This is a genomic window from Demequina sp. NBRC 110055 (assembly GCF_002090135.1).
Lineage (GTDB): Bacteria > Actinomycetota > Actinomycetes > Actinomycetales > Demequinaceae > Demequina.
In genome coordinates this window covers 511,029-626,371 of record NZ_BBRL01000004.1, presented here as the reverse complement: position 1 = coordinate 626,371, position 115,343 = coordinate 511,029, and the positions used below count along the sequence as shown (strand labels likewise).

The window sequence follows — 115,343 nt, the reverse complement described above, 5'->3', positions numbered from 1 at the left end:
TGTAGCGCCGCGAGTTCAGCACCCCTCCTTGGGTGGCCCAGTCGGGCCCTTTGAGCGGGGCGCCAGGCTCGGCCGTGCCGTACCCGAGGTCGCGGTATTCGCGAATGACGTGGGCGGGCACCCGTCGCGCGATCGCGGTCACGATGCCCAGCCGCTTGGCCAGATCCTCCGTGCCGCGCCGCCCGGAACCCCAGACGTAAACGGCGGCTCCCTCGATGCGGATGGACGCGCCCTCCATGTCGAGCCACGTGAGGCGCTCCACCATGCGGGGGTCCAGCACGGCGTGGGCGTAGCGCGCGTCGCTGGCGCGCACGCGCCAGCGTTCGTTGAACTCATGCGACTCGACCTCGACGTCGCGTCCGCCGAGCGCCTTGAGTGCCTGCTGGTAGATCCCCTGCGGCACGATGTCGATGCGCGGCAGCGCCACCGGAAGCTCCGCGAGCGTCACCTGGAACGCGTGCGTGACGGGAGCGGAATCGCGGTCGTGGCGCGTCTCGAACACGTGCGAGAACGTCGCGCACCGCTGGCCGTCGTAGGTCCCTCGCAGGACGGACTCCTGACGACGCGCCTCACCCTCGCCGAAGGGATAGGCCCAGAAACGTGAGTTGTACTCGTACGTGCGCGGCAGGTACTCCCAGCCGTGCGTGGCGGCGAACTCGCGCGCCTCGTCGCCGTGGCGCATGGCCCGCCACGCGTCCCATCCGCCCCACGCGAGGGCGGCGAGCGTGAGGATGATGCCGAGCGCCCACATCCACGCCATCGAGCCGGTCGTGACCAGCACGACGCCGCTGATGGCGGCCAGGCCCGGGCCGGCCCACCGGCGCGACGCCAATCGAGCGAACATGGCCGCACCCTACCGAGGGTCAGGCGTGTACGGAAGGGGCCCGACGCATCGGCCGCCCGCCATTCTTAGGCCAGGTCGAGGTCCTCGAGACCGAACAGCGACAGGTAGGGCAGGCCCTCGGCCTCGATCTTTTCGCGCGCGCCGGTGTCGCGGTCGACGATCACGGCGACGGCCGCGACCGTGGCGCCGGCCTCGCGGATCGCCTCGACGGCCGTCAGCACGGACCCACCGGTCGTCGAGGTGTCCTCGACGGCGACGACGGTGCGCCCGGCGATGTCCGGTCCCTCAATGCGGCGCTGCAGGCCGTGCGCCTTGTTCTCCTTGCGCACCACGAAGGCGTCGAGGCCGAGCCCGCGGCTCGCGGCCGCGTGCATCAGCGCCGTCGCGACGGGGTCGGCGCCGAGCGTGAGGCCTCCCACGGCGTCCACGTCGGCGGGGCCGTAGCCGCTGACCTCAAGGTGGTCGAGGAGGACGTGGCCGACGAGCGGCGCGGCGCGGTGGTGCAGGGTGATGCGGCGCAGGTCGACGTAGTAGTCGGCTTCCTTGCCCGAGGCGAGCGTGATGCGGCCGTGCACGACGGCGAGTTCCTTGATGAGGTCGCGCAACTGTTCGCGCGGGGTACCGGTCGTCATGCGGGTCAGCCTACCGGGGGCCGATGCCGCGGCTGGGTTCAGTCGCCCCGCATGGATCGCATGCGGCGGGTCAGCGACGAGGGGATCGCCTTCGCGAGTGTCCCGGCAAGCGCGTAGCGGGCCGAGGGCGTGACGACGACCGCCTTACGGCGCACGGCCGCGAGTGCGGACTCCACGACCTGCTCCGCGGTCAGCCACGCGAGGTCCGGGTACTCCTCACGCATATGCGCGAGCGACTCGGCGTCGTGGAAATGCGTCCGCACGAGCCCGGGCACCACGGCTGTCGCGGTGACGCCGGTGCCGTCGAGTTGGGACGCGAGCGCCTGGGTGAAGTCGAGCACCCACCGCTTGTGCGCGGCGTAGGTGGTGTTGGCAAGGTGAGCGGCGATCGAAGAGATGTTGACGATCGCGCCGTGGCCGCGCTCAGACATGGCCTTGGCCGCCACCTGTGACAGGCGCAGCGGGGCGGTGACGAGCACGTCGAGCATGGCCTTCTCCTGCTCCCACGAGGTGTCCAGCGCCGGCTCGCCCAGGCCGTAGCCGGCGTTGTTGACCAGCATGCTGATGGGGTGCCCTGGGTCTGCCAGGCGGGTCGCGACGGCCTCGAGGCCCTCGGAGGTCGCGAGATCAGCCTCCAGGATCTCGACGTCGACGCCCGCGGCGCCGCGGATGGTGTCGGCGATCTCGCTCATCGCGTCGCGGTCGCGCGCGACCAGCACCACGTCGTGGCGTGCGGTGGCGAGCTGCCAGGCGAACTCCTCACCCAGGCCGCGCGACGCTCCGGTGATCAATGCGGTAGCCATGCGGCCAGCCTACGGCGAGTGCGGCATCGGCCGTTTCGCACGACAGCGGGACGGTAGCGTGGGCGCATGCGCCTTGCGACCTGGAATGTGAACTCCGTCCGCGCCCGCGTCGACCGCGTGGTCGAGTGGCTCGAGCGGTCCCAGACCGACGTCCTCGCGATGCAGGAGATCAAGTGCAAGCCCGAGCAGTTCCCGCGCGAGGCCTTCGAGGCCGCCGGCTACGAGCTTGCAATCCACGGCCTCAACCAGTGGAACGGTGTGGCGATCGCCTCCCGCGTGGGGCTCACCGACGTCGAGACGTCGTTCGCCTCACAGCCCGGCTTCGCGAAGACCGGAGACCCGGTGGTCGAGGCCCGCGCGCTGGGCGCCGTCGCCGGCGGTGTACGGGTGTGGAGCCTGTACGTGCCCAACGGCCGGGGCCTCGCCGACCCGCACTACGCGTACAAGCTCGCGTTCCTCGAGAACCTGCGAGAGGCCGCACGCGCGTGGGCCGACGATCCCACGGCCCTGGTCGGCGACTTCAACGTCGCGCCGTTGGCAACGGACATCTGGTCCGAGACCGACTCCGAGGCCGAGACCCACGTCACGCCCGAATCGCGCGCGGCCCTCGCCTCCCTCGCCGACGCGGGATACGAGGAGCTCAGCCGCCGCTTCGTCCCGGAGGAGAACACTTACACGTTCTGGGACTACAAGCAGCTGCGCTTCCCCAAGAACGAGGGAATGCGCATCGACTTCATGTGGGGCTCCGCGCCGCTCGCCGAGCGCGCCACCGCGCTCGAGATTCAGCGCAACGAGCGCAAGGGCAAGGGCGCCTCCGACCACGTGCCTGTGGTCCTCGACATTGCCGACGCATGAGCGACCCGTTTGCTCCGCCGCCGGGACCGAGCGTCGGCGCGTCCGGGCTTACGTCAAGCGCGCCGCCGTCCTCGTCTCGGGGGGCCGATGCCGCGGCGTCGCCTCGCGCCACTGCACACCGCCGGGACGGTCAGGCCAGCGCACACCCTGGTGTGCCGGGCTGGGTGAGATGGGCGCTCGTGGGCTCCGCCGCGGCCATCGTGGGCGGGCTTGCCTGGTCGCTGGGGCTCACGGTGGCGGATGCCCAGGCGGCGCCTGCCGATCCCGACACCACCGGCGAGCTGCATGCGCTCGAAGTGGTGGACGGCATGTGTCTCGAGTCTCTGGGCGCGGACGGCGCGGTTGCCGGGGCGACCGTGGTCGAGTGCCGTGATCCCCACCGCGCTGAGGTGGTCGCGACCATGACGTATCCGCTCGAGGTGTATCCCGGTGCGCAGGCCGTGACGAGCCAAGCGCTCGACTTCTGCTCCGGTCGAGTGCGGGGCCTGATCCCCGCAAGCGGCTCGTGGGTGGCGTGGACGCCCTCCGAGGACTCGTGGGTGCGCGGCGACCGGACCGCGCTGTGCCTGGTCATCAGCCCCGAGGACACGCAGCGATCGGTCGTGCCGGCGCCGCCCGTGGACGGCGAGAAGGCGTAGGCCCTTATGCGACGGCGGGACGTCGCGTGGAGATCGCGGCGTGGACGCTCGAGTCCCCCACCGACGCGAGCCATTCGAGCAGACTCACCGGCGTCGCGGGGTTACCAGCGACGAGCGCCCTGAGGTCGGCATGCGCGTAGGCGATCCTCGCGAGCTCCTGCGGCGACGCGGTGGGGTCGCTGGCACGCATGCGCAACATCCGCTCGGCGGGAGACCCGGCGGTCGCGGTCGCCACCGGAATGACGGAAGCGCGCCGGACATCGGCCGCGCGCTGAAGGTGGTCCTGGAACGCGCCGGTCGCCGCGCCGCCCGCGCGCCTGGCGAATACCGCATCGCGGGTGATCACCGCGAGGATCGCCGCCGGCAGGAGCGGGACGAGCCAGAGTAGCGGCGGGTACACCACCGTCTCGCTCTGCGCGAGCACGATGGCCGCGACGATGAACGCGGTGGCGCCGGCGGCAAAGGTCAACTGCGAGCGTCGCGTCAGGGTCACGATCGGAATCGCTCCCGCTGCCGCGGCCGCTGCGAACAGCACCCCCGTGATAAGGAGCATCCACTCCTCACCTGACCAATACATGCGCCCTCCCCCCGGGTCCCCAAGCGCGTACCGTCGCCGCCACCACGTCATGTCGGTTTGCGGTGTGGGGGGCGGCCCGCGATGGCATCGGGCCGCCCCACCGAGACCAGGCTGGCATTCCCGCAAGGGCCCGTAAAGCCCACACTTGTGTGGGCACGGGACGAGAAGTCGGTTCGTCGCGATATCGTGGCGGCGGACGGAAGGATAGGCGATGCACCAGGGACGACGGATCGCTCTTGTCGAGGATCACGCGCTCATGGCGCTCGGCTTTCGCGACCTTGTCGCACGCATCGAGCACATCGACCTCGTCGCATCGGCCCCCGCGGTCGACGAACTGCCGACAACCGCGCTCGACCTGGTCGTCCTCGACCTGCGTCTCGCCGACGGTTCCACGCCCGCGGCGAATGTGGCCGCACTCCATGACAGGGGCGCCTACGTCCTGATCTACACCGGCGCGGAGGACCGCCTGCTCATCCAGTCGGCGGCCCGGGCGGGCGCGCTCGGCCTCGTGCGCAAGTCCGCGCCGCCCGAGCAGCTCATCGACGCGATTCGCACCGCCGCCGAGGGTGGCGAGGTGTTCTCCACCGAGTGGGCGGCAGCCATCGACGCCGCGGCGGATCTCGGTGACGCTGGCTTGAGCGACCGGGAGGCGGAGGTCCTCGCGATGTACGCCGCTGGGGAGACCGCGCAATCGGTCGCACTACACCTCGGAATCTCGCGCGCGACCGTGGCGGACTACGTGATCCGCATTCGCCGCAAGTACTCCGAGGTGGGCCGCCCCGCGGCCTCGCGCGTCGACCTGTATCGCCGCGCACGCGAGGATGGCATCCTCGAATGACGGGCGCCGCCGACGACGCCGCCCGCGATCGCGTCCAGCGCATGCTCTACGCGGCCACCGGCATCGCCGCCGTCGTCTTCGGGACGCTGATGCTCTCCGGAGCGAGCGGCATCCTCGCGTCGCTGCCCCAGATGGCCCCGTGGTACACCGTCGTCTCGCTGACAATCGTCATTGGGCTGCCGGTCGCTCTGGGTGCCAGCGCCTTCGCGCTTCCGCTGACCGCGCTTCACCGCGTGGCCGCCGTCGCCGTCGTCGGCTTTCTCGTGGTGCAAGCCCTCTGGCTGCTGGCGATGCGGGTCGACGTCCTCGCGGACGACGGCGAGCCGTGGCTCCAGGGCGTCAATGCGATCTCCTGCACCATCGCGGGCATCCGGTGGCGCTCCCGGTGGGTGTGGGCCTTCCCGGTCGCTCAGGGAATCCTCGTGCCCGTCATTCAGGTGCAAGCGTCCGTGCGAACGCCGCTCGACGCCGCCCTCGACGGCGTGGGTTCGGTGTTGTTCTGCGCCATCGTGATGGGCATGGCCGTCTCCGCGGTCCAGGCGGCGCAGCGCCAGGACGCCGCGGCACGCCACACTCGCATCCTGGCCGGTGTCGAGGCCGCGAGGCGTACGCGCGAGCGCGAAGAGTCGCGCATCAACGGCATCGTCCACGACGACGTGATGTCCGTTCTGCTGACGGCCTCACGCGAGAACGCCCCCTCCGAAGTGGCGAACTCGGCGCACGAGGCGATCGAGGCCATGCGACAGATCTCGCGTCCCGCGCAGGGTCGCGACAGCACCTACAGCGCGGCGCAGGCGGTAGCGGCGCTGCGTAGCGTGCCGGACGACTCCGGTGTCGCGGTCCACGTTGAGCATTCCGTGGCGCCCTGCCCTGACGTGCCCGCCGAGGCGGTTCAAGCCCTCGCGGAGGCCATCGCCGAAGCTCTGCGCAATGCCGGTCGGCATGCCGGCCCTGGCGCCGACGTCACCCTCACCGTGCGCGCTGACCACACGGGCGTCCACGCGCTCGTGACCGACGAAGGCAGGGGCTTCGACACCACCGCCATCGACCCCCTGCGCCTCGGCCTCAGAATCTCGATCGAGGAGCGCATGGCATCCGTCGAGGGCGGCAGCGCCATCATCCGTTCCGCGCCGGGTGCGGGCACCGCCATCACGCTGATGTGGAGTCCCGCATGACCCTGTCGCCGTCCGCCTCGCAGCGCATTGACCCCGGCCGACTCATCGCCTTCACCAGTACCGAGGGCCGCGCGATCGTGGCGCTGTTCATCGTCGCCAACGCCGCCTTCGCGTGGGGCACGGTGGGTTTTGTGGCGCGCCCCTGGCAGACCGCCTTCGCGATCGCGATCGTCGGGGCCGGCGGCGTGCTCATCGTCGCGAAGCGCTCGTACCCGTATCCGTGGACCGACACGGCCCTCATCCTCGGGATCGTGGTCGTGGCGAACGCGATGGTGTTCGATTCGCTGCACGTGAGCGGCGACCTGGGACGCGCGACCTGGAACCTCGGCGCCAACACGTGGCTGCTGTTCTTCCTCACCATCCGAGGCCGCCCGTGGGCGGCCTGGCTGGGCATGGTGTTCATGATCGCCCAGAGCGCGACGTGGGCGGCCATCACGGACCGCGGGGCGCTGGCGGGCGTCATCATGTGCTCCAACCACGTCGGCATCCTGCTGGTCGGCACCCTGTTCGCGATCCTGCTGCGACGCACCGCGCAGCGCATCGAGGCGCTACGCGAGCGCGCCCTCACGGCGGCTGCCGAAACGGCGGCGGCCGATGCCGGCATCGAGATTCGCCGCGCCCGCGTCGATGAATTGTCGGCGCTGGCTCTGCCGCTGCTCGAGCGCATCGGCGAAGGCGGCCCCTTCACGGACGCCGAACGCGCCTCGTTCGCCCGCGCGGAGGCGCGCCTGCGCGACGGTGTACGGGGGCGCGCCTTGGCGCTGCCCGAGGTCGTCGAGGCAACCGAGGCCGCTCGCGCGCGCGGCGTGTCGGTGACGATCTTGGACGACCGGGGTGAGGTGATCGAGGACGGAGATGCCTTGGCGCGAATGGTCGAGGTCATCGTCAGGACACTCGGCGCGGCCTTCGCCGGTGCCGTCACCGTCCGCCTGCAGCCGCCGGGACGCGATTCCGCGCTCACACTGCTGCACGTCCACGGCGACGAAGTCACCCGCATCGCACTCGACGAGCACGGCGAGGTCCTTGCCCCTCGCCCCTGAGGACGCTCGCGCCCGCAGCGACGGGCCACCGACGACTCGGGGCGGCACCCGTGACCGCAGTCACCGGTGCCGCCCCGAACGGACGGTGAACGTCAGTTACTTCGCGAGCGCCTTCGCCTTGATGGCGTCGAACTCGGCCTGCGTGATGGCGCCCGAGTCGAGCAGCTCCTTCGCGGCCTTGATCTCGCCGGCGGCACCGGCCTCGCCCATGAGGCCCTTGGTGTATTCGACCTGCGCGTCGTGCGCGGCCTGCATGGCGGCCACGTCGCGCTTGGCCATGCCCTTGCCGCGCGCGATCAGGTAGATCAGGACGCCGAGGAAGGGGAAGAGGATGACGACGATGAACCAGATGGTCTTCGCGAAGCCGCCCAGCTCGCGGTCGCGGAAGAGGTCACCGATCACGCGGAACAGGACGACGAAGAATGCAACGACGACCATGATCCAGAGGGTGAACAGCAAGATGGCGAGGAAGTTCTCGAAGAATTCCATGGTGTGCTCCTTGGGAGGTACGGATACCCGCACTCCGCGGGACGGGAACCACAGTAGCGGACACCCACTCCATCGCCCTCACTTATGAGAATCGGTCGCGAGGACGGCGGGGCCGCAGGGGAGGGCTTGCGGTGCCCGCACCGTGGGCGATTCCCGCGACCACACTCCTCACGGCATCGGCCGCCGTATGGCGCGGCTCCCAACCCCACTGATCGCGAGCCTTCGCCGTCGACATGAGCGGCACCGCAATTCCCATGTCGATCCATCCCGGACTGACGGGCAACGCATGCGCGTTCCATCCGGCAGACACCGTCGCGCGCACCAACGGGACGGGCACCTCGCGGTACCGCCCGCCCGCCAGGATGTCTGCCGCCTCGCGCGCATCCACCACGCCCGGCCCCGCAACGTTGAAGGCGCCCGCCGCTCGGTGACGTACCGCCTGCAAATACGCCCGGCCAACGTCATCCGCATGGACCGCTTGCAGGCGCAGCCCCTCGGGCCACGGCAACACGGGCAGGGCCCCGGTGAACGCCACGCCTGGCATCCACCGACCCAGGAAGTAGCGCAGCATCTGCGCGCCCGCGTGCCGCTGAAAGATGAGAGCCGGACGCAGACGAGTGACGGTGACCTCGGGGTGGTCTCGCTCGTGCGCGTCCAGTAGCGCCTCGACGTCCGCCTTGTCCACGCTGTACTCCGACGCGGGGATGCCGTGCGTGGGCCACGTCTCGTTGTGCCGCTCGTCATCGTGGGCGGGTGAGTAGGCGCCCACGGACGATGCGACCACCACGTGGCCCACCCCGGCCCCGCGCGCGGCCTCGAGGACCCGGGCGGTGCCGTCCACGTTGGTGCGGCGCAGCAGGGCGCGGTCGTGATTGGGCTGGATGGCCCACGCGAGGTGGATCACCGCATCGGCCCCCTGCATGGCCTGAGTCAACGTCGCGAGCGCCCGCCCAGGGGCGGGGTCGGCGACGTCCGCCCGCACCCAGGACGCGACGTCGTACGGCTCCGGAGGCGTGCGCCGCGGGACGCGACGCGCCACGGCGACGACCTCGGTGACGTCGTCGGCGTCGCGGAGCGCGCGCAGCACTCCCGTGCCGGCGTTGCCACTCGCGCCGATGACCACCACCTTCATCGGTGGCCGCCGCGGGAGGGATCGAGCACCACCTTGATGCAGCCGTCGTCCTTGGCCTGGAACATCGCGTAGGCATCGGGCGCGGACTCGAGCGGGAGGCGGTGGGTGCGCAGGTCGAGGACGCCCAAGGGGTCGGCGGGGTCGGAGGCCAGCGGCACGAGGTCCGGCATCCATCGGTGCACATTCGCCTGGCCGAAACGCAGGCTGAGTTGCCGGTCGAAGATCTCCATCATCGGCAGCGGGTCGAGCGCGCCTCCGTAGACGCCGACGACGGACACGGTCCCGCCGCGGCGCGCGAGCGAGATCGCGGTCCGCAACGCATCCCGGCGGTCGACGGCCGCGTGCTCGACGAGTGGCTCAGCGAGCGCGTCGGGCAGGCGGCTGACCACCTGGTGGCCCAGGTGGGCGACGGGAGACCTGTGTGCCTCCATGCCGACGGCGTCGATGGTCGAATCGGCTCCGCGTCCGGCGGTGCGATCGAGCACGGCCGCGCTCAGGTCGTCGACATCGCGGGTGTCGAGCACGTCGATGCCGTGGCGAGCGGCCATCGCGAGCCGCTCGGGCACGGAGTCGATGCCGATCACGGTGCCCGCTCCGCGATAGCGCGCGATGCGGGCCACCATCTGGCCGATCGGTCCGAGCCCCACGACCACCACCGAGCCGCCCGGGGGCACCGCCGCGTATTCGACGGCCTGCCATGCCGTCGGGAGGACGTCGGAGAGGTAGAGGTAGCGCTCATCGGGCGAGCCGTCGTCGGGCACGACGACCGGTCCGACGTGCGCCTGCGGCACCCGCAGGTATTCGGCCTGCCCGCCGGGCACGGACCCGTACAGGCGCGTGTACCCAAAGAGCGCCGCGCCCTTGTCCTCGGAGCGCACCTGCGTGGTCTCGCATTGAGAGTGGAGACCGCGCTCGCACATGAAGCAGTGCCCGCAGGCGATGCCGAAGGGCACCACCACGCGGTCACCCACCGACAGCCTGCTCGCTGACGAGCCCACCTCTTCAACCACGCCCATGGACTCGTGCCCGAGGATGTCGCCGGGGTCGAGGTAGGCGCCAAGGACCGAGTACAGGTGGAGGTCGGAGCCACAGATAGCGGTCGAGGTGACTCGGATGATCGCGTCGGTCGGATCGACGAGCTGGGGGTCGGGAACCGTCTCGACCCGCACGTCCTCGCGTCCCTGCCAGGTCAGCGCGCGCATCGGCTCGCCCCGTCGTTGGCCGAACCCTGCGTATGCGGTGCCATGGTTCCTCCCCTGTGAGGTCGATGGATCCCGCAGCCACTCGCCACGGGGCGTACGCCGGGGCAACACGTGAGGCGCGGCAGGCATTTCTCAGACAAGCTCAGGAGAACGACGAAGGCCCCCGCCGTGTGGCGGGGGCCTTCGCATGAAGCGCGCCCGGAGGGATTCGAACCCCCAACCTTCTGATCCGTAGTCAGATGCTCTATCCGTTGAGCTACGGGCGCACGGTCCGTGAGGACCGAGACACAACTATACAGGTTCGGGCGGCGGTTCATGACCACGGGCGCCCGATCCCTGCGTCGTCGCGGGGCGGAGACGGTGGGATTCGAACCCACGGATGGGTTTACCCCATCACATCCTTAGCAGGGATGCACTTTCGGCCGCTCAGTCACGTCTCCCGATGCAGCGGGTACAGGGTACCGGTCGCGGTCCCTTCGGAGCAAAGCGGCTTCCCTGACGGGCGGCCGATGCCGTGGCGGGGCCTCGTACGGCCCTCGCCACGGCATCGGGCCATCCTTGAATTAGCAGCAGCCGCCGCAGCACCCGCCGCCGTTCATCGTCGTGCCGGTCATCTCGCCCACCTCCTTTCGACATATGTCTCATGGCGAAGGTGGCAGTAAGTTAGACATATGTCAAATACTTTGCGAGGATGACGGCATGCCTACCGCACTGCCGATCGTCGACGCGTCTGCTCCCCTGTGCTGCGCGCCCCTGGGGTCGCAGGACTTCTCCCCCCACGATGACGCCGTCGCGATCGCCGCGCGCCTACGCGCGCTGGCCGACGCCAACCGGGTCCGCGTCATCCAGGCGCTGTCATGCTGCGACGGCCACGAGATGACCACGACCGAGGTGGCCGCGCTCCTCGAGGTCGCGGCGCCGACGGCAAGTCACCATTTGCGTCAGCTGGAGACGGCGGGACTCGTCCAGGGACGCCGCGACGGTGCCAAGGTGCACTACGGGCTGCGCCTCGACGCGATGCACGCGGTGTCGCGGGCGCTGCATGTGACGTGCGGGGCCGCCTGCCGTTGCTGTTGAGCGGGGCTGCCTCACCAGACGCGGAGAGTGTGGGATTCGAACCCACGGAGACGGGTTACGCCTCAACGGTTTTCAAGACCGTCACCTTCGGCCGCTCGGTCAACTCTCCTCGGCGCCGTGGCGGCGCCGGTGACCATTGTGCCAGCATGCGAAGCGAGCGCTGACGACTCACGCACGTCTAGAAAGACCCGTGGTGCCAGCCGTCGGGCATGCCGGGCGTCACGACGGTGAGTTCGTACAGTTCCGCGGCCTGGGCGAGCTCCGCGTCGTAGGTCGCGATCGTGTCGATCGCCGGGTGCGCCACGGCTGCCCCCAGGTGCAAGGCCGCGAAGGGCTTCAAGACGGCGGCCGCGTGGGTGGAAATGCCGACGTTCTTGTCGGAAAACCGGATGGCAGGGATGCGTGCCCGGGCCTGCTCGACGACCTCGAACGCTCGCGCCTTCTCGGCGCGGGGATAGAGTTCGGCGGCCTGGCGCAGCTCCGTGAATCCCAGTTGGGTCGTCGCCACCTCGCCCAGACGGGGCAGGATCCACGCGGTGAACTCGTCGAAGTACTTCACGCCGGGCAGGAAGCGCACCAGCGCGGAGCCGTCGACGTAGATCACTCGCACAAGGATATCCCCGCGGGTAGGGAGCCGATGCGCGTGCGCCATTGCACACGCATCGGCCGTCTCAGCGAACGCGAGGGTGTGATTATCCCCGCTTGAGCTGACGCATCGCGAGCTGCACGACGGCGATCAAGGCCTGCTTGGTCGCCGCCTTCTCGCGTGCATCCGTGTACATGACCGGGACCTCGGGCGGGATGCCCAGGGCCTCACGCACGTCCTCGAGGGTGTGGCGAGCCACGCCGTCGAAGCAGTTGACGCAGACCACGAACGGGACGCCGCGGCCCTCGAAGTAGTCGACCGCGGGGAAGCACTGATCGAGGCGCTCGGTGTCGACCAGGACCACGGCGCCGATCGCACCGCGCACCAGGTCGTCCCACATGAACAGGAAGCGGTCCTGGCCGGGCGTGCCGAACAGGTACAACCACAACGAGCCGGGCAACGCGATGCGCCCGAAGTCCATTGCCACGGTGGTGGTGGTCTTGCGGTCGGTGACGCCGCCCGCATCGTCGACACCGATCGACTTCTCCGTCATGGCCGCCTCGGTGTTGAGGGGGTCGATGTCGGAGATCGATCCGATGAACGTCGTCTTGCCCACGGCAAATCCGCCGGCGATGACGATCTTGACGACCGTGGGGGCGACATGCGCGACGGGGGTCGCGACCGCCGCGTCAGAGGGCTGCGATGCCATCAAGGACACTCTCCAGAAGGCTCAGGGAAATGCCGCCGTCCGCGTCATGCGTGGACTGGTCGTCGGCCGTTCCGCCGGTGTGAATGATGAGGTGGTTCTCTGTTGCCAAATCGGTGACAAGCACACGCACCACGCCCAGGGGCAGGCGGGTGTGCGCCGACAACTCAGCGACGGACTGGTACTGCCCCGTCGACAATTGCAGGATGGTGCGCTTCTCTGGCGTGAGGCCGCGCACGGCCTCGACGTCGGAGCTCGATTCCACGAGCGCCTCCATGGGAAGCGTCGTGTTCGCCGCGCTCACGCGTCCACCCGTGACGGCGTAGGGACGGACCGTGTAGGCCTCGTCCTCGTCAGGTAGTTCGCTGTAGCTCATCGGCTGTCACATCCTTCAGACGCGGACTTGTCCGTCGGTGGGAAGGTTCTGACGCATCTCGGTGATGAGCTGCGGGGTGAGGGCGTTCTCGGTGCGCGAGACCAGCAGGGTCATCTCGTAGCCGACGAGGCCCACGTCGCACGTCGAGTCGGCGGCCACGGCGAGCACCGAACCATTCGAGACGCTCATGAGGAACAGGAACAGCTCGTCCATCTCGATGATCGACTGTCGCACCTCACCCGCCTGCAGTTGGCGCGCGGCGCCGCGCGTGAGGCTTGCCATGCCGGACACGACCGCGGCGAGGGTGTCGCCGCCCGTGCGGTCGAGGTTCTTCGACATGGCCATGAGCAGGCCGTCCGCGCTCACGACGAGCGTGTGCCTGGTGCCGGGAACGGTCTGAACGAAGTTGTCCAGCAGCCATCCAAAGTTGGTGGCTTCAGCGCTGAGCTCGGGCAACGGTCCTCCTAGTGTTGGTGCTCCGGGGTGCGGAGACGGGCGTGATGATCGGCGGCGTCATGGTCAGTCCTGGCCCCCCGCGTTCTCTTCGATCTGCGTGGCACGATCGAACTCTTCCGCGTCCTGGCGGGCACGCTGAGTGCCGGAGTAGAACGCGCTAAAGCGGCTACGCACGGCGTCGGCGTCACGCTGTGCGGGTGCGACCTCGACCTCCTCGTCGAGCTTCTTGACCTCGACCGGCGGGGCGTCGCTGGCTCGGCGCTTCTGCAGGCCGGCCCTGGTCTTCTCGATCTTGGGTCGCTCGGACGCAAGCGAGCTGAGCTCGGAGAATGCAGCCGAGGCATAGTCCATGTCGTCACCGTCACGCGGCTCCGGCTGGATGATCGGCTGGTAACTGGTGGTCTGCTCCGGCTCAGCGGCCTGCAAAGCGCTCGCGCCCGCGGCCTCCCAGCCGTGAGCCGTCGCGAGTTCCTCCGGCGTGTAGTGCTGCTCCCCGGGGGTGGCGGCGGCGGGCTCCTCGGGCTCCGGCGCGAACGCCGTCGCCTGAGGCACATAGCCGCCGGCGGGAGCCCAGGACTCGGCCGGCTCGGGTGCCTGCTCGGGCTCCGGCGCGAACGACTGAGGCGTGAACGCCGCGGGAGCGGCCTGAGGCGCGGCGGGCGCCTCCTCCTGCGTCACGGGGGCGCCGAGGGCTCCGGGGTCGCCGAACAGCGAGCCTCGTTCAGGGGTGGCCGATGCCGCGGCAGCCGCCGTATCGCCCATCGCCGCTTCCCATGCGGCGGCCTCGGCCGACGGGGCGTGCGTCGCCTCCTCAGCGGGCGGCTCGGGTGCCGGTGCGACGGCCTCCCACGCGACCGGCTGCGGCGCGAAGGCCTCGGGCGCGTCGAACCTCGGCGTCTCTTGCTCGGGAACGAAGGCCCCGAATCGGGCACCGTCGGTCGGCGTCGGAGCCACGGGCGCGGACGGCGCGGATGGAACGGAGGACACCGGCGCAAACGTCGGCGGCGCCACGGGGTTCGATACCGGCGCCTCGGGAGTGCCGAGCGCAGGCGCAGACCGGTCCGCAGCCGTCGCAGCCGCGCCGTCCTTGCGTCCGCGCCCGAAGAGGCGGGCGAAGAAGCCGGGGCGGTGGTCGTCCTCGACGGCACTCTGGATGAGGTCGTCCAGTTGGGGCGCGGGCGCGGAGGCGGCCGCCTCAACGGGCATGGCGTGAGGCGGTGCCCCATGCCCAGGCGCGGCGTCGTCGTCAAGCGAGACCTTGTCGACTCCCGCGGGTTCGACGGGGGCGAAGCGCTCCTGTTCGGCGTCCGCTGGTTCGTTGCCGTGTCCTGCAGCCGCGACGGCGGCAGTGCCGAACGTGGCGCCACCGGCCACACTGGCCCAGGCGGGTGTCGGATAGTCCTCCTCGGCCGGCTCCGGGGCGAGGTCCCTCACGTCCTCGGCTCGCGCGACGTCGGCGTCCTGAGCGTCAGCGGGGTCGACGGTGTCGATGGAGGGAACGTCCTCGTCCTGCTCGAGGGAAGGAAGCGTCCACGCCTCCTGGGGCTCCTCGAGGGCAGGCACGGGTGAAGGCTCGGCCGGCGCGGTGAAAGCGGGCTGCGCGATCTCGTCCTCGATCACGGGGATCTGGCCCGTGGTCGCGGGGTCGAACTTCGGCAGGCGGAAGCCAGCGGTGCCGGTGTCCTCGTCAGGCTCGAGCGCATACGTCGGGACGGCGGGCTCGGTGGTCGGCGCGGGTTCGGCGTACGGGTCGGCACCGTCGGGCCCGTGCTCCAGCACAGGCTCGGCAGCGGCGTCGCGGGCGGGCTCTGGAGCGGACTGCGAGCGCGCCGCGAAGAAGGCTGCGGCACCGAACGCGCTGGCACCGGCGAGGCCGGCCGCGGACGCGCCATGAGAGGTACCGGGATCCTGCTCGTGTGCGAACTCGCCCGGGTCGACCGCGTCGTCGTCGGCGAAGCCGGGGATCGCCGGCGGCGTCTCGACGGCGTCCGCTGAGACGACCTCGGCCTGGGGCTCGTCGTCCACCAGGCCCGGGATCTCGAAGGCCGGCGCCGCAGCACCAGCGGCACCGAAGCCCTCGTCGTCGGGCGGCAGCGCGACGCCCTCGCGGCGCGCGGACTGGCCCAGCGACTCGGAGGCGGCCTGCTCGGTCTCGCGACGCGAACGGAAGCCACGGAAGACGGAGGCGCGCTCCTCGGCCGATTGGGGTGCAACCTCGGCGGGCGCCACGGAGGGCGTGAAGCCCGCGTCGGTCTCGGCGTCGAGCGCCGACAGCTGTGCGTCCGTGGCGCGGGCGGGCAAGCCCACCACGGGCGTGATACCGGGAGTGGCCTCGGGAGCCGGGACGTCGGCCGAGCGCCGGCGACGGGTCGGAAGTCCGGCCTGGCTCGTCCCGTCCGTCAGGGCACCGGGGTCGGTGGCCTCGGCGCTGGGGGCCGCCTCGGCATCGGCCGCGATGAGCGACTCGATGGACTCGGTCTCGCCACGGGTGGGCAAGGCCCCACCGCGACTCGGCAACGCGGGAGCCTCGTCGGCCGGAGCTCCGGCACGTGCGGGCAGGTCGCCCGTCCGTCCGGCGAGGCTCTCGCCCGCCTGAAGCGCGGCCGGCGCGTACGCGGGCCCGGCGGCAATCTCGCGCTCAGCGGCGGTCGCCGAGACCTCGGCGACAGTGACGGGCGATCCCGCCGCGGCATCGTCCGCGCCCTCGTCCACGGCCATCGAGACGCCGCCCGCAGCCGGCAGCGGCGAGGGCGACTCGGCGCCGCCGGCGAACAGCGAGGACGGCAGAGAGACGACCGCGAGCGTCCCGCGGCCCTCCTGGGAACGAATCTCCACCTGGGCGCCCACACGGCGCGCAATGCGGCCGACCACGAACAGGCCCAGTCGCTGCTCACCGAGGATCTCGGAGGCCGCGGTGGAGCCCACGCGGGCGTTGGCCTCGGCGACCTCGGACTCGGTCATGCCAATGCCGCCGTCTTCGATCTCGACGACGTACCCCAGCTCGGTCTCACCGGTACGCACCGCGACGCGGGTGCCCGGGTCGGAGAACACGGTGGCATTCTCGAGCAGCTCGGCAAACAGGTGGGCGGCGGTGAGCGCCATGTGGCCCAGCATCTCGGGGTCCACGTCGAGCTCGAGGTCGATGCGCTCATAGAGCTCGATCTCGGACGACGCGGTGCGGATGACGTCGGACAGCGGCATGGGGCGGCGCAGGCGACGACCCGTGTCGATGCCCGCGAGCACGAGCAGCGACTCGGAGTTGCGTCGCATTCGCGTCGCGAGGTGGTCGAGGGCGAACAGCTTGGTCAACGTGTTCGGGTCGTCCTCGGTGCGCTCCATCTCGTCGATGGACGACAGCTGGCGGTTCAGCAGCACCTGGTCGCGGCGCGCGACGTTGACGAACATCTCGGAGATCGATCCACGCAGGGCGGCCTGCTCGGCGGCGATCGACAGGGTGGCCGCGTTCACGCCGTTGAACGCCTCCGCGAGACGTCCCACCTCGTCTCGCGACTCCACGGGAATCTGCACCTCGGTGAAGTCCACGTCCTCACCAGGAATGGCGACGCGCTCCACCAGGCGGGGCAGCTCCTGCTCGACCGCTGTCGCCGTCGTGGTGAGGCGGCGCAGCGGGCCGATGATGCGGCGCGCGATCACGAGAGCGATGATGACCGAGACGATAACGATGGCAAGCGCGGCGAGCGCGGTCAGGATCGCCTGGGTCGCCGCAGACTGCGTGATCGCGGCGGCGTCGGCCGTCACCGCGGTCCACATGTCCTCACGCAGGGGCTCGTAGACACCGAGCTCTTCAGACACCTGGGTGTCCCATTCCGAGTCACGCTCACGCACCAGAGACGCGTCGAGGCCGGTCAGGACCTGCGTGCGCACCGATTCGAAGGAGGACTCGCCGAGGCCGTCGCCCGCCGACGCTCCGAATGGCGGGACCTCCTCGGAGCCATCGACGGCGAGCGAGGATTCCTGTGCGTCTTCGAGAGAGATGTCGGTGCGCGCGGTCATCGTTCGCGCGTCGGCAGCCTCACCGGGCAGGAACTCGCCCACACGCAGCAAACGGTCGATCTGGACCTGCTCGTAGCGGATGTTCTCGACGAGTTGGTCAAGGTCGCCGTACGCGGACACTCCGGCGGCAAGGTCGCGGTCGCCCATCGCAAGGGCAACCGAGGACGCCGACCGCACGGTGCCGTCGATCACGGTCGTGTAGAAATTCGTCAGCGTGCCGATGTTCGCGCTCGCGTCACGGACCGTGGCACGCCGGTCGGGCAGCGCCGCCATGAGCTCCTGGCCCTCGCCCAGGGCGGCGATCGCCTCGACGTTCTCTGCATTGCCTGCCAGCAAGTCGCGGTTCTGCATGAGCAGTGCGACCTTGCCGTCGACGGCGCCGGTAGCGACGTCATATGCGCGGCGGAAGTCGAGCGGCTCGGTGAACAGCGTGGTGGCAGCGTCGGACTCGGCGCCCAGACGGAAGGCGAGTGCCGCGAGCGGAATATCGAGGCCCGTGTCCTCAGGCAGTCCGTCCGCAATAGCGTCGATCGCTGCGGCGGCCTGCTCATAGGCCGCCTGCATGTCCGCGACATCGGCGTCGGCGGGGAAGGTCAGCCATCCGCCGTCGGTCTCGGGCGCCCCGAGGCTCACGGCGCGGGCGCTCTCCATGATGCCGTTGCCGGTGCGCTGCACGGCGGCAGCGATGTCGGCACGGATTTGCTCGGCGTCGACGGAGGCACCCTCCGCGTCTTCGGACGTGGCCGAACCGATGCCGTTCAATGTTTCGTCAAGCGTCGTCACGGCCTCATCGGTGAGAGACTCGGCCTCTTCACGCTGGTCCTGGCCGTTTTGCACGGCCGAGGTGAAGTTCGTACCTGCCAGACGCTCGTCCTGGAAGTCGTTCTCCAGCAGTCGGGCGGAGCCCAGCACGCTCAGCACGGACTCGGCGTCGCGCGCCTCGCGCCACGTCTGCAGCGAGCCGGACACGATGAATCCCGCGCCAAGCACCAGCACCAGAATAGGCACCGCTACTACCGCGAGGATCTTCCCGCGAATTCCAAGCCTCTGGAGCATTAACCTTCTCCCTCACGAGCCGACGCTCGGGGCACAGGTCTTCTCCTGGCGTCCCCTCAGCGATCGAACCTCTCGGTTATCGGCGTCCTCACCGCGAACCTTGAAGTCTGATGGCTCATTGCCGCTTGAGACGCTATATGGTGGCCGCCATGACGCGAAACTTCGGGCGATTCGTGTGATATTTTCCACACTCGGCCTCGACGACACTGAGCCTCGCGGGTCCGTCGCCGACGTCCCCGATCCCGTGCCTGGCGAGCATGAGCTGCTTATCCAGGTGGCGGCGGCCGGGGTGAACCGTGCCGACCTTTTGCAGGCTGCTGGCCACTACCCCCCGCCGCCGGGAGCACCCGCGCATCTGGGTCTCGAAGTCTCCGGCACCGTGACGGCGATCGGTGACGCCGTCACCACGCACGCCGTGGGTGACCGGGTGGTCGCGTTGCTCGCAGGCGGTGGCTACGCCGATGTCGTGGTGGTCCACGAGGACCTCGCACTGCCGGTCCCCGCCGGAGTCGACCTCGTCGAAGCGGGCGGCCTGATGGAGGCCGCCTGCACCGTGTGGTCCAACCTTGAGGCGGCCGATGCCGCGGCGGGGCAGACCTTGTTGATCCACGGGGGTTCGGGCGGGGTGGGTTCGCTCGCCATCCAGATCGGCGTGGCGATGGGCATGCGGGTGTTCGCGACCGCAGGCGGCGCCGAGCGTGCCCGCCGATGCGAGGACCTGGGCGCCGAGCGCGGCATCGACCATCGCGGGGAGGACTTCGTCGAGACCCTCCGTGAGGGCGGGGGCGCCGACGTCATTCTCGACGTCGTGGGTGCCGCCTACCTGGAACGCAATCTCGCGGCGCTGAGCACCGGCGGCGCGCTCGTCATCATCGGTATGCAAAAGGGCTCGAAGGGCGAGCTCGACCTGGGTCGGCTGCTCGCCAAGCGCGCCCGCGTCATCGGGACCACGCTGCGTGCACGGCCCCACGCGGAGAAGGCCGCCATCGTCGCGGGCGTCGCCCGCGATGTGTGGCCGCTCGTGCCCGGACGAGTATCGCCCGTGGTGCACGCGACCTACCCGCTTGCCGAGGCATCGTCCGCCCAGGCCGCCCTCGCCGAGGGTGGGGTGTTCGGGAAGATCCTGCTGTTGCCCTAGTCGAGGTTGCCCGCGGCGAGCGACGGCGCAAGCGCGGGGGTGACGGGCAGGCGGGGCAGCAGCGTCGCCTGAAGCGCGTGATACACGTCGGCCTTGCCGGGCCAGACGGTGCCGCTGACGGCGAGGTCGGGGCCCAGCTCGTGCCACCACGAGCCTGACTCCAGGTCCAGCAGGTGCTCGCCGACGAAGTCCCACCAGCGCTCGTAGTCGGCGGCATAGTCGGGCACCTTCGTGACACGCCACAGGGCGGCCGCAGCGCCGATGGCCTCGGCCACCACCCAATGCATACGCTCGCGCACCACGGGCTGACCATCCCAGTCGACGGTGTAGACGAAGCCCGCCTCGCCGTCGACATGCCAGCCCTCGCGCACACCCGCGGCGTAGAGGTCGCGCGCGGCGTCCCTCATCCACGCGGGCGGTTCAAGGCCCGACTGCTGCAGCGCGGAGGCGGCCTGCAGCGTGAGCCGGCTCCATTCGAACCAGTGGCCGATGGTCGCGCCGTACGGGCGGAACGGGTGAGAGGGGGTGGCCTCGTTGTAGTCCAAAAGGGGCTTCCACTCGGAGTCGAAGTGCTCGGGCAGACGCCACTCCTGGCCACGGGCAAACACGTTGATCGCGCGCTCGACGATGCGGGCGGCGCGATGCAACCACGTCTTGTCGCCGGTCACGTCCGCGGCGGCGAGATAGGCCTCCACCGTATGCATGTTGGCGTTGATCCCGCGGTAGTCCTCGATGTCGCCCCACTCGCGGGTGAACGCCTCGCGACTCATGCCCTCGTCGTCGTCCCAGAAGTGCTCGGCGTGCGTCGCGAGGGCGTCGTCCAAGAGCTGTTGCGCCTCGGGGCGGCCGGCCGCGACGGCCGAGGAGGCCGCGAGGATCACAAAGGCGTGTCCGTAGGCCTCCTTGGCGGTGTTCGTCGGACCGTCGGCGCCCACCGCGGCGAACCAGCCGCCGTGCTCATGGTCACGCAGGCGTCCCGCCAGGGCGTCGAGGCCGTGGTCGACCAGGGCCGCCGCGCCCGGGTGGCCCATGAGCGTGGCCAGCGCGAACGAGTGCGTCATGCGGCAGGTGACCCACAGCTCGACATCGGCGTGCGGGTCGAGCGTGCCGTCGGCGAGCAGCATGCCGAAGCCGCCATCTCCGTGGCGTGACGCGCGTGCGAAGTCCAGCAGGCGGGTGCTTTCCGCCTCGAGCCAGCGATGGTGCGAGGGGGCCGTGATCCAAGACATGGCGCCAGCGTAGCGACGTGACCGCTCTGGAGGGACGAGGAGGCGAAGCGACGCGCCTGCTACATCACCGCGAGACGGTCGGGATCGATGAGACGAGTCAGCACCTCGAGGATGCCGTCTTCCTCGACAGTGCCGATGACTTCGCCCGCCGCCTCACGTACCCGCGCGGGGGCGGTGCCCATCGCGGCCGAACGTCCCGCCCACCGCAGCATCTCGATGTCGTTGTTGCCATCCCCCACGGCGACCGTGTGATCGGGGTAGACGCCCAGCTGCTGGCGCAGGTGCTCGAGGGCCGATGCCTTGGTGACGTTGGGCGGGGTGAGGTCCAGCCAGGCGTCGTAGCCCACGGCATAGGTGACGTCGTTGAGGCCGATACGGTGGACGAGGTCGTCGAAGTGGCTCACGTCCGCGCCGGGAGCGCGAATGACCACGCGGGTGGCCTCACCCTCAGCGAGCTCGTCGAAGTCGTTCACCAGGATCTGGCGCCCCACGAGCTCACCCATGGGGAACTCCTGGTTGACCCGGAAACCCACGCCGAGGTCCTCGACGGCGACGAAGGCGCCGGGCATCTCGTGGCGGACCAGCTCGAGCGCGGCGCGAGGGTTGAAGGTGACGGTCTCGACAATGTCGTAGCCGCCGGGCGTCGCGGGGTTCAGGCGGATCGTCACCGCTCCGTTAGAGCACACCGCCCATCCACGCCGGATGCCGAGCGCCTCAGCGACGGGCAAGGTGCCCAGAATGTTGCGACCGGTGGCGAGGATGACGTGGTTGCGGCACATGCGCACCTGCTCGACCGCGCGGATCACGGCCGGCGAGATCTCACCGCCCCAGTGCATGAGCGTGCCGTCGATATCGAGGCCCACGAGCCCCCACGAGTCCTGATCGAGGGGCGGGCGCATCTCATCGGGGCTCAGCGTCATGCCTCGAGCCTACGTCACGGGCGCAGGCGCCCTCCCGCGGCCTACGCGACCGGCTGGAGGTACTCGACGCCGCCCAGGTAGGGACGCAGGATCTCGGGCACGTACACCGAGCCGTCGGCCTGCTGGTGGTTCTCGAGCAGCGCGACCAGCCACCGGGTGGTGCCGATGGTGCCGTTGATGGTCGCCACCGCGGTGGTGCCCTTGTCTGCCCGCTCACGAATGTTGAGGCGACGCGCCTGGTAGGTGGTGCAGTTGGAGGTCGAGGTGACCTCCATCCACCGCTCCTGGCTCGGCAGCCACGCCTCGCAGTCAAACTTGCGCGCCGCGCTCGAGCCCAGGTCGCCTGCCGCCGTGTCGATCACGCGGTATGGCAGCTCGAGGGCCTTCAGCATCTCCTCCTCGATGGACAGGAAGCGCTCGTGCTCGGCGGAGGCGTCCTCGGCGTGCGCATAGGAGAACATCTCCACCTTGTGGAACTGGTGCACACGGATGATGCCGCGGGTGTCGCGGCCGGCCGATCCGGCCTCGCGGCGGTAGCAGGCGCTCCAGCCTGCGTAGCGCAGCGGGCCTTCGGTGAGGTCGATGATCTCGTCGGCGTGATAGCCCGCGAGCGCCACCTCCGAGGTGCCGACGAGGTACATGTCGTCGCGTTCGAGGTAGTAGATCTCCTCGGCGTGCTTGCCGAGGAAGCCGGTGCCGGCCATCGTCTCGGGACGCACCAGCGTGGGCGTGATCGTGGGCGAGAAGCCGCGCTCAAACGCGAGATTCATCGCGGCGTTGAGGATCGCCAACTCGAGCCGTGCGCCGATGCCGGTGAGGAAGTAGAAGCGCGCGCCTGACACCTTTGCGCCGCGCTCCATGTCGATGGCCTTCAGCCCCTCGCCGATCGCGAGGTGGTCCTTGACCTCGACGCCCTCGGCCGCGAAGTCGCGCGGGGCGCCCTCGTGCCGCAGCACCGTGAAATCATCCTCGCCGCCGCTGGGAACGCCGGGCTCAGGGATGTTGCCCAACGACCGGGCGAGCTCGATCGCCCGGGCGGCCGCGGCATCGGCCGTCGCCTGTGCCTGCTTGACCGCCGCCGCCAGCTCCTTCGTGCGAGCCAGCAGCGCCTGCTTCTCGTCACCCTGCGCTTTCGCGACCTCCTTGCCCAGGCTCTTCTGCTCGGCGCGCTTGGCCTCGAAGTCCGCGAGCGCCGCACGGTGCTGGGCGTCAGCCTCGAGCACCTGATCCACGACCGCGGGGTCGTCGCCGCGCGAGCGCTGGCTGTCCCTCACGAGGTCCGGTTCGGCGCGCAGGAGCTTGAGGTCAATCATGACCGCGAGTCTATCGGGGGCGTACGCGTAGGCTCTCCCTCATGGTGTGGGTATGGATCCTGGGCGCGACGGCGCTGGTGTTGGCCCTGTTCGCGACCATGCTGTCCGTCACGCTCGCGCGCCAGATCGGCAAGCGCGACCCCTCCGCGCTCCCCCGCGGCTGGCGCACCTTCCTGCGGATCGCCCCCGTGGCAGCCACGCCCGCGACGGGCGTCACCCTCGATACCGACAACCGCGCGCAGATCGCGTTCATCGTCAACCCCACGAAGGACGGCACCGCCGAGTTGCGCGAGCGGGCCATGCGCGCATGCGCGATTCGCTACCTGCCCGAGCCCATGTGGATCTACACCACGGAGGAGGACCCTGGGACCGGCCAGGCGCGCGACGCCATCGAGGCGGGGGCCGATGTCGTGGTCGCCGTGGGCGGCGACGGCACCGTCCGCGCGGTCGCCGAGGCGCTCGCGGGCGAGGACGTCGCAATGGGCATCATCCCTCTCGGCACCGGCAACCTGTTTGCGCGCAACCTGGACCTGCCGCTGGCAGACACCGGCGCGCTGCTGCGCATCGTCATCGAGGGCAGCGTGTCGCGCGTGGATGTCGGCTGGCTCGACATCGAGCGTGCGTTTCCCGCCTCCCGGGAGGGTTCCACGCACTTGTTCCTCGTGATGGCAGGGGCGGGCATCGACGCGGAGATGGTCGCCGGCGCGGACCCCATCCTGAAGAAGCGCCTGGGGTGGATGGCGTACTTCTTCGCCGCCGTCGAGCACCTCGGCGACAAGCGCATCAAGGCCACCGTGACCGTCGACGAGGGCCTGCCTCTGGAGGCCGAGATGCGGACGGTCCTCATGGCCAACGCGGGGCGCCTGCCCGGCGGTCTGCAGCTCATCCCCGACGCCTCGGTCACCGACGGCGAGCTGGACATCGCGACGCTCGACGCGCGTGGAGGCCTGGTCGGCTGGACCGAGCTCTTTGGCTCCGTGGTCGCTCAGGGCGCCGGCATCAAGCAGACGGAACTGCTGCGCACCTGGCGCACGTCCCGCATCGACCACCGCCGCGGCCAGTCCGTGACGATCGACATGGACAGCCCGCAACGCGTGCAGGTCGACGGCGAGTCGCTCGGACGCGCCTCGCGTGTGAAGGGCCGCATCCAGGCCGGCGGCCTCCTGATCAAGGTCCCGGCCGGCATCACGCCGTAGGCGGAGGCTAGATCGCCGCCGTACCGTTCCTGAGGGCCTCGACCCACGAGTGCGCACGGCTGAACGACTCCTCGCTGTCGTCCATCTCGATGGGCGTGGGCTCACGATCCGCGGCGGGGTACGAGCCCAAGAAGCGCACGAGGGGACAGGTGCGCTTGAGGCCGATCAAGGCCTCGGCCATGCGCGCCTCACCGATGTGACCCAAGGCGTCCACGGAGAACGAGTACTCGCCCGGACGGTCGCCAATGGGCCGCGACTCGATGCGTGACAGGTTCACGCCGCGCACGGCGAACTGCTCGAGCATTTCGAGCAGCGCGCCCGCGCGGTCGTTGGGCAGGTGAATGACGAGGGTGGTCTTGTCGGCTCCGGTCGGCTCCCCCATGGCGCGGGGACGGCCCACCTTCACGAACCGCGTCGCGGCGGTGGCGTTGTCCGCCACGCGGTCGGCGAGCACCGTGAGGCCCAGCGCCTCGCCCGTACCGGGGGGCGCGAGCGCGGCCTCGAAGCCCAAGGACTCGAGCGGCCGGGAGTCATCGGCGAGCGCGACGGCGGCCGCGGCATTCGACGTGGCCGAGACGAACTCGGCGCGCGGCAGGGTCGCGTTGGCCCACCGGCGCACCTGTGCCCACGCGTGCGAGTGGGCGCTCACCGCGGTGATCCCATCGAGCTCGGTGCCGGGCCGGACCAGCAGCTCGAAGGCAATCGGCAGGACCGTCTCGCCCAGAATGACCAGCGGCTCGCCCGTGGCGAGGGTGTCGAGCGTCGCGGTCACGCCGCCCTCGACCGTGTTCTCGATGGCCACGACGGCGTAGTCGACGTCACCCGATCGCACCGCGTTCAAGGCCGTGAGGACGTCGACCGCGGGCACATACTCGGCCTCGTCGGGGCTCACCAGGGTACGCAGCGCCGCCTCGGTGAAGGTGCCGGCTGGCCCCAGAAAGGCATAACGGGGCAGGTCGGTCACTCGTCCTCCTCGGCGTCGCGCCGCCCGGGCATGCGCGCTCTCATCGCGGATTGGGTCTGGTTGAGCGCGCCACGCATGCGCCGCGAGCTAATCGCCATCATCACGTCACGGTAGCGCGTGATCTTGGACGTGCCCTCGCCCATGGAGCCGGCGCGCGGGGCGTCGCCAAGGTCACATTCGACTTCGGTGACGGTGAGGCCGGCGTGCATGACGTCGAGCGTCATCGCGACCTCGAGCCCCGTACCGCGGGCCAGCGGCATGGCCGCCTCGAGCGCCTCGCGGGTGAGACAACGAATGGGTCCGAGCGGCTCCTCTGGAGTCCAGCCCGAGGCCTGCTCCACGGCCCGCCGCGCGATCTTGGTCGACGGTCCCTCGACCCGGGCTCGGCCGTCGGCACGGGCAACCGCGAGATCGGCCACATGCTCGGTGACCGCCGCCACGAGCGGTGCGGCGCCCACGGCGTAGTGGCCCAAGACGCCAGGCAACAGCAGGATGGCGCGCGGCTCACGCCCCGGTTCGTCACGCATGGCGATCACGGAGGCGCCGGTCTCGATCGATGCCGTGCGCCCTCGGGGGTGCGAGTGGCGCACCACCACGGCGCCGGCCTTGCGGGCTAGCTGCTGGGTGTTGTCCGTCGAGGCGTCATCCACCACCAGCACGAGGTCTACGCCGGGAATCGCGAGCGCGGCGCGCACCGTGGCGGCGATCCGGCGAGCGGCATCGTGCGCGACGATCAGCGCGGCGGCGACATGGAGGTCTTCAGGGCCGTTCACGGTGCGACGAACGCGACCGGCGCGCGGGCGGGCACGACGGGCTGCGCCGTCGGTGCCGTCATCGGCCGACGGCGCCGGGGAAGACGCGCGTGCGGGTGCCACGAGGACCAGCCTAGTGCGCCCTGGGACCGACTTTGGTGCGTTCTTGGCAGAATCGTGGCTCAGCCGTGACCCACTGACGACGTCATCCACGCCTGTCGCCCGCACCCCACTGGCCGCGGCCGGGCAAGAGGTGCAAGAGTAAGAACCATGCATGAGCGCGCCGGAACACCTGCCCAGCCCCAGGACCTCATCGACGTGGACGCCCTGCTCGGCGCCTACTACGACCTCGTACCGGACCCCAGTAACCCCGAGCAGAAGGTCGTCTTCGGCACCTCGGGCCACCGCGGTAGCGCCCTCGACACGGCGTTTAACGAGGCGCACATCGTCGCCACGACCGCCGCGATCGTCGAGTACCGCACCAACCAGGGCACCGACGGCCCGCTGTTCCTCGGCATCGACACCCACGCGCTGTCCGAGCCCGCCGCCCAGACCGCGATCGAGGTGCTCGCCGCCGCCGAGGTGACCGTGAAGGTCGACGCCCGCGGCAAGTTCACCCCCACGCCGTCCGTGAGCCGCGCGATCCTCGTCGCCAACGGCGCCGCCTCCCCCCAGGGCCTGCGCACCACCGGACCGGGACTGGCCGACGGCATCGTCGTCACCCCGTCGCACAACCCGCCGCGCGATGGTGGCTTCAAGTACAACCCGCCCCACGGCGGCCCGGCGGACTCCGACGCGACCAGCTGGATCGCGAACCGCGCCAACGAGATCATGGCGAACGGAGGCTGGAAGCAGGTCAAGCGCATCCCCTACGAGCGGGCACGCAAGGCCGCCACGATCGGCACCTACGACTTCATGGCTGCCTACGTCGCCGAACTGGGCGACGTCATCGACCTCGAGGCCATCCGCAACGGCGGCGTGCGCATCGGCGCCGATCCCCTTGGCGGCGCCGCGGTCGACTACTGGGGCGCGATCGGCGAGGAGCACCGCCTGGACCTCACCGTCGTCAACCCCACGGTCGACCCCACGTGGCGCTTCATGACCCTCGACTGGGACGGCAAGATCCGCATGGACTGCAGCTCCCCGTCAGCGATGGCGAGCCTGCGGGAACTCATGGCCGGTGACGCGCCGTACGACATCGCGACGGGCAACGACGCCGACTCCGACCGTCACGGCATCGTCACCCGCGACGGCGGCCTCATGAACCCCAACCACTACCTCGCGGCGGCAATCTCGTACCTCTACGGCGGCGGTCGACCGGGCTGGCCAGACGCCGCCCGCATCGGCAAGACGCTGGTCTCCTCGAGCCTCATCGACAGGGTCGGCACCAAGCTGGGCCGCACGGTGGAGGAGGTGCCGGTGGGCTTCAAGTGGTTCGTGCCCGGCCTCCTCGACGGCACCACCGGGTTTGGCGGCGAGGAGTCCGCGGGCGCCTCCTTCCTCACACGCGAGGGCAAGGTGTGGACCACAGACAAGGACGGCATCCTGCTATGCCTGCTCGCCTCCGAGATCACGGGCGCGACGGGCACCACCCCGTCGCAGATCCATCGCGGTCTCACCGACGAGCTGGGCGAAAGCTGGTACGCCCGCGTCGACGCCGCCGCGACCAAGGATGAGAAGGCCACCCTCGCGAAGCTCTCCCCAGAGCAGGTCAGTGCGACCGAGCTCGCCGGGCAGGAGATCACCGCGAAACTCACCAAGGCGCCCGGCAACGGCGCGGGCATCGGCGGCCTCAAGGTCACGACGGCCGATGCCTGGTTCGCCGCCCGCCCGTCCGGCACCGAGGACGTCTACAAGATCTACGCCGAGTCGTTCGTGTCTGAGGACCACCTCGCCGAGGTGCAGGACGCCGCCAAGACGCTCGTCAGTGAGGCGCTCGACAGCTAACGATGGGCCGATGCCGTGGCCGGGTGGGTCTTCTCGACTCACCCGGCCGCGGCGTCTTAGCGCCTGCGCCTCGCGATGATCGCGATGATCGCGCCCACCGCGAGCAACACCAGCGCGATGATCGCGATGGCCCAATGATCGAAGCCCGTGATGGGCAGGAACCCCGAGTCGCCATCCTCGCCGCCTCCCGCGGGTGGCGGGGTGGCGTCGAACTGGTTGTAGGCCATCACCGTCACGGTGGCGCCCACGCCGATCGTCACGACCGCTTCCGTGGTCGAGGCGCCCGCCGGGGTCAACCGCGTATCATCCGCGCCGCCCGTGTCGGTTTCGGTGACCACGCACTCAGAATCTGCGGCGATGCCGTCGATCTGTGTCGTGAGCGGCTGGTCGCCGCCGAGCGTGACGGAGCCATCCCAGGTGGTCACCGGATCGCCGACTCCGCGGTCCCAGGTGCATAGCACCGAGAACTCGAACGGGCCCGAGCCGCGCTCAGCGGCGCCGTCCCCACCGATGACCTTGTCGATCGCGAGTGAGCCCACCGCGAAGGTATTCGTGAGGAGCGCCGTGTTGGTGTCGCCCTCGGTCAAGACCAGCGACGACGAGGTGCCGTCGACGGTAGCCGCGCCGGCATCGGCCGTCGTCACGGTGACCGTGGTCGACGCGGCTGCCCCATCCACCAGCTCGGTGACGGTGCACTCCGACGTGGACGGCAGGCCCGTCAAGGTGACGGTCTCGCCGTCGTCGAGCACCACGAGCATCGGCGCGCCAGGAATGAGCGGCTCAAAGCCCTCGGCATAGACGTCCTGTTCGTCGCCGGAGGGATCTGTGTATACGCACGACGCGGCCACCAGGTAGGGACCGAAATCGGGCACCTCGCCGTCGGCGTTCACGACCGTGTCGTCGACCTCCTTGGTCAACGCGAGCGAGGCGAGCGCCTCGAAGCGGTTGGTCACCACCACCTCGACGGCGTCGCCCTCGCCCTCCGGGATGGTCACGACGCTGCGGCTACCGCCCGGTTTGCCCGGCGAGAACTCGGTGTAGTCCGCGCCGCCATCCTCGGGCTCGGTCACCACACAGACGGACCCGGCGATGATGCCGTCAACCTGAGTCTCGAGAGGCGCGTCTCCGCCGAGCACCACGTCGCCATCCCACACGACCGCACTTTGCGCCAGGTTGGGCCCCGCCCACACACACCTCACGTGCAACGTGAAGGGACCCGCACCGAGTGCGTCGGCACCGTCCCCGTCGAGCTGCTTGTGAAGAATCAGCGAGCCCACCGGGTACTCGTTGATGACGTCGATCTCGACCGACGTGCCGCCGCCCTCGACGGGCGGCAGGGTGAACGATGCGCCGGTTCCCGTCGTGGTCGACGAGCCGTCGACAGTCGTGACCGTGATCGTGGTGGAGTCGGCGCCCGCGACGTCGGTCTCCGTCAGCACGCAGTCGCTGTTGCTGGGAAGGTCGTCAAGCGTGACCGTCTCGCCGGGAGCGAGCGTCACGACCATCGGGTTCTCGGCGTCGTAGCCGTCAGCGAAGACCTCGTGCTCATAGACGGTGCCCGTGCCGTACACGCACATGATCTCAACGGTGAAGGGTCCCAGGGGCGGCGAGGCGCCGTCCTGGTCCTGCGCGGCCTCGTCGATCGTCTTCGTGATGTCCAGCGGCACACGCTGTTCGAAGATGTCCTGGGCGACCACTGTGACGCCGTCACCGTCGTCCACCGTGACCTCGACGTAGGGGTTTCCGTCGTCATCGACTTGCGGCTGGGACGGCGTGGCCCCGTCGGTACCGAAGAGCCAGCCGTCGGCGCCGCCGTCGTCGGTCTCCGTCACGACGCATTCGGACCCGACTACGATCCCGCTGACGGTGCGGGTCAGCGGCAGGATGCCCCCCACACGGATGTCGCCGTCGTACGTCGTGACGTCGAGCAGCGGTAGCGGGCGGTCGTACGTGCACTCGACGTGGAAGGTGAACGGCCCGTCGCCACCGTCGGCGGCGCCGGGGCCGACCGGTTGCTTGTCGATAACGATCGAACCCAACTCGTAGGTGTTGGTCACCACACCGGTGTTAGTCGTACCAGGATCGGTCGCGCTCTGCGGGTCATCGGGGGTCAGGGTGAGATCGGCCTCGTTGTCCTCAACGGTGGTGCTGCCGTCCGCGGTGGTCACGACGATGGAAACGGTCGCGGGAGACTCGTCGATGAGCAGCTCGGTGATCGTGCACTCGGCACCAGCGGGTAGCCCCGTGAAGAGCACCTCTTCCTCGTCGCTGAGCAACGCAAGCATCGGCCGAATCTGGCCGTCTGCGAGCACCGGGCCGTAGCCGTCCGCCCACGCTTGTTCGCCGAGGAACTCGCACCTCACCCAGATCGGGAACGGGCCGGCGTCCGCCGGATCGGCCGCGCCGGACCCATCGGAGCCGGCCACGTCCTTCGACACCAGGAGGGACGCCTCGTCGTAGACGTTGTCGAGTGAGGTGACCTGGAGCTCCTGGTCATCTCGAGTGACCGTCGCAGATTCGGACACCACATTCGTCTGCCCGTTGTCGCCCTCCTCGAGGTAACACTCGGCGCCATAGGGAAGGTCCTCGACCGTCACCGCTTCACCGGGTGTGAGGGTGAGAGTCTCTCGGTGAGCCTCGACAGGCTCCCCGTCGACGTCCACCGTGCACACCACTGCGACGACCAGCGACCCTGGGGCGTATTCCGCGGCCTCCCCGCTCACGGTCTTCAGCACGCTCAGGGGCCCGGTCGCCAAGGCGACACCGATCTTGTTGCCCTCGGTGGGGAGGATGTCGTCGCCGTCGGTGGTGACCGCACCCGCCGCGACCGTGTTCCACGCGATCGTGTCGGGCCCGTCCGTGGGGGACGACACGGGGGTGCGGGTCTGGATGTCGATCGTGATGACTTGGCCCGGCTGGAAGGGCGCAAAGCCCCGGAAGTCGAACTCATATTTCAGTCCGGTGACGTCGGTGTAGTCCCCGGCGAAGTCATCGATAGGGACCCACGCGCCGTCGGGACATGATCCAGGCCCCGACACGAGGTCGTCGGCGCACAGTACTGTCTCGGTGGTGCCGTACACGTCGAGTTGATACAGCAGCGGTGCGGAGATTCCGGTCTGGGGGTCAACGATCTCTGCGTACCACTCGGAGTCCCGGGCAAAGTTTTCGAGCGCGGTGAGGTCTCCCACATCGGGCATGCGGTCCACGACCGTGAGCTGGTCGAGCGGGACGTTTCCAGTATTTTCGAGGTTGAGGCGCCACGTCTCAGTGGTCCCGGGCTGGGAGATCGGAATGCACGGGGCGCCGTAGAAGCCGTCCTCGTCGGCGACGCAGTCGGCTCCCTCGACCGCGCTCGTGGTGCCCAGGCTCGGATCATCCGCCTTGACCTGCTTTGCCGCACGAATGGCGCCGCCGGCGGCAACGATCACCTGAGTCGAGCCGTCACACTCCGGCACGGCAGGGTCGAACTCATCGTCGTTGCACGCGTCGAACGGCCTGTCGCCTGCGACAGTCGCGGTGTTCTCGATCGTGGTCGACGCCAAGAGCGCGGGCCGGGTCACCATGTCAATCGTGATCGTGTAACTCTGACCCACACCAAGGGCGTAGCCGTCGGGGAACGAGAACGTGATCGTTTCGGGCGATCCACCCTCCGGGTCTTCGGCAATCGCGACCTCGGGCTCGTCCGTCGGGAGGGGCAGACCATCTCCGGGATCAGGATTGGGGCCTGTGAGCGAGAAGCCATACGGACTGTCGCCCGTCTCCGCGGCACTCGGGTCGATCTGGAGCAGCGGCCCGTCTTCGTCGGTCGGGAGCGTGTCAGTAAACACCGGATTGTAGACAGGGGTGTCGCCCGTGTTCGTGAACGTCAGAGTGTACGGAATCACCGAACCGGGACTCACGGTGCCCGCGGGGGTCTTCTCCACGCTGACGGCGGTGCGCGAATGCTCGTAGATCACCTCAGCGTCGTCGGGCTCGGCGTCCACGACGAGCGGATCACCGCCGATGGTGTCGAGATACGACTCGATCTGACCCGTCACGGTGTCACGACTGTGCCCGGCCTCGTCTTCGCCGGGCGCGGCGGGATTGCCCACGAGGTCGGTGGGTGGCTCGCCACCCGAGAGCATCTCGTCCCTGCGCTGCACGACGATCGGGATCTCTTGGACCGGGTGGACGGGACCCTCCCACTGCTCCCCATCGGCCCTGTTCATGGTGAACACGACGCCCTGCACGTTCGCGGGCGCCACCGCCGCGGGGAGGGTAGGCACAGAGCCCACGCCACCGTTGACTGAGGTGCCGCCGGTGACAGTGAGTTCGCCCCCCGGGTCACCGGTGAACGTTTGACCAGTAAGCACCGACATCTGGATCTGGTCCACGGGCGCTTGCAGCGCGAAACTCTCGTCGATGCGGACAAACTCGTAGACGTTCCAGAACGTCGGGTCGATATCGGAGACGACGACCTGCGCCGGGCGGGCACCGTCGAAGGGCTGGCTCCGGAGTACCAGGAGGAACTCCGACTGATCAGGCTCGGTCTGGATGAAGACGTCGGATTGGTCGCCGACGGTCGGCCCGAACGTCTTGTCGACGTTGAGGCCGATCTCAAACTCCACCAGATTGGCCTGCGCATCATCCTGGTCGATGGGCGCGTCGGGCTGGGTAACGGGATTGCGACCGGCGTCGTCAACGCTGCCAAAGGCGACGTTGTTGACGACGGTTCCGGCGTCCGTGGCGTCGATCACCTCCCCGCTGGTGCGGATCGTCTTTCTCAAGATCGTGCTGAAGGTCACCGTGGCGGAGGCCCCCGGCTCGATCCGCCCCACCCATTCGACACGCACGTTCGTCACTCCATCGAAGGGGCCAGTCCACTCGAGCGCGGTCGTGACGTCGGTCGTGGTGAGCACCGTCGTGTCTGAAGAGTCGGTCAACGTGATGGTGACGCCAGTGGCACCGGCAGGCATGGTGATCTCGGTGAAGCCGTCAAAGTTGAAGTACTCGAAGGTCGTCGTCGCGGCGCTGCACGCCGTGCCATCGCACAGCGTCACGGCGTCCACCGCGGCGTTCGCCGAGGTGTTGGTGACGGTCAAGGAGATCGGTGCGTGCGGGTAATCGTCGGCGTCGGTCACCACGGGCGGGATGCCGACCTCGTTGTCCGTCCAGGTCTTGTCGATCGACACGCCGAGCGTGTCGTCAAGAAGGAGGACCTCGTCCTGCTCCGTGTCGGAGATGTCGTCGCGGTCAGTGAAGTCAGCGACGGCCTGGGCCTGATTCCACACGAGGCCCTCATCGGGTTCCCCGGCGCCAAGGGCGTCGTCGTTGTACAGCGTGTGGCCGGTCACCGGAACCGAGGCATCGGAGCGTAGCCAGTCGCGCAGTTCGAAGACGAGATCGATGGGACGCGTGTTGTTGATCGAGCGAGCCACTCCAGAACCCACGGGCGGTGCGGCGGGATCGGTCGACGAGGCTCGCGCGGGGCTCTCGACGAAGACGAACTGCACCGCCGTCGTGGTCTCGCGCTCGGTAGCCGTCAGCGCGATCTGCGGGAGCTGGCCCGTGCACTCGGGCGCGACCGTTCCCACATCACCGCAAGGGCTGTTCGCCGCGCTGTTCCACGTGCCCGAGTCCTGGTTGTACAGCAACACCGCCTCAACCGCGTCGAACTCGATATATGGATCCGTGTCCGGTGTGATCGCCGTGATGCTCACGAGGTCGAACGCGTCGTACACGCTGTCGGCAAGAGCGGGCGGCCCTGGGACATCGGTGATGGTGACCGACTCCGCGTTGGAGTATCCGCCTGTGGACCACGAGATGCGTGCCGTCGCCCGGTCGCCGCTGCGCGCGAAGAGTTGCGGCGGCTCTCCTCCCAGCCAGTTTTTATCCATCAGATCACCCACTCCGGGCCCCACGGGGTCCTCGGGGTCATACACATTGACGGTGTCGCACGCTGTGGATGGAGTGGATGCGGTCCCTGCCGCTGTCTGCGCACTCGAACTGGTGCAGTTCTCCAGGCCAAGGAGGGGCAGTGCGACATCGGCCGAGCCGTCGAAGTCCATCACGATGTTCGGGTACACGGTGGTGCCGGGAGGGAAGCCCTCATCCGAATGGAAGACGAACTGGAGGCCACCGATGTCACCAGGGGCCGGCGGCGCGTTCGCGGCGATGTCGTAGGAGAAGGGCGACTCGGTGGACGGTACGTCCACCACAAGCGGCTCCCACGAGTCCCCGTCCCAGTAGTTCACCGTGAGAGTCGCGCCTGGAGGGATCACCACGTTGGTGATGCGATCAGGGTTGAACGCGTCCCAATAGTCGGAGCTCGCGGCCGGGTTGATCGGATCCTGGACCACAATGTCCTGCGCGTTCCCCGTGGACGATCCCTCGGGGTCCGCACCCGGGGCGGGCCTACCAGCAATGCCGCCCGCGAGCTCGAGCACGGTCCACTCGCCGTCCTCGCCGAGGATGTCACTGGGGACAATGGTCTTTCCCGAGGTCGAGGTGAGGGTCTCGAGGTAGGAATACAGGGTGTCGTCATCCGTAGCACTGCCCGAGGCTCCCCCACCGGTGGTGCCGGTGGTCGTCATCTCGTTGTCGAGCGGGGTCAGCACGGAGGGGTCTTCGGCGTCCGTGCCGACGGTGGTGACGACAGTGGCGGACGCTCCAGGGTCCATGGCGCCGGTGAAGTCGACGCTGAAGCGCGCCACTTCACATCCACTGGAAGGATCGCCGGGGACGTCCCCGTCCGCGAAGGACACGATCTCGTCGCTACCGTCGGCGCAGTAGTACGTCACTGAGGCATCCGTGGCTCCCGCAGGCCACACGGGCGCGGAGGCAAAGCCCTCGAACGACATCGAGGAGTCAAAGCCTGGCACGTGGAGGTCGCCTGCCGCAGACGGTTCGATGATCGACAACTCCTCGACGGGGAGGTCGCCGGTCACGCCCGCGACGAGAGTGGCGTCCGAGGTCTCGCCGTGAAGAATGGAGACCGGGTCGAACGACTTGTCCGCCGTCACGTCAGGGATGTTCGCCTCGATCGTGTAGGAGGCGTCCCCGTTGTCCGTCGCCGTCTCATCGTCGCGCTCCACGGTGGATGACACGGTGTTGTCGACGACGAGGTTGCTCGCCAGTTCTCCCAGATCGCGTTGGACGGCGTCGATCGCGATGTCCACGGTGGAGCCGGGGAGGATGAACGCGTCGTCGGATGAGGTTGAGAACGTGATCCGTACGCCGCGGATCTCGTCGGGGTCGACGCTTCCGGGCAAGGCGGCGCTGGTGTCCGGCGTGCCGTTGACCCAACCCGAGTCCGTGTACACATCGATCTGCACCAGATCGGCATCGGCGGGGAACGCGCCTACGACGAGGTCGGTGATCGCGAGTGAGTCGAACGGGTTAGGCGACGCTGCCGGATCCGCCGGCTCGACGATCACCATCTCGTCGGCGCCCGTCTCCGATTCGTTGCTCGCGGTGATGGTGATGGTCGTCTCGCTACCGGGCTCAGCGAGACCACTGTCCGGCGTAAACGTCTTCTCGACATCGGTATCGAGCACCAGGGGTACCTCGGGAACGACCGTCGCCGTGTCCGAGTCCGGGTCGGTGTCTGGGTTACTCGCGGTGAACTCCGCCTCGTTAATGATCGGCACGCCGTTGTCGTCGTAGGTGAGCGAATCAGCCACGACGGGAATCTGAATCGTCGCCGTGGTGCCCTGCAACATGCCCTGGCCACCCTCGGGGTCATCGAACGGTGTGGTGAACGACACCGACGCGTCCGATCCCCCCGCCTCGCCGCTCACGCTGAAGGAGTTTCCCGAACTGATGACCTGAGGCGGCCCCGTGAGGTGGAACTGAGGGGGAAGTGTGTCGGTGACAGTGGCATCGGTGCAGCCCGACTCGGGGATCGCACTCGAATACACACAGCTGATCTGGATCGTGTAGAGGAACTCGTCCCCAGGGGTGATGTTCTCTTGCGACACGCTCTTGGTGATCGTGAGCCCCGCCGGGCCCTCGGCACTTGCTGGCCCCGCGACGGTCACGACGGCGAGCAACGCGACCAGCAGGGCCACGAGCCCCCGGCCATGCCGCTGCGCGCCACGGTCCCGCCGAGCTCGCTGCCAGCCTGTCTGCGCCATCACTCGTACCCCGATCGCCGAACGCCCGTCATCGACGATGCGTCTTCCGCCACGCTAGCCCACAGCGGCCGTTTTGGCCCCATGAATGGGCGCGCCATACCTGGGACGACGCTCCAGAGCGGCCCCGACACGGCACTGGTCACGCCGGGCCTGGACCGCCGCTGGTCGGTGTGCGAGTCTTGCGATCATGACGAGAGCAACCCGGACGTTGATCCTCGCGCTGGTCGCCGCGTTGGCACTGGCCGGGTGCTTGCGTGTCGACATGGATGTGACACTGAACGAGGACGACACGGTCAGCGGCACCGTGCTCATGGCGGTACAAAGCGGCGCGGGCGACCTGCTCGGTGTGAGCGACGACGAACTCATCGACCAGATGCTCGGCGACGTCGGCGGCGATCTAGCGCAAGGCGATGTCTCGGATTATGCCGAGGATGGCTACGTAGGCAAGCAGGTCACGTTCGACCACCAACCGTTCTCGGCACTCGACTTCGACAGCGATGAGCTGTCGATCACGCGCGAAGGCGATGACTACCTCGTGGAGGGATCCTTGGCGGCCAGCGATGACGCTGGCGACCTTGGGGAGCTCCCCTCGGACGCCACCATGACGCTATCGCTCACATTCCCAGGCGACGTGACGGAGACCAATGGTGAACTCGACAGTTCGGGCCATACGGTGACGTGGGACCTTCTTCGCGGGCCGTACAGCATTGAGGCACGCGGCGGCGCGCGTGCAGAGGATGACTTCCCGCTGTGGATCGTGCTCGTCATTGGCCTCTTCGCCGGTGTGGGCGCCGGGATTGCACTCGTCGTCGCCACGCGCCGACGGCGGGGGCCGAGCGGTGGAGAGGCGACGCCGGACACCGCGACACCGGGCATGGATGCCGCCCCCACAGGGGAAACGGCCGTCACCCATGGGGGGCTCGTCGCCCCGGAGGACCGGCACGGCGATGCCACGCGCGCCGAGCGCGAGACGCCGAATGATGCCACCGTGCGCCCTGAACTACCTGAGGACGACGGCGACGCTCCCTCCTCCCGCCGATGAAGAAAGTCATCCGATGGGCCGCCGCGAGTGTGGCCGTCGTGGCCCTGGCCGGCTGCGTGCGCGCGACGGCGGACACGACCTTCAGCGACGACGACACCTTCAGTCAGCACACCATCGTCGCCTACAGCGACTCGGTGGCAAGTCAGATCACTGACTACCTCGGGGTCGATGTCGACTCACTCGTGGGAAACGTGGGCGACTCCGACGACTTCCGAGCCTTCGCGGACCGTTTTCCCGGTCAGGTGAGCCTCGAGCCCTACGCCAGCGGCGAGCTCGAGGGCATCGAGTTGACGCTCACGGACATTCCCCTAGAGGAGTTCAGCGAGGCCTCCACGCAGGCCCTCGCGAGCGTCGAGGCGAGTGCCACGGTCGAGCAGAAGGACGGCGCCTTCGTCGTCGACATCCGCAGGGGAGGCGAGGACGCGCTCGCCGGGCTGGGGGTGGGTCCGTCCAACCTTGCGCTGGCGGAGTCTGCGGTCGATGTTGAGGCAACCTTCACCTTCCCCGGGCTGGTGCAGTCAGCGACGGCGGGAACGGTCGAGGGTCACACTGTCACGCTGGGGCTGACGGACCTCGCCACCACTCCTCAGATTCGCATGGTGGCCGATGCCGGCGAGGCGATCGACTGGGGGCCGATCCTGCTGTGGATCGGGATCGCCGCAGCATTGGCCCTGATCATCGGTGGCGCCGCCTGGCTCATCGTCGACGACCGTAAGAAGTCCCGCGTCACCCACCTCCCACCGCCACGGGTCGCCGACCAGTGAGACGATGGGCCACGTGCTCGCCCCCTATCGATCGATCCTGAGCCGCCCCGGCGCGGCTGCCTTCGCCTTCTCCGGGCTCCTCGCCCGCGTGCCGATGGCGATGTTCAACATCTCCTTCATCCTGATGGTGCAGATCGAATACGGCAGCTACGAGATGGCGGGACGCGTCGCCGCAATTGGCATCCTGTGCTGGGCTCTTCAGACCGTGCCGACCAGCCGGCTCGCCGACCGCATCGGCCAACGCGCCGCCATGATTCCGCTCGCCACGCTGCACGTCATCGGCGCGGCCGTCGGCGTGTGGGCCGCCGTCAACGGCGAACCCGAATGGGTGCTGTGGGTCGCCGTGATCCTGGCGTCGTTCCAGGGCCCGCTGGGTTCGCTCACCCGCGCGCGGTGGTCGCACATGCTCGACTCGGACGACGACATTCACACCGCCTTCGCCCTCGAGGGCGCACTCGACGAGGTGCTGTTCATCTCCGGCCCCGCCCTCGCGACCATCCTCGCCACGACCGTGTGGCCGGGCGCTGGCATCCTGGTCTCGACGGGCGCCATGATCATCGGCCTGACCATCCTGCTTTCCCAGGGCTCAACGCAGCCGCCGCCGCGCAAGACCGCGGGCTCTGCGAGCCTGGGACTCACGATTCCGCCGTCGATCATCGCCGCCACCGTCGTGTCCCTCGGCATCGGCACCATGTTCGGCTCCATCGACATCTCGTTCGTCGCCTTCGCCGAAGAGGCGGGCCACAAGGGATGGTCCGGCCTCGCGCTCGGCGTCGTCGCGCTCGGCTCGTTCTCGGGCGGCCTCCTGTATGGCACGCGCCACTGGCGCACGCCGCTGTGGAAGCGTTTCATCATCGGCTGCGCGATCCTCGCGGGCGGCATGCTGGTCCTCGCGTTCTCGGTCAACATGCTGATGCTCGCCGTCGTCGGCTTCTTCGCGGGCATCGCCATCGCGCCGACCCTGACCAACTGCGACACGATCGTTCAGCGCGTCGTGAATCGCGACCAGATCACCGAAGGCATGGGGTGGCTGCGCATCGGCCAGGGCGTCGGAGTCAGCGTCGGGGCATGGGTGGGGGGATACCTGGTGGACACCATCGACGCTCAGGCAGGTCTCGCGCTCTCCGCCGGCGCCGCCATCACCATGTTCGGTCTCGCTCTCGTCACCGCCCCGATCATCCGTCGCGGCACCGAACGACCCGGTCCCCAGGCGGATCTTCCCGACGCCCCACCCCCGTCCATGCACGGCGCCGACGGGTGGATCGACGCCCCACCCGTACCTCCCAACAGCTGACGACCTCCCGGAGGCCGGCGACCGCATCGGCCCCTGTGGCGCGGCTCACGCGCGGCGTGTCGCCTACACGGGACCAAGTGCCCATGGACCGCCATCACGAGGCCCGTAATCTCGTAGATGTCGTCAGGTGACACCGCGGTCGCCGACAAAGATGTGGCTCAGGCGGCCATCCGGGGACTAGGTCGCCTGAGCCCACTTTTTCCGGCGACCGGCGCCTCCCGCCCCTCCCCCCGAGGCGCCGGTCACCGGATATTTTTTGCCCGCTTACGCTTTCTCCATGGACCTCTACGTGGCGAACGCCATGCTCACCATGGTCGCCACGGCCGTGCTGATCCCCGTCGCCATGCTGCCCATCCTGGGCCACACCGTGCGCTACTACGGACGCTTGCGCGGATGGCCCATGCTCGCGGCGCTCGGGCTGATGGGCTCGGCGATCGCCCTGGCCGTCTTCACCATCCTGCCCCTGCCGGACAGCGCCGACCTCGCGTGCACCACGCCGGTGTCATGGCAGCTCGACCCCGGCGCAAGCCTGCGACAAATCTTCGACAGTTACGAAGGTCAAGGCGGACGGGCGACGGCAACGTCCTTCACGTTCCTGCAGTTTGCCGCCAACGTCGCCCTCTTCATGCCGTTCGGCTTCTTCCTTCATCAGGCCAGCCGCTGGCCCGGCCTCGCCGTCGTGGCGGTGGGCGCGAGTGCCTCGATGCTCATCGAACTGTCCCAGGGCACCGGTTTTTTCGGTGTGTTCCCGTGCCCGTACCGCATGTTCGATGTCGACGACATCCTCGCCAACACCGGTGGCGCCCTCTTGGGCCTCATCGTCTCGTACATCGCCATTGGGCTGTTCCCGTTCACGCGACCGCCACGCGAGCCCGACCTCGCGGCCCCGGGCCGGGTCCGGCGCGCGGTGGCCGTCATCGCCGACCTCGGCCTTGCGCTGGCGGCCGTCACCCTCGTCGAGGGCGGCCAGGCTGTGCTGGACGCCCTCGCCGACGGGTACGACGTCACCGTCCCGGTCGCCATGCCAACCCGCGTCGACACCTGGGTGACCGTGGTCGCCGTGGGGCTCTTGGGGCTGGGTGTGCCGCTGTTGCGACGCGACCGCGCGACCCTCGGCCAGGCCGTCATGAATGTCGCACCCGTGTCCGTCGACAGACCCACCACGCCACCACCGGTCTGGGCAGTTCTCGTGCGCGCCGTGCTGCGCTGGGCGCCTTGGGCGATCAGCCCCACCCTCGCCGGTCCGCTCGCGCTGATGATCGAACTCGCGGTCTCGTTCGTGCGCGCGGATCGGCGCTCGCTCACCGGTCTCGCCACACTCACCCGCACCCGATCGGTGCCCGCCATCCGCGCGGACCGCTACACGGCGACCGCCGACACCACCGTCATGGACCCCCTCGAGTAGCCGCTAGCCTGACGCGCATGAGCGCACGCATCGCGATCGTCACCACCGTCGACCTCGAGGTCCCCGACGCGGACGAGCAGTTGCTCCTGCCCCACCTCCCAGAGGCAGAGCTGGTGGCGTGGGACGACCCCGCGGTGGACTGGTCGGCCTACGACGTGGCGATCCTGCGTTCCACGTGGAACTACACCGAGCGGCTCGAGGAGTTCCGCACCTGGGCCGGGAAGGCGTCGGCCGTGACACGGCTGGTCAACCCCCTCGAGACCCTCGTGTGGAACACAGACAAGCGCTACCTCGACGACCTCGCCGAGCGGGGCATCCCGGTGGTGCCCACGCTCTTCGTGGCGCCTGGTGACGAGGTGGTGGCCGATGCGGTGGCGGGCTCCGTGGTCGTCAAGCCGTCCGTGGGTGCTGGCTCGGCAGGCGCCGGCCTGTTCCATGACGACCCCGCCGCCGCACTCGCTCACGTCGCCTCCCTCCACTCCGACGGTCGCATCGCGATGGTGCAGCCGTACCTGTCGCAGGTAGACACCCACGGCGAGACGGCCCTGATCTACCTGGGCGGACGCTTCTCCCACGCCGCACGCAAGGCCGCCATCCTGTCGCGTGGCATGAGCTGGTCGACCGGCCTCTACGCGGACGAGAAGATCACGCCGTGCAAGCCCACCGACGCCGAGCGCACGCTAGCCGACCGCGTGGTCGCGACCCTGCCGGCGGGCCTCGCCTACGCCCGGGTGGACCTGCTGCCCACCGACGACGGTCCCGTGCTGCTCGAGCTGGAACTCACCGAGCCGAGCCTGTTCCTGGGCATGGATCCCGAGGCCCCGGCACGTGCCGCGGCGGTGTTCCGCGCACTGCTGGACTGACGGCGGCCGTGAGCCTCCTAGCGCCGCTGGGCGGGCTGCCCGTCGAAGAGGTCGAGCAGATACTCCGTGCCGCCACAGTCCGCGACGATCCTGTCGGCCTCGAACGTGCCCTTGCGCGGCCCCTCGACGGGCTTGCAGCCGGGCGACGGCGGGTCGAAGGGCACGTCGTCGTTCGCATCGGACTCGAGGTTGTGGACAATCCAGATCTCGTCCTCGATCCGGTCGGTCGACGGGTCGCGGTAGACGCCGTGGTAGACGGCGCGCATGCCCTCGGGGTCGATCCACGCCTCGAGTCCCTGACCGGGCGAAAAGCCCTGTCCCACGGCCGTCGCGATGCGCTCGTCGACGAGTGAGTCCACGAACTCCTCGCCGTCACGCCAGAACACGCCTGTGGAGTACCCGCCCTCGTCGTAGGCGCCCCACAGGTCCAGGCCGTCGGGCTGCGTGCCGATCACCTCGACGTTGCCCACGCCGCCGTCGACCTCGTTCGCATCGGGCACGACTCCCCCGGCCCAGGCGGCATCGGCCTCACCGGTCGGCATCGACAGCGCGGTGACCTGTGCGAGGCCGGGGCGTCCGCCGCGGCGCATCCAGGCGACGTCGGTGACCGGATCCCAGTCGACCACGCTCATGCGGTAGTCGTTGCGCAGTTCGTCCGTGACGAGAAAGAGGTCGCTGCTGGGGCTGACCAGGACGAGTGACTGGCGATCGGACAGCGACGCGTCGCCGTCGCCCTCACCCTCGCGGATGACGGTGACGTTCCACGAGTCGTCGTTCACGTCCCACACCCAGTCCGCCATCTCGTGCATCGGCGGCGACTCTTCCGACGCGGGCTCGACCAGGGGCGGCATGTCCTCCCCCGCGGCCTCGAGCCAGGCCGGCTTGCCGCTCGTGGCGGGCCCGGCGGCCTCCTGGGTGGCCACCGCATCGGCCCCGTCCAAGGCGGACGGCAGGAAGCCGAACTCCGACAGCGCCCAATAGGCGCCGTACCCCGCCCCCGCGAGGATCAGCACCGTGATAATCGCCCCGACGGGCACCCGCCCCGCGTCGTCGTGCCAACCCATGTCAGGCAGACTAGACGGCTCGCCGAGACCAGCGGGGGCGGCACACCGGCCAACGAGTGCGGTGGGTCTCATGCCACTTGCGCCGCGGGCCCGCGTCCGATTGAGTGGCCCCTATGCCCGTGCCTGCCACCGAGACGACCCTGCCCGACCCGCTGTCCACCCTGAGCCTCGCTCGGCTGCGTGAGCGCACCAGCGCGAAGTGGCGCCGGTACGACCCGGACGTGCTGCCGCTGTGGGTTGCGGAGATGGATGTCGAGCTCGCCCCTCCCATTCGCGAGGTGCTGGAGCGCGCCATCGCGACGGGCGACATGGGTTACGCCTCGGGCACCGCCTACACCGAGGCACTGTCGGCCTTCGCGTCGCGTCGGTGGGGCTGGGAGGCCTCGCCCGGGCAGATGACGACGGTGGCCGATGTCATCACCGGCTACACGGACATCCTCACGTTGCTGACGGAGCCGGGCGGCCAGATCGTCGTCAACCCCCCGGTCTATCCGCCGTTCTACTCGTACCTCAAGGCCGCCGGCCGGCGCATCGCCGAAGCCCCCCTCGGCGACGACATGCGTCTGGACCTCGCCGCGCTCGAGGAGACGTTCCGCAACGTCACCGCCGAGGGCGCGCCCGCGGCCTATCTCCTGTGCAACCCGCACAACCCGGGTGGCACCGCCCACACCCGCGCTGAGCTCGAGGGCGTGGCCGCCCTTGCCGAGCGGTACGGGGTGCGCGTGGTCTCGGACGAGATTCACGCCCCGCTGTTCTACGAGGGCGAGACGTTCGTGCCCTACCTGTCCGTGGCGGGAGCCGAGCGTGGCTTCTCCGTCATGGCCGCGTCCAAGGCCTGGAACCTCGCGGGCATCCCTGCGGCGATCATCATCGCGGGCACCAAGGCGGCCGACGAACTCGCGGCCTACGGCAACTCGGCCCACCATGGCCCGACCCACTTCGGCACCCTTGCCCAGACGGCGGCGTACAACGAGGGCGAGCCGTGGCTCGACTCGCTGCTGCCTAGCCTGGACCGCAATCGCCGGCTCCTCGCGACGCTGCTCGAGGAGCATCTTCCCGGCGTGCGGTACACCCTGCCCGCCGCGACCTACCTCACGTGGCTCGACTGCCGCGAGCTCGACCTCGGCCACGATCCGGCCGCGCACTTCCTCGAGCACGCCCGCGTGGCGCTGAACTCGGGGCTCACGTTCGGCACCGGCGGGGCCGGGCACGTGCGCCTCAACATCGCGACCCACCCCGACATCCTCACGGAGGCCGTGCGCCGTATGGGCGCCTCCACCCACCGCGGCTAGGCCGCGAGCGTCAGCGCTGCCACACCAGCGTGTAGCGCCACAGGAGCTTCTTGGAGAACTCAATACCCGGCATGAGCGCCGCGGCCGTATCGCGCACCTGCGCGTAGGTCTGCGGCGTCGGCCACACGCACGGCGAACCGTGGTCCCAGTAGCCGCGGAAGAGCTTGTGGCCCTTGTCCACGACGGACGCGACCATCTCGCGCGGAATGTCCACCACGCCGCCCTTGGCCATACCGACCACGAGCAGCACCCCACCGGGAGCGACCAGGTCGCGTAGCCGGGTGAGGCCCTCGACCAGGTCCATGTGGTGAACCGACGCGTTGGCGACGACGACGTCGTAGGTTCCGGCGGGAAGCGCGTCCGTAAGGGCGTCACCCTCGATGAAGGTGATGGACTCGCTGCCCTGGGCGCGCGCACGCCGGATCGACTCCGCGTCCTCGTCGATCGCCGTGACGGCGAGACCCCGCTCCACAAGGCGTCGCGCCATGAAGCCCTCGCCGCAGCCCACATCCACGGCGGTGCGCGCACCCTCGGGGATGCGCTCCAGCAGCGCCTCGCCATAGTGGATGTTGTAGTTCCAGCGCTTGGCGTCGGGCTTGTCGTCGTCGCTCATGGCCCTATGGTGCCAGGCTTGCGGAAGGCCGATGCCGTGGCTGGCTATGCGAAAATGCCGCGGTGGGCATGAGGGCGACAGCACGGCTAGGCCGCGCCGCCGTCGCGGCGACGGTCGCGACTGGCGTCGCGCTCGGCTCGCACGTGCTGGGCGGCGGCGCGATGCCGTCGGCTCCCGGTGTGCTCGTGCCGCTCGCGCTGTCCTTCGCCGTGTGCGTCCAACTCGCAGGACGCACGGTGTCCTGGTGGCGCACGGGTGTCGGTGTGGCCGCGAGCCAGGCCCTCTTCCACGCTCTGTTCGTGCTCGGCGCGGGAGGCGTGACGGTGACCGCCGCCACGCATGCCCATCATCTCGAGGCGGGCGCACTGACGGTCCCGGCTGGCGCGCACGGTGGACACGGTGGAGGCGTCATGAGCATCGCGCACGTCGTCGCCGCGCTCGTCACCACCGCCGCACTCGTGCGACTCGACTGGGCGCTCGCCAGCGCCGGCGCCGCACTCGACGTGATCGTCGCTGCACTCGTGCGCAACCTCGCGGCGCCCCGCGCCTCGGCCCCGTCCGCAGGCCACACCGCTGCGCTCTGTCGCATCCCCGCGCTCCGTCCGCTGGTGCTCGCCAGTGGCAGCGGCCTGCGAGGTCCTCCCGTCAGGTGAGACATCCCGCCAACCTGGCGGGAGCTTCGGCCATCCCCGCGGATGGCCTTCTCACCGTTACCCCGGGGCGGTTTGTCCCCACCTGACTGGAGTTACCCATGAACGCTGTCCTTACCCCTGCGCGCCTCGGCGCGCTCGCCGCCGTCGCGGCCCTGTCTCTGTCCGCCTGCGCCTCCGCCGACGAGCCCGGCGAGATCACCATCACCGACCCCTGGGTCAAGGCCGCCGAGTCCGGCATGACCGCGGCCTTCGGCGACCTCACCAATGGCACCGATGAGACCGTGGTGCTCGTCTCCGTCGACACCTCGGCCTCGCCCACGAACGAGCTGCACGAGACCCTCTCGGACGCCTCTGGCGGCATGTCGATGAGCCAGAAGGAGGGCGGCTTCGAGATCGCTCCGGGGGAGAAGCTCACCCTCGAGCCGGGCGGCAACCACGTCATGATGATGGACGTCACCGAGCCCATCGAGGCCGGCGACACCGTCGATTTCACGCTGACCTTCGAGGACGGCTCGACCTTCGACTTCACGGCGGACGCCAAGGACTACACGGGCGCGCAGGAGTCGTACACGCCCCAGGAGCCCATGGACATGGATTCCTGATGCCCGGGGACGCGACTGACACCGGTCGCGGCCTCAGCCGGCGGGGGTTCCTCTTAGGAGGAGCCGCCGCCGGCGTGGGCGCGGCCGTCGCGCTCGGCGCGGACCGGCTGGTGGGCGCAGGTGCGGGGCTGCCGGACCAGCGTCAGGCGGAGCTCGATGCGGCGGGCCTCAACGGCGCCCGCACGGTGACGTTTCATGGCGACCACCAGAGCGGCATCGACACCCCCATCGCCGCCCACGCGACCTATCTAGGTCTGAGGCTGCTCGAGAGGACCGACCGCGAGGCGCTGGCACGCATGATGCGGGTACTCACCGACGATGCCGAACGGCTGATGTCGGGCGAGGGAGCACTCGCCGACACCGAGCCCGAGCTCGCGACCGTCCCGGCAGCCCTCACGGTGACCTTCGGGTTCGGGCCCGAACTCGTCCGGCGGGCGGCCGGAGCCGCCGCCGTGCCCGCATGGTTGGGGCCCCTGCCCGCGTTCGAGATCGATGCCCTTGACCCGCGGTGGTCGGGCGGCGACCTGCTCATGGTGGTGAGCGCGGACGATCCGGTGACGGTCGCTCATGCGGTGCGGATGCTGCTCAAGGACTCGCGCTCCTTCGCATCACTCGCGTGGCGTCAAGACGGCTTCCGGCGCGCCTACGGCTCCGAGGTCTCCGGCACCACCATGCGCAACCTGTTCGGCCAAGTCGACGGCACCACCAACCCGGAGCCGGGAACTGCGGGGTTTGACGCCGTGGTGTGGTGTACGGGTACCGGCGCGACCGCCTGGGTGTCGGGCGGCACCTCGTTGGTGCTCCGCCGCATCCGGATGAACCTCGACACGTGGGACGAGGTGGATCCGACCGCACGCTCGTTTGCCGTGGGTCGGCGGATCACCGATGGCGCTCCGCTCACGGGTTCACGCGAGGCGGATGCGCCGGACTTCGAGGCCACCACCGCGGCGGGCAACACGGTCATCTCCCCCGTGGCGCACATCGCGCGGTCGCGCCCGGTCGACTCACGCGAGGTGATCTTCCGGCGCGGCTACAACTACGACGTGGCGCCCGCCGGCGGCGGAGTCTCAGAGACGGGCCTGCTCTTCGCGAGTTTCCAGGCGGACGTTGACGCACAGTTCACCCCCATCCAGCGACGCCTCGACGAGGCGGATCTCCTGAATGAATGGACCACACCGATCGGGTCCGCGGTGTTTGCGATACCGCCGGGCTGCGCGCCCGGAGGTTTCATCGGCGAGACGTTGCTCGCGTGAGGCAGTCACGGCAAGGTCACGAACGCGCCGAGTGTCTTGCGGCAAGCCCGCACGGCGGGTCTACCGTGAAGAGCATGACCTTGATGGCGACCCCGGATGCGGAGGTCGAGGTCGATGAGGGGACCGTGCGGGCGCTGCTCGCCGACCAGCATCCTGACCTCGCCTCGCTCCCCCTCGGCGCGCGCGTCGAAGGATGGGACAACGTCACCTTCCGCCTGGGCGATGCGCTCGCCGTGCGCATGCCGCGCCGCGCCGTCGGTGCGGAGATTGCCCGCACGGAATGGGAGTGGCTGCCGCGGATCGGCGCGCAGTGGACCTTCCCCGCACCCGTGGCGCGCCGCCTGGGTGAGCCGGGCCATGGTTATCCGTGGCGGTGGTCGGTGGTGCCGTGGATCGACGGCACCGTCGCCTACGGCGCGCCGCTGAGCGTGGAGGGTGCCCGCGACCTTGGCCGCGCTCTCGCCCAGATCCACGTCACCGCGCCCGACGACGCCCCCGTGAATCCCTACCGTTCCCTCACCCTGGGCGAGCGGGCCGAGGTGTTCGGCGACCGCATCGGCCACCTCGAAGCCGAGGGGGTGATCGCCGACGGGCCGCGCCTGCGGGCTGCTTTCACCGCTGCCGCACACACCACGTCGGGGCCGCGCACGTGGGCGCATCTGGACATTCACGGCCGCAACGTCCTCACCCGCGCCGGGCGGCTGGCCGGGATCCTCGACTGGGGAGACGCCGCGGCCGGGTCGCCGCTGACCGACCTCGGCCAGGCCGCCGTGCTGGTGGGAGCCGACCACGTGGGGCCGATGCTCGACGCCTACCTCGGGGCGTGCGAGCCCGCCGTCGCGCGATACGTGTCCTCGTCCGCCGGGCAGCGCGTCATCCGGGCCGAGGCGCTCCACTACGCCGCGACCCTCGCCTGCATGGAGGAGGAGCCGTTCCACGAGGCCGGACACGCCGCGCTCACCTCGCTGCGCCAGTCCCTGCGCTGAACACCGCAAGGCGCGGGAATGCCCGCGCGACGCTTACACGCGCGTGGCGCTCGCGATCCGCTTCGCCCGCCTCGCGTCGCGGCGCAGCTGCGCCTCCCGCGCGTCGGGCGCCGTCGTCAGCAGGTCGACGACCGCCTGTTCAAGCGCCGCCTGGATCGCCGCATCGCGGTCGCCTGGCGACAGCGACTCACCGTGCTCGCCCAACGCGTCGACGACGGGCTCGAGCGTGACCCCGTCCTCCCACAGGTCCACGACCCGCGGGTCGACGTAGGAGGCCCGGGCGACCGCCGGGGTGTTGCCCAGCTGCGCGGCCACCTCCCGCATGACCGAGGCGACCACCTTCTTGCGGGCCGTAGGCGAGAGGTCCGCCGCCGCATCGGCCATCCCCAAGGCCTGGGCGGCGATGACCGTGCCATGCCACGTGCGGAAGTCCTTCGCCGTCGCGTCCGGCTGCACCACCATCTGGATATAGCCGTTGATGTCGTCGCTGACGAGATCGCGCCAGGTCACGGGGTCGGTCGTCACGCGGTAGGCGAGCAGCTCCGGCGCTCCCCCCGAGCGTCGCTTCAAGGTGGTGACGGCCGACGCCACGTCCGGATCGCGTACCACCACGTGACGATCCTTGCCCGACTTCGCGACGTAGTCGAAGGTCACCTCGTCGCCACTGACGCGCGCGTGCTCGCGCAACACGGTGGCAAGGCCATACGAGCCGTTGTCGGCGGCGTAACCCTCGCCGCCGATGCGGAACAGCCCCCGGTCGAGCAGGCGGAACGCGATGCCGAGGACGTGCTCGCGCGAGAGGTCGTCGCGGGCCACGTCGGCATCGGCCACCGCGCGGGCCGCGGGAAGCCCCGCCGCCACCTCGAGCACGCGAGCATGCTTGGCGCGATCCCGGCGCTCGCGCCACGCGGGGTGATAGAGATACTGGCGCCGGCCCGCCTCGTCCGTGCCCAGCGCCTGCAGGTGGCCGTGCGCATCGGGGCAGATCCACACGTCGGTCCACGCGGGAGGGATCGCCAACGCGTCGATGCGCTCGCGCTCGCGTGCGTCGCGGATGGTCGCGCCGTCCGTGTCGCGGTAAGTCCACCCGCGTCCGCTGCGGCGTCGGGTGATGCCCGGCTCTGCGGGACGGGACCTGGTCAGTCGTGGCATGGCTCGACAGTAAGCCCGTGAGTGCGCCCGCGTCGCGACACGCCCCAGGCGGGACTAGCGTGGGTTCATGGAGACCACGTTCGCGCCGCTGGAGACCGAGCGGCTGGTACTGCGCCCGATGACCATGGACGACGCCGAGGATCTCGCCGAGCGCCGCTCCGACACCACTACCGCCCAATACCAGGCATGGCGCGCGCCGTACTCGGTCGAGCGGGCGCGCGAACTCATCGCGTCGATGGAGAGCCAGCCGGGCCCGCTGCCGGGCCTGTGGTACCAGCTCGCCGTCGAGCGCAAGCGTGACGGCAAGGTGCTCGGCGACGTCGCGCTGTATCTGTCCGGCAACGGGCGCACCGCCGAGGTGGGCTTCACGCTGCACCCGTGGGCACGCGGTCACCACTACGCCACCGAGGCAACCGCGCGCCTCGTCGACTACGCCGTCTTCGACGTGGGTGTGCACCGCATCGAAGCGTGCACGCACCCCCACAACATTGCGTCGGTGCGGGTGCTGGAGCGCATCGGGTTCCTCGCCGAAGGCATCCGCCGGGAGGCTTACTGGGTCGAGGACGAGGTGTCCGACGATGCGATCTACGGCCTCTTGGCGCGAGAGTGGATCGCGCGGCGCGAGGGCGACTGACGCGGGCGGGCCTCCGGCCTCGGCCCCAGGCATCGCCCAGCATGACGCCGTGCTAGGAGAGGCGAAGGGCCAGGTGGCAGACTGGCCCGCATGGACATCTACGAGACTCCGCTACCGGGCATCGGCGTCCGATACGAGTTCCAGGCGGACAGTGGTGATCACGTCGGCGTCGTGGTGCGCCGTGACGGCAAGCGCGACTTCGCGCTGTACGACCGCGAGGATCCGGACTCCTGCCGCGGCACCGTCGAGTTGTCAGAGTCGGATTCCGCCGCGCTGGTCGAACTGTTGGGCGGCACCTCGATCACGTCCCGCCTCGAAGGGCTGAGGCACCAGATCGACGGCCTCGCGATCGAGTGGGTGACCATGCCAAGTTCGGGCGGCCTTACCGGCCGCACCATCGCCGACGGCAAGATTCGCACCGAGACCAGCGCCTCCATCGTCGCCGTGATCCGCGGGGAGGACGGCAACCCGGGACCCGGCCCCGACTTCCTCCTCGAGGCGGGCGACACCGTGCTCGTGATGGGCTCCGACGCCGCCGTGCGCAAGGCCACCACCATCCTCGTCGGCTGACCACCTATGCTGCCGCTGCCCCTCGAGGTCCTCCCCGAGCCGGAGGCGAGCCATGCCGGTCAGGTGCTCATCGAACTGGGCATCATCCTGCTGATACTCGCCGGCCTCGGGCGCCTCGCCGCGCGCATCGGCATCCCCTCCATCCCGCTGTACCTGCTGGCTGGTGTCCTCATGGGCGACGGCGGGCTCATCCCCGTGTCCGCCGGCGAGGACTTCCTCGAGGTGGGCGCGGAGATCGGTGTGGTCCTCCTGCTGCTGCTGTTGGGCCTCGAGTACTCACCGGTCGACCTTCGCAATGGCCTGAAGTCGAACTGGGTCGCCGGGCTGGTCGACGGCCTCGCCAACGGTATCCCCGGCTTCGCGGTAGGCCTCATGCTCGGCTGGTCCCCCACCGCGTCGCTCCTGTTGGCCGGCGTCACCTACATCTCCAGCTCTGGCATCATCGCCCGCCTGCTCGACGACTTCGACCGCGTCGCCAACCGCGAGACCCCCGTCCTGCTGTCCCTGCTCGTCATGGAGGACCTGGTGATGGCGGTGTTCCTGCCTATCACCGGCGTGCTGCTCGTGGGAGCCACCCTCGCCCAAGGAGCCGTCGCCGCGGCCATCGCCCTGGGGCTGGTGTTTACGGCATTCGTCGTGTCGCTGAGGTTCTCCGACCGGATCTCGCGACTGGTGCACTCGCGTTCACGCGAGTTGCTTCTGCTGACCGTGCTCGGCCTCACCTTTTTGGTGGCGGGTTTGGCCGATGCCGTCCAGGTCTCCGCGGCCGTCGGCGCCTTCTTGCTGGGGCTGACCCTGTCGGGTCAGGTCGCGGACGACGTGCGCGGACTGCTGCCGCCGCTGCGCGATGTGTTCGGCGGGCTGTTCTTCGTGTTCTTTGGCCTCACGATCGACCCTCGCGACCTCATCCCTGTGCTGCTGCCGGCGCTCGCGCTCGCCGTGGTCACGGCGGTGACCAAGATCGGAACGGGCATCTTCGCGGCCAGGCGCAACGGCATCGGCCCCAAGGGCCAGTGGCGCACGGGCCTGTCGCTGGTGCCCCGCGGAGAGTTCTCCATCGTCATCGCGGGCCTCGGTGTGACCGCCGGGGTCGAGTCACAACTGGGTCCCCTCGCCGCGGCCTACGTGTTGATCCTCGCTGTGGTGGGGTCGCTCGTGATGCGCTTCGCGGACCGCATCCCCCCGCCGTTCACGCTCGCACCGGCGCGCGCCACGCCGGGCGTCAGGCGGGTGGTCTCGCGCCCGTCGGCGCCGCGCCAGTTCTACACGTAGCGCCGGGCGCCCCGGCGCGTGCGACGATATCGCTACCGCCGTCCCCACCCAGGACCTGCAGCGCCGCTGCCCCCTCGCTCAAGGACTCCCTGCGTCCCTTGCGAGGTCACCATGCCGCGTCACCGTCTTCGCCTCCCCTGGCGCCGCCGCCACAGCGTCACGCCAACGCTCGGCGTGGAACACGTGGGTCTCCTCACGACGGAGGACATCGCCGAAGTCCGTCAGGTGGTGGCCGATGCCGCACGCACCCTGGCGGCCTCCGATCACCCCGACCAGGCCTCACCCGAGACTCCCGGCACAGGCGCGGGACAGCGCGTCGCCTAGCCGCTGGTGGTGGTCGGCAAGGACACCGGGGCCGCCGGTGGCCTCGGCAAACTCGACGAGGTCGTCGTGAGTGGGAACCCCCGCGTCGATGATCCGGCCCGCTCGCTCCGCGGCGTCGGTGAGCGCCGCGATGGCCGCACCGGCACCCTCGTCCTGGAAGCCCGTGACCTCGACGAACTGCGTCTGGGCCAGCGCCGCGCGATAGGCCGTGTGATCGAAAGCAAAGGACTCCTGCCGTAGCGCCTCCACTCCCTGAGGCGTCGTGAGCAGCGTGAGCGAGCTGAGACCCGACGCCAAGGTGGCGACCACCTCCGCATCGACCTGAGCGCAGCCGGCTGGCGCGGCGGGCGCCGGAGCGGGTTCCTCGAGCACGGGGATGGTGCCCCCGCCCGCGCACCCGGCGAGAAGGGCAAGCACAGCACCGATGCCTAGCCACCTCATGCTCGACCGTAACCCCGGGCAGGAGACACGCGCGAGGCGATGGGAGTATCGGCCGTCCGTCCGCCACTCAGGGCGGCACAATAGGACGCATGATCCGGCCCGCCACCCTCGCCGATGCCGCGCGCATCGCGGAGATCTACAACCCCTATGTGACCGACACCGTCATCACCTTCGAGACCGAGACCGTGACGGCGTCCGACATCAAGGCGCGCATGAAGTCGGTCTGGGACAAGGACCTGCCGTACCTGGTGATCGAGGACGCCGGGCGTGTGGTCGGGTTCGCCTATGCCGCTCCTTACCGTCCCAAGGCGGCCTACCTGCACAGCGTCGAGACCACCATCTATCTCGACCCTGCGGCAAGTGGACGAGGCCTGGGCGGCCGTCTCTACCGTGCGTTGATCGTGGCGCTGCGGGCGTCGCACGCCCACACGGCGATCTCCCTGATCGCGCTACCCAACGAGGCGTCCGTCGCTCTGCAGCTGGCCACCGGATGGCGCGAGGTCGGGGTGCTGAGGGAGGCCGGCCAGAAGCTGGGCCGGTGGATCGACGTGGGGTACTTCCAGCTCGACGTGTCGTGATCTGCCAGGCGTAATCGATGCTTGCGGTTGCGCATATGGTGTGACATGCACCACAATCGGCGGGTCGGGGGCGCCGCTGAGGGGCGCCTCGGCCTACACGGTGGGGGGCGGGCTCATGGGAATGCGATCACGCACACGACGCGCGCTCGACGACGGCATGACCCTGCCCGAGTTGCTGGTGGTCATGGCCATCGTTGCGGTGCTCGTGGCCGTCGCCTTGCCCATCTTCCTCAACCAGCAGGCCAAGGCCTACGACTCCACGGTGCAGTCGGATCTGGCCAACGTCGCGATCGCGGTGCGCACCCACGTGGATGAGTCCAGCACGTTGCCCACCCTCGCGCCGACCGGCGACGGCTATGAGCTCGACGGCGACCGGGTCGCGACGTCGCCCGGCGTGGTCTTGGGCGGCATCGTGGGTGACGCGGACGCCTACTGCCTGAGTGCGACGCACCCGAGCGGCAACGTCGCGAGCAGCCCCGGCTACCGCTACACCGTGACAGGTGGCGTGGAAGAGGGTGAGTGCCCGTAGGCTCCGATCCACTGGCTTGGCGGCGATGTCAGTGGCTCTCGTTACGCTGGAGGCACCACCTTGGGAGGTGATCGACATGGTCAACATCACTGCTACGCGCAACGAGATCCAAGACATGCTCACGGTCCAGGCTGATCGGTACGGGTATAGCCTCGAAGAGGTGCGCGCCATGGCACGTGCCGGCACCCTCGACGAGCCGGAGCTCAGGGATCTGTGGCTGATCTGGGGCGACGTGCCTCTCACTTACGTACAGCGGTCGTGAACACAGAGCATCCGCTTTCGCACGTGTTCGCGGCCGAGCTCGAGGAGTTCCTGGCCGCGGCGCTGCCTCGCCCCGTCGAGCTCGCAGTCGTCGAGGGCGACGATGGCATCCGCGTCGGGGGTGCGTGGGACGCGGGGGCGAGGAAGTTCGTGCCCATACCGCTCGATGAAACCGCGACATCGCTGCTCTTGCGGGTGGAGTTCAAGCTCGCAGATGACCGCTCGGGAGAGTTCTTTCGTGTCCTGAACTCCACCTTTGGACTCTTGATCCCCGTAGAGAAAGGCGGGAAGGCCAAGGACCCCGTTCCCTTGGTCCGCGTCGAGTTCGAGCGAGGGCAGACCCCTCCCGCGCATATTCATTTCCACACTTCTTCGTCAACCCTTGGATGGGTCTACGGACGAGCAGGTGGGGCTTACCGGCGAGCCGAAGACCTTCACTTCCCTATCGGTTCCCAGCGTTTCCGTCCCACGATTGAAGAGTTTCTGCTGTTTCTCGACCAGGAACGCCTGTTCCGCGGCTGGCGGTCCGACACTGATTGGCGCTCGCAGGCAAGAAGGCGCATGGCCGAGTACGAGCAGCGGCAGGCTCTTGCGATGGTCGCACATTATGCCGAGGACATCGCAGGTGAGTTGCGCCGACTTGGATGGTCGGTCGCGCCACCTCTCACCTGAACCCCACGCGCCTCAGCAAAGAGAGCCTTCCGGTCCCGCGTCTCAGGTATGGGGCAACCGCAGCGGTGTGCGTGACTTACGCCGAACGCACGGCCTGCGTCGCGGCCATCATGTGCCTCAGCGACGCGATGGTCTCGTCGTAGCCGCGAGTCTTGAGGCCACAGTCGGGGTTCACCCACAGCTGCCTGCCCGGGATCGACTCCTTCGCGAGCGCGATCAGCTCCGTCACCTCGTCCGTGGACGGCACGCGCGGCGAATGGATGTCCCACACGCCCGGGCCGATCTGGCGCTCGTAGCCGTGGTTCTTGATGGCCGGCAGGACCTCCATGCGCGAGCGGGCCGCCTCGATCGAGGTGACGTCGGCATTGAGGCCGTCGATCGCGTCGATGATCTCGCCGAACTCCGAGTAGCACAGGTGGGTGTGCACCTGCGTGTCGTCCTTCGCGCCCGAGGTGGCCAGGCGGAACGCATTCACCGACCACTCCAGGTAGGCGGGCTGGTCGGCCTTCTTCAGCGGTAGCAGCTCGCGCAACGCGGGCTCGTCGACCTGGATGATACCGATGCCCACGGTCTCCAGGTCCGCGATCTCGTCGCGCAGGGCGAGAGCCACCTGGTTGGCGGTGTCACCGAGCGGCTGATCGTCGCGCACGAACGACCACGCGAGGATTGTCACCGGGCCGGTGAGCATCCCCTTCATGGGCCTGTCGGTGAGAGATTGGGCGTACTGGGCCCAGCGCACCGTCATGGGCTCCGGGCGGGCGACGTCCCCCCACAGGATCGACGGGCGCGTGCAGCGCGATCCGTACGACTGCACCCAGCCGTTGACGGTCACGTCGAATCCGTCGAGCAACTCGGCGAAGTACTGCACCATGTCGTTGCGCTCGGCCTCGCCGTGGACCAGCACGTCGAGCCCCAGGTCCTCCTGCAGCCTCACCACGGAGGCGATCTCATCCTTCATCGCCTGCTCGTAGTCGGCATCCGAGAGGGTGCCCTTGGCCCATGCCGCGCGCGCCTTCCGGATCTCGGGGGTCTGGGGGAAGGAGCCGATGGTGGTGGTGGCAAGCTCCGGGAGCCCGAAGCGGGCGTCCTGCGCGGCGGCGCGCACGGAGTACGCGGGGCGGTCGAGGTCGTCGGGGGCGACGGCCGCGAGCGCGGCGCGCACCTCGGCCCGGCGGGTGCCCGGGTGACCCGCGCGGGCGGCGAGGGCGTCGCGGGTGGCCGCCAACGCATCGGCCACCGCCTCCTCACCCTCGGCGCGCGCGGTGGCGAGGGTGACGATCTCGGCCACCTTCTCGTCGGCGAACGCGAGCCAGGACAGCAGCTCCTCGCCCAGGTGCTCCTCTCCCGTGAGGGTGTGGGGCACGTGGAAAAGGCTGGTGCTCGACGAGATGGCGACGGTGCCGCCCAGGGCGGCGACGGCATCGGCCGTACGCAACGCGGCATCGAGATCGGTGCGCCAGATGTTGTGGCCGTCGACCACGCCGGCCACCACGGTGATGCCGGACAGGTCCACACCGGACGGCACCGCACCGCGCACCAGGTCGAGGCCCACGGCCTCGACACCGGACTCGACGAGCACCGGGAGCGCGTCGCCCAGGTCGTTGTAGGGCGCGGCGACGAAGAGGGCGGGGCGGTCGGTGGCCGCGACGAGCGCGTCGTAGGCCGTCGCGGCGTTCGCGAGCACTTCGGCACGGTCCGCGTCGATGTCCGCGACGAGGATGGGCTCGTCAATCTGCACCCACGTCGCTCCAGCGGCCTTGAAGGCGGCCAGGAGCTCGACGTAGACGGGGATGAGATCGCTCAGGCGGTCGATGGGGCGGTAGTCCTCGCCTGCCTCGTCGGAGGCCTTCGCGAGGTAGAGGAAGGTGAGCGGGCCGGTGATGACGGGGCGCGTGAGGTAGCCAGCCTCCTTCGCCTCCACGAACTGGTCGGCCCATCGGGTGGAGCTCAGCGCGAACGACGTCTCGGGGCCGATCTCGGGCACCAGATAGTGGTAGTTCGAGTCGAACCACTTGGTCATCTCGAGCGGGGCGTCGTCGCCCCGACCGCGCGCGACAGTCGAGTAGCCGGCAAGGTCGATGGAGCCGTCCTGTGCGCGCAGACCCTCGAATCGCGTGGGTACGGCACCGAACGTCACGGCCGCGTCGAGCATGTGGTCGTAGAACGAGAAGTTACTCGGGAGTGAGGCGTCGTCGGCGCCCAGGCCCAGCTCGGCGAGGCGCGCGTAGGTCGCGAGGCGCAGGTCCTTGGCTGCAGCCTCGAGGTCGTCGGCCGTCGAGGCACCTTTCCAGAAGGACTCGAGGGCCTTCTTGAGTTCGCGCATGCGGCCGATGCGGGGGTAACCGAGGATGGTGCCGCCCGGGAAGGCGGGGGCGTGTGCGACATCAATGTGTGACATGGGGACGGTCCTCATGGAATTGGTGCGCGGCGGGCTCGCCATTGCGCTTGATCGACGCATCCATGCGCCGAGCGTGCATTTCGGACTCTAGCGCGATGGGGGCCGGACCGCTCGGGACCAAGGAATCTGGCGCATGGCCGCGGTGTTGTGGGATGGCGCGGCTGTGGGAGCCGTGCCGCCCGGCCGTCGAGGCCCTGGGCCGATGCAAGGATGGAGCCATGGCAGAAGAGGTCACCAAGAAGCAAGTCACTCTCGAGCGCGAGGCGGAGGGCGTCTACGTCGCCCGCAACCCCGACGGCGCCGAGTACCGGTTTGGCTACAACGTCGACGGCGCTCTCAGCGCCGTCGAGCTCCTGATGGTCGCTATCGCGGGCTGCTCCGCGACCGACCTGGACATGATGACGTCGCGCCGCGCCGAGCCCGTGCGGTTCTCCGCGACCGTCGAGGCCGACAAGGTGGGCGGCACCACGCCCGCGATCCTGCGCGATATCGACGTGGCCTTCGACGTGGCATTCCCCGAGGGCGCCGAAGGCGACAAGGCCCGCGCCCGCGTGGCCGCCGCCCTCAAGGCCGCCGAGGAAAAGACCTGCACCGTGTCGCGCACCGTCGTCCACGGCGCGGATGTGACGCTGCGCGAGGTGTAGCCTCCGCGAGCGCCCTGCGAGGCACTGAGTGCGCGCTTTCGCGGAAAAGCGGGCACCAGGCGGCTCCTGGGAGACGCGGCCGCATGAGGGTGTGCGCATGACCACCGTGTTTCGCGGACGCACCGCAACCCGCTCGGGCGCTGGAGTCGTGCTGGTGGTGACCGCGGCCGCCTTCACGTGGCCCTGGGGCTTCGATAAGGTCGCGATGCCAGCCGACGGGACCGGCGCCGCCGAGGTGGTCGCGACGTACCTCGCGGCACTCAACGCCCACGACTGTGACACGGCTGCCGCGCTTGCCGCCGAGAGCTTCGCGTCCATCGCACGCGAGTGGTGCGGGGACGTGGCGAGCCTGGGCGACATTCGCGTGGGCGACGGCGTCGACGAGGACCCCTCGTGGACCGGCCTGCCCGCAAGATCCGACGTGGTGAGCGTCCCCGCGACCTTCGACCTCGACTGGCTATGGCTCCGCAGCGATGGCTCGATGCCCGAGGGTGCGACCGCGTGGGGCTACAGACTCACACGCTCCGCGCCCGAGGCGCCCTGGCGCATCACCGACAACGGCCTCGGATAGCCGCTTTCTGGTGACCGATGCCGTGGCGGGGTTCCGTACGAGGCTCGGCTGAGGCATCGGCCGTACTAGCGGCGCAAGCCCAGGCGGTTCACGAGATCAAGCGCCGCATCATGCCTGTTAAAGGTGATGATGTGGATGCCGGGTGCGCCTTCCTCGAGGAGCTGCCCGGACAGCCGTGCGGCGTAGTCCACCCCGCGCGCGTGGGCGTCCGCGTCTGAGCCCGCCGATTCGAGCGAAGCGATCAGATCCTGGGGCGTCGACACGCCCGTGACGTGCGCGGCGCGCACGGCTCGCTGCGCCGACACGAGCGGCATCACTTCGGGGATGATCGGGATGCCGATGCCCTGCTTGGCCGCCTCCGCGACCAGCCCCGTGTACTCGGCGGCGTCGTAGAACACCTGGGTGATCGCGAAATCGGCGCCCGCGTCTTGCTTGGCCTTGAGGACGTCCAGCGCCGTCTGCCGGAACCGCGGAATCGCGTGCTGGGAGGGGAAAGCAGCGACCCCCACACACAGGTCGTCGATGCCGTGCGCTGCGGCGATGTCCCGCAGGTAGCGCACGAGGTCCGACGCGTACACGAGCCCGTCCGGGTGCGGCCGCCACCCCGTCTGCCCCTGGGGTGGGTCGCCTCGCAGCGCGAGAAAGTCCTTCACGCCGTCCTCGAGGTATCCCTCGATGACCGCACGCAGGTCGTCGCGAGACTGGTTCACGCAGGTGAGATGGGCGAGAGGGGGGACATTGTGCTGCTGGGCCACTGTCTGGACCACGGATCTCGAGGCACCCTGCGTGGAGCCTGAGGCTCCGTAGGTGATGGAGATGAAGTCCGGGCGCCGCTCGACGATCGCGCGCATCGTGCGACCCAGCACCTCCTCGGCAGCAGGGCTGCGAGGAGGGAAGAGCTCGAAGCTCAGCGTGGGCTCCTGCCCGCGCAGGCGCTCGCGGATCGTCATGGCTCGCACCGTAGTCCCGGGTGGCGAGGGTGCGCCATACCTATGGTCCCTGGTGTGCGGGCGTCCGTCGTCCCCAACCCCTCGAGCGGCGGGCGGATCTTCCCTTCTCGCAGACGCCCCGGCCGGCCGTCGTACCCACGCGGCACACTGGTGGGCATGATCACGGAACCGAACGACCTGGTCCGTTGCTTTGGCAACGGAGACCCGCTGTATGAGGCGTACCACGACGACGAGTGGGGCGTCCCGGTGCATGGCGAGGCCGCACTGCTGGAGCGCATTGTGCTGGAGGGCGCGCAGTCGGGGCTGTCCTGGGTCACCATTCTGCGTAAGCGCGAGGGGTACCGGGAGGCGTTTGCGCGGTTTGAGCCGTCGGCGGTCGCTGCGTTCGGCGAGGCGGAGGTGGAGCGGCTGATGGGCGATCCGGGGATCGTGCGCAACCGCCGCAAGATCGAATCCGCGATCACGAATGCGCGAGCGGTGGTGGGGCTTCACGACGCCGGCGAGACGCTCGATGACCTGTTCTGGTCGTTCGCTCCGCAGCCGCGGGCGGCGGCGCCCGCGACGTGGGCCGACGTGCCGGCCTCGACGCCCGAGTCCGTAGCGCTCGCCAAGGAGCTCAAGAGGCGTGGATTCGTGTTCGTCGGTCCCACCACCATGTACGCCGCGATGCAGGCGTGCGGGCTGGTAGATGACCATATTGCCGGGTGCGTCGCGGCGAAGCGGTGACCGGAATGTCCGCAATGTCACACCCCTCTGATCTGATGGACTCATGAGGTTCTCCACCGAGGCTTTCGACCGCGAGGCAGACGCGTTGCACGCGTTCGCCGGCCGGGAACTCGGTGACCTCACGCCGAGCGAGTTCGCACAGCTGAGGGAGATTGCGGGCAGGGCCAAGCGCGGATTCGACACCTCCTTGGCGGCGATCGGCGCAGAGGTTAGCCGGAGGTCCGACCCGTCGCTGGGGAGCGACGGCCTCGCGAAAAGCGAAGGCTTCACCTCGCCCGGACGCCTGTGGGCACGGGACCTCGGAACCAGCCCGCAGGAGGCCAACAGGCTCGCGGGCGCAGGCGATGTGGTGCGACGCGCGGAGGAACAGAAGCGCCGCGAAGAAGAACAACGCCAGCGGGAAGCGGCCGGCCAGGGTGGGCCGTCCGAACCGGAGGCGCCCGACGGAGAACTGCCTCTCGGCGTGCCCGGCAGTGATGCGGGGACCCCGCCGGACGACCCCGCCGACCGGGTCTATCCGATCCTCGCCGCGGCGATAGCCGCGTGCGAGATCGGCACCGAGGCCGCCATGGTGGTGCGGCGCACGCTCGACGAGTTGATCACCGCGGATCTTCGCTTTGAGGCCCAGCTCGTCGACAAGGCGCGCACGCTGCAGCTCGGCGAACTACGCAGGTCTGCCGCGCAGCTTGCGGCACTGCGCAATCCCGGCGACCTGGCGGAGCGGGAAAAGCGTCAGGTGGACGCGCGCACGTTGTACTTCACCACCGGTTCCGACGGCATGACGCAGATGTACGCCAAGCTCGACCCCGCTACGGCCGCTCCCATCAAGACGTGGATCGACGCACAGGTGCGTGCCGTTTACCGCTCGGCACGCGAGGGGATGCCCGAGGAGCGCCTCCCGGGGCAGATCCGCGCCGACGTCCTCGCCGGTCTCGCGTGGCACGGCCTCGACTGCGAGCGGCCCACCTCCGGCGTCAAGACGAAGGTCGTGCTTCGCGCAGACCTGAAGGACCTCGAGGCCGGTGTCGGCGTGGGTGAGTGCGATGCGCTCGATCAGCCCATCTCTATCGAGACGCTGCGCACGATGGCCGTCGACGCCGCCGTGGTGCCTGTCACCTTCGGCGGCGAGTCACTACCGCTCGACGTGGGACGCAAGCACCGGCTGTTCACGGAGGCCCAGCGCACCGCACTCGCGGAACGTGACGGGGGCTGCGCGTGCTGTCATGCTCCCGCGAGTCACTGCGAGGCCCACCACATCCGGTGGTGGATGCGCGATAGCGGCCCGACAGACATCTCCAATGGCGTGTTGTTGTGCACGGGATGTCACCATCGGGTCCACCACGGGGGCTGGGACGTCGAGGTGCGCGGAGACAAGGTGTGGATGATCCCGCCCGCGTCCGTCGACCCCACCCGGACGCCGCGTCTCGGAGGCAGAGCCGCCCTCGAGATCGAGGGCGCAGCGGAACTCGCTGTCGACGTCGACACCGGACCGCCTCGAGAACTCTGCCCGTCCGCGTGACAGCGGGCGGGGCGAGCGGTGAGCGAAGCGGCGCGGATGGAGAGCGTGCGGACGACAGCGCGCGCTATCGACAGCGCGTGACTAGCAGTAGGCCCGACGGTGCCGCGCGGTCGCGTCCTCCAGCAGTGCGTCGACGATCCGCTTGTCGGCCGGAAGCCACGCCACGTCACGCCAGCCGCCCGGCTCCAGAATCCGGAGCAGATCGTGGTCCTCGAGCGGACGCGGCTCCACCTTGGCGCCGTCCGCACCGGGCCGGAGCGTCGCCCACCACACCCTGAGCACCAGCCGCTCCACATCGGCGTCACCCGGACGCAACATCCACACCGGGTCGCTGCCGCACATGGTCTCGACGCCGTGCGCCTCGTCCGGGCCGAGGATCTCGTCGCCCAGATCGACCTCCACGCCCAGCTCCTCGCGCAGCTCACGCCTGAGCGCCTGCTCGGCGGTCTCGCCGTGCTCGACCTTGCCGCCCGGGAACTCCCACAGACCCGCGAGCGCGCTCGGGGCGGTGCGCCGAGCCGCAAGGAGGGTGCGCGGTGTCTCGAGGTCGTCGGTGATCGCCGCGGCGACGACCAGACGGGTGCGGATCCCCACGGGCTACTCGGTCTTCTCGCCGTACGCGTCGGCGTCGAGGAGGTCCTCGTTCCCCTCCGAGAGTTCGACCTTGAAGATCCAGCCGTCACCGTAGGCGTCGCTGTTGACCATGTCGGGAGCGTTCTCGAGTTGACCGTTGACCTCGGTCACCGTACCGGTGACGGGCGAGTACAGCTCGCTCACGGCCTTGGTCGACTCGAGCTCGCCGCACACATCACCCGCGCGGACCTCGTCGCCCACGCTCGGCGGCTCGACGTACACGACGTCGCCGAGTGCCTCGGCCGCGTACTCGGTGATGCCCACCGTCACGGTCGCGCCGGGCGACACGTCGCCGCGCACCCACTCATGCTCCTCGGAGTAGAGCAGTCCGTCAGGAATCTCCGCCACGATGTCCCACCTCTCCCACGGCACCCGCCGTCGCTGTCACTGTCATGTGGCCCCGCGGCGCGAAGCCCACGGCTCAAGCCTGCCGCTTGTAGAACGGTAACGCCACCACGCGCATCGGCTCGCGGCGGCCGCGCACGTCGATGCCCACCTCGGTTCCTACCTCGGCAAGGGTGGGTGGCACGTAGGCCATCGCGATGGGCTGGCCCAGCGTCGGCGACGGAATACCGGAGGTGACGATGCCCACCTGGCGACCGTCCTCGTCGGTGACCGCATAGCCTGCGCGGGGCGAGCGGCGCCCGTCACCCACCAGTCCCACCAGCACCTTGCCCGGCGCCTGGTCCGCCACCCGCGCCAGTGCCTCGCGGCCCACAAACGCGCCTCGTTCGACAGAGACAGCCCGCGGGTCCACCTGGTCACTGAGACCCGCGCCCGGCGCCGCAGCGCCCGGCTGCGACGAGGACAGCACGACGGCGGGGCCTTCGAAGGCCACCACACGCCCCAGTCCGGCATCGAAGGGGGTCGTATCGGCAGAAAGCTCGTGCCCGTAGAGCGGCATGCCCGCCTCCAGGCGGAGCGAGTCGCGCGAGGCCAGACCACAGGGAATCAGGCCGTGCGAGGCGCCGGCCGCGAGTGCTGAGCGCCACACGTCGGCGGCCACATCCGCGCCCACAAAAAGCTCGAAGCCATCCTCGCCTGTATATCCGGTGCGGGCCACGAACGCGTGGTGGCCGCCCTCGAGCAGGAGGTTTGCCGCCGAGTAGTACTTCAGGCCGGCCGGTTCCGCCTCGCCCGCGGCGCACAGGGAGCCCACGATCGCCGCCGCCGCAGGGCCCTGCACCGCGATGAGCGCGAGCGCGGCCGTCTCGTCGGACACCGCGGCGTCGAACCCTCCGGCATCGAAGCGCGCCGCGAGCTCCCGCGCGACCTCGATCCGGTTCGACGCGTTCGCGACCACCATGAAGTGGTCCCAATCGCGCCGGTACACCACCAGGTCGTCGACGATCCCGCCGTTCGCGTCGCACATCATCGTGTACTTCGCCGCCCACAGCCGCATGCGGCTCATGTGCCCCACGAGCGCGTAGTCCAAGGCGGCCGCGGCGTCGGGGCCGGTCACCATGAGTTCGCCCATGTGGGACAGGTCGTACAGCCCCGCGGCCGTCCGCACCGCGGTGTGCTCTGCGACATCGCCCGAGTAGCGCAACGGCATGTCCCACCCGGCAAACTCTGTCATCGTTGCGCCGAGCGAGACGTGCTCCTCGTGCAGGGGCGAACGCAGGGCAGGGGTCTCGGCGGTGCTCACGCCCCCCAAACTACGCGACACGTGTTTCGGTCACGATTCTGGCGCGCGCGACGATCGCCTCGAAGAGCGGCAGGCCCGGACCACACTCACCCGTCGATAGGGTCACTGCATGAGCGCGACCGTTGGTGAGACCTCCCCGTCAACCCGCGCCACTCGAGTGGGTAACATCGCCGCTATCGCTGCCATCGTCATCGCCGTCGGCGCCGCCGCCGCGTCGCTCGCCGGCACGGCGTCGCTCGCGTAGAGCCTCGCCGGAGCCGCGTGCGCGTTGGCAGCGACCGCGCTCGCCGTGCGGTGGCGCACCCCCATGTCCTTACTCGCCGGTGCCGCGGCCGTCGCCGCCGCCGCCATCGTCGCCACCGGCTGGCTCACCCCCAGCGCATGGCCGCCAGGCACCGAAGAGGAACCCGTCCCGCTCGGCGCGACCCTCCGGTTAGGAGAACGTGCCGACGATGGGAGCGTCACCGAGTGGGACGTCACGTTCACCTCGGTATTCTCCGAGCCCGTCGAATGGGATGGGGCACCCGGAGTCTGTTGGTACGTCGTGGGCGCTGTGACCGCCGTCAATAATGACGCCGAATCGCTGCCACCGCGCATTCAGGGCATGTGGCTCGACACCGAAGGCGACGAGCCCATGACAGAGTGGTACGACCCCTGTCGCCAGGGCCTCAGCACGACCGTCCAGGTGCCGACCTTACTCAGCGACGACTACCCCATCGCGCAGTGGTACCGCGGCGCCGAGGTTGCGACGGGCACCACGGCACTCGTGTGGCAGGGTTACGCCACCGAGGACGAGCAGGCCACCCCTCTCACGCTCGAGGTGTGGGACGACCTTCAGTCCCGTACGGTCTTCTTCTCACTGTCGTAACGGCGAGCGCGTTGCGCCCGCTTCAGTCATCACCTGAATATCTTCCACCGCTCCCGACGGGCGCTCAAGCGTCGCGCGGAGCCTCATGGCCCCTCCTCACGCGCCGGTCCGAGCCGCGGCGTGCCGCGACAGCTCGGTGGTGTGGGTGGATCACGGGGGTCCGAGAAGTGTGATGGCGACGATGACGACCGCGGTCAGCGCCGCCGCAATCCCAGCCGCGATCGCGGCGCCGATGAGCACGCGACGACGGCGCTCGCGTGCGCGGCGCGCAGCGATCTCCTGCGTGGTCAGCAGCTTCACGTCGGCCTCGCTACGGGCGGCCGATGCTGGGGTCGGCTCCCGCACGGAAGCCTGCTGAGGAAGGCGACGAGGCGCGTAGGACTCACGCCCGTCGCTGAAGACGCCCTCGGCGGGTGCATCGCCGAGCGGCACGCCTGGGGGAAGGGGCGCGCTTCTTCGGCCGCTGCGGCTGGGCACCGCGGTGCGGGTCGTGTCATCGACGCTGGACGAACCGCCCGACGCAGGATCGTCGAGCGCAGGGGCGTCGACGGAGCGGTCGGTCAGCTCTGTCGCCGCGGGCGTGCGGCGTGAGGCGACGCGCGTGGCATCGTCGGCGCAATCATCAGCCCCAGTGACAGTGGAATCGACCGCCGAACGCCGCAACGCCAACCGTGTTACGTCGTCGTCAGCGATCCGACGCGAACTCAGCCGCGTCGCGTCGTCCTCTCCGTCATCCCCCCGCACCGCGTTCATTCCTGCGGCCCCCGCACCGCGGCACTCTGGGTGTCGTCATCGCCCTCGGGCCACAGCGGCCATGGCTCGGCGACGGCGTGGTCCGGGGTCTCCGTGGTCGGCGCGTGGGCCACCACCACCGTCACGTTGTCGCCCGTGCCGTGCCTCAAGGCCGCCTCGACCAGCCGCTCGGCCGCGTCCTCGGGCGAGTCGGACAGCCCAGCGACGGAACCGATCAGCGATGCGGAGACCACGCCAGTCAACCCATCACTGGCGATGACGAGCCAGCTCGCGGGTACCACCGGCACCAACCAGGCGTCGAAGGCGTCCACGCCGTCGCCCAGTGCCCGCGTGATGATGTGTCGGTCGGGGTGGTAGGTGGCCTCCTCGGCGGTGATGCGCCCCGCATCCACGAGCTGCTGCACGTGCGAGTGGTCGACGGTGATCTGGCGCACCTCGGTGCCATCCAACTGGTACGTGCGGGAGTCCCCGACGTTCACGACCATCCACCAGGGCTGCCCCTCGTGCTCCACCGCGAACGCGCCCGTGAGCGTGGTCCCCGATTCAGCACCGACCCGACGACCGACCTCCAACACGTCGGCGTGCGCGGCCGTCATCGCGGCAGCGACGTCGTCGGGTGTGAGAGTGTCGCGCTGAGACAGCGGCCGGAACGCCTCGATCGCCGCCGCGCTCGCTGCGGCTCCCCCGGCGTGACCGCCCATGCCGTCGGCGACCAAGTGCACCGGGCCGGCCGACAGGAAACTGTCCTCATTACGTGGCCGCGGGCCGGCGTCGGTCGCCCCCGCCCCTTGGCTCCAATGGCCGTCACTCATGCGTCCCCCTCGCGCGTCAGATTCACTTCGAGATCACCCAAGAGCAGCGTCCCGGTCACCTCGATGGCCTCGGCCGTACCGGCCTCGACCTCGACGCCACCTGCGTCGCGCACGACAGTGCCGTTGGTCGACCCCATGTCAGTGACGTACCAGCGGTCCGCGCGCGGCTCAAGGCGGGCATGCACCTTCGAGATGGTCCGAGTGGGGTCGACGATGCCGATGCGGTCGGCTCCCCCACCGGGCGTGGCACGGCCAATCACGATGGGCCTGTCCGGCAGCTCATAGCGGTCCGTGCCCACCGTCAGGCTCCAGGTCACACGCCTGCGCGCGGCGAGCACCGTCCGGTCATCGGCGTCGTCCTCGTCTGTGGCCGATGCCGTGGCCCCCTCCCCGTCCGGCTCGCCCTGCGTCGCGGCGGGCGCGGGGATGGGGGGAAGCAGGCTCGGCACCGCGGCCGTCTCGGCCTCGGGCTCGGGGGTGGGGACCGACGGCGCCGAGGTCTGCTGTTGGGCCTGGCGGCGCGCCTCGACGAGCCAGTCGGGCTCAGCCTCGCCCGTCGGCGCGGGGGCGAGGTACGGCGACACGGCGGGCGCGACGGGCACCTCGACGATGGGGGCGGGCTCGCGCTCGGGCAGTGGCTGAGGAACGGGATCCGCCGCGGGCTCGGGCTCGAGCTCGGGCTCGGCCACCGGCTCCGCCGCAGACGTCAGATACGGGGAGATCGCGAGCGTGTCCGTGGCGGCTTCGACCGGGGTCGGTGCCGCGGGAGTGGGCTCGGTCGCCGGAGGGCTCGACGAAGCGGGAGACGGGGCGCTCGGGGCCGATGCCAGGCTGGGCGAGGACGCGGCGCTCGACGCGGTCGCCTCGACCACCGGGATCGCAGCTGATGCCGCGTCGAGCGTGGGAGCCGACAGCGTCGGCACGTCGTCCGCCGAGGGCGCCGAGAGCGCCCGCATGTCCGCTGGGGGCTCCTTCGGAGCGAGGGAGGCGAAGGGCGACACTCGGGTGGGCCTGTCGGGCGCCGCCTCATTATCTGCTGAGGCGGCCGCCACGGTCCACGCCTTGTTCGGGGCGGACACGACGGGAGTCGAGTCGTCGGTGGCGGGCGCACTCGCCGCGCTCGGCGAGACCGCAGCCCAGCCCGGGGGCAGGGCGTCGACGCCCGGCTCGGAGTTCGCGTCCTCGGCCCCGACCTCGGGCGCGGCGGCCGACGCGGCGACCGGCGGCGCATACGGCGACAAGGGGCTGGCGACGCGCGGGGGTGCGGGGGTGCGGGCGGCATCGGGGTTGCCGGACGCGCGCTCGTCATCGGCACGCAAGGCGAAGGAGGAAGCCGCGACGGCGGAGGACCGGATGGGTCCCGTCGACGCGTCGGAGGCACGCCGCGCCGCCTCGTCGGTGCGGCCCGCCATCGAGTAGCGCCCCCAACCCAGGATGGAGGCCCAGATGTGCGGCACGAGCGCCGCCACCCAACTCAGTCCCGAAGGAGCGCGCAACCGCAACTGAATGGTCCCCGAACCGTAGATCCACAGGATCCAGCCCACGAGGGTGCCCACGCCGTACGCGACCGCGCCGACGAGCAGGGTGAGGCGAGCGGCCGGAGGTGCGGCATCGGCCTCCTGGAGGACCCACGCCAGCCCCACGAGCATCGCGACGAGGCCCAGCGCCGCGACACCGCGCGCGAGGCCGACGGCAACCCGCGACATGCGTGCTGCCTGGGCCGCCGCCATCCAGCGCACCACCGGCACGAACGCCACAGCGCCCGACTGGCCAAGCTTGCGCAGCACCGCGCCGAGCGCGAGTCCCATCCACACCAGGTCCACCACGAGCGCGACACCCATCGGCGCGAGCGTCAACCAGACAACTGCTGTCACCGTGTTCCGTCCTTCCTGGCCCCCGAGGAGACCGTGCGCGACCGCCGTCGGCGGCGCGCCGTCGCCCCAGTGTGGTCGCTGCGCCAGTGCTGACGGTCCGTCTGCGTCGGCGCGCCGCCACGCTCGGCCTCATTCGCCGAGGAGCGCCATAGCGAGCGTAGCGACAGCCGCATACTCTGCCTCTTCCACCACCCGCGCGATGCCAACCAATACTGGCGGTCGCTGTCGACGAGGTCCCAGAACCGTGCGGCGTCATCGGCCGTGGCGTCGCGGCCCGAGAACGTCGCGCGATCCGTCAGCGTGGCGAGCGTCGCCGCGTGCGGCGACGAGTAGGCGGCAGCGACCTCGGCACGCGTCGCGAGCGGCATAGCAGCGAGGCCCGCCTCCGCGGCGGTGTCGAGGTATTCGTCCCAGCCGCCGTGCACGGCCTCGGTGGGCGCGCGCCCACGGCGGCGACGCCGCCGGATGACCTTCCACAGCACGATCGCGATGATCGGCGCGAGCAGCACCGCGAGGCCCAGGAGGCTCACCGCGACGATGCGGACCACGCCGACCCACCACGCGGGCTCCACCGGTTCCTCGATCTCGGGAGGCTCCGCGTCGTCCGAGGTGCCGCGTTGGGTGGCGGGCGGCACGATCGCCTCCGCATTCTCCGGGTCAAGCGGCGACGCGAACTCGGGATCGCGCTGCGAGGAGATGTCGGGCGAGACGGGCTGGGCGTGCTGCGGGGTGACGTCGATCGGCACCCACGTGCCCTGGGTACCCTGCACCTCGACCCAGGCCGTCATGTGGCCGCCACGGCATTCGCCGCCGTCACACACCGGCGCCACGTCCGGGTCCTCGGTACTGAGCCGTGCGCCAAGCACGACCCGTGACGGGAAGCCCAGGGAGGAAGCGATGAGTGCGGTGGCGGCCGCGAACTGCTCGTCGTCGCCCGCGGCGGCAACCAGCTGCGCGTCGGAGGCCGCGTCTCCCACCTCCGCGGCGCGCTCGTTGAGCGCGGTGAAGAGTCGGTCGATGCGGTCATACGAATGTCCGGCGGCCGAGGACACGAACGCATAGTCGCCCAATTCACTGACCCATCGCGTGCCCGGATCGGGCTGCTCGAGGTCGTGACTGAGATAGCCGCGGGCGCGCAGACGCCGCACCAACTCGGCGAGTCCCTCACCGTCACGCGAGACGCCCTGCGCGGCGACCCAGTCACGCAACGAGTCGGGGATGAGCGACGCAGGCACGCTACCCGCGCCAGGCGAGGCGCCCAGGTCCGCGACCGTGGCGTCGTCGCGCACATAACCCGTGACCTCATAGCTGTCGCCCGAGGCGACACCAGACTCGAGGGCCATCACCCCCGCATCGGCCTCGGGAAGGTAATAGAAGTTGTCGACCAGCTGTGCACGGCGCGGGCCGGAGAAGGTGATCTCGCCCAACTCGCCCACCACCGGCACCCACACGCCGCCGCCCGAGGAGATGCCAATCTCGGCGCTCACGGCGCTCGCGCCGTCGGGTCCGTTCAGGCGCGACGGCACACGCTGGAAGCGTGCGGGTGCGCTGCCCTCGGGAGCGGAGGCGCTGTACGTGTCACCGTCGAAGTACGGCAGCGACGCGATCCGTACCCGGTCCGCCTCGCCCGACTGGACGGCGACGGTGAACAGCACGGCGTCGTACGCATCGTCGGAGAAGTTCTCGCGGAAGGATGCCAGCGGCGTCACCGTCGAGTCCACCGTGAGACGTGGCTCGATGGCGCTCCGTGCGACCTCGCGGGGCGTGGCGGCGGCGAGAGGTCCCGCGATGACCACGCCGAGGACGACGGCGGCAACGAGCATCGCCAGGCCAGCCCCGGCATCGGCCATCACCCGGTGGCGCGGTGGCCCGGCCAGGTGAACGCCGCCGGCGGCGCGGGTCACGGCGATCGCGCGGCGGCGCGCATACGACGCCCGCCAGGCGAACCACCCCAGGATCACCAGGAACTGGGCAAGCCCCACGACCAGCTCCCGGCTCATGAAGGTTCCCAACGGCGCCCACGCGAGGGTGTCCGCACGGGTGACGGGGCCGACGAGAATGGCCATGGCTTCGAGCGCGACGAGCACACCCGCGGCGGCGCCCCACCGACGTTCGGATCTGAGCGCCCACCACGCGGCAAGCGTGGTGCCTGTCAGCACCGCTGCGAACACCGGCACGATGGTGGCCCGGTACTCGCCGAGCGGCAGCGGGAGCGTGACGATGTCCTTCCAGCCCAGCACCGGCCCGCGCAGCAGCTCCCACCCGGCACCGAGAGCGGAATCGACGCCGCTCGTTGCGCCCGGCACTACGAGAGTGAGGCCGCCCACCACGTAGACGGCGAGTGCCATGAGCGCCGCCCGGCCCCCGCCCCAGCGCAGCCGATCACACAGCACCGCGATCGCGGCGCCTGCGCCCACCGCGAGCGCTGCGGCGGCCACGTACCTGCTCGACTCGTAGACGGGGTACAACGTCCAGGCCGCAACGGCGGCGCCCGCCGCGACAAAGGCAGCGTTGATGAGGGCAAAGGACAGCGTCGTCGGTGCCGCGGCCCGCGCGCGCCGCCCGGGCCGCCTGGCGTCCCGCGCGCTCATGCCGCACCCCTGGCGAGGAGCTGGCGCAGGTCGTCGAGAATCCCCAGGCTGAGCAGGCGCGTGCGACCCACGGCGTGCAGGCCCGGCTCGGAGTGCGGGTCACATACGACGGCGGCGACCGCGACGTCCGCGGGGAACGCGAGCGCGGCGGCGGAAATGTCCGGCAGCGCCGCCTGGGAGCCCGTCACGAGGAACGCGAGCGAGGTGTCATTCGAGACCTCGACGAGCATGCGCGTCAGGGTCGTCATGGCGACCACGTTCGGGCCGCGCTCCACGCCGGACAGATCGTCGAGCAGCCGGCGCGGCGTGGTCACCGCGAGCTGCTCGAGCGAGCGCACACTTGCGCGCGCAAACTCCGGTACCTCACCCGAGACGACCACCTGCACGTCGCGCCCGTCGCGCACCGCCCGCACGCCGAGCGAGCCAGCCGCCGACACGGCCATCTCAAACTCGGCATCGTCCGCGTACGAGCGCTCGTCGAGGTCGAGCACGATGGACAGGGTGGAGCGCCTGGTTTCCTCGAACTGGCGGACCATGAGGGTGCCGGTCTTGGCGGTGGACTTCCAGTGAATCTGGCGCTGAGCATCGCCACGCGCGTACTCGCGGACCGCGTGGAAGGAGATGTCCTCGTTGGTGAGGGTGCGCGTGGAACGGCCCTCGAGGTCCCGCACGAAGCCCTGCGAGGTGCTCGGCACGGCGATCGTGACGGGGTGGATGAACAGGGTCTGGACGTCAGCCCAGTGGAAGGTGCGCTGCAGCAGGCGCAAGGGGTCGGAGCGCGTGGTGGTGGCCGGGCCCACGTCCACGATGCCGCGCCGTGCCGCGGGAATGACGATGGGCTCGGTGTGCTCGTGGCCGCGCCTCAGCAGCGGGACCTGAAAGTCGATGAGCCCCTCACCCACGGGCACGTCCACACGACCGGGCAGCGCCACCCGAGACGCGGGATTGCGCACCACGATCTCGGCCTCCGCGGCGTGGCCGGCGACCACGGCATCGTGCAACAGGCGGAAGTCCACCTCGTAGGGTTCGCGGCCCACGAGGAACGGCAGCGCGATCAGCAGCAGCACCAGGCCCACGGCGGCGCCGATGAGGAACTCCGCCCAGCCCAGGGTGAGACCCACGACCGCGCCGGCGAGCGTCCACACGATGACCGCCCAGCCCGCCGCGGTCGTGACGGACCGCACCACCTCCCATGCGCGCGACGTCCACCCGCTGACCGCCCGGGACACCCCCAGCGCCCACAGCCCGAGCGCGACCCAGCGGCCGCGGCCCTCGTCGGCCACCTGGGTGTGGGTGCGCGTCGTGGCACGCGTGTATCCCGTGCGGGTGTGGTCCGCCCGGGTGCGTGTGCCGGTGTCGCCGCGGCGGCGGGTGCGGGTGGCCATCGACTAGCGCAGGTCCTGCTGGCTGGGCGGTGCGGTGTCGAGGAGGACCTGGCCGATGACCGCCGTCGCGGTGACGCCGTCGAACTCGGCCTCGGGGTCGAGGATGAGGCGGTGGGCGAGGACGGGCTCGGCGAGGGTCTTGACGTCGTCGGGCGTCACGTAGGTGCGGCCGTGCGCGAGGGCCCAGACCCGGCAGCCCCGCGACAGCGCGAGGGCGCCACGCACCGAGACGCCCAGGCGCACCTGCGTGGCCTGGCGGGTCGCGTCGACGATGCGGGCGATGTAATCAAGGATCAGCGGGCTCGTATGCACCTCGCGAGCGAGCGCGGTCATGGCCGCGATGGTCTGCAGTTCCGCGATCTGCGGCACCGTCACCTTGGCGGGCCGGCCCGCGTCCAGGATCTGCAGCGTCGCGCCATGGTCGGGGTAGCCCAGCGAGGTGCGCATCATGAAGCGGTCCAACTGCGCCTCTGGCAGCGGATACGTGCCGGCCTGCTCCACGGGGTTCTGCGTCGCGACCACCATGAACGGCGAGCCCGCCAGGCGCGTGATGCCGTCGACCGTGACCGAGCCCTCCTCCATCACCTCGAGCAGCGCCGATTGCGTCTTGGGGCTCGCGCGGTTGATCTCGTCCGCCAGCACCACGTTCGCGAAGATGGGGCCGGCGTGGAACTCGAACTCGCCCTTGGACTGGTCGTACACGGTGATGCCCGTGACGTCGCCCGGCAGCAGGTCGGGGGTGAACTGGATGCGGGTGCTGGTGCCCTTGATGGTCTGCGCGATCGCGCGCGCGAGCGACGTCTTACCCGTGCCGGGCACGTCCTCGAGCAGCAGGTGGCCCTGCGAGATCATCGCTGTGAACGCGAGTTCGACGACGTGCCGCTTGCCGAGCACCGCCCGCTCGACGTTGTCGGCCAGGGCGGCGAAGGTCGCGGCGAACCAGTCGCTCTGCTCGTCGGTGACGCTCATGCTTGGGGGCTCCTTGGGTGGGGGGGGTCGGGGGACGGCCGATGCCGTCGCTCGGTTACGGCGCCGGGCTCGTCGTATCGGTGGGTTCAGGGGACGGGGTGGTGGGTTCCGGCGTGGGTGTCGGCGTCGGGTCAGGATCCGGCTCGACGGGAGGCTGGGCAGTGACATCGCACCTCATCCGACCGGACTGGAAGGGCTCGATGTCCGCGAGCGCGCCCGTGAAGGTGACGGTCACCTCGGCGTAGTTGCTTTCCCACCGTTCGGTGGCCTCTTGGTTGCCGATGGCGTTGGCGAACCACCGTGTCTGAACCGAGTAGTGACCGCCCTGCGCCGCCACGGCGACCTGGGCGGTGCGACCGGTGTCGGTCGCCGTGCAGCCTGTGAAGGACACGCTCGTGGGGTAGGCACGCTGCTCACTGACGGGATCCACTGTCGTCCGGGAGTCCGAGCACGGCGCATTGGCCCCGAGGAAGGTGGGGCAATACACCGCCTGGATCGAGGGGCGCGAGCCGAACGAGTTCTCCAGTGTGAACGTCGTGGTGGGCGTGCCGCCGTTAATGATGTACCGGAGTTCAAACCCGCGCGGTGCATTGTCGACGGCCGGACGGTCCCATCCGGTCTCGCAGGAGTTGCGGTTGAAGCCCGAGCTGCGGCACGTGTCGTCGACGTCGTAGCCACGCGTCACGCGCGGCGCACCCGGGTCCTGGTAGGCGAAGACGCCGTCCACGTCGAGCGACGCGGTGCCGTAAGGCGTGCCCTGCCAGCGGCTCTCGGCACAGACGTCGTAATTGCGGACCTCGTTCTCGGTGACCTCGACGGTGACGCTCGCGGTCCCGCCCTGCGACTGAACGGTCGGCGTGCAGCGCCGGTTGTCCTCGGCGACGCCGACCCACGTGGTGCTGCCCGCCCCGGCGCTTGCGACGGCGACGGTGAAGGTCACACGGGTGGCCGCGTCGTTGGCCTTCCACGTGGGGCTCGAGATCTTGGGCCCACCCACGCCGTTCGCGGTGAGGGTGACCGACTCACCCTGCTCGCTCGACGAACCCACCGGAGGCAACTCAAACCGCGTCACGGGCGTGATGGTGATCTGAGTGGGCTCGTTCGAGCCGATCGCGAAGCCGTCGACGGACACGGATCCGGCACGCGACACATTCGCGGTCGCGGTGGCGCCGCTCGCGGCCTCGAGCCTCACGGACCGGGTCGAGGCGTCGGTGATGGTCATCGCGATGTCGACCTTGCCGCCGTCGGCGCCGGCCTGGCTGGGCTCCCACGTGACCTGAGTGGGCTTGGCCGGCGGAGCATACGACCACGCCGTGGTGGAGGCGGAACTCGCCGAGGTGCCCACGGAGTTGACGGCGACGGCGGTGTATTGGCGCTTGTCGCCGTTCGGCACACCGGTGATCTGGCTACACACGCCGGAGGCGGTACAGGTAGCCACCTCGGTGCCATCGCGGGTGATGTGGAAGCCGCTGATCTTGGGGTACGACTGCGCCGCGGCGCCCGGCGAGACCGCCAGGGTCACGGTGCCGTCGCCATACGCCGCCTGCGACACCGAGGCGGGCCCGGCCGGGTAGCCCTGAAGGTCGAGGCTGACGCGTCCGAGCCGGTCCCCGGAGCTGAGTCGCCCCTGGGCGTCGCGCACCACGAAGGTTGCGTCGCAAACCGCGCCGGGAGCGCCATCCGACCACGACGCCCGCACTGCGGTCTCCGAGGCGATCTCGAACGAGACACCCCGGCACGTGCCGTCGGCGCTGACCGACACCAGTTCAAGCGGCGTGCCCGGCAGCGGGTTGACCTCTCCGGTGGCGCCGATCACGGTGATCTCGCACGAGGAGCCCTCGTCCTGTGCACACTGCTTCGCCACTGTTCCGCCCTTGGGAAGCGCCGACGGCGCGGGTCCCACCTCGAGCGAGAGGGTCACGGGAGGCGTCTCCGGGTCGGAGGTGAGGGTGACGGTGACGGTGTCGAGCGAGCCGGGAATGGCGGTGTCCGCCGCCGCGATCTGCAGGCTCGTGCCCGACGGCGTGACCGTGAACTGTTCTCCCTGGTAGGTGGTCGCAAACTCGACGGCGCGACCGGCCGCACCGACGGGCCACGAGACCATGCCGTTCAGGTCGAACGTCGCCGTATCTCCCGGGGCGATCTCCAGCGAGGCACCGGTCAGCGTGGGTTGCGGCGCGGCCGGGATCACGACGATGGGTACCGGGAGCACCGTTGCCTGATCCTGACCGACGACGGTCACGGGAACCTCGCACGTGTCGGAGTAGGGCTCACCCTCCCCCGCCGTGTATCGCACCACCGTGCCGGCGACGGCGTCGCACCTGCCCTCGGGCCGGACGCCGCCCGAGCGCACGGCCGCACCGTCGATCGTGAAGGCCGTCTCCGGCGGCAGCGCGATGAGGCTCGCGAGGTCGATGTCGACGCTCTCGCCCTCGTTGACCTCGGGCGCCTCGAAACTGTCCCTCAGCGCAATGCGGAGCTCCTCCTCACCTGGCACCCGCAGGAAGCCGTACGAGGTCACCGCCTCGCCCGCGAAGTTCTGGCCCGAGACCTGGAACGGCACCAGCCGGCTCTCCTGCGGAAGCGGGCCGCTGATGCTCCAGCCAGTAGCGGTGAGATCCGGCTGCTCGCCCCACAGTGACAGGGACAACGCGCCCGCGTCTCCGCCGCCCCATGCCACCTTGTCCGTGAGGACGTCGACGCCGGTCGCGAACGTTTCGCGGGTGTCGGAGGTGAGGACGGTGTCGGCGACGATGGGAACGTCGGCAATCGGCTCGCGCACCGCCTTGACGATGATGCGGCCTATCGACGTCGAGCCCGACGCGTTGGCGACCGTGTAGGTGAAGGCCAGGGTGCCGGGCTCGTCGCCCACCGCGAGGGTGACGCGCTCACCCTCGACGTCGATGAGGTGGGAGGCGAGCGCCGCGTATTCGGCGGAGTCGGGCTCGGCGTCCGGTCGCACCGCGGTGAGCTCCAGTTCGCCGCCGCCGAGGTCGACGTCGTTGGCCGTGGGGGTCACGATCACGCGCCGGTCCTCGCCTACCTGGGCCTGGACGTAATCGGTGTAGGTGACAGGACGGGGGTCGAGCTGCTCGGCGAGCACCCCGACGGTCGCGGTCGCGGTCGCGATTGCTCCCCTGGCGTCAATCACGGAGAAGGTGAAGGAGGCCTGGCCCGCGTAGCCGGCCTCCGCGGCGTAAACCAACGAGCGACCGTCGGAGGACACGCGGGCCGAGCCGGACTCGGGCTGCGTCTCGATGCGATTCAGCGCGACCGCATCGCCGTCCGGATCCGTGCCGGTGCCGTCAAAGGGCAGGCGCACCTCCTGGCCAGCGGCCACGCGGCCGGCGAGCGGACGGGGCACAGGGGGCTGGTTGGTGTCGGAATCGAGCACCGTGACGACGACCTTCGCCGTGTCCGCCTGCGTCGGGTAACCCAACACGTAGGCGGCGTAGTCGATGGTGTACACGCCGGGGGTGTCGGGGGCGAGGTAGCGGATCACATTGCCGGCCGGGAACGCGAGTCCGCCGCCGTCGGACAACGCGACCGATGCGGCGTCGAGAGCAATCACGTTACCCGCCGGTCCGACGTCGTTTGCCAGCACGGAGATGTCCGCCTGCGTCCCGACCCGGACGGTGAGCGCGTCGTCGACGGCCAGCGGCGTGGTGGGGACCTCTGTGCCGAGCAGGATGACGGTGACCTCGCCGCGTACGGTGCCCTCGGGACGGCCCGTGCCATCAGACACCGTGTAACCGACCGTGCCCAGGGTGCCCGGTTGGCCGTCGCCCGTGTCCCCCGACAGCCGGAGCGCGGAGTGGCCCACGACATCGGCCGACAGCCTCGCGCCGTCCTCGGGGTCGGTCGCGAGGTCGCTGAGCAAGAGGACGGAGCCCGCGGGGTTGGTGACCGCCGCAAGCACGTCGACCGTCACGTCTTCGCTCGCTCGCACGAACGCCGTCAGCGGCACCGTCGTCAGGCGCTCCTCGTCCTCACTCAGGACGGTGACGCGTACCTTGCCACGGGCATCGGCCACCCCGTCGGTGACGGTGAAGTCGACCAGATAGCTACCGGCTTCGGGCGCGGTGAAGGAGAATCCGACCGTGCCCTGCGCCGTAGCCACCACGGCATCGTCCTCCAGCCCCAGGGACGCCTCGGTGACCGACAGCGGACCGCGAGCGCCGGTGACGTGGTCTCCCACCTCGACGGTGGTCGTGACGTCCTGGGACACCGTCACCGCGATGTCCGCCACGGCGAGCTCCGGCTCACCGACCACGGAGATCGACAGGTCCTTCGAGGTGGTCGCGCCGTGAGCGTCGGCCACCACCACCTCGATGGGCACCGCTCCGGTGTCAGTCGAGGAGGCATCCGTGTGTTGGAAGACCACCTGGCCCTCGGGCGAGGCGGCCACCACGCCGACGTCGGACGAGGTGCGGGCGGACGCCAGGTACACGGGGTCACCCTCGGGGTCCACCCAGCCGGTCAGGACGTCGGTCGTGACGGTGCCCCCAGGGTTGACCTGCGGGGTGGGCCACTCCAGCTGGCACGCGTCGACGCCACACCACACGGGAGGCGAGTTCTCGCTCGCATCCTTGGCGGTCACGGTGACGGTCGCAGGGCTAGACAGCAGGCCGTCGTCGGTGGTCCCGTCCGTGACCGCATAGGTGAAGGAGGCGGACCCGCTCGCATCGTCGGCGACATCGATGACGAGCGCCTGGGCGTCGTCGGCGACCGATACCGACCCGAACGAGTCATCGAGACCGGTCACCGAACCCGGGTCAATGGTGAGGACGTCGCCGTTCGCATCGTGGTCATTGAGCAAGACGGGCAGGGCGACCTGGCGGCCCGCCCGGACACCCAGGGCATCGTCGACCGCGACCGGTGCGCGCGGGTCGGTGACCTCCGTGGCCACCTCGCGGTCGTCCTCGGCAGCCTGCACCTCGTCGTCGCGCTCCCACTGCTGCGACGAGGTGACCAGTGCGCCCGAGGGCACCGACCACACCCACCCGGTGCGCGCCTCGTTCAGGATCATCCGCGCGCCGTTGGAGCGCAGGACAGGCGTGCGCCGATCTCCCAGCGTGAGGCCGCCGTAGTCGAGGCTCGAGGCGCTCGCGTCGCTCGCCCACATGGTTCCCGGCCCCTCGCCCGCGGGCAGCCAAGCGGCCACGACCCCGGAACCGTCCGGGCGCTCGAGGGGCCTGGCGGGCTCTCCCAGCGCCAGGTCGAGCGAGCCGTACACACGCGTCACTCCGGACCCGTCGAGCTCGACCGCGATGGCGCCGTACTCATCCGCGAGGATCGCCTGGGTCCTCGAGGTGCCCGACTCTTGCAGCAACGGATCCTCGTCCGCCGTGGTCGCGACGGGCTCGTCGAGGCCCTCGATCCACAGCCACCCGTCGTCGCCCTCGAGCAGCACCCAGCGCTCGCCCACCCAGGCGATCTGCAGGTCGTCGCTCACAGGGCCCTCGGGCAGCGATGTCGTCGCGAGCACGTCGCCAGTCGCAGCATCGGCCGTCATGACCGACCGACGTTCGGCCGAGTAGGCCGCCACCCTGCCGTCGGCGGCCACCGCCACCGCATCGGCGCTGAACCGAGGACGGTCCTCACCCTCGCCCACCTCGACCTCCGCAAACGGGTCGAGCGCGCGCGGCTCCATCGCCGTGCCCGCGGAGACGAGTCCCGCATACACCTCCCCGGTTTCGGTGAGGTATGCGACGGCGTCGCCCGTGTGAGCGACGACGTCCGTGCCCACCGGCGTCGAGACGGTGCCCTCGGGCGCGGCCGTGTCGATGTCGTGGGGCCTCGCGGTGTCGAGGGAGGTGACGGAGCCGAGGTTGTCGGAGTACACCAAAAGCGTCGAGGCGGCCTGCACCAGGTCGGAGGGGGCCGATGCCGACTTGACCGTGTCGATCTCCGCCACCGCCGTGTTGATGCGCGCGAAGCGTTGGCCGGTCGCCGTCTGCAGCGCCCACACCGACGCGTCGTCCGCCTCCACCTCACGCTCGTCGAAGCCCGGGGCGAGGACCGCTCCTGCGACAACGGTGGCGATCAATGCGCCGACTCCGATGCGTCGCATGCGGCGACGACGCGCCGCCGTGGCACGGCCCAGCCCAGCCTCGACGGAGCCCGGGCTAGCGCCCGGTTCGGCCGCCATCCCGTTGGCGCCCATCGCGTTGTTGCCCGGACCGACGCTCACGTCACGCGCCCCACAACAGGAAGAACGCCGCCGCAGCGCCCATCAGCGCCGCGCCGCCGATGACGGCGCTGACCACGATCCGTCGGCCGAGCCGCCCGGCCCGGCGCTGGTGACGGGTCGACGTGCCCGCCCGCGAATGCGATTCCGCCTCACGCCGCAAGCGCTGAGACTGCACCGGCACGGTCGAGCGGGCCTGGTGACGCTGCTCCTCCTCCGTTGCCGCAGCAGCGGCGCCCGCGGCCCAGTCGTCCGTGGGGACATCGAGAGGCGTGGCGGCGAGCCCCAGCTCGGCCTGCACCTGTTGAAGGGCCTGCGCAAACGCCAAGGCCGTCGGGTACCGGTCCCCCGGGAGGCGGCGCATGCCGCCCTCGAGCGCCACCTGCAGGCTATCGGGCACGTCCGCACGGTCGATGCGCGTGTACTTGGCCCGCATGATCCGCTTCGTCAGCTCCGCATCGTCCCGCCGGCCGGTGCCCGTGTCGAAGGGGCTGCGCTGAGCGAGCAACGTATAGACCGTGGCCGCGAGCGCCCACACCTCGGACGCGATCGTGCCGGACGTGCGCCGGTCGACCACCTCCGGGGCCGACCACGGTGGCGACATCGCAATCACGTCGTCCTCGCCTTTGTCGAGCGCGGCCGCCACACCGAAGTCGGACAGCACGGGGTGACCGAAGCTCGTCACCAGGATGTTCGAGGGCTTGATGTCGCGGTGCAGCAAGCCAGCGCGGTGACTGGTCTCGACGGCGCAGGCGATACGGATGCCGATCTGCAGCACCTCGTGAACCGGCATGCGTTCGTGCCGGTAGCGGTTGGTCAGCGACGCCGGGCAGTACTCCGAGACCAAGTAAGGGCGACCGTCGGGCGCCACTCCCGCGTGGTACACGGTGAGGATGCTGGGGTGAGCACTGAGGCGGGCCATCACGTCCGCCTCGGCCGCGAGCGCCCGGGCCGCCTGCGCGTCTTCGATGCGACTGAGCAGCACCTTCACGGCGACGTGACGGCGCGGCATGTCCTGCTGGAACAGGAACACGTCGGCAAATCCACCCGACCCCAATGGACGCACGTAGGTGTATCCGGGCAGGACGGGAGGCTGCAGTGTCTGGCGCCTGGCCACGCACACCCCCTCCCGCTTGTGCTCGTGCCATCGAGACGCGGCCCTGGGCCGCGGGAACGGAGAAACTCTAACCGACGGCGCCGCATGCTCCGGTGTCTTCCCCAGCCGTGTGACGACATACGCAAGCCGGACAGACCGGACGGCCCATGCCGTGGAGGGCGTGGCCTTCTCGCCTACAGTGGGGCCACCCGCTACCTCGGGAGGATTCATGCCTAGCCTGCACCGCCGAACGTCGGCCCCGTCTCCAGCACGCCCGGAGGCGCCCGCGCCCACCATCCAGTACGTGACGGATGGTCATGCCACGGTCGCCCCGGCATCGGCCGGCGTCACGGAGGCCCTCGCGTACGGACGCGAGCCCGGGCGGATGGCGATGCTGCTGTTCGCGAACCCCAGCCGCGACCAGATCGCCGCGTTGGCCGAGGCATGGGACCTGCACCCGCTGCTCGAGGAGGACCTGGTCAACGCGAGCCAGCGGCCCAAGATCGAGCGCTACGGCGACACGTTGTTCATCGTGGCTCGCTCCGCTCACTACGACGATGCGGCCGAGGAGGTGGACCTCGCTGAGTTCCACCTGCTGATGCGTCCCGGCGCGATCGCCGTGCTGTGCCAGGACGGGCGCTGGGTCGACGGAACGCCGTCGTCGCGTTTCGCGGACGAACTCGAAACCGCGCCGAGCGAGCGCGACCGCGCGTTGCTGGACGACAGCGATCTGCTGCGGCTGGGGCCCGAGGCGGTCATGTATCGCATCCTCGACACGATTGTGGACGGCTACCGTCCCGTCCTCGAGGGCATCACCACCGACCTCGAGGAGATCGAGAAGCAGGTTTTCACCGGCGACCCCACGGTGGCCGAGCGCATCTACCGCCTCAGTCGCGAGGTCATCGACGTGCAGCACGCTTGCACGCCACTGACGGCTGTCATCGAGTCACTGCGTGGGGGCTTTCGCAAGCACGGCATCGCGGAGGAACTGCAGGCCTACCTGCAGGACGTGTCGGATCACCTCGCTCGAGTCGACGCCCGCGCGAGCGAGCTGCGCGAGTCGCTCGCCCAGATCCTGTCCGTCAATGCGACCCTCGTGGGCCAGCGCCAGAACACCGCGATGCAGAAGATCTCAGGCTGGGCGGCCATCGCGCTCGCACCCACGATCGTCGCGGGCATCTACGGCATGAACTTCGACTCGATGCCGGAGTTGCACTGGGCGTTCGGGTACCCGTTCGCGTTGGGCCTCATGGTGACGCTGTCGGTCGCGCTGTACGCGATCTTCAAGAAGTCCAAGTGGATGTAGGTCCCGAGCGCCCTAGGAGCCACTCAGTGCCCGGTGTGCACCGCCGTGCGCCCTGGGAGCCGTTGAGTGCCCGGTTTCGGCGAAAAACGGGCACTCAACGGCTCGCAGGTAACGAGGCGCGGCGCACCGCCGCCGTGACCAACGCTCGGCATGCTGCGGGACGGTCCACCACGTCGTTCCAGCCAAAGCGCAGCACCGTGAACCCTGCCGCGACGAGCGCGTTTTGACGTTCCCTGTCGGCATCGCGCTGCTCCTTCGTGGCGTGGTACCGGTCGCCGTCGAGCTCGACCACCACCTTGGCGCGACGGTGCAGCATGTCTGCGCGCACCGTGCGTGCGCCGAGTTGGATCGGAGCCTGCCACTCGAAGTCCGCGAAGGGCGCGCCGACGAATGTCTCGTGCTTGGCGCGAACCTCCAACGGAGACGTCGCGCCTGCCGCGAACCACCCGAGCACTCGCGTGAGGCGGCGCCGATCGGGCAGGCGCGGCGAGCGCTCAGCCTCGCGTGCGAGCTCGCTCCAGGTGCACACTCCGCTCCACAGCGCCTGCCACAGACGCTCGTTGCGGTATGCCGGAGGCGCGAGCGCCCAGGCGTCAACGAGGGCTCGCGCCGGCACCACCGTCGGGATTCCCCGGGCAGTCGACCGATGTGCGGGCAGCCCCGTCTGGTGCACGCGGATCCACGGCGGCGGGTGCAGCCGATCACCATGGGCCGTCACCAACTCCACGATGGTCGAGGTAGGTAGGCCGGGTGCGTGGAGGTGCAGGGCGAGCATGCCTGTCACCAGCGCACGCGGGGCCCACAGAGACGCCGCTCGCGCCATCACGACAGGGTCGTGTTGGTGCGCGGCCGCGACGTAGACCCCCGGCAGAATGCGAGCGACCTCACCGCGGGAGACCGCGCGATCGAGGTGGCGTCGTGACCACCGCGTGAGGATCTCACTGCGAGTGAAGGCTCGCGGCGCATCGGCGAGCACGGAGGCGAGGGTCGCTGAAGGGGGCACCCGGAGCGTCGCAAGGCCAACCATCGTCCCAGCGCACCAGTCACGTCACGTGTGGGCGAGCTTCGCTGCCAATCCTGGGGAGTACGCAGCCTCGCGCAGCGGCTGTGTACAACGCGCCGCCACATCACTACGGCTACATTGAGGTCACCGGCGTCAGGGGGACGCCGCTTCCCGGGGGTCTCGATGACATTGTCAGTTGCCGCACGCGTCTGCGGAGCCGCCGCCGTTGCTTTGGTACTCGCAGGCTGCTCGGCGAGCGGCGGGTCGCTTGTTGCTGCAGATGGCGGCGCCGTGTGCTCGCCTCGTATGGCAGACAGCACGACGTACTTCGGCACGTTGCTCACCAACTCCGGCGACGATCCCATCACGTTGACGGGAGTCGAGTGGGAGGGTGAGATGGTCGACGACGCCAGGTTCCAGGTTGATCTCGCCGGCGAGGCGCTGGACCAGTTGGTGGGGACCATGAGGTGGCCCAACGACGACCCCCTGGGGTATGAGGAAGACCTGCTCGCTCGCACCGTATCGGTCGAGGGCGCGGTCATTCCGGCGGGGTCGACGGCGAACATGCTGGTCGCCATCGAGCCCGCATCGGCCGCGGACGATGCCGCGGTCACCGAGACCCGTGTGTCCTACCGCGAGGGTCTGGGTTACACGGCCACGAACGGCCTCACCATGGTGCTGGCCACCGAGGTCGGCTGCGACATGGGTATCGACGCGGAATCCTAGGAGGCACTCAGTGCCCGGTTTTCGCGAAAAGTGGGCACCCCATGGCTCCCAGGGCGCAGCGGCAGGGCGCAGCGGGCGGGAATGGTGCGCCTCCGGGGCGCCTTAGCCCTCGTACTCCTCGAGCGGCGGGCACGCGCACACCAGGTTGCGGTCGCCGTGGGCGTTGTCGATGCGGGCCACGGGCGACCAGTACTTGTCCTGACGCAGGCCGGGCACCGGGAAGGCGGCCTGTTCACGCGAGTAGGCGCGGTCCCAGTCATCGGAGACCACGGCATCGGCCGTGTGAGGCGCGTGACGCAGGGGCGAGTCGGCCGCCTCGATGTCTCCGCGCTCGACCGCCGCGATCTCCTCGCGGATCACCAGCATCGCGTCGATGAAGCGGTCCAGTTCGGCGAGGTCCTCGGACTCCGTGGGCTCGACCATGAGCGTGCCCGCGACGGGGAACGACATGGTGGGCGCGTGGAAGCCGAAGTCGATGAGGCGCTTGGCGATGTCCTCGGCGGTGATGCCGCTGGCCTTGGTCAGCGGGCGAATGTCAAGGATGCACTCGTGGGCCACGAGACCGCCGGGGCCGCGGTAGAGCACGGGGAAGGCGTCCTCGAGGCGTGCGGCGATGTAGTTGGCCGCGAGCACCGCGACCTGCGTGGCGCGCCCCAGACCCTCGTGACCCATGAGCGCAATGTAGGCCCAGGTAATGGGCAGGATGCCGGCGGATCCGTAGGGCGCCGCGGACACGGGCGCGCCCTGGCGACGCAGCTCGGCGGGCCGCTGGATGCTCTGGCGTAGCGCCGGCAGGAACGGCACCAGGTGCTCCGCTACGGCGACCGGGCCCACTCCGGGGCCGCCGCCGCCGTGCGGGATGCAGAAGGTCTTGTGCAGGTTCAGGTGGGACACGTCGCCGCCGAAGTGGCCGGGCTTGGCGAGTCCCACCAAGGCGTTGAGGTTGGCGCCGTCGATGTAGACCTGACCGCCGGCGTCGTGCACCGCGGCGCACACCTCGCCCACGTGCTCCTCGAACACGCCGTGCGTCGAGGGATAGGTGATCATCATCGCCGCGATGCGGCCGTCGTTCGCCGCGATCTTCGCGTCGAGGTCCTCGCGGTCCACCTCGCCGTTCTCGCTCGTCGCGACGACGACCACGCGCAGTCCGGCGAGCACCGCGGAGGCGGCGTTCGTGCCGTGGGCCGATGCCGGGATGAGGCACACGTCCCTCTCGCCGTGGCCGTTGGCCTGGTGGTACGCGCGGATGGCCAGCAGACCCGCGTACTCGCCCTGAGCGCCCGAGTTGGGCTGCACGGACACGGCCGCGTAGCCGGTGATGTCGGCAAGCCAGCCCTCGAGCTGCGCGATCATGTCGCGGTAGCCGCCGGTCTGCTCGGACGGCGCGAAGGGGTGGATCCGCGCGAAGCCGGGCCACGAGATGGGTGCCATCTCGACGGCCGCGTTCAGCTTCATCGTGCACGAGCCCAGCGGAATCATGGTGCGGTCCAGCGCCAAGTCGCGGTCCGCAAGGCGGCGCATGTAGCGCATGAGCGACGTCTCCGAGCGGTACATGCTGAAGATCGGGTGCTGCAGGTACTCGCTCGTGCGCCGCAGGGAACGCGGGATCGCGACGCGCGGCGCGGTGTACACCGCGTGGCGCTTGGTCGCGGTGACGGCCTCCACAAGCGTGTCCAGGATGTCGAGGCTCGTGACCTCATCACAGGCCATCGCGACGTGGTCGCCGTCGACCTTACGCAGGTTGATGCCCTTCGCGGCCGCCCTCGCCATGACCGAGTCGGCGCCGCCGGGAACCTTGGCGACCACCGTGTCGAAGAAGTGCTCGTGCAGGATCTCGACGCCCGCGGCACTCAAGGCATCGGCCAACGTCACTGCCGTGGCATGCACCTGCTGGGCGATGGCACGCAGGCCGTCGGGACCGTGGTGGATGGCGTAGAAGCTCGACACGACAGCCAGCAGCGCCTGGGCGGTGCAGATGTTGGACGTCGCCTTGTCGCGGCGAATGTGCTGCTCGCGCGTCTGGAGCGACAGCCGGTAGGCGGTCCGCCCCTCGGCGTCCACGCTGACGCCCACAAGCCGACCAGGAAGCTGGCGCTCGAGACCCTGCTTGACCGACATGAAGGCGGCATGCGGACCACCGAAGAACAGGGGTACGCCGAATCGCTGAGCCGAGCCCACGGCGATGTCCGCACCCAGCTCTCCGGGCGGGGTGATCATCGTCAGGCTCAGCAGGTCCGCGGCGACGGTGACGAGGCCGCCGGCCGCGTGCGCCGATGCGATGACGTCCTGCACCTCGCGCAGCACACCGGTGAGGCCCGGCTGCTGGAGAACGACGCCGATGAGGTCGGCGGGCGCCTGCCAGTCCTCACCAATGTCGTGGACCTCGAGGCGCAGGCCGATGGCGTCCGCGTGGGCCTCGACCACAGCGATGGTCTGCGGCAGGCACTCGGAATCGAGGACGACGACGCCCTCGTCGCGGCCCTTGACGGCGCGGCGCATCAGCAGGACGGCCTCGGACACCGCCGTCGCCTCGTCGAGCAACGACGCGCCCGCGACGGGCAGCGCCGTGAGGTCGGAGACCATGGTCTGGAAGTTCAGCATCGCCTCGAGCCGACCCTGTGAGATTTCGGCCTGATACGGCGTGTAGGCCGTATACCAGGCGGGATTCTCGAGAACGTTGCGACGGATCACCATGGGCGTGATGGTGTCGAAGTAGCCCTGGCCGATCATCTGGATGTGCACCTGGTTGCGCTGGGCGAAGCCCTGGAGCGCGTGCAGCGTGTCGTTCTCCGACAACGGATCGGGCAACACCAAGACGTCGTCTTGTCGGATCGACGCGGGAACCGCGGCCTCCACGAGATCCGCGAGCGAGTTTTGGCCGACGGCCTCCAGCATCATCTCGACGGCGTCGCCCGAGGGCCCGATGTGGCGGTCAGAGAAGGAGGTCACCGGCCCATTGTGGCGCATCGGCCCTGCTCGCGACAGGGGCCGCGCGGGGCCGTCGCAGGAACACCTTGTGCCACGATGAAGGCTCGCGACGGGAGGATGCACGATGGAGACGCTGCTGGCCACGGTGCTGGGCCTGATGACCGGGGTGGGCGTCGTGAGCGTGCATCCGGCGATTCATCCCGGGCGCCTCCTCGCCGTCGTGGCGGGAGTGGTGGGCGGATGGCTCGGCTCGCTGTGGTGGGCCGACGACTTCGCCGCGCGGTTTGCGGACCATTCCTATGCCGGCGCCGCCGTTGCCGGGGCGATCGGTGGTGCGGCGCTCGCACTCATCGTCGGCGTCGGCATCGGCGTGTGGCGCAGGACGCGTCAGTAGGCTGGCGGGCGTGAAGCTCGTCGTCCAGGTGCCCTGCCTCAATGAGGAGGGCTCCCTCGCCACCGTTCTTGCGTCCATCCCGAGCCGCATCGACGGCGTCGACGAGATCGAGGTCGTGGTCATCGACGACGGGTCCACCGACGCCACGGCACGGATCGCGGCAGAGCACGGTGCCCACGTCATTCGCCACACCCGCACGATGGGCCTCGCCCAGTCGTTCAGGGACGGCGTCGATTACGCGCTCGCGAGCGGCGCGGACATCGTCGTGAATACGGACGGCGACAACCAGTACCCCCAGGAGCGCATCGGCGACCTCGTCGCCCCCATCCTGGCCGGCTCCGCCGAGATCGTCATCGGCGACCGCCAGACCCACCAGATCGCGCACTTCTCGCCGTTCAAGAAGCGCATGCAGCGGTTCGGCTCGTGGGTCGTCAACAAGGCGGCGGGCACGCGGCTGCCCGATGCCGCGTCGGGCTTTCGCGCCTACTCGCGTTATGCGCTGTATCGCCTCAACATCCTCACGCGCTTCAGCTACACGATGGAGACCATCATTCAGGCCGGCGAGAAGCGCCTCGCCATCGTGTCGGTACCGATCGACACCAATCCCAAGACCCGCGAGTCCCGCCTATTCGCGAACATGGGCGAACACATGTGGCGCTCCGCGCAGGCGATCCTGCGCTCGTCCGTGATGTACCGCCCGTGGGCCGTGTTCGCGAGCCTCGCTGTGGTCCTGGGCACCCTCGGCCTCATCCCCTTTGTGCGCTACGCGATCCTGGTGGCGATCGGCAACAGCGGCAACCACCTGCAGTCGCTCATCCTCGGCACCACGCTGCTCGTCGCGGCCGCCCTTTCCGTGGCGCTCGGCGTGATCTCCGACCTGCTGAAGTCCAACCGGATCCTCACCGAACAGTCGCTCGAGCACCTCAAGACGCAGCGCTATGGGCCCGCGCGGCCCGCCGCCGAGCTCCCGTGACACTCGACGTCACGCTGATCGGCCCCACCCACCCGTTCAAGGGCGGGATCGCCCAGCACACCACGCGGCTCGCGCACCGGCTCGCCGACCGCGGCCTGACGGTGGACCTGGTGTCGTGGCGCCACCAGTACCCGCGCCTGCTCTACCCCGGCCGCCTCACCGTGCCGCTGGACGAGCCCGAGACGCTGCCGTTTGCCCGCACCCGCCGCACCCTGTCGTGGTTCGCACCGTGGACGTGGTGGCGCGAGGCCCGCCGGCTGCGCGCGACCCGCACCGTCATCGTCACCGTCGTCACGCCGCTCCAGGCGCTCGCGTACCTCGCCATGATGCGCACGCTACGGCGCGAGGGCGTGCGCGTCGTCGCGCTGTTCCATAACGTGGTTCCCCACGAGGCGGGCCGGCTCGACCGCGCCATCACGCGGCGCGTGATCGGCAGGGCCGATGCCGTGGTCGTCCACACCGCCGACGAGGCCCGGGCGGCGCGGGACCTGGGCGCCACGGAGGTCACCGTGGCGGCGCTGCCGTCCTCACTCGACGCGTGGCCCGACCCGGACCGAGTCGTCCGCACCGATCCCCACACCCCGCTTGAGCTGCTCGCGTTTGGCCTGGTGAGGCCCTACAAGGGACTCGATGTCCTACTCGAGGCGGTCGCCCTCGCACCCCATACCCGGCTGCGGGTCGTGGGCGAATTTTGGGGCGGGGTTGAGCCGTACGAACGCCAGGTGGCGCGACTCGGCCTCGGGGAGCGAGTGAGCCTCGAGCCCGGCTACGTCGACGCCGCCGCCGTCCCCGCGATCTTCCACGCGGCCGATGTGGCCGTGTACCCCTACCGCTCCGCCACCGCCTCGGGAGCCGCGCTCGTCGCTCTCGACTGCGGCGTGCCCATCGTGGTGAGCGACGTGGGCGGGTTGCCCGGCCTCGTCGAGGGGGACGCGTACGGGCTGTCGGTCCCCCCCGAGGACCCGGCGACCCTCGCGGCGGCCCTCACCCGCGCCGGCACCCCGGCCGAGCTGGCGAGGTGGGATGCGAACCTGCGCCGCCGCATCGGCCACCACGACACGGGCTGGGACGGCTATGCCGACGCCGTCGTCGCCGTGCTCCGTCACCCGTAGGCATCGGCGTGTCGTGTGAGGTGACTCACACTGCACACGGGGGCGAGCGCGGCCTAGGACGAAGATCCTTTTAATCTTGGGAACGTCCCCACCCTGGATCCCCACGCGGCCACCACCCCGGCCGCACGAGCAAGGAGGCTCACCCGTGACCACCATGAAAGCCGTCGTCCTCCACGGTCGCGAAGACCTACGTATCGACGACGTCCCGGTCCCGACCCCCGGTCCCGGCCAGGTGCTGCTGCGCAACGGCTACGCCGGCATCTGCGGCTCCGACCTTCACGCCGTCTGGGCGCCCGAGGCGCTGGGCCTCAGCCACGACACGCCCCACCCCGTGACCGGTGCGACGCTGCCCCAGGTCCTCGGACACGAGTTCTCCGGCACCGTCGCCGCACTCGGCGAGGGCGTCGACTCCGTGCATATGGGAGACGACTGCGCGGTCTTCGGCCAGTACTCGTGCGGTGACTGCGTGGCGTGCCGCGCTCAGCGCCCGAACGCTTGCCCCTTCATCAGCTTCCATGGCATCGCCTCCGACGGCGGCGGCATGGCCGAGTACACCGTGGTCGACGCCCACCGTCTTCACGTCCTGCCCGAGGGCATCGATCTGAAGCTCGGCGCGCTCGTCGAGCCCATGACGGTCGCCTGGCACGCCGTCTCGCGTGCGGAGTACCCCGAGAACGCCTCCGCGCTGATCGTCGGCGCCGGCCCCATCGGCATTGGCCTGTATTTCGCGCTCAAGGCCCGTGGCGTCACGCGCGTGCTGGTCTCGGAACCGAGCGCGGAGCGTCGCGAACTCATCGCCTCGTTTGGTGCGACGGTCGTCGACCCCATCAACGACAGCCTCGAGGCCGCCGTTCACCTCCTCACCGACGGCGAGGGCGTCTCCGTCGCCTTCGATGCCGCCGGTGTGGGCCCCGCGATCGAGGGCGCGCTCGCGTCCCTCGCGCCCACCGGCCGACTGGTGGTCGTCGCCTTGCACGAGCGCCCCTTCGCCGTGGGCGGGCTGAGCCTGGTGCGCGCCGAGCTCGACGTGGTGGGAGCCATGGGCTACCTGCAACACGAGTACGACGAGGTCATCGAGGCGATGCGCGCCGGCGCGTACGTCACCGACGGCTGGGTCGAGACCGTGAGCCTCGCCGAGACCGAGGATGCCATGAAGCGTCTGCGCGGCGGCAACGGCGCGAAGATCCTGGTCTCGGCGCGTTCGTGCGACGCGGTCGACGAGCCCGCGACGGCGCGGGCCGCCCTGGCCTAACCGATACGGGCCGATGCCGTGGCCGGGTTTGCGAACCGCCCACCCCGCCGCGGCATCGGCCCTCCTCGCACGCGAGTGTGGCGTGCGTCACGACGGGACCAGGGGCCCCGATGACCATGTGTCGGCGGCGTTAACTTTGGGAGGAACGGACCCCATCGCGGTCCCCCGAGTCGTAGGTTGATCCCGTGACCGACATCGCCCCCACCATCGCCGTCCGCGACCGAGACGTCGCCAGCTTCACGCGCGAGTTTCTCCAGCAACTGACCTTCACCCAGGGCGTTTCGCTCGAGGGCGCCTCCGACAACGACAAGTACCAGGCGCTCGCGCGCACCGTGCGCGCGTACCTGACGTCGGACTGGCTGGCGACGACCGACGCTCAGCGCACCGGCGGTGAGAAGCAGGTCGCCTACCTGTCCGCGGAGTTCCTGCTGGGTCGCCAGCTCGACAACAATCTGTTGGCAGCGGACCTGGGCGGCATTGCGCGTGAGGCGATGGAGTCTCTCGGGCTGAGCCTCGACGAGCTGCGTGAGCTCGAGGTCGAGCCCGGCCTGGGCAACGGCGGTCTGGGTCGCCTGGCGGCGTGCTTCATCGACTCGATGGCGACCGAGGACATCCCCGCGATCGGCTACGGCATCCGCTACGACTACGGCATCTTCAAGCAGACCTTCGTGGACGGCCACCAGGTCGAGGAGGCCGACAACTGGCTCGCCATGGGCTCGCCCTGGGAGATGCCGCACCCCGAGAACGCCGTCGAGGTCGGCTTCGGCGGTCGCGTGGACGTCGTCACCGGCGAGGACGGCGTCGAGCGCCGCGCCTGGGTGCCCGACTGGCACGTCGTGGGCGTGCCGTACACGTACATGGTGCCCGGCTACCGCAACGGGCGCGTCAACACGCTGCGCCTATGGAGCGCCAAGGCCACCCAGGCGTTTGACCTGAAGATCTTCAACTCGGGCGACTTCGAGGACGCCGTGCGCGCCCAGACGCGCGCCGAGACCATCTCGCAGGTGCTCTACCCCGAGGACTCGACGCCGCAGGGCAAGGAGTTGCGCCTCCAGCAGCAGTACTTCTTCGTCGCCTGCTCGCTGCGCGACTACCTGGACCGCGTGCTACCCGAGGGCGCGGACCTCGCGACCCTTCCCGAGCGCATCACGTTCCAGCTGAACGACACGCACCCCGTCATCGCGGTGCCGGAGCTGCTGCGCATCCTCGTCGACGAGCGCGGCATGGAGTGGGACGCCGCCTGGCCCATCGCCCAGAAGGTGTTCGCGTACACGTGTCACACCCTGCTGCCCGAGGCTCTCGAGGTGTGGTCGGTGGAGCTGCTGGGCAGGCTGCTGCCGCGCCACCTCGAGATCATCTACCGCATCAACGAGGAGTTCCTCGCACAGGTGCGCGAGCGCTACCCGCACGAGCCGCTGCGCGAGCGCCACATGTCGATCATCGCCGAGGAGCCCGTGCGCGCCGTGCGCATGGCGTACCTCGCGACCGTCGCCGGCTTCAAGGTCAACGGCGTGGCGGCCCTGCACTCGCAGCTGCTCGCCGACAAGGTGCTGACGGACTTTGCGGACATGTGGCCCGAGAAGTTCACCAACGTCACCAACGGCGTCACCCCGCGCCGCTTCATCCGCCTGGCCAACCCCACCCTGTCCGACCTCATCACCGAGGCTGTCGGTGAGGGTTGGGTCGCTGACCTCGACCGCCTGCGCGGCCTCGAGCCGCTCGCGAACGACCCGTCGTTCCGCGAGCGATTCCGCTCCATCAAGCGCGCCAACCGTGCGCGGTTCGCCGACGTGCTGGCCGCGCGCGACGGCATCGAGATCTCGCCCGACGCCATGGTCGACGCCATGGTCAAGCGCCTGCACGAGTACAAGCGTCAGTCGCTCAAGCTCCTACACATCGTCTCGCTGTACGAGCGCATCACCACGGGGCGCGTGGCACTTGCCGACGTCACCCCGCGCACGTTCGTCTTCGGCGCGAAGGCCGCGCCCGGCTACGTGCGCGCCAAGGAGACCATCGCGCTGATCAACCACGTCGGTGCCACGATCAACGCCGATGCTTCCCTTGAGGGCAAGCTCAAGGTCGCGTTCCCGGCCAACTACAACGTGACGCTGGCCGAAAAGCTCATTCCCGCCTCGGACCTGTCCGAGCAGATCTCGCTGGCCGGCAAGGAGGCCTCGGGTACGGGCAACATGAAGTTCGCGCTCAACGGCGCGCTGACCATCGGCACGGACGACGGCGCGAACGTCGAGATCCGCGAGCTGGTGGGCGACGACAACTTCTTCCTGTACGGCATGACGGAGCCGGAGGTCGCCGCACTCTCCGAGTCCGGCTACCAGCCCGAGAAGCTTTACGAGTCCGATGAGGACCTGCACCGCGCCCTCAACCTGCTGATGTCCGGCGCGCTGACCGGCGGCGAGCGCGGGTCGTTCGTCGCCTCGGTGTGCGCGTCGCTCATCGAGCGCGACCGGTTCATGGCGCTGGCCGACTTCCGCTCCTACGTGGATGCCCAGGAGCGCGTCGACGCGGCGTACGCCGACGAGGACGCGTGGACCCGTTCGGCCATCCTCAACGTGGCACGCACCGGCTTCTTCAGCTCGGACCGCTCCATGCGCGACTACACCGAGCGCATCTGGCGCGCCTAACAGCTCCCCCTTCGACGGCCGATGCCGTGGTGAGGAATGCATCGGCCGTCGCCTGCCGTTGACGAAGGACGTGCGCCGGTTCCCCCGTCGCACACACCGACGGAAGGAGATCGACATGACCGCGCTCGTGATCACGACGAACTACGGAGTCGAGCAGGACGAGCTCGTGAAGCCCCTCGCCGCGCTCAAGGAGGCGGGCGTGCCCGTCACCGTGGCGGCGGCCAGCACCGATGCGATCCAGACGCTCGTGGGCGACAAGGACCCCGGCGAGACCGTCACCCCGAACATGACGCTGGCCGACGTGGACCCCGCGGGCTACGACGTGCTCGTCATCCCCGGCGGCACGATCAACGCCGACACCCTGCGCACCCACGACGAGGCCGTAGCACTGGTGCAGACCTTCGCTAAGGACGGCAAGACCGTCGCCGCGATCTGTCACGGTCCGTGGCTCCTCGCGGAGGCTGACGTCGCCGGTGGCAAGACCGCGACGTCCTACCCCTCGCTTGCCACGGATCTGCGCAACGCGGGCGCTACCTGGGTCGACGAGGAACTCAAGCGCTGCGAGGCGAACGGCTGGACGCTGCTGACATCGCGCACGCCCGACGACCTCGACGCGTTCTCCACCGCAGTGGTCGAGGCCGCGCGCTAGTTAACCCCGCCCCCGCAGCCGCTCGATTTGGCGGCGATCCTTCTTGGTCGGGCGGCCCGCCCCACGGTCACGCACGCCGATGGGCGCGGGCCGCTCGGCCTTGGGTGGGGGCGGAGGGCTGTGGTCCTCGTACGCCTCCACGGCAACCGCGGCGCCCACTCGCTTGACGAGAAGCTTGCGTACCACGACGATGCGCTCGCGCTCGCCGCCGCGGACCACCACGCGGTCCCCGACGCGCACGGGTGTTGCCGGCTTGGCCTTCTCGCCGTTGACCCGGACGTGGCCCGCCTTGCACGCCGCCGTGGCGAGCGAGCGCGACTTGGCCAGACGCACGGCCCAGACCCACGCATCGGCCCTCGCGGTGGTCTTCTCCATCGGACCAGGGTAAAGGGACCGCCAGCGGACGCTGGCGGGACATGAGGGTCGCGGACGCGCCGTCTGTGACCTCATGGCCCGCTGCCACGCACTATCGAGCGTCCTCGCCGTAGCCTGAGCCTCATGCAGACAGTTCTCGAGGTCATCGGCTGGGCCGGCTCCCTCCTCGTGGTCGCCTCTCTCATGCAGGCGCGCGTGCTGCGCTTCAGGTGGATGAACCTGGCCGGCGCCGTGCTCGCGACGGGCTACAACGCCGCCATCGGCGTGTGGCAGTTCGCGTTCATGAATCTCGCGATCACCGTCATCGACATCTACTGGCTCTCGCGGCTCTACCGTGAGCGCCACGATGCCGCCGTCTACCAGGTGCTTCCCGTCGACGCCGACAACGCCTTCCTGCGGCACCTCCTCGAGGTCCACCGCGACGACATCGCGAAGCACGCGCCGTGGTTCGACGTGACGGCCGACGCTGGCACGGCCGCGGGCGGATCTCGCCACACCTTCTTGGTGGTCAGGGGCGACGAGGCCGTCGGCATGGTCGCCGTCGCGGACACGGGCGGGGGTGTGGGCCGGGTCGAGCTCGACTGGGTCAAAGAGCGCTTCCGCGACTTCACTCCGGGCGAGTTCGTGTATCGCGAGTCGGACGTACTGAGGACGGCCGGGTTCGACCGGCTCGAGATCGCTCCGCGAGAGGAACTCGACGTGGAGTACCTGCGGCGCGTGGGCTTCACCATGCACGGTGACCGCTGGGCCCGACCGGTCGCCGCGTAGCCGCACCCGTGTGATGGGCCCGGCGGCTCAAGTGCGAAACTGGATCACGTGACCCACGCCATTCACTTCGCCTCCGACAACTACGCCTCCATCCACCCCGAGGTCCTCGACGCGATTCAGGCGGCCGACGGCGGACATCAGGCGGCCTACGGCGCCGACGCCACCACCGCGGCGTTCGACGAGGCCATCGCGGCCACCTTCGGCGAGCATGCGCTGGGCTTCCCGGTGTTCAACGGCACCGGCGCGAACGTGGTCTCCCTCATGGCCCTCAGCCCGCGCTGGGGTGGCGTGGTCGCCTCGGAGCACGCCCACATCCACGTCGACGAGAACGGCGCCCCCGAGCGCGTCGGTGGCCTCAAGATTCTCGAGGTTCCCGCGCCCGACGGCCGCATCGACCCCGCCTCTCTCAACCGCTACTCCCCCGACCTGGGCGACGAGCACCGCGCGCAGCCACTCGTGCTGTCGCTCACCCAGTCCACCGAGGTCGGCACGGTCTACTCCCCCGACCAGCTCGCGGCGCTCACGGACCGCGCCCACGCTCTCGGCATGCGCGTCCACGTCGACGGCGCTCGCATCGCGAACGCGGCGGCCGCCCTGGGCATCGGCCTCAAGGAGGCCGCGGCAGGTGCGGACATCCTCTCCTTCGGCGGCACCAAAAACGGCGCCATGCTGGGCGAGGCCGTCGTGATCCTCGCCGAGGACCTGCGCGAGAGCCTGGGCCGCGACCTGCCGTTCCTGCGCAAGCAGACCATGCAGCTGGGCTCCAAGATGCGCTACGTCTCTGCCCAGCTCACGGCACTCATGACGAGCACCGATGCGGCGGGCGACGCCCTGTGGCTGCGCAATGCACGCCATGCCAACGAGATGGCGGCACGTTTGCGCGCCCAACTCGCGCCGCTCGCGGCGACCGGCACCGTCCACTTCACGCAGGCCACCGAAGCCAACGCCGTCTTTGTCGAGGTGCCCCGCGACCTCGCCGGCACCCTGCGCGAGTCCTACCGCTTCTACGACTGGAAGCCCGGCTCCACACCCGAGACCGTCGAGGTGCGCCTCATGTGCTCGTGGGACACGCCCGTCGAGGCCGTCGCCGGGTTCACGCAGGCGGCGCTCAAGGCCGCGGGGCTGTGATGACGGCGGGCGCCTGATGGCCGCCGCGTGCCCGTGCGGAAGTGGGCAACCGTTCCCGGACTGTTGCCGGCCGCTGCTGCGTGGCGAGCGGGAGGCAACCACGGCATCGGCCCTCATGAGATCGCGCTATACGGCCTTCGTCCGCCGCGACGCGGGCTACCTGCTGCGCACCTGGGCGACGTCGACGCGCCCCGCGTCGGTCGAGACCGCCGGGGTCACCTGGCTGGGCCTCGCCGTCGTCTCCACGACGGACGGACGGGCAGCCGATGCGTCAGGCACCGTCACGTTCGTCGCCCAATGTGACGAGGGGACGGGTCCGCAAACCTTGCGCGAAACGAGCACCTTTCGGCGCGAAGAGGGCCGGTGGGTCTATGTCGACGGGGTCCATCACTAGCGATACGGCCAACTTCGGCCACCAACCGGGACCTTACCGGTTCACTTTTTGTTCACTGATCCGTCACAATGGTGGGCGTGACTGAGCCGATTCTCCTGGCCGTCGTCGTCGCGACCGCTCTGGCCTTCGACTTCACTAATGGATTCCACGACACGGGCAACGCCATGGCCACGTCCATCGCGACCCGTGCGTTGAAGCCCAAGGCTGCCGTGATCCTCTCGGCGTCCCTGAACATGGTGGGCGCCTTCTTGTCGCTGACCGTGGCGGCGACGATCGCGACGGGCATCGTGGATGCGGGCGTCGTGACCCTCCCGGTGGTGCTCGCCGGCCTCGCAGGAGGCATCGTGTGGAACCTCGTCACCTGGCTCTTTGGGCTGCCCTCATCCTCGTCGCACGCCCTCATCGGCGGTGTGGTGGGTGCGGTGCTCGCCGCGGCCGGCACGGAGGGCGTCCTGTGGGCGGGCCTCACGTCGAAGGTGCTGATCCCCGCGCTGGTCGCCCCTGTGGTCGCGATCCTCGTCGGCACCATCGGCACCTGGCTCGTGGCGCGCCTGACCCAGGACGTGCCGCAGGATTCCAACGACAAGCTGTTCCGCTGGGGCCAGATCGGCTCCGCCTCGCTCGTGTCCCTCGCGCACGGCACCAATGACGCCCAGAAGTCGATGGGCATCATCCTTCTCGCCTTGATCGCCGCCGGCGCCGTCCCGGAGGACTCTTCGGTGCCGTTCTGGGTCATCGTCAGCTGTGCGCTCGCGATGGCGCTGGGCACCTACACGGGTGGCTGGCGCGTGATCCGCACCCTCGGCAAGGGGCTCGTCGAACTCGAGTCGCGCCAGGGCATGGCGGCCGAGACGTCGTCCGCCGCGGTCATCCTGCTGTCCAGTCACTTCGGCTACTCGCTGTCCACCACGCACGTCGCGACCGGATCGATCCTGGGCTCCGGCGTCGGCATGAAGGGCTCGTCGGTGCGCTGGTCCGTCGCGGGGCGCATGTTTGCCGCGTGGCTCATCACGGTGCCCTCCGCCGCATTCGTGGGCGCGCTGTTTTACTGGATCGACATCTCCATCGGCGGCGGCACCCTCGGCTCGTTCGTGGTGTTCGGGCTGCTCATCGCGATCTCTTTCATGATCTACCTGTGGTCGCGTCGCAAGCCGATCAGCTCGAAGAACGTCAACGACAACTGGGACCCGGCGCAGGACTCCGAGGCGTACATTGCCGAGTCGGTGTCGGTGCACCACCCCGAGATCATGAAGGTCAAGCGCAAGCGCCTTCGCAAGGCCAAGAAGCGTCAGCGCAAGATGCTCGAGGCCGAGCAGGAGCGCCGCGCCATTGAGGCGGAGGACACAGCGCGGCTGCGTGCCGCCGAGTCCCGTGACAACGACTCGTCTGAGCGCTAGGAGGCGACCATGAGCGACTACATCGAGTGGAGCGCCCTGGGCCAGGTGCTGCTGTACGGCATCCTCGTCGGTGCCGGCCTGCCAACCATCTTCGCTATCGGCGTGCGCCTTCTCGCCGGCCCCGGCGCCGTGGGCGCCGACGGCACCGTGTCGCGCGGCCGTGTGATCGGCGCGTGGGCCTGCTTCGCCGTCGTCGTCCTCGCGATCCTGGGCGCCGTCGCCTACATCGCGGCCGGCGGACACTAAGGCTTCAGCACACACGTCGAGACCCCCGCAGCCACCATCGGGCAGCGGGGGTCTCGACGTGTGTGGTGTCAGTGGCAGGCCGGCCCAGGGGGAATCCACAACGCCCGGGGCCGACCTACCGGATCACTGACCGATGGCCGACGAGGCCTCGGACGTGAACTGAGCGGCCGCCTCCGCGGGGCTGACCGTGTCGAACAGCACCTGCTCGTTGATGCGGCCGGCGATCTCGGGCACGTCGGCCGCGCCGTTGGGCGGGGCCGGCGGACCGTCGACGATCTCAGACTCGAGTGCCGCGAGGAACTCGGCGGCCTGCTGCTCGAGCGGGTCGAGCTGCGACGACACTGCTTCACGCACGTCGGTGTTGGCGTTGAGGCCGCGGTCGGACAGGATCAGCGCGCCGGCCTCGGGGTCGTTGATGAGGAAGTCGACGAACGCCGTGGCTGCCTCGGGGTACTCGGTGTCCGCGGCGACCGAGTAGAACATGGCAGGCTTGAAGTACATGCCGGTGCGCTCGCTCTCGCTCTCTCCTGGCAGGCGCAGCAGCACCAGGTCGCGGCCCGCTGCGGCGGAGATGGCGCCCAGCTGGTTGGTCCACCACATGCCCATGGCTCCGGTGTTGGTACCCAGCAGCGACTGCTCGGGACCACCCTCGGCGATCTCGACGCTACGCGCACCGTCGGGCATCGCGCCGGCCTCGCGCAGATCGACGAGGTGCTGCCACCACGCCTCGAGGGTCGCGTCCTCGTAGCCGAGCGTGCCCTCCTCGGTGTAGAGCGACTCGCCGTGCTGGCGGGCGTAGATGTTGAAGCCCGCCTCGTTGCCGCCGTAGTCCTGCACGCCGTAGACGTCGTCGCCCAGCGCGTCCGAGATCTCGGTGCTGATCGACACGAAGTCGTCCCAGGTCCAGGTCGTGTCGTCGGGCATCTCGACGCCCGCCTCCTCGAAGATCTGGGGGTCGGCGACGATCGCGTACGCGTTGATGCCGGTGGCCACGCCGGCGAGCTTGCCGTCGATGGTGCCGGACTGGATCACGCTCGGGTCGATCATGGAGGTGTCGAGTCCGAGCGCCGCGAGGTCGCCCACCACGCCGCGGTTGGCGTAGTCAGTGAGGTAGCGCTCCTCCTGCGTCATGACGTCGGGGGTGTCGCCGCCGGCCACGGTCGTGGCCAGCTTGTCCCAATAGCCGCCCCAGTCGGTGTAGTCAGGCACCACGGTGATGTCGGGGTTCTTCTCCATGAAGAGGTCGATGACCTCCTGGGTCAGCGTGTGACGCTCATCGGAGCCCCACCATGAGAAGCGGATCTCGGCCTGGTCCTCCGCGGCCTCCGAGCTGCCGTCGGCGGTGGCACTGCCGGTTGCCTCTGGCTCCTCCTCGGGGGCGGCGCCGTTGTCACCGCTGCACGCGGCGAGGGTGAGGACGCCTGCGGCGAGCACCGCACTCGAGCGCCATGCCATCGTGCGCGCCCCCGCGCGGCTGGTGATCTTGATGGTCATGTTCTTCTCCTTCACGTGGAACTTCGTTGTTCTTCGGTCGGATGCACCGGGGAAGGCGCCGTGCTACTTGATTCCCGTCGTGGCGATGCCCTTGACGAGGTACTTCTGGCCAAACAGGAAGACCAGGAAGATGGGGATGAGCGACACGATCGACATGGCGAACAGGGAACCCCATGAGCTCTCCGAGGTCGCGTCGATGAACGTGCGCAGCGCGACCGGAACGGTGTACATGTCCGGTCGGGTCAGGAAGATCAGCTGGCTGAAGAAGTCGTTCCACGTCCAGATGAACGTGAAGATCGCGGTCGTCGCCAGGGCCGGCAGCGACAGCGGCAGCATGATGCGGAAATAGATGCGGAAGTGGCCACAGCCGTCGAGCCTGGCCGCCTCGTCGAGCTCGCGCGGGATGCCGCGGAAGAACTGCACCATGAGGAAGATGAAGAACGCATCGGTCGCGAGCAGCTTGGGCACGATCAACGGCAGGAACGTGTTGATCCAGTTGAGCTCGGAGAACAGGATGTACTGCGGCACGATGATCACGTGGATCGGCAGCATGATCGACATCAGCATGATCGCGAACCACAGCCCGCGGCCACGGAACTCGAGCCGCGCGAACGCGTAGGCCGCCATCGAGCAGGCCACCAGGTTGCCCACCAGCGAGCCGGCCACGATGATCGCGGAATTCAGGAGGTAGTGGCTGAACGGGTGCAGGAGCGCGTTCCAGCCCTCCGTGTAGTTCTCGAGGGTCACGTCGGTGGGCCACAGCCCCGGCTCGCGGAAGATGATCGCGTCGGGCTTGAACGAGCTCGCGATCATCCACAGCAGCGGGTAGAGCATCACCAGGCCGAAGGCGATGAGGCCCGCGTGCTTGAGGAGCGAGCGCGTCCGCGAGCGCCAGTAGGTGGGCTTCTCCTGGGGCTCGGGGTAGCGCTCCGCCATCGCGACGATGTCGGGGGTGGTCGCGGGTGCCTTGTCACGCACGGATGACTCAGTCATTGTAGAAAACCCAATACTTGGAGACGAGGAAGTTGACGGCCGTCATGCCGGCGACGATCGCGAGAAGCAGCCACGCCATCGCGGACGCGTAGCCCATGTCGAGGGACGCGAAGCCCTTTTGGTAGAGGTAGAGCGTGTAGAACATCGTCGAATCCGCCGGGCCGCCCGTTCCTCCACTGACCACGTAGGCCTGGGTGAACGTCTGGAAGGCGTTGATGAGCTGCAGCACCAGATTGAAGAAGATGATGGGCGTGAGCAGCGGGATGGTGATCGACGTGAACTGCCGCCACTTGCTAGCGCCGTCGATCGACGCGGCCTCGTAGTACATCTGCGGGATCTGACGCAGGCCCGCGAGGAAGATGATCATGGGGGCGCCGAAGGTCCAGATGTTCAGGATCATCAGAGTGCCGAGCGCGTAGTCGGGGTGCGAGACCCACCCCTCGCCCTCGATGCCAAACCATGCAAGCACCGCGTTGACCAGGCCGTCCGCGCCGAACACCTGACGCCACAGCAGCGCGATCGCGACCGATCCGCCGAGCAACGACGGCAGGTAATACACCGAGCGGTAGATCGCGAGGCCCCGAAGGCCCCGGTCGAGCACCAGCGCGAGCGCGAGCGCCGCGGCCAGCTGCAGCGGCACCGAGATCAGCACATACATGAACGTGACCTTGAGCGAGTTGATCAGTCGCGGGTCCTCGAACATGCGGGTGTAGTTGTCGAGGCCAATCCAGTTGGGGGCCTCGAGCAGGCTGTAGTCCGTGAACGACAGGTAGGCCGATGCGGCCATGGGGCCAGCAGTGATGAGGATCAACCCCAGGAACCACGGCCCCAGAAAGAAGATCGCGGCCTTGCCGTCGCCTTTGTGAAGCGCGGACGGGCGCCGCTTGCCCTTGGGGCGGCGGACGGAACGCAGCTCAGAGACGACGGACATGCGTCACCCCCGCTGCAAGGACGCCCCCCTGGCGTCGGCTCATCGGCACAAGCATCGAATCCTCCGGATCGTCATTGATCAGGTGGCTTCACGGGACTCACATCGTCGTGAAACCGCTTTCCGATTCAGAACGTATCACACGTGGAACCGGTTTCCAATGGTGTACGGTCACAACTAGGAAACAGGTTTCCCGCCCGCACATCCTCAACGACGAGGGTGCACCGGACGCGATTCACGATGGAGAAACGTATGCCTAAGGTCAGCCGGCCCCGCACGGCTGCGACGATTGGCGATGTGGCCGACGCCGCCGGGGTGTCGCGCGCCACGGTGTCGCGGGTCATGAACGGGCGCGCCACGGTGGCTGAGGACATCGCCGCGCGCGTCCTGGCCGTCGCCGAGGAGCTCCAGTACCGCCCCTCGAACGTGGCGCGAAGCCTGTCACTGGGGCGCACCGAGACGGTCGCGCTCGTGGTCCCCGATCTCACCAACCCGATGTTTCAGCACGTGCTCAGCGGCATCACCGATGCGGCCGCGACTCGGGGCTACCGCGTGCTCGTCGCGGACACCGCGGAGAACCCGCAGGACGAGGCCGCCATCGCGCTCGAGGCCCGCATGCGCTGCGACGCGCTCGTGCTGGTCTCGCCGCGCATGCCCCAAGAGCAGCTCGCCACGCTCGTGCGCCAGGCGAGCCCCATGGTGCTCGTCAACCGCGAAAGCCCCGAGCCGTCCGTGCCGAGCCTCACGGTGAACTACCGCGCGGGCACCCTCGCGGTAATCCGGCACCTCGTGGACCTGGGCCACACGCGCATCGTCTACCTCGCCGGCCCCCCGCCCAGCTACGCCGACGCGCGCAGGCGCGAGGGCCTCGCCGAGGCCGCACGGATCCACCCCGGGCTCGACATCGTCGAGGTCCCCGCCGGGGCGACGGTCGCCGCGGGCTACGGCGCGCGCGACGGTGTGCTCGCGGCCCGCGCCACCGCCGTGGTGGCCTTCAACGACCTGGCGGCATTCGGCCTGCTCGCGGCACTGAACCAGGCGGGCGTGGCGGTGCCGGGAGACATCTCCGTCACCGGCTTCGACGACATCGAGCTCGCGCAGTACTCCACCCCGTCCCTCACCACCGTGGCCGTGCCCCAGCACGAGTTGGGTCGTCACGCCTGGCAGGAGCTGTTCACCGTGATCGAGAACCAAGGCACCACCGCCTCCCCTCACACCAGGTTCGAGCCCCGCCTCGAGGTGCGCTCCAGCACAGGCCCCGTGCCCCGGTCGGTGGCCGAGGGTGGCCTCGCCCCCAGCCCCGCCGCCCAGCCCGCGAGCGCCGGTACGCAAGCGGCTGCCAGCCCGGTGACGCGTACGGAGGGCCGTGGCGCATCGGCCGCCTCCCCGGCATCGGCCGCCCAGGCTGGCGTCACGCGTGACGGCGGACCAGCGTGGCACCCGGACGGGGACGTGACCGTGCTCGAGTGGCGCGGCGAGCCGCTGGCCCGGTACGAATCGGGCGCGCGCCTGCCGCAAGTGCATGCACGACGCCCGTACCTGCACCCCGTCCACACGCTTGCGGGCCGCGTCCTCACCGACGCCGCGCCGGTGGACCACCGCCACCACTACGGCGTGTCCCTCGCGGTGCCAGACGTCAACGGCACCAGCTATTGGGGCGGGCGGACCTTTGTGCGCGACGTGGGCCCCACCCTGCTCGAAAACCACGGGCAACAGGTCAGCGCGGGCCCCGTCGTCGACGGCACCGATCCGCACATCCTGCGCGACGCGGTGCGCTGGTACGACGAGAACGACGACGCTCAACTGGAGGAGTCGCGCCGGCTGGGCGCCCACCTGCTCGCGGGGGACGAGGCATGGGCGCTCACGTGGCGCTCGGTGCTGCGCGCCGAGCATGGCGGCGTGACCATCGGCTCCCCTGCTACCAACGGGCGGCGCGGCGCGGGCTATGGCGGATGGTTCTGGCGCCTACCGCTCGCCGCCACCACCACGGTGCTGAGCGAGGGCGGCGAGGGCGAGCAGACCGCGCACGGCTCGCGTTCCCCCTGGCTCGCGTTTGTGCAGGGCGAGGGGGCCGATGCGACCACCTGGCTTGCGGTCCAGCACGGCGCCGCGAGGCCCTGGTTCGTCCGCGCAGCCGAGTACCCCGGCGCCGGCCCGGCGCTCGCGTGGGACCGCCCGCTCACCATCCCCGACGGCGGCACGGTCGAGATCGGCCTCACCACCGTCCTGCTCGACCGCGCCGTGAGCCTCGAGGAGGCCGCGAGACTCGCGAGCGACGCCGCGGACGTGCGATGACGACGGCAGGGGCGGCACCGGCCGTCGCCCTGGTCGGCATCCACGGCCACGGCGGCGCCCACCTCAGACGCATCCGGGACCTTGAGGCGCGCGGTGTGGTGCGCCTCAGCGCCCTCGTCGACCCACGCCCGCTCGAGACCGACGAGGTCCCCGCCACGGGCGGGCCCGGCGGTCCTCGCCACGGGTCGGCCGCGGCAGGCGACGGCGCGCCGTGGTTCCCCACCCTGGGTGATCTGCTCTCCGCGCCCGAGCCCGAGGTCCGCCCCGACATCGTGGTCCTGTCGACCCCCATCCCCACCCACGTGCCGCTCGCCAGCGCGGCCATGCGCGCCGGGCTCGACGTGCTGCTCGAGAAGCCCACCGCGGCGTCGCTTGCCGAGCACACCGCGCTCGTGGCCGTCGCCGAGGAGACAGGGCGCCTGTGTCAGGTGGGGTTCCAGACCTTCGGCTCGCACGCGCTGACGGCAGTCGACAGGCTGATCGCCGACGGCGAGATCGGCGACGTCACCGGCGTGGGCGCGGTGGGGCTTTGGGTGCGCACCACCGCCTACTGGGCGCGCGCGCCGTGGGCGGGCAAGCGTCAACTGGACGGCCGTGACGTGGTTGACGGGGTCGTCACGAATCCCCTGGCACACGCCGTCGCGACGGGCCTGAGGATCGCGGGCGCGACCCGTTCCGCGGACGTCGCAGGCGTCGATGTCGACCTGTACCGCGCCAATCCCATCGAGGCCGACGACACCTCGTCGGTGCGGGTCACGACCGCGGACGGCATGCGCTGCGGGTTCGGCCTCACCCTGTGCGCGCCCGAGCGCACCCCCGCCCGCATCCTCATTCACGGCACCCGCGGGCGCATCGAGCTCGCATACGAGACGGACCGGGTACGCCTCGTTACTGACTCCGTCGACCTCGAAAAGCAGTACTCGCGGGACGACCTCCTCGAGAATCTCGTCGCCGCGAGGTCGACTCCCGGTCGCCCGCTTGCTTGCGACGTGCGAGACACCGGTGCTTTCATGCGAGTCATGGAAGCCGTCCGCACCGCCCCCGACCCGCGCTCCATCGACCCGGCGCACGTCGACTGGGCGGGAGAGGGCGATGAACGTCACCCCGTGGTGCGCGACGTCGCCGCGTGGTGCGAGGAGGTGGCGGCGCAGGGCCGCACCTTCGCCGAACTCGGGGCTCCCTGGACCCACGCGTGAGCGAGGTCGTCACCGCCCTGGTGACGATGGGCCTGGTCGTTGCGGCCGGCTGGCTGATCCAGGCGCGCGGGTGGCTCCCCCACGGCTCACGCGAGATCCTCGCGACCGTCTGCTTCTCCATCGCGAGCCCTTGCCTCCTGCTCGCGACCGTCGCCCATGCGGACCTCGGGACGCTCGCCTCGCGGGGGGCGGCCGTGACCTGGGGCACGAGCCTCGCGCTCGCCGGGGTGCTCGTCGTCATCGCTCGCTGGGGCATGCGACTGCCGGCCGGCCGCGCCACCATCACGGCGCTGTCGGGCTCGTACGTCAACGCCGGGAACCTCGGGCTGCCGCTCGCCGTCTATCTCTTTGGCGACGCCCTCGCCGTGGTGCCCACGATGCTGGTGCAGCTGCTCGTCATGGCGCCGGTCGCGTTCGGGGTACTGGGGCGCGCGGCCGATGCCACGCCCCTTCCCATCGCCGCCTCCCGGGTCAGGGACGACGGGGATGCGCCCGTACGCAAGGGGGCCGTCGCATCGGCCATCCTCAATCCCCTCACCCTCGCGACGCTCGCGGGCCTGGTGCTCGCGCTGCTACCGTGGTCGATCCCCGAGGCCGCGCTCGAGCCGTTCTCCCTGGTAGGAGCCGCCGCTCCCCCGCTCGCACTGCTGACGCTCGGCATGTCGCTCGCCAAGGACGTGCGGATGGCCGATGCGCCCGTAGGCCCGGGCGAAGATGGCGGCATGGGTGCGGGGTTGGCCGGATCGAGGGGGTTGGCCGCGCCGCTGGGGCTGGCGATCGCTGCCCGCGCCGTGGTGCACCCCGCCCTCACGTGGCTGGTGGGATCGCTCGCCGGGCTCGAGGGGACCGCGCTCACGATGGTGGTCGCGATGGCTGCGCTGCCCACGGCGCAAAACGTGGTGGTCTACGCGAACAGGTACCGCTGCTCGGTTGATGTGGCCTCGCGGGCGTGCGTGGCGACGACGGCGCTGTGCGGGCCGGTGCTCGTGGTGGTCTCGGCGGTGGCGTGACGCGGGGGTGGTGTGACGCGGGCGTTGCGTCCTGCGAGCCCTCTGGTGCTCGGTTCTGGCCGGTTCCGGGCACTCGGTGACTCCTGGGAGGCGCACTATCGGGCGGGAAAAGCAAAAGGCCCCCGGATGTCCCGGGGGCCTTTCTTCACGTGCGCGAGGGGGGAGTTGAACCCCCACGCCCTTTCGGGCACACGGACCTGAACCGTGCGCGTCTGCCTATTCCGCCACTCGCGCGTGCCGGGCAACTTTAGCACGACTCGGAGGCACTATACGATTCCCCATATGGGAGTCCTGGATCGCTTCGAGAAGCGCGTCGAGAACGCCGTGCAAGGAGCCTTCGCGCGGACCTTCAAGTCGGGGGTCAAGCCGGTCGAGATCGCTTCAGCCGTGCGGCGTGAATGCGACGCGCGCTCGGCAGCCGTCGACCGCAACCGTACTGTCGCACCGAACGAGTACTCGATTGCGTTGAGCGCCACCGATCACGAGGCCATCAGCCAGTGGGGGGACGAGGCGCTCGCGCACGAGATCGAGGAGGCGCTGCGCGACCATGCGCGCCAGCAGCGCTACTCCTTTGTGGGTTCGGTGAAGGTCACCTTCGAGGAGGACGAGTCGCTCGCGACCGGGCGTCTGGCCGTGACGAGTCGTTCCACCCGCGGCCCCGTGGCGCCCGCCACGGAGCGCGACGACCGCTCGCGCTACCCGCTCATCGACGTCGACGGGCAGCGCTATCACCTCACGGGCGAGATGACGGTGATTGGCCGCGGCTCCGAATCGGACATTGTGCTCGACGACACGGGGGTGTCGCGTCAGCACTGCAGGTTCGAGATCACCGAGCACGGCACGATCCTCACCGATTTGGGCTCGACCAATGGCACGATGGTCGAGGACCAGCGCGTCAGCGAGGTCACGTTGCTCGACGGCAACGCGATCACCGTGGGCCGCACCACGATCATGTACTGGGACGCGGTCCCTGCCGAAGAGGACAGTTGATTCGATGAGCGAAATCTCGATCACCCTCCTGCGCTTCGGGTTCCTCATCCTGCTGTGGGCCCTCGTGCTGGCGGCGATCGGAGTCCTCCGTGCCGACCTCTATGGCACGCGCGTGACCTCTCGCGGGCGCGGCCGCAATGCACGGTCCCGTCCTGACGCACGCACCAACAAGACCGCCGCACCGTCTCGCGCGGGCACCGGCGTGCGCGCGGGAGCGATCAACACGCAGGCCTCCGCGGTGGGCCACCTCGCCGTCACCTCCGGCCCCCTCAAGGGCACGGTCATTCCGCTCGGCTCGGCTCCCGTGCTCATCGGCCGCTCCCCCACCTGCACGCTGGTCATCGACGACGACTACTGCTCGGCGAAGCACTGCCGCGTGTACCCCGAGGGCGACGCGTGGAGGGTCGAGGACCTGGGCTCCACCAACGGCACCTACCTCGACAACCAGCGGGTGGGCGACCCGATGCCCTTCAAGCGAGGCGACCACCTGCGACTCGGGGCGACCACGCTGGAGCTGAGGAGCTAACAGTGTTCCTCACCCTTCACTTCGCAGCACGCTCCGACGTGGGCCTCGTGCGCGCCAACAACCAGGACTCCGCCTTTGCCGGACCCCACCTGTTGGTCGTCGCCGACGGCATGGGCGGCGCGGCGGGCGGCGACATCGCCTCCTCGATCGCGGTCGGCCGCCTCGCGGCGCTCGACGGGGAATCCCACGGACCGGACGAGGCGCTCGACGAGCTCAAGCAGGCGATCGCGGAGGCACACGCCGAGATCCTGCAGCGCGCCGCCAACGATCCCGAGCTGTCCGGCCTGGGCACCACCGTGACGGCGTTGCTGCGCGCCGGCAGTTCGCTGTCCATGGCGCATATCGGCGACTCGCGCGCCTACCTCCTCCGCGATGGCGCACTGGACCAGGTCACGACCGACCACAGCTTTGTGCAACACCTCGTCGACACTGGTCGGCTCAGTGCGGCCGATGCCGAGAATCACCCCAAGCGCTCGATGCTGCTGCGGGTCCTGGGCGACGTGGACGCGAACGTGCCCGTGGACATCTCGGTGCGTGAGACCCGCGCGGGCGACCGGTGGATGCTGTGCTCCGACGGACTTTCCGGTGTCGTCAGCCGCGACACCATCGCGAAGACCCTCGCCGAGGTCGACGATCCCGGCGACTGTGCCGACGCCCTGGTGAGCCTCGCGCTGTCCGCGGGAGCGCCGGACAACGTCACCTGCATCGTCGCCGACGTCGTCGACATTGACGCGCAGCCCGACGGCGTCGGGCCGCCGTCCTCCACTCAGATCGTGGGTGCCGCCGCGACCGATCGGCACCGCCCCACCGCGGGTGGCACGGGCGCCGCCGGGCGCGCCGCCCGTCTGCAGGCACGCACTCCCGAGCCGGACGAGGACGAGCGGCCCAGCCGCCGCTCCCAGGCCTGGGCGAAGGCGCGCCCCTGGGTCCTGCCCCTCATCGCCCTCGTCGTCGTCATCGGCGGAGCGTGGGGTGCCTACCTGTGGACCCAGACGCAGTATTTTGTGGGCTCCGACGGCCTCAATGTCGCGATTTACCAGGGAATACCGCAGGACCTCCCGATTGTCGAGCTTGAGACCTTGGTCGAGGACACCGGCATTCCGGTCGCGACCCTTGAGCCCTATCAGCAGCAGCGCATCGAGGCCACCATCCGCGCGGGCAGCCTCGAGGAGGCCCGCGGCATCGTCGCGTCCCTCGACGTCGTCGAACCGGTCACGACGCCCAGCCCCACGCCGAGCCCGAGCCCGTCCGCGAGCGCCTCCGCCACACCCGGCCCCGCGCCCACGGCCACTGACGCGCCCACCCCCGCCACGGCATCGGCCGCCTCCACGGACGCCGGAGACGCCTAAGTGGCGACCGTCTCCGAGGTCTCCGTCCGCTCCGGCAGGCGCAGCGAGCTGACGCTCATGGCGCTCGCGTGGGTGATCATCGTGCTCGCGCTTGCCCTGGTGGACTATCACGCGGCCTACCTCGAGCTGGTGGATATCGCCATCTACGGCGGCGCGGTCGCCGGCCTGATGCTGGCCGCCCACATCACGCTGCGCCGCGTGGCCCCGTCCGCCGACCCGGTGTTGCTGCCCGCCGTGTTTGCGCTCAACGGCGTGGGCATCGCGGAGATTCGCCGCATCGACTACGCCGAGGACACCAGCTTCGGCACGCAGCAGATGATCTGGGCCGTCTTGGGCGTCGCGATCATGATCGGTGTCCTCCTGGTGGTCCGCGACCACCGGAAGCTCCGCCGCTACACCTACACCGCCGGGGTCGTGGGCCTGGTCCTGTACCTGTTGCCCCTGGTGCCGGGCCTGGGCATCACCGTGAACGGCGCGCGAATCTGGATCTCTATCGCGGGCAACTCCGTGCAGCCCGGCGAGTTCGCGAAGATCGCGCTGGTCATCTTCTTCGCCGGCTACCTCGTGACCAACCGCGACACGCTGGCGCTTGCGGGCCCCAAGGTGCTCGGCATGCGCTTCCCGCGCATCCGCGACATGGGACCACTGCTCATCGTGTGGCTCGCCGCGATGCTGATCATGGTCTACGAGCGTGATCTGGGCGCATCGCTGCTGTTCTTCTCGATCTTCCTGGGGATGCTCTACGTCGCTACGGAGCGGTTCAGTTGGGTCGCCATCGGCATGAGCCTGTTCTTCGTGGGCGGCGCCTTCGCGGCGCTCACGGTGCCTCACGTGCGCAGCCGCTTCGAGGCGTGGCTGAACGCGCTGGATGCCAACGTGTACTCGTCGGGCACCTCGGAGCAGCTGGTGCGCGGCCTGTTCGGCATGGCCTCGGGCGGCCTGTTCGGCACCGGCCTGGGGGAGGGGCGACCCGACCTCGTGCCTTACGCGGAGTCCGACTTCATCATCGCGTCGCTGGGCGAGGAGCTGGGGCTCACCGGCCTCATGGCCATCCTCACGCTGTACATCATCATTGTGCAGCGGGCCTTCCGCACCTCCATCGGTGTGCGCGATGGCTTCGGCAAGCTGCTGGCCGCCGGACTCGGCGTCACCATCGCGGTCCAGGTCTTCATCGTGGTGGGCGGTGTCACGCGCGTCATCCCACTGACCGGCCTCACGGCTCCGTTCCTCGCCTATGGCGGATCCTCGTTGTTGGCGAACTGGCTCGTGGTCGCGCTCCTCCTGCGCGTCTCCGACCAGGCCAGGCGATCATCGGAGGCGGTGAGCGCATGAACGAGCCCGCCCGCCGCGTATCCGTCGTGGTCCTGATCCTTTTCCTCGCCCTCATGGCGGCCGCCTCGTGGATCCAGGTCGTCAACGAGGAGACCCTCAGCCAGGACCCGCGCAACGTCCGCACGCTGTACCGCGAGTACGGCAACTTCCGTGGTCCGCTCGTCGTCGACGGCGAGTCGGTGGTCTGGTCGGAACCGTCCAACGATTCGTTCAACTACCAGCGCACGTACACCGACGGCTCCCTCTATGCCGCCGCGACCGGGTTCTACTCCATCGTCTATGGACGCTCCGGCCTGGAACAGACCGAGAACGAGCTCCTCAACGGCAGCGCCGACTCCCTGTTCTGGACCCGCCTGGGCAATCTGTTTTCGGGCGAGCAACAGCAGGGCGCCTCCGTCGAGCTCACGCTCAAGTCCAGCCTCCAGCAGGTGGCCGCCGAGCAACTCGGCGACCAACGCGGCGCCGTCATCGCGCTCGCGCCAGAGACCGGCGAGATCCTCGCGATGGTGACGAGCCCCACGTACGACCCCGCGCTGCTGGCCGGCCACGACTCGTCGGTCGTCAACGAGAACTACCAGTCGCTCCTGAACCAGGACGACGGCCCCCTCATCAACCGGGCGATCGCCGGCGACACCTACCCGCCCGGGTCGACGTTCAAGCTCATCGACGCCGCTGCGGCACTCGAGGCGGGCTACGAGCCGGACACCGAGTTGTATGCCCCCACGGAACTGGACCTTCCCCAAAGCTCGAACACCATCGGCAACTACGGCGGGGAGGCCTGTTCCTCCGACGACTCGATGACGCTCGAGGACGCCCTGCGCATCAGCTGCAACACCGCGTTCGCCGACCTGGGGATGACGCTGCAGTGGCAGGTGATCCAACGCAAGGCCGAATCCTTCGGGTGGACCGACAAGATCGACGTGCCGCTCTCGGTGACCGCCTCACGCCTCCCCGAGGACCCCGACGAGGCGCAGACCGCCATGAGCGCCATCGGCCAGTACGACGTGCGCTCCACGCCGCTGCAGATGGCCATGGTGGCCGCGGCGATCGCCAATGACGGCACCCTCATGAAGCCGTACCTCGTCGACTCGGTGCGCGCCCCCGACCTGCAGGTCATCGACGTGACCGAGCCCGAGGTCTACTCGACTCCGATGACCCGCTCCGACGCCAACAAGCTCACCGACATGATGGTCACCGTCGTCGACGACGGCACGGGCAGCGCGGCGCGCATCGACGGCGTCGAGGTGGCAGGCAAGACCGGCACGGCCGAAACGGGCCAGGACACGCCTCCGCACGCGTGGTTCGTGTCCTTTGCCCCTGCGGACGACCCCGTGGTCGCCGTCGCCGTCGTCGTCGAGAACGGCGGCTCGATGGGCTCGGAGGCGACCGGCGGGCGCATCGCGGCCCCCATCGCGAAGGCCGTCATGCAAGAAGCCATCCGCCTCGACGGGGAGGGTGACCTGTGACACTTCATGCCGGCACCACTCTTGGCGGCCGCTATGTGCTGCGCTCCCTGCTTGCCGTGGGCGGGATGGGCGAGGTGTGGCGAGGCGAGGACAGCGAACTGGACCGTCCCGTCGCGATCAAGGTCCTCAAGGAGCACGCCGCCGCCAACGAGACCTTCCTCAAGCGCTTCCACAACGAGGCGCGCAACGCCGCGGGGTTGCTTCACGACAACATCGCGCAGGTCTACGACTACGGCGACCACGACGACACCGCCTACCTGGTGATGGAGCTCGTCGAGGGCGAGTCGCTCGCGACCATCCTCGAGCGGGAGCGCACCCTCGCCGAGCCGCGTCTGGCCCACCTCATGGTCGAGACCGCTCGCGGCCTCGCGGTCGCCCACGACGCCGGCATCATGCACCGCGACATCAAGCCGGGCAATCTGCTGGTGCGCGAGGGTGACCGCGTGAAAATCACCGACTTCGGCGTCTCGCGTTCGATGGACCAGACCACGCTGACCCAGACCGGCATGGTGATGGGCACCGCGCAGTACCTGGCGCCGGAGATGGCACTGGGCAAGCCCGCCACCCCCGCCTCCGACCTGTACGCCCTGGGCATCATCGCGTACGAGTCCGTCAACGGGAAGCGCCCGTTCACCGCGCCCGCGGCCGTCGACATCGCCATCGCTCACGTCAACGAGGCCGTCCCGCCGCTGCCGGCCACGGTGTCGGATCCCATGAACGCGCTCATCATGGACCTCCTCGAGAAGAACCCGAAGAAGCGCCCGCGGGACGCCCGCGCGCTCATCGAGCGCATTCGCACGCTGGACTTCAGCGACAGCGCCCCCCACGCGACCACCGCGGAGGGCGCCAGCCCAGCCACGGCATCGGCCCCCGAGACGGGCCGCACACGCTCGGGCTCGACGCGCCGCGCCATGCCCCCCTCCATCGCGCCGCGCTCGTACCGGCCGCGCCCCGACACCCCGCGGCGCCGATGAGCGCCACATCACGGAACGCTAACGGTCGCGTGCGACCTGGAACAATGACCCACGACACGACACGGCACGTGGAAGACTGAAGGACACCATGAACGACGAAGCGAAGATCCTCGGCGGACGCTACGAGATCGGCGACCTCATCGGTCGTGGCGGCATGGCCGAGGTACACATCGGCTACGACACCCGGCTGGGACGCACCGTCGCCATCAAGATCCTGCGCGCCGACCTCGCGCGCGACCCGTCGTTCCAGACCCGCTTCCGTCGTGAGGCCCAGGCCGCGGCCGGCCTGAACCACCCCGCGATCGTCGCCGTCTACGACACGGGCGAGGACCACACCACGGGCGCCGACGGCAACCCGCAGGCCGTGCCGTACATCGTCATGGAGTACGTCGAGGGCCACACCGTGCGCGACATCCTCAAGGGTGACGTCGCCGCACCCATCGACGAGGCCGTCGAGATCTCGTCGGGCGTGCTCACCGCGCTCGACTACGCGCACCACGCTGGGTTGGTCCACCGCGACATCAAGCCCGCCAACGTCATGCTCACCCCCACGGGCGCGGTCAAGGTGATGGACTTCGGCATCGCCAGGGCGTTGGCCGATGCCGGCAACACCATGACGCAGACGCAGGCCGTCGTCGGTACGGCCCAGTACCTCTCGCCCGAGCAGGCGCGTGGCGAGACCGTCGACGCCCGCTCCGACCTGTACTCCGTGGGCTGCCTGCTGTTCGAGCTGCTCACCGGTCGCCCCCCGTTCGTGGGCGACTCGCCCGTGTCCGTCGCGTACCAGCACGTGCGCGAGGAGGCGCCCGCGCCGTCGGCCTTCGCGGCCGACGTTCCCAAGGAACTCGACCAGGTGGTGCTGCGGGCACTGGCCAAGAACCGCGATCAGCGCTACGCGACCGCACAAGAGTTCCTCGGCGACCTGCGCGCCGTCATGGGTGGCGGCGCTGTCAGCGCGGCCACGGGCTCCATTCCGCTGGGCTCCGCCGGCTTCGGCGCTGGAGCCGCCGGCGTCGCAGCCGCAGGTGCGGCGGGCGCGGCTGCGGGTGCAGCCGCAGCGGACATGACGGACGAGGAGATCGCCGACCAGCCCACGCAGGCCATGCCCGCCACCCCGGCCGGACCCGAGACCGGCGCGACCGAGGTGATGGCGTCACCGGCCCAGAACTGGGACGCCGTCATGGCAGGCGGTGCCGCCGGCGCCGCGGCCGGCTCCTACGGCTCGATTCCCCCGCCCCAGTCCGGAGGTGTCGCGACCGTCACGGGTGAGACCGACATCGCGCGCGAGGACGAGGCCCGCCGCAAGAAAATCCTGTGGTGGTCGCTGGGCGGCGCCGCCCTGCTCGCCGTCATCCTGGTCATCTGGCTGCTGATGTCTAGCGGTGAGGACGAGCCCGAGGTCGTCACGGTCGCCGTCCCCAACGTGGTCGGCATGACCGAGAACGAGGCCGTTGCTGCCCTCGAAGAGGTGGCGCTGGTCCCCGACGTCACCTACGAGGCCAGTGAGGACGTCGACGAGGGCGAGGTCATCTCGACCACGCCGGGACCCGAGGAGGAGGTCGAGGAGGCGACGACCGTCACAGTGGTGGTGTCCTCGGGGCCCGATGCCGTCACCGTGCCGTCCGTGCGCTCCATGACGCAGGCCGATGCCAGGCTTGCGCTCCAAGAGGTGGGTCTCGAGGTGGGCGACGTCGTCATCAAGGACGACCCCGACCTCGACGAGGACCGTGTCATCGAGACGGAACCCGCCGACGGCGAGGAGGTTGCCGCGGGCACCGAAGTGACGCTGTACGTGGCCTCAGGCGAGGTGGAGCTTCAAGACCTCACCGGCATGACCGAGGACGAGGCCCGCGCCGCCATCCAGGAACTGGGACTGTTCGCGTCCGTCAGCGAGGTCGAGGTCGACGACGAGGAGACCGAAGAGGGCACCGTCGTGGGCCAGGACCCGAGCCCCGGCAAGGTCGAGCGCGGCTCGACGGTCGAGATCGACGTCGCGACCGCGCCTTCCACGGTTGCGGTGCCCGATGTCACGGGCCGCGGCCAGGGCGAGGCGGAGCGCGAACTCGGCACGGCCGGCCTGAGCTTCACCTACGGCAGCCCGCAGTACTCGGACGACATCCCCGCCGGATCGGTCATCTCGCAGAACCCCAACCCGGGCACCCAGGTGGCTCCCGACACGACGGTCACGCTGGTGCTGTCGCAGGGACCCGAGCCCGAGCCGGAGCCCGAACCCACCACGGAGACCCCCACCCCGGGACCCGCCGTCACGCCGCCGGGCGCGCAGTGACAACAGCTGCGGGCGATCCGTCGCCTGGCCGCACAAGTGCACTCGCCACCAGGGGGAATAACCGTCCCTTGACCGCCGTTTGACCCGGCACCATGACGACATCGCTCACCGCTGAGGCCCTCGGCTCGTCCGTCGACGAGTTGCTGCCCCGCGTCCATGCGGCCCTTGATGCGCATGTGCGCGGCGCGCGCTCCGGCATGCCCGTGGTGGCTCCCGACTATGCCCGCCTCTGGGATCACCTGGGCGCGCAGTTTCATGGTGGCAAGAACCTCCGTCCCGCCCTCACCCTCGCGGCGTACCTGGGCCTCGGCGGCGACGATCCCGACGCGGTCGTGCCCGTCGCTGCGGCGATGGAGATGCTGCATACGGCGATGCTGGTGCACGACGACGTCCTCGATCACGACGAGGTTCGCCGCGGCCGGCCCAACATCGCCGGATTGCGTCGCGCGGAGCTGCAGGCCACGGGCGCCCCGCCGGACAAGATCGACGACCAAGTTCTCGCCGCGGCGCTGCTGGGCGGTGACCTGGCGCTGTCGAGCGCCTACGACCTCATCATCTCCTCGTCGCTCCCCGCGCATCACCGCATCGCCTGCCTCGACCTCGTGACCCGCGCCATCCGCTCGACCATCGCGGGGGAGCTGCTCGACGTCTACGGTGACCTCGAGCCCCTCGAGCAGGCGGATCCGTTGCTCGTCTCCGCACTGAAGACAGCGTGGTACTCGTGCGTCGTGCCCCTGCTCGCGGGGGCACGTCTCGCGGGCGCCGACCCGACCATGCTGACGCACTTGGAACGATTGGGACTCGCCCTGGGGGTGTCGTTTCAACTCATCGATGACGACCTGGGCGTGTTCGGCAACCCTGCCGTCACGGGCAAGTCTCGCTTGACCGACCTGCGCGCCGGCAAACGCACCGAGATGATGCGGCTGGCATGGGAGAAGGCCGATGCGCCGCGAAGGGCGACGCTCGCCCGTCACCTGGGTGATCCCCGCCTCACGGAGGAGGGTGCGGCGGCCGTGCGCGACGTCATCGAATCCTCCGGCGCCCGCGAGGCCGCTCTGCGCCTCGCCCGCCTTCGTGCGCGAGAAGCCTCCCGCATTGCCGCGGAGCGCATCCCGGCGCCGCTCAGCGGACACCTGGTGGGCCTGATCGCCTCGCTTCAGGAGCGGGCGTCGTGAGTGCCGCCCGGCGGGCGGTCCATCACGATAACGAGACGTCGCTGGCCCTGTACGACGAGGCGGCAGCCGCGGCCG

General features: G+C 69.8%; 98 protein-coding genes and 4 tRNA genes (2 of these 102 cut by a window edge). 57 read left to right on the top strand and 45 right to left on the bottom strand.

The window, feature by feature from the left end; translation table 11 throughout:
• The 3 genes from B7K24_RS02920 to B7K24_RS02910 form a co-directional block, all read right to left on the bottom strand.
• On the bottom strand, positions 1-844 hold the 5' portion of the coding sequence (locus B7K24_RS02920; RefSeq protein WP_084128585.1) for a DUF3137 domain-containing protein. 71 nt of this gene lie to the left of the window's left edge; only the first 844 of its 915 coding nucleotides appear in the window; it begins with the start codon at positions 842-844; its stop codon lies beyond the left edge, outside the window.
• 65 nt (positions 845-909) lie between these two features.
• Positions 910-1,476 carry an orotate phosphoribosyltransferase gene (gene pyrE, locus B7K24_RS02915; protein WP_084128583.1) on the bottom strand — a complete coding sequence of 189 codons (567 nt, stop codon included), beginning with the start codon at positions 1,474-1,476 and terminating at the stop codon, positions 910-912.
• A 38-nt stretch (positions 1,477-1,514) separates the two neighbouring features.
• Positions 1,515-2,279, bottom strand: coding sequence for an SDR family oxidoreductase (locus B7K24_RS02910; RefSeq protein WP_084128582.1), 765 nt, complete (start codon positions 2,277-2,279; stop codon positions 1,515-1,517).
• A 66-nt stretch (positions 2,280-2,345) separates the two neighbouring features.
• Between B7K24_RS02910 and B7K24_RS02905 the strand changes: the two genes are divergently transcribed.
• Positions 2,346-3,134: an exodeoxyribonuclease III gene (locus B7K24_RS02905; protein ID WP_084128581.1), complete on the top strand. Its 789-nt coding sequence runs from the start codon at positions 2,346-2,348 to the stop codon at positions 3,132-3,134.
• 179 nt (positions 3,135-3,313) lie between these two features.
• The gene (locus tag B7K24_RS02900; protein WP_084128580.1) at positions 3,314-3,772 is read left to right on the top strand and encodes a septum formation family protein; all 459 of its coding nucleotides are present in this window, start codon (positions 3,314-3,316) and stop codon (positions 3,770-3,772) included.
• 4 nt (positions 3,773-3,776) lie between these two features.
• On the opposite strand, the gene B7K24_RS02895 is transcribed toward B7K24_RS02900, so the two are convergent.
• Positions 3,777-4,349: a hypothetical protein gene (locus tag B7K24_RS02895; protein ID WP_144268087.1), complete on the bottom strand. Its 573-nt coding sequence runs from the start codon at positions 4,347-4,349 to the stop codon at positions 3,777-3,779.
• Positions 4,350-4,560: 211 nt separating this feature from the next.
• Here B7K24_RS02895 and B7K24_RS02890 point away from each other — a divergent pair, with 211 nt between their 5' ends.
• Genes B7K24_RS02890 through B7K24_RS02880 form a run of 3 tightly spaced genes read left to right on the top strand, consistent with a single transcriptional unit; the run spans position 4,561 to position 7,402 of the window.
• Positions 4,561-5,187 carry a response regulator transcription factor gene (locus B7K24_RS02890; RefSeq protein WP_084128578.1) on the top strand — a complete coding sequence of 209 codons (627 nt, stop codon included), beginning with the start codon at positions 4,561-4,563 and terminating at the stop codon, positions 5,185-5,187.
• Positions 5,184-6,362, top strand: a complete 1,179-nt coding sequence (locus B7K24_RS02885; RefSeq protein WP_084128576.1) for an ATP-binding protein — start codon at positions 5,184-5,186, stop codon at positions 6,360-6,362. The genes B7K24_RS02890 and B7K24_RS02885 overlap by 4 nt, the downstream gene beginning before the upstream one ends.
• Entirely contained in the window at positions 6,359-7,402 is a 1,044-nt protein-coding gene (locus B7K24_RS02880; protein ID WP_084128575.1) for a hypothetical protein, read from the top strand. The genes B7K24_RS02885 and B7K24_RS02880 overlap by 4 nt, the downstream gene beginning before the upstream one ends.
• Positions 7,403-7,498: 96 nt before the next feature.
• Here B7K24_RS02880 and B7K24_RS02875 read toward each other — a convergent pair whose 3' ends face one another.
• The 5 genes from B7K24_RS02875 to B7K24_RS02855 form a co-directional block, all read right to left on the bottom strand.
• Positions 7,499-7,891 (bottom strand): SHOCT domain-containing protein, encoded by a 393-nt coding sequence (locus B7K24_RS02875; RefSeq protein WP_084128573.1) that lies wholly within the window; start codon positions 7,889-7,891, stop codon positions 7,499-7,501.
• 82 nt (positions 7,892-7,973) lie between these two features.
• The gene (locus B7K24_RS02870; protein ID WP_084128572.1) at positions 7,974-9,023 is read right to left on the bottom strand and encodes an NAD-dependent epimerase/dehydratase family protein; all 1,050 of its coding nucleotides are present in this window, start codon (positions 9,021-9,023) and stop codon (positions 7,974-7,976) included.
• Complete coding sequence (locus tag B7K24_RS02865; RefSeq protein WP_084128570.1) at positions 9,020-10,225, bottom strand: alcohol dehydrogenase catalytic domain-containing protein; 1,206 nt, start codon at positions 10,223-10,225, stop codon at positions 9,020-9,022. Before B7K24_RS02865 ends, B7K24_RS02870 begins: the two co-directional genes overlap by 4 nt.
• Before the next feature lie 193 nt (positions 10,226-10,418).
• A tRNA-Arg gene (locus B7K24_RS02860) sits at positions 10,419-10,491 on the bottom strand.
• A gap of 86 nt (positions 10,492-10,577) precedes the next feature.
• A tRNA-Ser gene (locus tag B7K24_RS02855) sits at positions 10,578-10,665 on the bottom strand.
• 259 nt (positions 10,666-10,924) lie between these two features.
• On the opposite strand from B7K24_RS02855, the gene B7K24_RS02850 reads away from it, so the two are divergent.
• A complete protein-coding gene (locus tag B7K24_RS02850) occupies positions 10,925-11,302 on the top strand; it encodes a helix-turn-helix transcriptional regulator (RefSeq protein ID WP_084128569.1) in 378 nt (125 codons plus the stop codon).
• Positions 11,303-11,323: 21 nt separating this feature from the next.
• Here B7K24_RS02850 and B7K24_RS02845 read toward each other — a convergent pair.
• The 6 genes from B7K24_RS02845 to B7K24_RS02820 form a co-directional block, all read right to left on the bottom strand.
• A tRNA-Ser gene (locus tag B7K24_RS02845) sits at positions 11,324-11,411 on the bottom strand.
• A gap of 69 nt (positions 11,412-11,480) precedes the next feature.
• Positions 11,481-11,906 (bottom strand): PIN domain-containing protein, encoded by a 426-nt coding sequence (locus tag B7K24_RS02840; RefSeq protein WP_159449123.1) that lies wholly within the window; start codon positions 11,904-11,906, stop codon positions 11,481-11,483.
• Positions 11,907-11,994: 88 nt separating this feature from the next.
• On the bottom strand, positions 11,995-12,597 hold the full coding sequence (locus tag B7K24_RS02835; RefSeq protein WP_084128566.1) for an ATP/GTP-binding protein: 603 nt from the start codon (positions 12,595-12,597) through the stop codon (positions 11,995-11,997).
• Positions 12,578-12,970 (bottom strand): DUF742 domain-containing protein, encoded by a 393-nt coding sequence (locus B7K24_RS02830; RefSeq protein WP_084128564.1) that lies wholly within the window; start codon positions 12,968-12,970, stop codon positions 12,578-12,580. Before B7K24_RS02830 ends, B7K24_RS02835 begins: the two co-directional genes overlap by 20 nt.
• A gap of 15 nt (positions 12,971-12,985) precedes the next feature.
• A complete protein-coding gene (locus B7K24_RS02825) occupies positions 12,986-13,426 on the bottom strand; it encodes a roadblock/LC7 domain-containing protein (RefSeq protein WP_084099782.1) in 441 nt (146 codons plus the stop codon).
• A 63-nt stretch (positions 13,427-13,489) separates the two neighbouring features.
• A complete protein-coding gene (locus tag B7K24_RS02820) occupies positions 13,490-18,496 on the bottom strand; it encodes an ATP-binding protein (RefSeq protein WP_084128563.1) in 5,007 nt (1,668 codons plus the stop codon).
• A gap of 175 nt (positions 18,497-18,671) precedes the next feature.
• Between B7K24_RS02820 and B7K24_RS02815 the strand changes: the two genes are divergently transcribed.
• On the top strand, positions 18,672-19,634 hold the full coding sequence (locus B7K24_RS02815; RefSeq protein ID WP_234986528.1) for an NAD(P)H-quinone oxidoreductase: 963 nt from the start codon (positions 18,672-18,674) through the stop codon (positions 19,632-19,634).
• On the opposite strand, the gene B7K24_RS02810 is transcribed toward B7K24_RS02815, so the two are convergent.
• The 3 genes from B7K24_RS02810 to serS are packed head-to-tail and all read right to left on the bottom strand — an operon-like array spanning position 19,631 to position 23,096.
• Positions 19,631-20,863 carry an AGE family epimerase/isomerase gene (locus B7K24_RS02810; protein WP_084128560.1) on the bottom strand — a complete coding sequence of 411 codons (1,233 nt, stop codon included), beginning with the start codon at positions 20,861-20,863 and terminating at the stop codon, positions 19,631-19,633. The two genes, B7K24_RS02815 and B7K24_RS02810, sit on opposite strands and share 4 nt — an antisense overlap.
• Before the next feature lie 59 nt (positions 20,864-20,922).
• The gene (locus B7K24_RS02805; protein ID WP_234986527.1) at positions 20,923-21,783 is read right to left on the bottom strand and encodes an HAD family hydrolase; all 861 of its coding nucleotides are present in this window, start codon (positions 21,781-21,783) and stop codon (positions 20,923-20,925) included.
• Positions 21,784-21,824: 41 nt separating this feature from the next.
• On the bottom strand, positions 21,825-23,096 hold the full coding sequence (gene serS, locus B7K24_RS02800) for a serine--tRNA ligase (RefSeq protein WP_084128558.1): 1,272 nt from the start codon (positions 23,094-23,096) through the stop codon (positions 21,825-21,827).
• A gap of 41 nt (positions 23,097-23,137) precedes the next feature.
• Between serS and B7K24_RS02795 the strand changes: the two genes are divergently transcribed.
• Positions 23,138-24,292: a diacylglycerol kinase family protein gene (locus B7K24_RS02795; protein ID WP_084128557.1), complete on the top strand. Its 1,155-nt coding sequence runs from the start codon at positions 23,138-23,140 to the stop codon at positions 24,290-24,292.
• Positions 24,293-24,299: 7 nt separating this feature from the next.
• Here the strand turns inward: B7K24_RS02795 and pheA are convergent, their stop codons facing one another.
• Together pheA and B7K24_RS02785 are read right to left on the bottom strand one after the other, a co-directional pair.
• Complete coding sequence (gene pheA, locus B7K24_RS02790; protein ID WP_084128556.1) at positions 24,300-25,256, bottom strand: prephenate dehydratase; 957 nt, start codon at positions 25,254-25,256, stop codon at positions 24,300-24,302.
• Positions 25,253-26,131, bottom strand: coding sequence for a glycosyltransferase (locus B7K24_RS02785; protein ID WP_234986526.1), 879 nt, complete (start codon positions 26,129-26,131; stop codon positions 25,253-25,255). The genes pheA and B7K24_RS02785 overlap by 4 nt, the downstream gene beginning before the upstream one ends.
• A 147-nt stretch (positions 26,132-26,278) precedes the next feature.
• Here B7K24_RS02785 and pgm point away from each other — a divergent pair, with 147 nt between their 5' ends.
• Entirely contained in the window at positions 26,279-27,955 is a 1,677-nt protein-coding gene (gene pgm / locus B7K24_RS02780; protein ID WP_084128554.1) for a phosphoglucomutase (alpha-D-glucose-1,6-bisphosphate-dependent), read from the top strand.
• A gap of 56 nt (positions 27,956-28,011) precedes the next feature.
• On the opposite strand, the gene B7K24_RS02775 is transcribed toward pgm, so the two are convergent.
• Positions 28,012-36,003: a DUF5979 domain-containing protein gene (locus B7K24_RS02775; protein ID WP_159449121.1), complete on the bottom strand. Its 7,992-nt coding sequence runs from the start codon at positions 36,001-36,003 to the stop codon at positions 28,012-28,014.
• A 253-nt stretch (positions 36,004-36,256) separates the two neighbouring features.
• Between B7K24_RS02775 and B7K24_RS02770 the strand changes: the two genes are divergently transcribed.
• The 5 genes from B7K24_RS02770 (at position 36,257) to B7K24_RS02750 (ending at position 41,437) form a co-directional block, all read left to right on the top strand.
• Positions 36,257-37,111: a hypothetical protein gene (locus B7K24_RS02770; protein WP_144268086.1), complete on the top strand. Its 855-nt coding sequence runs from the start codon at positions 36,257-36,259 to the stop codon at positions 37,109-37,111.
• Positions 37,108-37,875, top strand: a complete 768-nt coding sequence (locus B7K24_RS02765; RefSeq protein WP_084128549.1) for a hypothetical protein — start codon at positions 37,108-37,110, stop codon at positions 37,873-37,875. The genes B7K24_RS02770 and B7K24_RS02765 overlap by 4 nt, the downstream gene beginning before the upstream one ends.
• A gap of 13 nt (positions 37,876-37,888) precedes the next feature.
• Positions 37,889-39,169, top strand: coding sequence for an MFS transporter (locus B7K24_RS02760; RefSeq protein WP_159449120.1), 1,281 nt, complete (start codon positions 37,889-37,891; stop codon positions 39,167-39,169).
• Positions 39,170-39,446: 277 nt separating this feature from the next.
• Complete coding sequence (locus B7K24_RS02755; protein WP_084128546.1) at positions 39,447-40,574, top strand: VanZ family protein; 1,128 nt, start codon at positions 39,447-39,449, stop codon at positions 40,572-40,574.
• A 17-nt stretch (positions 40,575-40,591) separates the two neighbouring features.
• The gene (locus B7K24_RS02750) at positions 40,592-41,437 is read left to right on the top strand and encodes a RimK family alpha-L-glutamate ligase (protein ID WP_084128544.1); all 846 of its coding nucleotides are present in this window, start codon (positions 40,592-40,594) and stop codon (positions 41,435-41,437) included.
• A gap of 17 nt (positions 41,438-41,454) precedes the next feature.
• Here the strand turns inward: B7K24_RS02750 and B7K24_RS02745 are convergent, their stop codons facing one another.
• The gene (locus B7K24_RS02745) at positions 41,455-42,501 is read right to left on the bottom strand and encodes a hypothetical protein (RefSeq protein WP_144268085.1); all 1,047 of its coding nucleotides are present in this window, start codon (positions 42,499-42,501) and stop codon (positions 41,455-41,457) included.
• Between the two features lie 113 nt (positions 42,502-42,614).
• Here B7K24_RS02745 and B7K24_RS02740 point away from each other — a divergent pair, with 113 nt between their 5' ends.
• On the top strand, positions 42,615-43,793 hold the full coding sequence (locus B7K24_RS02740; RefSeq protein WP_084128541.1) for a MalY/PatB family protein: 1,179 nt from the start codon (positions 42,615-42,617) through the stop codon (positions 43,791-43,793).
• A gap of 10 nt (positions 43,794-43,803) precedes the next feature.
• Here the strand turns inward: B7K24_RS02740 and B7K24_RS02735 are convergent, their stop codons facing one another.
• Positions 43,804-44,406 (bottom strand): bifunctional 2-polyprenyl-6-hydroxyphenol methylase/3-demethylubiquinol 3-O-methyltransferase UbiG, encoded by a 603-nt coding sequence (locus tag B7K24_RS02735; RefSeq protein ID WP_084128540.1) that lies wholly within the window; start codon positions 44,404-44,406, stop codon positions 43,804-43,806.
• 68 nt (positions 44,407-44,474) lie between these two features.
• Between B7K24_RS02735 and B7K24_RS02730 the strand changes: the two genes are divergently transcribed.
• From B7K24_RS02730 to B7K24_RS02715, 4 genes are all read left to right on the top strand, one after another.
• Positions 44,475-45,059 carry a hypothetical protein gene (locus B7K24_RS02730; RefSeq protein ID WP_144268084.1) on the top strand — a complete coding sequence of 195 codons (585 nt, stop codon included), beginning with the start codon at positions 44,475-44,477 and terminating at the stop codon, positions 45,057-45,059.
• Between the two features lie 98 nt (positions 45,060-45,157).
• Positions 45,158-45,661, top strand: coding sequence for a copper chaperone PCu(A)C (locus tag B7K24_RS02725; protein ID WP_084128537.1), 504 nt, complete (start codon positions 45,158-45,160; stop codon positions 45,659-45,661).
• Positions 45,661-46,914 (top strand): Dyp-type peroxidase, encoded by a 1,254-nt coding sequence (locus B7K24_RS02720; protein WP_084128535.1) that lies wholly within the window; start codon positions 45,661-45,663, stop codon positions 46,912-46,914. Before B7K24_RS02725 ends, B7K24_RS02720 begins: the two co-directional genes overlap by 1 nt.
• A 74-nt stretch (positions 46,915-46,988) precedes the next feature.
• Positions 46,989-47,900 carry a phosphotransferase gene (locus tag B7K24_RS02715; protein WP_159449119.1) on the top strand — a complete coding sequence of 304 codons (912 nt, stop codon included), beginning with the start codon at positions 46,989-46,991 and terminating at the stop codon, positions 47,898-47,900.
• 33 nt (positions 47,901-47,933) lie between these two features.
• Here the strand turns inward: B7K24_RS02715 and B7K24_RS02710 are convergent, their stop codons facing one another.
• Positions 47,934-49,052 carry a DNA topoisomerase IB gene (locus B7K24_RS02710; RefSeq protein ID WP_084128532.1) on the bottom strand — a complete coding sequence of 373 codons (1,119 nt, stop codon included), beginning with the start codon at positions 49,050-49,052 and terminating at the stop codon, positions 47,934-47,936.
• 67 nt (positions 49,053-49,119) lie between these two features.
• Between B7K24_RS02710 and B7K24_RS02705 the strand changes: the two genes are divergently transcribed.
• The 3 genes from B7K24_RS02705 (at position 49,120) to B7K24_RS02695 (ending at position 51,528) form a co-directional block, all read left to right on the top strand.
• Positions 49,120-49,686, top strand: a complete 567-nt coding sequence (locus B7K24_RS02705; RefSeq protein ID WP_084128531.1) for a GNAT family N-acetyltransferase — start codon at positions 49,120-49,122, stop codon at positions 49,684-49,686.
• 90 nt (positions 49,687-49,776) lie between these two features.
• Complete coding sequence (locus tag B7K24_RS02700) at positions 49,777-50,256, top strand: cation:proton antiporter regulatory subunit (RefSeq protein ID WP_084128529.1); 480 nt, start codon at positions 49,777-49,779, stop codon at positions 50,254-50,256.
• Positions 50,257-50,262: 6 nt separating this feature from the next.
• On the top strand, positions 50,263-51,528 hold the full coding sequence (locus tag B7K24_RS02695; protein ID WP_084128528.1) for a cation:proton antiporter: 1,266 nt from the start codon (positions 50,263-50,265) through the stop codon (positions 51,526-51,528).
• A 279-nt stretch (positions 51,529-51,807) separates the two neighbouring features.
• On the opposite strand, the gene B7K24_RS02690 is transcribed toward B7K24_RS02695, so the two are convergent.
• Positions 51,808-52,293, bottom strand: coding sequence for a hypothetical protein (locus tag B7K24_RS02690; protein WP_144268083.1), 486 nt, complete (start codon positions 52,291-52,293; stop codon positions 51,808-51,810).
• Positions 52,294-52,382: 89 nt separating this feature from the next.
• Between B7K24_RS02690 and B7K24_RS02685 the strand changes: the two genes are divergently transcribed.
• From B7K24_RS02685 to B7K24_RS02670, 4 genes are all read left to right on the top strand, one after another.
• Positions 52,383-52,871: a GNAT family N-acetyltransferase gene (locus B7K24_RS02685; protein ID WP_084128525.1), complete on the top strand. Its 489-nt coding sequence runs from the start codon at positions 52,383-52,385 to the stop codon at positions 52,869-52,871.
• Positions 52,872-52,992: 121 nt separating this feature from the next.
• Positions 52,993-53,400, top strand: a complete 408-nt coding sequence (locus B7K24_RS02680) for a prepilin-type N-terminal cleavage/methylation domain-containing protein (protein ID WP_159449118.1) — start codon at positions 52,993-52,995, stop codon at positions 53,398-53,400.
• A 76-nt stretch (positions 53,401-53,476) separates the two neighbouring features.
• A complete protein-coding gene (locus B7K24_RS02675; protein WP_144268081.1) occupies positions 53,477-53,662 on the top strand; it encodes a hypothetical protein in 186 nt (61 codons plus the stop codon).
• A 23-nt stretch (positions 53,663-53,685) separates the two neighbouring features.
• Complete coding sequence (locus B7K24_RS02670; RefSeq protein WP_144268080.1) at positions 53,686-54,333, top strand: hypothetical protein; 648 nt, start codon at positions 53,686-53,688, stop codon at positions 54,331-54,333.
• A gap of 76 nt (positions 54,334-54,409) precedes the next feature.
• Here the strand turns inward: B7K24_RS02670 and metE are convergent, their stop codons facing one another.
• The gene (gene metE / locus B7K24_RS02665; RefSeq protein WP_084128519.1) at positions 54,410-56,731 is read right to left on the bottom strand and encodes a 5-methyltetrahydropteroyltriglutamate--homocysteine S-methyltransferase; all 2,322 of its coding nucleotides are present in this window, start codon (positions 56,729-56,731) and stop codon (positions 54,410-54,412) included.
• Between the two features lie 218 nt (positions 56,732-56,949).
• On the opposite strand from metE, the gene B7K24_RS02660 reads away from it, so the two are divergent.
• Positions 56,950-57,375 carry an OsmC family protein gene (locus B7K24_RS02660; RefSeq protein ID WP_159449117.1) on the top strand — a complete coding sequence of 142 codons (426 nt, stop codon included), beginning with the start codon at positions 56,950-56,952 and terminating at the stop codon, positions 57,373-57,375.
• Positions 57,376-57,472: 97 nt separating this feature from the next.
• Complete coding sequence (locus B7K24_RS02655) at positions 57,473-57,946, top strand: hypothetical protein (protein ID WP_084128515.1); 474 nt, start codon at positions 57,473-57,475, stop codon at positions 57,944-57,946.
• Between the two features lie 65 nt (positions 57,947-58,011).
• On the opposite strand, the gene B7K24_RS02650 is transcribed toward B7K24_RS02655, so the two are convergent.
• Positions 58,012-58,896 (bottom strand): methylenetetrahydrofolate reductase, encoded by an 885-nt coding sequence (locus B7K24_RS02650; protein WP_084128513.1) that lies wholly within the window; start codon positions 58,894-58,896, stop codon positions 58,012-58,014.
• 156 nt (positions 58,897-59,052) lie between these two features.
• Between B7K24_RS02650 and B7K24_RS02645 the strand changes: the two genes are divergently transcribed.
• Positions 59,053-59,622 (top strand): DNA-3-methyladenine glycosylase I, encoded by a 570-nt coding sequence (locus B7K24_RS02645; protein ID WP_084128511.1) that lies wholly within the window; start codon positions 59,053-59,055, stop codon positions 59,620-59,622.
• A 43-nt stretch (positions 59,623-59,665) separates the two neighbouring features.
• The gene (locus B7K24_RS02640; protein ID WP_084128510.1) at positions 59,666-61,141 is read left to right on the top strand and encodes an HNH endonuclease signature motif containing protein; all 1,476 of its coding nucleotides are present in this window, start codon (positions 59,666-59,668) and stop codon (positions 61,139-61,141) included.
• 81 nt (positions 61,142-61,222) lie between these two features.
• Here the strand turns inward: B7K24_RS02640 and B7K24_RS02635 are convergent, their stop codons facing one another.
• From B7K24_RS02635 to gcvT, 3 genes are all read right to left on the bottom strand, one after another.
• Positions 61,223-61,735: a (deoxy)nucleoside triphosphate pyrophosphohydrolase gene (locus B7K24_RS02635; RefSeq protein ID WP_307181677.1), complete on the bottom strand. Its 513-nt coding sequence runs from the start codon at positions 61,733-61,735 to the stop codon at positions 61,223-61,225.
• A 3-nt stretch (positions 61,736-61,738) separates the two neighbouring features.
• Positions 61,739-62,122: a glycine cleavage system protein GcvH gene (gene gcvH, locus B7K24_RS02630; RefSeq protein ID WP_084129223.1), complete on the bottom strand. Its 384-nt coding sequence runs from the start codon at positions 62,120-62,122 to the stop codon at positions 61,739-61,741.
• Between the two features lie 73 nt (positions 62,123-62,195).
• Entirely contained in the window at positions 62,196-63,422 is a 1,227-nt protein-coding gene (gcvT, locus tag B7K24_RS02625) for a glycine cleavage system aminomethyltransferase GcvT (protein ID WP_084128509.1), read from the bottom strand.
• A gap of 109 nt (positions 63,423-63,531) precedes the next feature.
• Between gcvT and B7K24_RS13710 the strand changes: the two genes are divergently transcribed.
• Both B7K24_RS13710 and B7K24_RS02615 read left to right on the top strand, forming a co-directional pair.
• Positions 63,532-63,666, top strand: coding sequence for a hypothetical protein (locus B7K24_RS13710; protein WP_255372774.1), 135 nt, complete (start codon positions 63,532-63,534; stop codon positions 63,664-63,666).
• Positions 63,667-63,729: 63 nt separating this feature from the next.
• Complete coding sequence (locus tag B7K24_RS02615; protein ID WP_084128506.1) at positions 63,730-64,290, top strand: hypothetical protein; 561 nt, start codon at positions 63,730-63,732, stop codon at positions 64,288-64,290.
• Between the two features lie 150 nt (positions 64,291-64,440).
• Here B7K24_RS02615 and B7K24_RS02610 read toward each other — a convergent pair whose 3' ends face one another.
• From B7K24_RS02610 to B7K24_RS02575, 8 genes are read right to left on the bottom strand one after another with little or no spacing between them, the layout of a single operon-like run.
• Positions 64,441-65,034 (bottom strand): hypothetical protein, encoded by a 594-nt coding sequence (locus B7K24_RS02610; protein ID WP_144268077.1) that lies wholly within the window; start codon positions 65,032-65,034, stop codon positions 64,441-64,443.
• Between the two features lie 5 nt (positions 65,035-65,039).
• The gene (locus B7K24_RS02605; protein ID WP_084128503.1) at positions 65,040-65,855 is read right to left on the bottom strand and encodes a PP2C family serine/threonine-protein phosphatase; all 816 of its coding nucleotides are present in this window, start codon (positions 65,853-65,855) and stop codon (positions 65,040-65,042) included.
• The gene (locus B7K24_RS02600; protein ID WP_144268076.1) at positions 65,852-67,729 is read right to left on the bottom strand and encodes an FHA domain-containing protein; all 1,878 of its coding nucleotides are present in this window, start codon (positions 67,727-67,729) and stop codon (positions 65,852-65,854) included. The genes B7K24_RS02605 and B7K24_RS02600 overlap by 4 nt, the downstream gene beginning before the upstream one ends.
• Complete coding sequence (locus B7K24_RS02595) at positions 67,726-70,320, bottom strand: transglutaminase-like domain-containing protein (protein WP_084128500.1); 2,595 nt, start codon at positions 70,318-70,320, stop codon at positions 67,726-67,728. The genes B7K24_RS02600 and B7K24_RS02595 overlap by 4 nt, the downstream gene beginning before the upstream one ends.
• Positions 70,317-71,705 (bottom strand): DUF58 domain-containing protein, encoded by a 1,389-nt coding sequence (locus B7K24_RS02590; protein ID WP_084128498.1) that lies wholly within the window; start codon positions 71,703-71,705, stop codon positions 70,317-70,319. Before B7K24_RS02590 ends, B7K24_RS02595 begins: the two co-directional genes overlap by 4 nt.
• Positions 71,706-71,708: 3 nt before the next feature.
• Positions 71,709-72,674: a MoxR family ATPase gene (locus tag B7K24_RS02585; RefSeq protein ID WP_084128497.1), complete on the bottom strand. Its 966-nt coding sequence runs from the start codon at positions 72,672-72,674 to the stop codon at positions 71,709-71,711.
• Positions 72,675-72,729: 55 nt separating this feature from the next.
• Positions 72,730-78,867, bottom strand: coding sequence for an Ig-like domain-containing protein (locus tag B7K24_RS02580; RefSeq protein ID WP_084128495.1), 6,138 nt, complete (start codon positions 78,865-78,867; stop codon positions 72,730-72,732).
• A gap of 1 nt (position 78,868) precedes the next feature.
• Positions 78,869-79,981, bottom strand: a complete 1,113-nt coding sequence (locus B7K24_RS02575; RefSeq protein ID WP_234986525.1) for a serine/threonine-protein kinase — start codon at positions 79,979-79,981, stop codon at positions 78,869-78,871.
• Between the two features lie 208 nt (positions 79,982-80,189).
• Here B7K24_RS02575 and B7K24_RS02570 point away from each other — a divergent pair, with 208 nt between their 5' ends.
• Complete coding sequence (locus B7K24_RS02570; RefSeq protein WP_084128493.1) at positions 80,190-81,266, top strand: magnesium and cobalt transport protein CorA; 1,077 nt, start codon at positions 80,190-80,192, stop codon at positions 81,264-81,266.
• 94 nt (positions 81,267-81,360) lie between these two features.
• Here B7K24_RS02570 and B7K24_RS02565 read toward each other — a convergent pair whose 3' ends face one another.
• Complete coding sequence (locus B7K24_RS02565) at positions 81,361-82,293, bottom strand: type IV toxin-antitoxin system AbiEi family antitoxin domain-containing protein (protein WP_084128491.1); 933 nt, start codon at positions 82,291-82,293, stop codon at positions 81,361-81,363.
• Between the two features lie 282 nt (positions 82,294-82,575).
• Between B7K24_RS02565 and B7K24_RS02560 the strand changes: the two genes are divergently transcribed.
• Positions 82,576-82,995, top strand: coding sequence for a hypothetical protein (locus tag B7K24_RS02560; protein WP_084128490.1), 420 nt, complete (start codon positions 82,576-82,578; stop codon positions 82,993-82,995).
• Between the two features lie 102 nt (positions 82,996-83,097).
• Here B7K24_RS02560 and gcvP read toward each other — a convergent pair whose 3' ends face one another.
• A complete protein-coding gene (gene gcvP, locus B7K24_RS02555) occupies positions 83,098-85,962 on the bottom strand; it encodes an aminomethyl-transferring glycine dehydrogenase (protein ID WP_084128489.1) in 2,865 nt (954 codons plus the stop codon).
• An 85-nt stretch (positions 85,963-86,047) separates the two neighbouring features.
• On the opposite strand from gcvP, the gene B7K24_RS02550 reads away from it, so the two are divergent.
• The 6 genes from B7K24_RS02550 (at position 86,048) to B7K24_RS02525 (ending at position 92,945) form a co-directional block, all read left to right on the top strand.
• The gene (locus tag B7K24_RS02550; protein WP_084128488.1) at positions 86,048-86,317 is read left to right on the top strand and encodes a hypothetical protein; all 270 of its coding nucleotides are present in this window, start codon (positions 86,048-86,050) and stop codon (positions 86,315-86,317) included.
• A gap of 10 nt (positions 86,318-86,327) precedes the next feature.
• Positions 86,328-87,290 carry a glycosyltransferase family 2 protein gene (locus B7K24_RS02545; protein WP_084128487.1) on the top strand — a complete coding sequence of 321 codons (963 nt, stop codon included), beginning with the start codon at positions 86,328-86,330 and terminating at the stop codon, positions 87,288-87,290.
• Positions 87,287-88,402: a glycosyltransferase family 4 protein gene (locus B7K24_RS02540; RefSeq protein ID WP_084128485.1), complete on the top strand. Its 1,116-nt coding sequence runs from the start codon at positions 87,287-87,289 to the stop codon at positions 88,400-88,402. Before B7K24_RS02545 ends, B7K24_RS02540 begins: the two co-directional genes overlap by 4 nt.
• Before the next feature lie 154 nt (positions 88,403-88,556).
• Positions 88,557-89,654: an alcohol dehydrogenase catalytic domain-containing protein gene (locus tag B7K24_RS02535; protein ID WP_084129222.1), complete on the top strand. Its 1,098-nt coding sequence runs from the start codon at positions 88,557-88,559 to the stop codon at positions 89,652-89,654.
• Positions 89,655-89,839: 185 nt separating this feature from the next.
• Positions 89,840-92,296 (top strand): glycogen/starch/alpha-glucan phosphorylase, encoded by a 2,457-nt coding sequence (locus tag B7K24_RS02530; RefSeq protein WP_084128484.1) that lies wholly within the window; start codon positions 89,840-89,842, stop codon positions 92,294-92,296.
• A 115-nt stretch (positions 92,297-92,411) separates the two neighbouring features.
• A complete protein-coding gene (locus B7K24_RS02525; RefSeq protein WP_084128482.1) occupies positions 92,412-92,945 on the top strand; it encodes a type 1 glutamine amidotransferase domain-containing protein in 534 nt (177 codons plus the stop codon).
• On the opposite strand, the gene B7K24_RS02520 is transcribed toward B7K24_RS02525, so the two are convergent.
• The gene (locus tag B7K24_RS02520; protein WP_084128481.1) at positions 92,946-93,320 is read right to left on the bottom strand and encodes an RNA-binding S4 domain-containing protein; all 375 of its coding nucleotides are present in this window, start codon (positions 93,318-93,320) and stop codon (positions 92,946-92,948) included.
• A 123-nt stretch (positions 93,321-93,443) separates the two neighbouring features.
• Between B7K24_RS02520 and B7K24_RS02515 the strand changes: the two genes are divergently transcribed.
• The 5 genes from B7K24_RS02515 (at position 93,444) to B7K24_RS02495 (ending at position 97,253) form a co-directional block, all read left to right on the top strand.
• Positions 93,444-94,088 (top strand): hypothetical protein, encoded by a 645-nt coding sequence (locus tag B7K24_RS02515; RefSeq protein ID WP_084128479.1) that lies wholly within the window; start codon positions 93,444-93,446, stop codon positions 94,086-94,088.
• 48 nt (positions 94,089-94,136) lie between these two features.
• Positions 94,137-95,216, top strand: a complete 1,080-nt coding sequence (locus tag B7K24_RS02510) for a low specificity L-threonine aldolase (RefSeq protein WP_234986524.1) — start codon at positions 94,137-94,139, stop codon at positions 95,214-95,216.
• A 16-nt stretch (positions 95,217-95,232) separates the two neighbouring features.
• Entirely contained in the window at positions 95,233-95,610 is a 378-nt protein-coding gene (locus B7K24_RS02505; protein WP_084128476.1) for a YchJ family protein, read from the top strand.
• A gap of 68 nt (positions 95,611-95,678) precedes the next feature.
• Complete coding sequence (locus tag B7K24_RS02500; protein ID WP_084128475.1) at positions 95,679-97,007, top strand: inorganic phosphate transporter; 1,329 nt, start codon at positions 95,679-95,681, stop codon at positions 97,005-97,007.
• 9 nt (positions 97,008-97,016) lie between these two features.
• Positions 97,017-97,253, top strand: coding sequence for a hypothetical protein (locus B7K24_RS02495; RefSeq protein WP_084128474.1), 237 nt, complete (start codon positions 97,017-97,019; stop codon positions 97,251-97,253).
• Positions 97,254-97,376: 123 nt separating this feature from the next.
• Here B7K24_RS02495 and B7K24_RS02490 read toward each other — a convergent pair whose 3' ends face one another.
• From B7K24_RS02490 to B7K24_RS02480, 3 genes are all read right to left on the bottom strand, one after another.
• Positions 97,377-98,747 carry an ABC transporter substrate-binding protein gene (locus B7K24_RS02490; RefSeq protein WP_084129221.1) on the bottom strand — a complete coding sequence of 457 codons (1,371 nt, stop codon included), beginning with the start codon at positions 98,745-98,747 and terminating at the stop codon, positions 97,377-97,379.
• Between the two features lie 63 nt (positions 98,748-98,810).
• A complete protein-coding gene (locus tag B7K24_RS02485) occupies positions 98,811-99,683 on the bottom strand; it encodes a carbohydrate ABC transporter permease (RefSeq protein WP_084100049.1) in 873 nt (290 codons plus the stop codon).
• A 49-nt stretch (positions 99,684-99,732) separates the two neighbouring features.
• Positions 99,733-100,671, bottom strand: a complete 939-nt coding sequence (locus B7K24_RS02480; protein ID WP_084128473.1) for a carbohydrate ABC transporter permease — start codon at positions 100,669-100,671, stop codon at positions 99,733-99,735.
• A 249-nt stretch (positions 100,672-100,920) separates the two neighbouring features.
• Here B7K24_RS02480 and B7K24_RS02475 point away from each other — a divergent pair, with 249 nt between their 5' ends.
• From B7K24_RS02475 to B7K24_RS02465, 3 genes are read left to right on the top strand one after another with little or no spacing between them, the layout of a single operon-like run.
• A complete protein-coding gene (locus B7K24_RS02475; RefSeq protein WP_144268075.1) occupies positions 100,921-102,963 on the top strand; it encodes a DUF6807 family protein in 2,043 nt (680 codons plus the stop codon).
• The gene (locus tag B7K24_RS02470) at positions 102,960-104,159 is read left to right on the top strand and encodes a Gfo/Idh/MocA family protein (RefSeq protein ID WP_084128470.1); all 1,200 of its coding nucleotides are present in this window, start codon (positions 102,960-102,962) and stop codon (positions 104,157-104,159) included. The genes B7K24_RS02475 and B7K24_RS02470 overlap by 4 nt, the downstream gene beginning before the upstream one ends.
• Positions 104,156-105,169, top strand: a complete 1,014-nt coding sequence (locus tag B7K24_RS02465) for an AEC family transporter (RefSeq protein WP_084128469.1) — start codon at positions 104,156-104,158, stop codon at positions 105,167-105,169. Before B7K24_RS02470 ends, B7K24_RS02465 begins: the two co-directional genes overlap by 4 nt.
• Before the next feature lie 150 nt (positions 105,170-105,319).
• On the opposite strand, the gene B7K24_RS02460 is transcribed toward B7K24_RS02465, so the two are convergent.
• Positions 105,320-105,403 (bottom strand) — tRNA-Leu (locus B7K24_RS02460).
• A 48-nt stretch (positions 105,404-105,451) separates the two neighbouring features.
• Between B7K24_RS02460 and B7K24_RS02455 the strand changes: the two genes are divergently transcribed.
• The 9 genes from B7K24_RS02455 to B7K24_RS02415 form a co-directional block, all read left to right on the top strand.
• A complete protein-coding gene (locus B7K24_RS02455; protein WP_084128468.1) occupies positions 105,452-106,159 on the top strand; it encodes a DUF3662 and FHA domain-containing protein in 708 nt (235 codons plus the stop codon).
• Positions 106,160-106,163: 4 nt separating this feature from the next.
• A complete protein-coding gene (locus B7K24_RS02450; protein ID WP_084128466.1) occupies positions 106,164-106,685 on the top strand; it encodes an FHA domain-containing protein in 522 nt (173 codons plus the stop codon).
• Positions 106,686-106,687: 2 nt separating this feature from the next.
• Positions 106,688-108,034: a PP2C family serine/threonine-protein phosphatase gene (locus B7K24_RS02445; RefSeq protein ID WP_084128465.1), complete on the top strand. Its 1,347-nt coding sequence runs from the start codon at positions 106,688-106,690 to the stop codon at positions 108,032-108,034.
• Complete coding sequence (locus B7K24_RS02440) at positions 108,035-109,366, top strand: FtsW/RodA/SpoVE family cell cycle protein (RefSeq protein WP_084128463.1); 1,332 nt, start codon at positions 108,035-108,037, stop codon at positions 109,364-109,366. It abuts the gene before it with no gap.
• Positions 109,363-110,832 (top strand): penicillin-binding protein 2, encoded by a 1,470-nt coding sequence (locus tag B7K24_RS02435; RefSeq protein WP_084128462.1) that lies wholly within the window; start codon positions 109,363-109,365, stop codon positions 110,830-110,832. Before B7K24_RS02440 ends, B7K24_RS02435 begins: the two co-directional genes overlap by 4 nt.
• The gene (locus tag B7K24_RS02430; protein ID WP_084128460.1) at positions 110,829-111,806 is read left to right on the top strand and encodes a serine/threonine-protein kinase; all 978 of its coding nucleotides are present in this window, start codon (positions 110,829-110,831) and stop codon (positions 111,804-111,806) included. Before B7K24_RS02435 ends, B7K24_RS02430 begins: the two co-directional genes overlap by 4 nt.
• A gap of 88 nt (positions 111,807-111,894) precedes the next feature.
• The gene (pknB, locus tag B7K24_RS02425; protein WP_084128459.1) at positions 111,895-114,093 is read left to right on the top strand and encodes a Stk1 family PASTA domain-containing Ser/Thr kinase; all 2,199 of its coding nucleotides are present in this window, start codon (positions 111,895-111,897) and stop codon (positions 114,091-114,093) included.
• 92 nt (positions 114,094-114,185) lie between these two features.
• Positions 114,186-115,268 (top strand): polyprenyl synthetase family protein, encoded by a 1,083-nt coding sequence (locus tag B7K24_RS02420; RefSeq protein ID WP_084128457.1) that lies wholly within the window; start codon positions 114,186-114,188, stop codon positions 115,266-115,268.
• A protein-coding gene (locus tag B7K24_RS02415) for a squalene/phytoene synthase family protein (RefSeq protein WP_234986521.1) crosses the window boundary here: on the top strand, positions 115,265-115,343 show its 5' portion. It continues 830 nt past the right edge of the window; only the first 79 of its 909 coding nucleotides appear in the window; the start codon lies at positions 115,265-115,267; the stop codon falls past the right edge of the window. The genes B7K24_RS02420 and B7K24_RS02415 overlap by 4 nt, the downstream gene beginning before the upstream one ends.

Excerpts from the sequence above, each read along its gene's own strand:
- B7K24_RS02650 (WP_084128513.1), bottom strand. The coding sequence starts at position 58,896 with ATGACGATCCGCGAGCGCCTGCGCGGGCAGGAGCCCACGCTGAGCTTC.
- B7K24_RS02810 (WP_084128560.1), bottom strand. The coding sequence starts at position 20,863 with ATGTCTTGGATCACGGCCCCCTCGCACCATCGCTGGCTCGAGGCGGAA.
- B7K24_RS02525 (WP_084128482.1), top strand. The coding sequence starts at position 92,412 with ATGACCGCGCTCGTGATCACGACGAACTACGGAGTCGAGCAGGACGAG.
- B7K24_RS02870 (WP_084128572.1), bottom strand. The coding sequence starts at position 9,023 with ATGAAGGTGGTGGTCATCGGCGCGAGTGGCAACGCCGGCACGGGAGTG.
- B7K24_RS02750 (WP_084128544.1), top strand. The coding sequence starts at position 40,592 with ATGAGCGCACGCATCGCGATCGTCACCACCGTCGACCTCGAGGTCCCC.
- B7K24_RS02615 (WP_084128506.1), top strand. The coding sequence starts at position 63,730 with ATGTCCTTACTCGCCGGTGCCGCGGCCGTCGCCGCCGCCGCCATCGTC.
- B7K24_RS02720 (WP_084128535.1), top strand. The coding sequence starts at position 45,661 with ATGCCCGGGGACGCGACTGACACCGGTCGCGGCCTCAGCCGGCGGGGG.
- B7K24_RS02740 (WP_084128541.1), top strand. The coding sequence starts at position 42,615 with ATGCCCGTGCCTGCCACCGAGACGACCCTGCCCGACCCGCTGTCCACC.
- B7K24_RS02735 (WP_084128540.1), bottom strand. The coding sequence starts at position 44,406 with ATGAGCGACGACGACAAGCCCGACGCCAAGCGCTGGAACTACAACATC.
- B7K24_RS02565 (WP_084128491.1), bottom strand. The coding sequence starts at position 82,293 with ATGGTTGGCCTTGCGACGCTCCGGGTGCCCCCTTCAGCGACCCTCGCC.
- B7K24_RS02885 (WP_084128576.1), top strand. The coding sequence starts at position 5,184 with ATGACGGGCGCCGCCGACGACGCCGCCCGCGATCGCGTCCAGCGCATG.
- gcvP (WP_084128489.1), bottom strand. The coding sequence starts at position 85,962 with ATGCGCCACAATGGGCCGGTGACCTCCTTCTCTGACCGCCACATCGGG.
- B7K24_RS02535 (WP_084129222.1), top strand. The coding sequence starts at position 88,557 with ATGAAAGCCGTCGTCCTCCACGGTCGCGAAGACCTACGTATCGACGAC.
- B7K24_RS02850 (WP_084128569.1), top strand. The coding sequence starts at position 10,925 with ATGCCTACCGCACTGCCGATCGTCGACGCGTCTGCTCCCCTGTGCTGC.
- B7K24_RS02505 (WP_084128476.1), top strand. The coding sequence starts at position 95,233 with ATGGCCGCCGCGTGCCCGTGCGGAAGTGGGCAACCGTTCCCGGACTGT.
- B7K24_RS02895 (WP_144268087.1), bottom strand. The coding sequence starts at position 4,349 with ATGTATTGGTCAGGTGAGGAGTGGATGCTCCTTATCACGGGGGTGCTG.
- B7K24_RS02795 (WP_084128557.1), top strand. The coding sequence starts at position 23,138 with ATGGTGTGGGTATGGATCCTGGGCGCGACGGCGCTGGTGTTGGCCCTG.
- B7K24_RS02585 (WP_084128497.1), bottom strand. The coding sequence starts at position 72,674 with ATGAGCGTCACCGACGAGCAGAGCGACTGGTTCGCCGCGACCTTCGCC.
- B7K24_RS02490 (WP_084129221.1), bottom strand. The coding sequence starts at position 98,747 with ATGACCATCAAGATCACCAGCCGCGCGGGGGCGCGCACGATGGCATGG.
- B7K24_RS13710 (WP_255372774.1), top strand. The coding sequence starts at position 63,532 with ATGAGCGCGACCGTTGGTGAGACCTCCCCGTCAACCCGCGCCACTCGA.
- B7K24_RS02590 (WP_084128498.1), bottom strand. The coding sequence starts at position 71,705 with ATGGCCACCCGCACCCGCCGCCGCGGCGACACCGGCACACGCACCCGG.
- B7K24_RS02705 (WP_084128531.1), top strand. The coding sequence starts at position 49,120 with ATGGAGACCACGTTCGCGCCGCTGGAGACCGAGCGGCTGGTACTGCGC.
- B7K24_RS02690 (WP_144268083.1), bottom strand. The coding sequence starts at position 52,293 with ATGAGGTGGCTAGGCATCGGTGCTGTGCTTGCCCTTCTCGCCGGGTGC.
- B7K24_RS02470 (WP_084128470.1), top strand. The coding sequence starts at position 102,960 with ATGACGACGGCAGGGGCGGCACCGGCCGTCGCCCTGGTCGGCATCCAC.
- B7K24_RS02865 (WP_084128570.1), bottom strand. The coding sequence starts at position 10,225 with ATGCGCGCGCTGACCTGGCAGGGACGCGAGGACGTGCGGGTCGAGACG.
- B7K24_RS02500 (WP_084128475.1), top strand. The coding sequence starts at position 95,679 with ATGGTGGGCGTGACTGAGCCGATTCTCCTGGCCGTCGTCGTCGCGACC.
- pknB (WP_084128459.1), top strand. The coding sequence starts at position 111,895 with ATGAACGACGAAGCGAAGATCCTCGGCGGACGCTACGAGATCGGCGAC.
- B7K24_RS02730 (WP_144268084.1), top strand. The coding sequence starts at position 44,475 with ATGAGGGCGACAGCACGGCTAGGCCGCGCCGCCGTCGCGGCGACGGTC.
- B7K24_RS02820 (WP_084128563.1), bottom strand. The coding sequence starts at position 18,496 with ATGCTCCAGAGGCTTGGAATTCGCGGGAAGATCCTCGCGGTAGTAGCG.
- B7K24_RS02550 (WP_084128488.1), top strand. The coding sequence starts at position 86,048 with ATGGAGACGCTGCTGGCCACGGTGCTGGGCCTGATGACCGGGGTGGGC.
- B7K24_RS02605 (WP_084128503.1), bottom strand. The coding sequence starts at position 65,855 with ATGAGTGACGGCCATTGGAGCCAAGGGGCGGGGGCGACCGACGCCGGC.
- B7K24_RS02675 (WP_144268081.1), top strand. The coding sequence starts at position 53,477 with ATGGTCAACATCACTGCTACGCGCAACGAGATCCAAGACATGCTCACG.
- B7K24_RS02450 (WP_084128466.1), top strand. The coding sequence starts at position 106,164 with ATGAGCGAAATCTCGATCACCCTCCTGCGCTTCGGGTTCCTCATCCTG.
- B7K24_RS02710 (WP_084128532.1), bottom strand. The coding sequence starts at position 49,052 with ATGCCACGACTGACCAGGTCCCGTCCCGCAGAGCCGGGCATCACCCGA.
- B7K24_RS02835 (WP_084128566.1), bottom strand. The coding sequence starts at position 12,597 with ATGGCATCGCAGCCCTCTGACGCGGCGGTCGCGACCCCCGTCGCGCAT.
- B7K24_RS02680 (WP_159449118.1), top strand. The coding sequence starts at position 52,993 with ATGCGATCACGCACACGACGCGCGCTCGACGACGGCATGACCCTGCCC.
- B7K24_RS02420 (WP_084128457.1), top strand. The coding sequence starts at position 114,186 with ATGACGACATCGCTCACCGCTGAGGCCCTCGGCTCGTCCGTCGACGAG.
- B7K24_RS02660 (WP_159449117.1), top strand. The coding sequence starts at position 56,950 with ATGGCAGAAGAGGTCACCAAGAAGCAAGTCACTCTCGAGCGCGAGGCG.
- B7K24_RS02595 (WP_084128500.1), bottom strand. The coding sequence starts at position 70,320 with ATGAGCGCGCGGGACGCCAGGCGGCCCGGGCGGCGCGCGCGGGCCGCG.
- B7K24_RS02560 (WP_084128490.1), top strand. The coding sequence starts at position 82,576 with ATGGCAGACAGCACGACGTACTTCGGCACGTTGCTCACCAACTCCGGC.
- B7K24_RS02805 (WP_234986527.1), bottom strand. The coding sequence starts at position 21,783 with ATGACGCTGAGCCCCGATGAGATGCGCCCGCCCCTCGATCAGGACTCG.
- metE (WP_084128519.1), bottom strand. The coding sequence starts at position 56,731 with ATGTCACACATTGATGTCGCACACGCCCCCGCCTTCCCGGGCGGCACC.
- B7K24_RS02700 (WP_084128529.1), top strand. The coding sequence starts at position 49,777 with ATGGACATCTACGAGACTCCGCTACCGGGCATCGGCGTCCGATACGAG.
- B7K24_RS02495 (WP_084128474.1), top strand. The coding sequence starts at position 97,017 with ATGAGCGACTACATCGAGTGGAGCGCCCTGGGCCAGGTGCTGCTGTAC.
- B7K24_RS02485 (WP_084100049.1), bottom strand. The coding sequence starts at position 99,683 with ATGGCGGAGCGCTACCCCGAGCCCCAGGAGAAGCCCACCTACTGGCGC.
- B7K24_RS02655 (WP_084128515.1), top strand. The coding sequence starts at position 57,473 with ATGACCACCGTGTTTCGCGGACGCACCGCAACCCGCTCGGGCGCTGGA.
- B7K24_RS02910 (WP_084128582.1), bottom strand. The coding sequence starts at position 2,279 with ATGGCTACCGCATTGATCACCGGAGCGTCGCGCGGCCTGGGTGAGGAG.
- B7K24_RS02520 (WP_084128481.1), bottom strand. The coding sequence starts at position 93,320 with ATGGAGAAGACCACCGCGAGGGCCGATGCGTGGGTCTGGGCCGTGCGT.
- B7K24_RS02640 (WP_084128510.1), top strand. The coding sequence starts at position 59,666 with ATGAGGTTCTCCACCGAGGCTTTCGACCGCGAGGCAGACGCGTTGCAC.
- B7K24_RS02435 (WP_084128462.1), top strand. The coding sequence starts at position 109,363 with ATGAACGAGCCCGCCCGCCGCGTATCCGTCGTGGTCCTGATCCTTTTC.
- serS (WP_084128558.1), bottom strand. The coding sequence starts at position 23,096 with ATGATTGACCTCAAGCTCCTGCGCGCCGAACCGGACCTCGTGAGGGAC.
- B7K24_RS02875 (WP_084128573.1), bottom strand. The coding sequence starts at position 7,891 with ATGGAATTCTTCGAGAACTTCCTCGCCATCTTGCTGTTCACCCTCTGG.
- B7K24_RS02770 (WP_144268086.1), top strand. The coding sequence starts at position 36,257 with ATGACGAGAGCAACCCGGACGTTGATCCTCGCGCTGGTCGCCGCGTTG.
- B7K24_RS02475 (WP_144268075.1), top strand. The coding sequence starts at position 100,921 with ATGCCTAAGGTCAGCCGGCCCCGCACGGCTGCGACGATTGGCGATGTG.
- B7K24_RS02715 (WP_159449119.1), top strand. The coding sequence starts at position 46,989 with ATGACCTTGATGGCGACCCCGGATGCGGAGGTCGAGGTCGATGAGGGG.
- B7K24_RS02890 (WP_084128578.1), top strand. The coding sequence starts at position 4,561 with ATGCACCAGGGACGACGGATCGCTCTTGTCGAGGATCACGCGCTCATG.
- B7K24_RS02455 (WP_084128468.1), top strand. The coding sequence starts at position 105,452 with ATGGGAGTCCTGGATCGCTTCGAGAAGCGCGTCGAGAACGCCGTGCAA.
- B7K24_RS02570 (WP_084128493.1), top strand. The coding sequence starts at position 80,190 with ATGCCTAGCCTGCACCGCCGAACGTCGGCCCCGTCTCCAGCACGCCCG.
- B7K24_RS02480 (WP_084128473.1), bottom strand. The coding sequence starts at position 100,671 with ATGTCCGTCGTCTCTGAGCTGCGTTCCGTCCGCCGCCCCAAGGGCAAG.
- B7K24_RS02755 (WP_084128546.1), top strand. The coding sequence starts at position 39,447 with ATGGACCTCTACGTGGCGAACGCCATGCTCACCATGGTCGCCACGGCC.
- pyrE (WP_084128583.1), bottom strand. The coding sequence starts at position 1,476 with ATGACGACCGGTACCCCGCGCGAACAGTTGCGCGACCTCATCAAGGAA.
- B7K24_RS02830 (WP_084128564.1), bottom strand. The coding sequence starts at position 12,970 with ATGAGCTACAGCGAACTACCTGACGAGGACGAGGCCTACACGGTCCGT.
- B7K24_RS02645 (WP_084128511.1), top strand. The coding sequence starts at position 59,053 with ATGATCACGGAACCGAACGACCTGGTCCGTTGCTTTGGCAACGGAGAC.
- B7K24_RS02905 (WP_084128581.1), top strand. The coding sequence starts at position 2,346 with ATGCGCCTTGCGACCTGGAATGTGAACTCCGTCCGCGCCCGCGTCGAC.
- pgm (WP_084128554.1), top strand. The coding sequence starts at position 26,279 with ATGCATGAGCGCGCCGGAACACCTGCCCAGCCCCAGGACCTCATCGAC.
- B7K24_RS02880 (WP_084128575.1), top strand. The coding sequence starts at position 6,359 with ATGACCCTGTCGCCGTCCGCCTCGCAGCGCATTGACCCCGGCCGACTC.
- B7K24_RS02685 (WP_084128525.1), top strand. The coding sequence starts at position 52,383 with ATGATCCGGCCCGCCACCCTCGCCGATGCCGCGCGCATCGCGGAGATC.
- B7K24_RS02695 (WP_084128528.1), top strand. The coding sequence starts at position 50,263 with ATGCTGCCGCTGCCCCTCGAGGTCCTCCCCGAGCCGGAGGCGAGCCAT.
- B7K24_RS02725 (WP_084128537.1), top strand. The coding sequence starts at position 45,158 with ATGAACGCTGTCCTTACCCCTGCGCGCCTCGGCGCGCTCGCCGCCGTC.
- B7K24_RS02515 (WP_084128479.1), top strand. The coding sequence starts at position 93,444 with ATGCAGACAGTTCTCGAGGTCATCGGCTGGGCCGGCTCCCTCCTCGTG.
- B7K24_RS02745 (WP_144268085.1), bottom strand. The coding sequence starts at position 42,501 with ATGGGTTGGCACGACGACGCGGGGCGGGTGCCCGTCGGGGCGATTATC.
- B7K24_RS02765 (WP_084128549.1), top strand. The coding sequence starts at position 37,108 with ATGAAGAAAGTCATCCGATGGGCCGCCGCGAGTGTGGCCGTCGTGGCC.